115 protein-coding genes and 1 pseudogene (1 of these 116 cut by a window edge) are annotated in these 110545 nt (G+C 66.0%); 43 read left to right on the top strand and 73 right to left on the bottom strand.

Annotated elements, in window-relative coordinates; all coding sequences use genetic code 11:
* From WC585_RS12470 to chpT, 4 genes are all read right to left on the bottom strand, one after another.
* A protein-coding gene (locus WC585_RS12470; RefSeq protein WP_373258304.1) for a M20/M25/M40 family metallo-hydrolase crosses the window boundary here: on the bottom strand, positions 1 to 500 show its beginning. Its footprint begins 1399 nt before the window's first position; 500 of the gene's 1899 nt are visible here — the first part of the coding sequence; the start codon lies at positions 498 to 500; its stop codon lies off the left edge, out of view.
* Between the two features lie 91 nt (positions 501 to 591).
* Entirely contained in the window at positions 592 to 1407 is an 816-nt protein-coding gene (locus WC585_RS12465) for a protein-glutamate O-methyltransferase CheR (protein WP_373258303.1), read from the bottom strand.
* A 4-nt stretch (positions 1408 to 1411) separates the two neighbouring features.
* The gene (locus WC585_RS12460) at positions 1412 to 1831 is read right to left on the bottom strand and encodes a response regulator (RefSeq protein WP_373258302.1); all 420 of its coding nucleotides are present in this window, start codon (positions 1829 to 1831) and stop codon (positions 1412 to 1414) included.
* A 53-nt stretch (positions 1832 to 1884) separates the two neighbouring features.
* Positions 1885 to 2571, bottom strand: coding sequence for a histidine phosphotransferase ChpT (gene chpT, locus WC585_RS12455; RefSeq protein WP_373258301.1), 687 nt, complete (start codon positions 2569 to 2571; stop codon positions 1885 to 1887).
* 91 nt (positions 2572 to 2662) lie between these two features.
* Between chpT and cysQ the strand changes: the two genes are divergently transcribed.
* Positions 2663 to 3463 carry a 3'(2'),5'-bisphosphate nucleotidase CysQ gene (gene cysQ / locus WC585_RS12450; protein WP_373258300.1) on the top strand — a complete coding sequence of 267 codons (801 nt, stop codon included), beginning with the start codon at positions 2663 to 2665 and terminating at the stop codon, positions 3461 to 3463.
* Here the strand turns inward: cysQ and WC585_RS12445 are convergent.
* The 3 genes from WC585_RS12445 to WC585_RS12435 form a co-directional block, all read right to left on the bottom strand.
* Positions 3460 to 4701: a hypothetical protein gene (locus WC585_RS12445; protein ID WP_373258299.1), complete on the bottom strand. Its 1242-nt coding sequence runs from the start codon at positions 4699 to 4701 to the stop codon at positions 3460 to 3462. The genes cysQ and WC585_RS12445 overlap by 4 nt on opposite strands.
* 133 nt (positions 4702 to 4834) lie before the next feature.
* Positions 4835 to 5191, bottom strand: a complete 357-nt coding sequence (locus WC585_RS12440) for a hypothetical protein (protein ID WP_373258298.1) — start codon at positions 5189 to 5191, stop codon at positions 4835 to 4837.
* Positions 5192 to 5277: 86 nt separating this feature from the next.
* On the bottom strand, positions 5278 to 6924 hold the full coding sequence (locus WC585_RS12435; RefSeq protein WP_373258297.1) for a peptide chain release factor 3: 1647 nt from the start codon (positions 6922 to 6924) through the stop codon (positions 5278 to 5280).
* Between the two features lie 189 nt (positions 6925 to 7113).
* Between WC585_RS12435 and WC585_RS12430 the strand changes: the two genes are divergently transcribed.
* Complete coding sequence (locus tag WC585_RS12430; RefSeq protein ID WP_373258296.1) at positions 7114 to 7251, top strand: hypothetical protein; 138 nt, start codon at positions 7114 to 7116, stop codon at positions 7249 to 7251.
* A gap of 57 nt (positions 7252 to 7308) precedes the next feature.
* Here WC585_RS12430 and WC585_RS12425 read toward each other — a convergent pair whose 3' ends face one another.
* From WC585_RS12425 to WC585_RS12415, 3 genes are all read right to left on the bottom strand, one after another.
* Entirely contained in the window at positions 7309 to 8931 is a 1623-nt protein-coding gene (locus WC585_RS12425) for a DUF1570 domain-containing protein (RefSeq protein WP_373258295.1), read from the bottom strand.
* Between the two features lie 96 nt (positions 8932 to 9027).
* Positions 9028 to 9408 carry a hypothetical protein gene (locus tag WC585_RS12420; RefSeq protein ID WP_373258294.1) on the bottom strand — a complete coding sequence of 127 codons (381 nt, stop codon included), beginning with the start codon at positions 9406 to 9408 and terminating at the stop codon, positions 9028 to 9030.
* Positions 9409 to 9536: 128 nt separating this feature from the next.
* The gene (locus WC585_RS12415) at positions 9537 to 9875 is read right to left on the bottom strand and encodes a DUF1491 family protein (protein ID WP_373258293.1); all 339 of its coding nucleotides are present in this window, start codon (positions 9873 to 9875) and stop codon (positions 9537 to 9539) included.
* Positions 9876 to 9932: 57 nt separating this feature from the next.
* Between WC585_RS12415 and WC585_RS12410 the strand changes: the two genes are divergently transcribed.
* Complete coding sequence (locus tag WC585_RS12410) at positions 9933 to 10805, top strand: hypothetical protein (protein WP_373258292.1); 873 nt, start codon at positions 9933 to 9935, stop codon at positions 10803 to 10805.
* Here WC585_RS12410 and WC585_RS12405 read toward each other — a convergent pair.
* Positions 10802 to 12505: a sensor histidine kinase gene (locus WC585_RS12405; protein WP_373258291.1), complete on the bottom strand. Its 1704-nt coding sequence runs from the start codon at positions 12503 to 12505 to the stop codon at positions 10802 to 10804. The two genes, WC585_RS12410 and WC585_RS12405, sit on opposite strands and share 4 nt — an antisense overlap.
* Before the next feature lie 184 nt (positions 12506 to 12689).
* Between WC585_RS12405 and WC585_RS12400 the strand changes: the two genes are divergently transcribed.
* Positions 12690 to 13130 carry a SufE family protein gene (locus WC585_RS12400; RefSeq protein WP_373258334.1) on the top strand — a complete coding sequence of 147 codons (441 nt, stop codon included), beginning with the start codon at positions 12690 to 12692 and terminating at the stop codon, positions 13128 to 13130.
* Here the strand turns inward: WC585_RS12400 and WC585_RS12395 are convergent, their stop codons facing one another.
* Complete coding sequence (locus WC585_RS12395) at positions 13131 to 13838, bottom strand: DUF6456 domain-containing protein (protein WP_373258290.1); 708 nt, start codon at positions 13836 to 13838, stop codon at positions 13131 to 13133. It abuts the gene before it with no gap.
* Complete coding sequence (locus tag WC585_RS12390; protein ID WP_373258289.1) at positions 13835 to 14191, bottom strand: helix-turn-helix domain-containing protein; 357 nt, start codon at positions 14189 to 14191, stop codon at positions 13835 to 13837. Before WC585_RS12390 ends, WC585_RS12395 begins: the two co-directional genes overlap by 4 nt.
* Before the next feature lie 304 nt (positions 14192 to 14495).
* On the opposite strand from WC585_RS12390, the gene ctrA reads away from it, so the two are divergent.
* From ctrA to WC585_RS12370, 4 genes are all read left to right on the top strand, one after another.
* Complete coding sequence (gene ctrA / locus WC585_RS12385) at positions 14496 to 15203, top strand: response regulator transcription factor CtrA (RefSeq protein ID WP_373258288.1); 708 nt, start codon at positions 14496 to 14498, stop codon at positions 15201 to 15203.
* 199 nt (positions 15204 to 15402) lie between these two features.
* The gene (locus WC585_RS12380; protein WP_373258287.1) at positions 15403 to 15933 is read left to right on the top strand and encodes a hypothetical protein; all 531 of its coding nucleotides are present in this window, start codon (positions 15403 to 15405) and stop codon (positions 15931 to 15933) included.
* Positions 15934 to 16168: 235 nt separating this feature from the next.
* The gene (locus tag WC585_RS12375; protein ID WP_373258286.1) at positions 16169 to 17458 is read left to right on the top strand and encodes an OmpP1/FadL family transporter; all 1290 of its coding nucleotides are present in this window, start codon (positions 16169 to 16171) and stop codon (positions 17456 to 17458) included.
* A 182-nt stretch (positions 17459 to 17640) separates the two neighbouring features.
* Complete coding sequence (locus WC585_RS12370) at positions 17641 to 18147, top strand: hypothetical protein (protein ID WP_373258285.1); 507 nt, start codon at positions 17641 to 17643, stop codon at positions 18145 to 18147.
* A 107-nt stretch (positions 18148 to 18254) separates the two neighbouring features.
* Here the strand turns inward: WC585_RS12370 and WC585_RS12365 are convergent, their stop codons facing one another.
* The 20 genes and pseudogenes from WC585_RS12365 to WC585_RS12270 form a co-directional block, all read right to left on the bottom strand.
* Entirely contained in the window at positions 18255 to 19757 is a 1503-nt protein-coding gene (locus WC585_RS12365; RefSeq protein WP_373258284.1) for a DEAD/DEAH box helicase, read from the bottom strand.
* 367 nt (positions 19758 to 20124) lie between these two features.
* Entirely contained in the window at positions 20125 to 22056 is a 1932-nt protein-coding gene (gene ftsH, locus WC585_RS12360) for an ATP-dependent zinc metalloprotease FtsH (protein WP_373258283.1), read from the bottom strand.
* A gap of 95 nt (positions 22057 to 22151) precedes the next feature.
* A complete protein-coding gene (locus WC585_RS12355) occupies positions 22152 to 22625 on the bottom strand; it encodes a hypothetical protein (protein ID WP_373258282.1) in 474 nt (157 codons plus the stop codon).
* Positions 22626 to 22913: 288 nt separating this feature from the next.
* A pseudogene (locus WC585_RS12350) lies at positions 22914 to 23360 on the bottom strand (ATP-binding protein); the annotation flags it as partial.
* 131 nt (positions 23361 to 23491) lie between these two features.
* Entirely contained in the window at positions 23492 to 24355 is an 864-nt protein-coding gene (locus WC585_RS12345; RefSeq protein ID WP_373258281.1) for a tol-pal system protein, read from the bottom strand.
* Between the two features lie 116 nt (positions 24356 to 24471).
* Positions 24472 to 25026 carry a peptidoglycan-associated lipoprotein Pal gene (gene pal / locus WC585_RS12340; protein ID WP_373258333.1) on the bottom strand — a complete coding sequence of 185 codons (555 nt, stop codon included), beginning with the start codon at positions 25024 to 25026 and terminating at the stop codon, positions 24472 to 24474.
* A 137-nt stretch (positions 25027 to 25163) separates the two neighbouring features.
* Complete coding sequence (gene tolB, locus WC585_RS12335) at positions 25164 to 26534, bottom strand: Tol-Pal system beta propeller repeat protein TolB (RefSeq protein WP_373258280.1); 1371 nt, start codon at positions 26532 to 26534, stop codon at positions 25164 to 25166.
* Between the two features lie 141 nt (positions 26535 to 26675).
* Positions 26676 to 27464, bottom strand: coding sequence for a hypothetical protein (locus WC585_RS12330; protein ID WP_373258279.1), 789 nt, complete (start codon positions 27462 to 27464; stop codon positions 26676 to 26678).
* A gap of 6 nt (positions 27465 to 27470) precedes the next feature.
* Positions 27471 to 27932, bottom strand: a complete 462-nt coding sequence (locus WC585_RS12325; RefSeq protein ID WP_373258278.1) for an ExbD/TolR family protein — start codon at positions 27930 to 27932, stop codon at positions 27471 to 27473.
* A 3-nt stretch (positions 27933 to 27935) separates the two neighbouring features.
* Complete coding sequence (gene tolQ, locus WC585_RS12320; RefSeq protein ID WP_373258277.1) at positions 27936 to 28688, bottom strand: protein TolQ; 753 nt, start codon at positions 28686 to 28688, stop codon at positions 27936 to 27938.
* A gap of 147 nt (positions 28689 to 28835) precedes the next feature.
* Positions 28836 to 29285 (bottom strand): hypothetical protein, encoded by a 450-nt coding sequence (locus WC585_RS12315; protein WP_373258276.1) that lies wholly within the window; start codon positions 29283 to 29285, stop codon positions 28836 to 28838.
* A 1-nt stretch (position 29286) separates the two neighbouring features.
* The gene (gene ybgC / locus WC585_RS12310) at positions 29287 to 29769 is read right to left on the bottom strand and encodes a tol-pal system-associated acyl-CoA thioesterase (protein ID WP_373258275.1); all 483 of its coding nucleotides are present in this window, start codon (positions 29767 to 29769) and stop codon (positions 29287 to 29289) included.
* Positions 29766 to 30209, bottom strand: coding sequence for a hypothetical protein (locus WC585_RS12305; RefSeq protein WP_373258274.1), 444 nt, complete (start codon positions 30207 to 30209; stop codon positions 29766 to 29768). Before WC585_RS12305 ends, ybgC begins: the two co-directional genes overlap by 4 nt.
* Positions 30199 to 31233, bottom strand: a complete 1035-nt coding sequence (gene ruvB / locus WC585_RS12300; protein ID WP_373258273.1) for a Holliday junction branch migration DNA helicase RuvB — start codon at positions 31231 to 31233, stop codon at positions 30199 to 30201. The genes WC585_RS12305 and ruvB overlap by 11 nt, the downstream gene beginning before the upstream one ends.
* Positions 31230 to 31847, bottom strand: a complete 618-nt coding sequence (gene ruvA / locus WC585_RS12295) for a Holliday junction branch migration protein RuvA (protein WP_373258272.1) — start codon at positions 31845 to 31847, stop codon at positions 31230 to 31232. Before ruvA ends, ruvB begins: the two co-directional genes overlap by 4 nt.
* Entirely contained in the window at positions 31844 to 32362 is a 519-nt protein-coding gene (gene ruvC, locus WC585_RS12290) for a crossover junction endodeoxyribonuclease RuvC (RefSeq protein ID WP_373258271.1), read from the bottom strand. Before ruvC ends, ruvA begins: the two co-directional genes overlap by 4 nt.
* A gap of 53 nt (positions 32363 to 32415) precedes the next feature.
* Positions 32416 to 33114, bottom strand: a complete 699-nt coding sequence (locus tag WC585_RS12285; protein WP_373258270.1) for an MgtC/SapB family protein — start codon at positions 33112 to 33114, stop codon at positions 32416 to 32418.
* Between the two features lie 67 nt (positions 33115 to 33181).
* Complete coding sequence (locus WC585_RS12280) at positions 33182 to 33973, bottom strand: hypothetical protein (RefSeq protein WP_373258269.1); 792 nt, start codon at positions 33971 to 33973, stop codon at positions 33182 to 33184.
* 83 nt (positions 33974 to 34056) lie between these two features.
* Positions 34057 to 34575 (bottom strand): hemerythrin domain-containing protein, encoded by a 519-nt coding sequence (locus WC585_RS12275; protein ID WP_373258268.1) that lies wholly within the window; start codon positions 34573 to 34575, stop codon positions 34057 to 34059.
* Between the two features lie 77 nt (positions 34576 to 34652).
* Complete coding sequence (locus WC585_RS12270; protein ID WP_373258267.1) at positions 34653 to 35426, bottom strand: YebC/PmpR family DNA-binding transcriptional regulator; 774 nt, start codon at positions 35424 to 35426, stop codon at positions 34653 to 34655.
* Between the two features lie 231 nt (positions 35427 to 35657).
* Here WC585_RS12270 and WC585_RS12265 point away from each other — a divergent pair, with 231 nt between their 5' ends.
* Positions 35658 to 35864 carry a hypothetical protein gene (locus WC585_RS12265; protein ID WP_373258266.1) on the top strand — a complete coding sequence of 69 codons (207 nt, stop codon included), beginning with the start codon at positions 35658 to 35660 and terminating at the stop codon, positions 35862 to 35864.
* A 10-nt stretch (positions 35865 to 35874) separates the two neighbouring features.
* Here WC585_RS12265 and WC585_RS12260 read toward each other — a convergent pair whose 3' ends face one another.
* Positions 35875 to 36312, bottom strand: a complete 438-nt coding sequence (locus WC585_RS12260) for an acyl-CoA thioesterase (RefSeq protein WP_373258265.1) — start codon at positions 36310 to 36312, stop codon at positions 35875 to 35877.
* Positions 36313 to 36465: 153 nt separating this feature from the next.
* Between WC585_RS12260 and WC585_RS12255 the strand changes: the two genes are divergently transcribed.
* Entirely contained in the window at positions 36466 to 37638 is a 1173-nt protein-coding gene (locus WC585_RS12255) for a zinc-dependent alcohol dehydrogenase family protein (RefSeq protein ID WP_373258264.1), read from the top strand.
* Between the two features lie 60 nt (positions 37639 to 37698).
* On the opposite strand, the gene WC585_RS12250 is transcribed toward WC585_RS12255, so the two are convergent.
* From WC585_RS12250 to WC585_RS12235, 4 genes are all read right to left on the bottom strand, one after another.
* Positions 37699 to 38079: a hypothetical protein gene (locus WC585_RS12250; protein ID WP_373258263.1), complete on the bottom strand. Its 381-nt coding sequence runs from the start codon at positions 38077 to 38079 to the stop codon at positions 37699 to 37701.
* Between the two features lie 269 nt (positions 38080 to 38348).
* Positions 38349 to 41648 carry a carbamoyl-phosphate synthase large subunit gene (gene carB, locus WC585_RS12245; RefSeq protein ID WP_373258262.1) on the bottom strand — a complete coding sequence of 1100 codons (3300 nt, stop codon included), beginning with the start codon at positions 41646 to 41648 and terminating at the stop codon, positions 38349 to 38351.
* 16 nt (positions 41649 to 41664) lie between these two features.
* The gene (locus WC585_RS12240) at positions 41665 to 41979 is read right to left on the bottom strand and encodes a ribonuclease E inhibitor RraB (RefSeq protein ID WP_296165003.1); all 315 of its coding nucleotides are present in this window, start codon (positions 41977 to 41979) and stop codon (positions 41665 to 41667) included.
* A 208-nt stretch (positions 41980 to 42187) separates the two neighbouring features.
* Positions 42188 to 45526, bottom strand: coding sequence for a TonB-dependent receptor domain-containing protein (locus WC585_RS12235; RefSeq protein ID WP_373258261.1), 3339 nt, complete (start codon positions 45524 to 45526; stop codon positions 42188 to 42190).
* A gap of 584 nt (positions 45527 to 46110) precedes the next feature.
* Here WC585_RS12235 and WC585_RS12230 point away from each other — a divergent pair.
* Both WC585_RS12230 and WC585_RS12225 read left to right on the top strand, forming a co-directional pair.
* Complete coding sequence (locus WC585_RS12230; RefSeq protein WP_373258260.1) at positions 46111 to 49128, top strand: TonB-dependent receptor plug domain-containing protein; 3018 nt, start codon at positions 46111 to 46113, stop codon at positions 49126 to 49128.
* Positions 49129 to 49212: 84 nt separating this feature from the next.
* Positions 49213 to 50007, top strand: coding sequence for a hypothetical protein (locus tag WC585_RS12225; protein ID WP_373258259.1), 795 nt, complete (start codon positions 49213 to 49215; stop codon positions 50005 to 50007).
* On the opposite strand, the gene WC585_RS12220 is transcribed toward WC585_RS12225, so the two are convergent.
* Positions 49998 to 50699, bottom strand: a complete 702-nt coding sequence (locus tag WC585_RS12220; RefSeq protein ID WP_373258258.1) for an HAD family hydrolase — start codon at positions 50697 to 50699, stop codon at positions 49998 to 50000. The two genes, WC585_RS12225 and WC585_RS12220, sit on opposite strands and share 10 nt — an antisense overlap.
* Before the next feature lie 126 nt (positions 50700 to 50825).
* Here WC585_RS12220 and WC585_RS12215 point away from each other — a divergent pair, with 126 nt between their 5' ends.
* The 4 genes from WC585_RS12215 to WC585_RS12200 are packed head-to-tail and all read left to right on the top strand — an operon-like array spanning position 50826 to position 55034.
* Entirely contained in the window at positions 50826 to 51515 is a 690-nt protein-coding gene (locus WC585_RS12215) for an SDR family NAD(P)-dependent oxidoreductase (RefSeq protein WP_373258257.1), read from the top strand.
* Positions 51516 to 51525: 10 nt separating this feature from the next.
* Complete coding sequence (locus WC585_RS12210; RefSeq protein WP_373258256.1) at positions 51526 to 52863, top strand: amino acid permease; 1338 nt, start codon at positions 51526 to 51528, stop codon at positions 52861 to 52863.
* Positions 52864 to 52908: 45 nt separating this feature from the next.
* Positions 52909 to 54084 (top strand): glutamine-hydrolyzing carbamoyl-phosphate synthase small subunit, encoded by a 1176-nt coding sequence (gene carA, locus WC585_RS12205; RefSeq protein ID WP_373258255.1) that lies wholly within the window; start codon positions 52909 to 52911, stop codon positions 54082 to 54084.
* Complete coding sequence (locus WC585_RS12200) at positions 54081 to 55034, top strand: hypothetical protein (RefSeq protein WP_373258254.1); 954 nt, start codon at positions 54081 to 54083, stop codon at positions 55032 to 55034. The genes carA and WC585_RS12200 overlap by 4 nt, the downstream gene beginning before the upstream one ends.
* 3 nt (positions 55035 to 55037) lie before the next feature.
* Here WC585_RS12200 and WC585_RS12195 read toward each other — a convergent pair whose 3' ends face one another.
* The 3 genes from WC585_RS12195 to WC585_RS12185 form a co-directional block, all read right to left on the bottom strand.
* Positions 55038 to 55307, bottom strand: coding sequence for a hypothetical protein (locus WC585_RS12195; protein ID WP_373258253.1), 270 nt, complete (start codon positions 55305 to 55307; stop codon positions 55038 to 55040).
* Between the two features lie 171 nt (positions 55308 to 55478).
* Positions 55479 to 55748, bottom strand: a complete 270-nt coding sequence (locus WC585_RS12190) for a transcriptional regulator (protein WP_373258252.1) — start codon at positions 55746 to 55748, stop codon at positions 55479 to 55481.
* Positions 55745 to 56389, bottom strand: a complete 645-nt coding sequence (locus WC585_RS12185) for a hypothetical protein (RefSeq protein WP_373258251.1) — start codon at positions 56387 to 56389, stop codon at positions 55745 to 55747. The genes WC585_RS12190 and WC585_RS12185 overlap by 4 nt, the downstream gene beginning before the upstream one ends.
* A gap of 107 nt (positions 56390 to 56496) precedes the next feature.
* Between WC585_RS12185 and dnaG the strand changes: the two genes are divergently transcribed.
* Positions 56497 to 58395, top strand: coding sequence for a DNA primase (dnaG, locus tag WC585_RS12180; RefSeq protein ID WP_373258250.1), 1899 nt, complete (start codon positions 56497 to 56499; stop codon positions 58393 to 58395).
* A gap of 68 nt (positions 58396 to 58463) precedes the next feature.
* Positions 58464 to 60407 carry an RNA polymerase sigma factor RpoD gene (rpoD, locus tag WC585_RS12175; protein WP_373258249.1) on the top strand — a complete coding sequence of 648 codons (1944 nt, stop codon included), beginning with the start codon at positions 58464 to 58466 and terminating at the stop codon, positions 60405 to 60407.
* 36 nt (positions 60408 to 60443) lie between these two features.
* On the opposite strand, the gene WC585_RS12170 is transcribed toward rpoD, so the two are convergent.
* Positions 60444 to 60716: a hypothetical protein gene (locus WC585_RS12170; RefSeq protein ID WP_373258248.1), complete on the bottom strand. Its 273-nt coding sequence runs from the start codon at positions 60714 to 60716 to the stop codon at positions 60444 to 60446.
* A 210-nt stretch (positions 60717 to 60926) separates the two neighbouring features.
* On the opposite strand from WC585_RS12170, the gene WC585_RS12165 reads away from it, so the two are divergent.
* A complete protein-coding gene (locus WC585_RS12165; RefSeq protein WP_373258247.1) occupies positions 60927 to 61598 on the top strand; it encodes an extensin family protein in 672 nt (223 codons plus the stop codon).
* Positions 61599 to 61608: 10 nt separating this feature from the next.
* Here the strand turns inward: WC585_RS12165 and WC585_RS12160 are convergent, their stop codons facing one another.
* The 5 genes from WC585_RS12160 to WC585_RS12140 form a co-directional block, all read right to left on the bottom strand.
* On the bottom strand, positions 61609 to 61959 hold the full coding sequence (locus WC585_RS12160; protein WP_373258246.1) for a DUF1428 domain-containing protein: 351 nt from the start codon (positions 61957 to 61959) through the stop codon (positions 61609 to 61611).
* A 100-nt stretch (positions 61960 to 62059) separates the two neighbouring features.
* A complete protein-coding gene (locus WC585_RS12155) occupies positions 62060 to 62551 on the bottom strand; it encodes a VOC family protein (protein ID WP_373258245.1) in 492 nt (163 codons plus the stop codon).
* The gene (locus WC585_RS12150) at positions 62548 to 63000 is read right to left on the bottom strand and encodes an SRPBCC family protein (protein WP_373258244.1); all 453 of its coding nucleotides are present in this window, start codon (positions 62998 to 63000) and stop codon (positions 62548 to 62550) included. The genes WC585_RS12155 and WC585_RS12150 overlap by 4 nt, the downstream gene beginning before the upstream one ends.
* A gap of 34 nt (positions 63001 to 63034) precedes the next feature.
* Positions 63035 to 63724: a glutathione S-transferase family protein gene (locus WC585_RS12145; protein WP_373258243.1), complete on the bottom strand. Its 690-nt coding sequence runs from the start codon at positions 63722 to 63724 to the stop codon at positions 63035 to 63037.
* A 53-nt stretch (positions 63725 to 63777) separates the two neighbouring features.
* Positions 63778 to 64200, bottom strand: a complete 423-nt coding sequence (locus tag WC585_RS12140; protein WP_373258241.1) for a VOC family protein — start codon at positions 64198 to 64200, stop codon at positions 63778 to 63780.
* Positions 64201 to 64439: 239 nt separating this feature from the next.
* Here WC585_RS12140 and WC585_RS12135 point away from each other — a divergent pair, with 239 nt between their 5' ends.
* Positions 64440 to 65138: a winged helix-turn-helix transcriptional regulator gene (locus WC585_RS12135; RefSeq protein ID WP_373258240.1), complete on the top strand. Its 699-nt coding sequence runs from the start codon at positions 64440 to 64442 to the stop codon at positions 65136 to 65138.
* On the opposite strand, the gene WC585_RS12130 is transcribed toward WC585_RS12135, so the two are convergent.
* The 5 genes from WC585_RS12130 to WC585_RS12110 form a co-directional block, all read right to left on the bottom strand.
* Positions 65135 to 65422, bottom strand: a complete 288-nt coding sequence (locus tag WC585_RS12130) for a GNAT family N-acetyltransferase (RefSeq protein ID WP_373258238.1) — start codon at positions 65420 to 65422, stop codon at positions 65135 to 65137. The genes WC585_RS12135 and WC585_RS12130 overlap by 4 nt on opposite strands.
* A gap of 106 nt (positions 65423 to 65528) precedes the next feature.
* Complete coding sequence (locus WC585_RS12125) at positions 65529 to 65945, bottom strand: hypothetical protein (RefSeq protein ID WP_373258236.1); 417 nt, start codon at positions 65943 to 65945, stop codon at positions 65529 to 65531.
* Between the two features lie 4 nt (positions 65946 to 65949).
* The gene (locus WC585_RS12120) at positions 65950 to 66603 is read right to left on the bottom strand and encodes a hypothetical protein (RefSeq protein WP_373258235.1); all 654 of its coding nucleotides are present in this window, start codon (positions 66601 to 66603) and stop codon (positions 65950 to 65952) included.
* 64 nt (positions 66604 to 66667) lie between these two features.
* Complete coding sequence (gene folB / locus WC585_RS12115; protein WP_373258234.1) at positions 66668 to 67063, bottom strand: dihydroneopterin aldolase; 396 nt, start codon at positions 67061 to 67063, stop codon at positions 66668 to 66670.
* 4 nt (positions 67064 to 67067) lie between these two features.
* Positions 67068 to 67826 (bottom strand): SDR family oxidoreductase, encoded by a 759-nt coding sequence (locus tag WC585_RS12110; RefSeq protein ID WP_373258233.1) that lies wholly within the window; start codon positions 67824 to 67826, stop codon positions 67068 to 67070.
* A gap of 182 nt (positions 67827 to 68008) precedes the next feature.
* Here WC585_RS12110 and WC585_RS12105 point away from each other — a divergent pair, with 182 nt between their 5' ends.
* From WC585_RS12105 to pgsA, 7 genes are all read left to right on the top strand, one after another.
* The gene (locus WC585_RS12105) at positions 68009 to 68455 is read left to right on the top strand and encodes a DMT family transporter (protein ID WP_292174696.1); all 447 of its coding nucleotides are present in this window, start codon (positions 68009 to 68011) and stop codon (positions 68453 to 68455) included.
* A 68-nt stretch (positions 68456 to 68523) separates the two neighbouring features.
* Complete coding sequence (locus WC585_RS12100) at positions 68524 to 68991, top strand: YkgB family protein (protein ID WP_373258231.1); 468 nt, start codon at positions 68524 to 68526, stop codon at positions 68989 to 68991.
* Positions 68992 to 69031: 40 nt separating this feature from the next.
* Positions 69032 to 70933: an excinuclease ABC subunit UvrC gene (gene uvrC / locus WC585_RS12095; protein ID WP_373258229.1), complete on the top strand. Its 1902-nt coding sequence runs from the start codon at positions 69032 to 69034 to the stop codon at positions 70931 to 70933.
* Positions 70934 to 70957: 24 nt separating this feature from the next.
* The gene (locus tag WC585_RS12090; RefSeq protein WP_373258227.1) at positions 70958 to 71281 is read left to right on the top strand and encodes a YdeI/OmpD-associated family protein; all 324 of its coding nucleotides are present in this window, start codon (positions 70958 to 70960) and stop codon (positions 71279 to 71281) included.
* Positions 71282 to 71867: 586 nt separating this feature from the next.
* Positions 71868 to 72419 (top strand): hypothetical protein, encoded by a 552-nt coding sequence (locus tag WC585_RS12085; protein WP_373258226.1) that lies wholly within the window; start codon positions 71868 to 71870, stop codon positions 72417 to 72419.
* A gap of 55 nt (positions 72420 to 72474) precedes the next feature.
* On the top strand, positions 72475 to 73098 hold the full coding sequence (locus WC585_RS12080) for a carbonic anhydrase (RefSeq protein WP_373258225.1): 624 nt from the start codon (positions 72475 to 72477) through the stop codon (positions 73096 to 73098).
* A gap of 84 nt (positions 73099 to 73182) precedes the next feature.
* Positions 73183 to 73818, top strand: a complete 636-nt coding sequence (gene pgsA, locus WC585_RS12075; protein WP_292175510.1) for a CDP-diacylglycerol--glycerol-3-phosphate 3-phosphatidyltransferase — start codon at positions 73183 to 73185, stop codon at positions 73816 to 73818.
* A gap of 148 nt (positions 73819 to 73966) precedes the next feature.
* Here the strand turns inward: pgsA and WC585_RS12070 are convergent, their stop codons facing one another.
* A complete protein-coding gene (locus WC585_RS12070) occupies positions 73967 to 76042 on the bottom strand; it encodes a S46 family peptidase (RefSeq protein ID WP_373258224.1) in 2076 nt (691 codons plus the stop codon).
* Positions 76043 to 76256: 214 nt separating this feature from the next.
* Positions 76257 to 78347 (bottom strand): S46 family peptidase, encoded by a 2091-nt coding sequence (locus WC585_RS12065; protein ID WP_373258223.1) that lies wholly within the window; start codon positions 78345 to 78347, stop codon positions 76257 to 76259.
* A 182-nt stretch (positions 78348 to 78529) separates the two neighbouring features.
* Between WC585_RS12065 and WC585_RS12060 the strand changes: the two genes are divergently transcribed.
* From WC585_RS12060 to WC585_RS12050, 3 genes are read left to right on the top strand one after another with little or no spacing between them, the layout of a single operon-like run.
* Positions 78530 to 79702 carry an ABC transporter permease gene (locus WC585_RS12060; RefSeq protein WP_373258222.1) on the top strand — a complete coding sequence of 391 codons (1173 nt, stop codon included), beginning with the start codon at positions 78530 to 78532 and terminating at the stop codon, positions 79700 to 79702.
* The gene (locus tag WC585_RS12055; protein ID WP_373258221.1) at positions 79699 to 80454 is read left to right on the top strand and encodes an ABC transporter ATP-binding protein; all 756 of its coding nucleotides are present in this window, start codon (positions 79699 to 79701) and stop codon (positions 80452 to 80454) included. The genes WC585_RS12060 and WC585_RS12055 overlap by 4 nt, the downstream gene beginning before the upstream one ends.
* Before the next feature lie 22 nt (positions 80455 to 80476).
* The gene (locus WC585_RS12050; protein WP_373258220.1) at positions 80477 to 81490 is read left to right on the top strand and encodes an HlyD family secretion protein; all 1014 of its coding nucleotides are present in this window, start codon (positions 80477 to 80479) and stop codon (positions 81488 to 81490) included.
* 7 nt (positions 81491 to 81497) lie between these two features.
* Here the strand turns inward: WC585_RS12050 and WC585_RS12045 are convergent, their stop codons facing one another.
* Complete coding sequence (locus tag WC585_RS12045; protein WP_373258219.1) at positions 81498 to 82295, bottom strand: crotonase/enoyl-CoA hydratase family protein; 798 nt, start codon at positions 82293 to 82295, stop codon at positions 81498 to 81500.
* 179 nt (positions 82296 to 82474) lie between these two features.
* Positions 82475 to 82630 (bottom strand): hypothetical protein, encoded by a 156-nt coding sequence (locus WC585_RS12040; protein ID WP_292174107.1) that lies wholly within the window; start codon positions 82628 to 82630, stop codon positions 82475 to 82477.
* 164 nt (positions 82631 to 82794) lie between these two features.
* Between WC585_RS12040 and WC585_RS12035 the strand changes: the two genes are divergently transcribed.
* On the top strand, positions 82795 to 83004 hold the full coding sequence (locus WC585_RS12035; protein WP_373258218.1) for a DUF1289 domain-containing protein: 210 nt from the start codon (positions 82795 to 82797) through the stop codon (positions 83002 to 83004).
* Between the two features lie 168 nt (positions 83005 to 83172).
* Positions 83173 to 83718 carry a TIGR02281 family clan AA aspartic protease gene (locus WC585_RS12030; RefSeq protein ID WP_373258217.1) on the top strand — a complete coding sequence of 182 codons (546 nt, stop codon included), beginning with the start codon at positions 83173 to 83175 and terminating at the stop codon, positions 83716 to 83718.
* Here WC585_RS12030 and WC585_RS12025 read toward each other — a convergent pair.
* Genes WC585_RS12025 through WC585_RS12015 form a run of 3 tightly spaced genes read right to left on the bottom strand, consistent with a single transcriptional unit; the run spans position 83715 to position 85469 of the window.
* Positions 83715 to 84539, bottom strand: a complete 825-nt coding sequence (locus tag WC585_RS12025) for a sulfite exporter TauE/SafE family protein (RefSeq protein ID WP_373258215.1) — start codon at positions 84537 to 84539, stop codon at positions 83715 to 83717. The genes WC585_RS12030 and WC585_RS12025 overlap by 4 nt on opposite strands.
* Complete coding sequence (locus tag WC585_RS12020) at positions 84536 to 84769, bottom strand: helix-turn-helix transcriptional regulator (RefSeq protein WP_373258214.1); 234 nt, start codon at positions 84767 to 84769, stop codon at positions 84536 to 84538. Before WC585_RS12020 ends, WC585_RS12025 begins: the two co-directional genes overlap by 4 nt.
* Complete coding sequence (locus WC585_RS12015) at positions 84762 to 85469, bottom strand: hypothetical protein (RefSeq protein ID WP_373258213.1); 708 nt, start codon at positions 85467 to 85469, stop codon at positions 84762 to 84764. The genes WC585_RS12020 and WC585_RS12015 overlap by 8 nt, the downstream gene beginning before the upstream one ends.
* Positions 85470 to 85631: 162 nt before the next feature.
* Here WC585_RS12015 and WC585_RS12010 point away from each other — a divergent pair, with 162 nt between their 5' ends.
* The 3 genes from WC585_RS12010 (at position 85632) to uvrB (ending at position 90072) form a co-directional block, all read left to right on the top strand.
* Complete coding sequence (locus WC585_RS12010) at positions 85632 to 86579, top strand: hypothetical protein (protein WP_373258212.1); 948 nt, start codon at positions 85632 to 85634, stop codon at positions 86577 to 86579.
* 41 nt (positions 86580 to 86620) lie between these two features.
* A complete protein-coding gene (locus WC585_RS12005; RefSeq protein ID WP_373258211.1) occupies positions 86621 to 87634 on the top strand; it encodes a mechanosensitive ion channel family protein in 1014 nt (337 codons plus the stop codon).
* Between the two features lie 83 nt (positions 87635 to 87717).
* Positions 87718 to 90072 carry an excinuclease ABC subunit UvrB gene (uvrB, locus tag WC585_RS12000; protein ID WP_373258210.1) on the top strand — a complete coding sequence of 785 codons (2355 nt, stop codon included), beginning with the start codon at positions 87718 to 87720 and terminating at the stop codon, positions 90070 to 90072.
* A 28-nt stretch (positions 90073 to 90100) separates the two neighbouring features.
* Here uvrB and putP read toward each other — a convergent pair whose 3' ends face one another.
* The 4 genes from putP to WC585_RS11980 form a co-directional block, all read right to left on the bottom strand.
* On the bottom strand, positions 90101 to 91609 hold the full coding sequence (gene putP / locus WC585_RS11995) for a sodium/proline symporter PutP (protein ID WP_373258209.1): 1509 nt from the start codon (positions 91607 to 91609) through the stop codon (positions 90101 to 90103).
* Positions 91610 to 91891: 282 nt separating this feature from the next.
* Entirely contained in the window at positions 91892 to 92788 is an 897-nt protein-coding gene (locus WC585_RS11990; RefSeq protein WP_373258208.1) for a CBASS cGAMP-activated phospholipase, read from the bottom strand.
* Positions 92761 to 93273 carry a hypothetical protein gene (locus WC585_RS11985; protein ID WP_373258207.1) on the bottom strand — a complete coding sequence of 171 codons (513 nt, stop codon included), beginning with the start codon at positions 93271 to 93273 and terminating at the stop codon, positions 92761 to 92763. Before WC585_RS11985 ends, WC585_RS11990 begins: the two co-directional genes overlap by 28 nt.
* Before the next feature lie 122 nt (positions 93274 to 93395).
* On the bottom strand, positions 93396 to 94598 hold the full coding sequence (locus WC585_RS11980) for a nucleotidyltransferase (RefSeq protein ID WP_373258206.1): 1203 nt from the start codon (positions 94596 to 94598) through the stop codon (positions 93396 to 93398).
* Positions 94599 to 95026: 428 nt separating this feature from the next.
* On the opposite strand from WC585_RS11980, the gene WC585_RS11975 reads away from it, so the two are divergent.
* Entirely contained in the window at positions 95027 to 95227 is a 201-nt protein-coding gene (locus WC585_RS11975) for a hypothetical protein (RefSeq protein ID WP_373258205.1), read from the top strand.
* Positions 95224 to 95994: a hypothetical protein gene (locus WC585_RS11970; protein WP_373258204.1), complete on the top strand. Its 771-nt coding sequence runs from the start codon at positions 95224 to 95226 to the stop codon at positions 95992 to 95994. Before WC585_RS11975 ends, WC585_RS11970 begins: the two co-directional genes overlap by 4 nt.
* 58 nt (positions 95995 to 96052) lie before the next feature.
* Here the strand turns inward: WC585_RS11970 and WC585_RS11965 are convergent, their stop codons facing one another.
* From WC585_RS11965 to WC585_RS11955, 3 genes are all read right to left on the bottom strand, one after another.
* Positions 96053 to 96256: a cold-shock protein gene (locus tag WC585_RS11965; RefSeq protein WP_292171020.1), complete on the bottom strand. Its 204-nt coding sequence runs from the start codon at positions 96254 to 96256 to the stop codon at positions 96053 to 96055.
* A 220-nt stretch (positions 96257 to 96476) separates the two neighbouring features.
* Complete coding sequence (locus WC585_RS11960; protein WP_373258203.1) at positions 96477 to 97247, bottom strand: extensin family protein; 771 nt, start codon at positions 97245 to 97247, stop codon at positions 96477 to 96479.
* Between the two features lie 51 nt (positions 97248 to 97298).
* Positions 97299 to 98393, bottom strand: coding sequence for a serine hydrolase domain-containing protein (locus WC585_RS11955; RefSeq protein ID WP_373258202.1), 1095 nt, complete (start codon positions 98391 to 98393; stop codon positions 97299 to 97301).
* A gap of 118 nt (positions 98394 to 98511) precedes the next feature.
* On the opposite strand from WC585_RS11955, the gene ppk2 reads away from it, so the two are divergent.
* Complete coding sequence (ppk2, locus tag WC585_RS11950; protein WP_373258201.1) at positions 98512 to 99258, top strand: polyphosphate kinase 2; 747 nt, start codon at positions 98512 to 98514, stop codon at positions 99256 to 99258.
* Here ppk2 and gluQRS read toward each other — a convergent pair.
* A complete protein-coding gene (gene gluQRS / locus WC585_RS11945; RefSeq protein ID WP_373258332.1) occupies positions 99255 to 100103 on the bottom strand; it encodes a tRNA glutamyl-Q(34) synthetase GluQRS in 849 nt (282 codons plus the stop codon). The two genes, ppk2 and gluQRS, sit on opposite strands and share 4 nt — an antisense overlap.
* Positions 100104 to 100191: 88 nt before the next feature.
* On the opposite strand from gluQRS, the gene WC585_RS11940 reads away from it, so the two are divergent.
* The 3 genes from WC585_RS11940 (at position 100192) to WC585_RS11930 (ending at position 102265) form a co-directional block, all read left to right on the top strand.
* Positions 100192 to 100854: a DNA-3-methyladenine glycosylase gene (locus WC585_RS11940; RefSeq protein WP_373258200.1), complete on the top strand. Its 663-nt coding sequence runs from the start codon at positions 100192 to 100194 to the stop codon at positions 100852 to 100854.
* Between the two features lie 35 nt (positions 100855 to 100889).
* Positions 100890 to 101543 carry a trimeric intracellular cation channel family protein gene (locus tag WC585_RS11935; RefSeq protein WP_373258199.1) on the top strand — a complete coding sequence of 218 codons (654 nt, stop codon included), beginning with the start codon at positions 100890 to 100892 and terminating at the stop codon, positions 101541 to 101543.
* Between the two features lie 161 nt (positions 101544 to 101704).
* On the top strand, positions 101705 to 102265 hold the full coding sequence (locus tag WC585_RS11930) for an HNH endonuclease (protein WP_373258198.1): 561 nt from the start codon (positions 101705 to 101707) through the stop codon (positions 102263 to 102265).
* Positions 102266 to 102275: 10 nt separating this feature from the next.
* Here the strand turns inward: WC585_RS11930 and WC585_RS11925 are convergent, their stop codons facing one another.
* The 3 genes from WC585_RS11925 to WC585_RS11915 form a co-directional block, all read right to left on the bottom strand.
* Positions 102276 to 103262: an ABC transporter ATP-binding protein gene (locus WC585_RS11925; RefSeq protein ID WP_373258197.1), complete on the bottom strand. Its 987-nt coding sequence runs from the start codon at positions 103260 to 103262 to the stop codon at positions 102276 to 102278.
* 25 nt (positions 103263 to 103287) lie between these two features.
* The gene (locus WC585_RS11920) at positions 103288 to 104844 is read right to left on the bottom strand and encodes an ABC transporter permease (RefSeq protein WP_373258196.1); all 1557 of its coding nucleotides are present in this window, start codon (positions 104842 to 104844) and stop codon (positions 103288 to 103290) included.
* A gap of 62 nt (positions 104845 to 104906) precedes the next feature.
* On the bottom strand, positions 104907 to 105965 hold the full coding sequence (locus tag WC585_RS11915; protein ID WP_373258195.1) for an extracellular solute-binding protein: 1059 nt from the start codon (positions 105963 to 105965) through the stop codon (positions 104907 to 104909).
* Between the two features lie 150 nt (positions 105966 to 106115).
* On the opposite strand from WC585_RS11915, the gene WC585_RS11910 reads away from it, so the two are divergent.
* Positions 106116 to 106892: a transglutaminase family protein gene (locus WC585_RS11910; RefSeq protein WP_373258194.1), complete on the top strand. Its 777-nt coding sequence runs from the start codon at positions 106116 to 106118 to the stop codon at positions 106890 to 106892.
* On the opposite strand, the gene WC585_RS11905 is transcribed toward WC585_RS11910, so the two are convergent.
* Together WC585_RS11905 and WC585_RS11900 are read right to left on the bottom strand one after the other, a co-directional pair.
* Positions 106889 to 108628: a M1 family metallopeptidase gene (locus WC585_RS11905; RefSeq protein ID WP_373258193.1), complete on the bottom strand. Its 1740-nt coding sequence runs from the start codon at positions 108626 to 108628 to the stop codon at positions 106889 to 106891. The genes WC585_RS11910 and WC585_RS11905 overlap by 4 nt on opposite strands.
* Positions 108629 to 108731: 103 nt before the next feature.
* Positions 108732 to 109082, bottom strand: coding sequence for an MmcQ/YjbR family DNA-binding protein (locus WC585_RS11900; protein ID WP_373258192.1), 351 nt, complete (start codon positions 109080 to 109082; stop codon positions 108732 to 108734).
* 888 nt (positions 109083 to 109970) lie between these two features.
* Between WC585_RS11900 and WC585_RS11895 the strand changes: the two genes are divergently transcribed.
* Entirely contained in the window at positions 109971 to 110408 is a 438-nt protein-coding gene (locus WC585_RS11895; RefSeq protein ID WP_373258191.1) for a DUF3601 domain-containing protein, read from the top strand.
* The last annotated feature ends 137 nt before the right edge of the window (positions 110409 to 110545 follow it).

The following is a 110545-nucleotide window of genomic DNA, read 5'->3' as shown; positions in this document are numbered from 1 at the left end:
ACCAGCGTCCGCTCTGCCGGGCCGCGCGCACGGATGGCGCGGACGGATTCCAGAATGGCCGCCACGCCCGTGGTGTCGTCCGCCGCGCCGGGGCTGTCGGGCACGGTGTCATAGTGGGCCATCATGGCGACGGCGGGCAGGTCGGGGCGGCTGCCGGGCAGGACGCCGATCAGATTGGTGGCCGTCAGGGCCTGTGGCGGCAGGTTCAGGCCGGAGCGCTCCACCCGCTGAACGGCCCGGGGCGACAGGGGGCCGCGCTGGGCCGAGACCTCGAGCCCGAGAGACTGCATCCGCCGGACCAGCAGGGCCTGAACCCGCGCGTGGTCGGCCGAGCCGATCGGGTGTGGTCGCTGGGCGATATCGCGGATGTCCACCATGGCGCGCGTGGCGGAGAAGGTGTCGGTAGGGGCATCGGCCCCTCGTGGTGTCGGACTCTGCAACGCCAGCACCGCAAGCAGCAGCGCCACGGCCAGTGATCCAATCAGTGCGATCAAGCGCATGCGCTGTTCCTCCCCCCGAGATGGGCGCAGGCTAGCGGGCTATGGGATCAGCGTCACCCTTTGGGTCGCCGGAACGAGCGGTCGGGGCAGATTAAGCCGCCCGCCTCAATGCAGACGGCGCCTTGACGAACAGGCCTTTGCGACCCGCGACCGGGCGGAAGGCCACGGTATCGCCGCCCAGCTGTTCGTCGGGGCCCAGGAACAGGCAGCCGTCGTCCACCAGCCTCCGCTCCAGATTGTCCAGAATGTCCCCGCGACGCGACGGCTCGGCATCGCTCAGAACATGGCGGCAGAAGATGACGTCGAAACGGTAGTCGTCCTTGGGCGGCTCGACCAGATTGGAGCGGGCAAACTGGACCGCCGCCTTCAGCTGAGGCTTGGCGACCCAGGTATCCTCGACCTGGTCGAACCAGCGCAGCATGGTCTGGGCCTTGAGGCCGCGCTGGATTTCAAAGCCGGTATAGGTGCCGGATTTCGCCTTTTCGAGTGCGCGGCGCGACAGGTCGGTGCCGGTGACCTCGATGGCCAGTCCCTGTTCGAGTGCCGGCATGGCCAGGGACCAGGCCTCCTGACCCGTTGAACAGCCGGCGGACCAGACGGTGACCGGATCACCGCCTCGCGCGGCTGACAGAGCCGGCAACAGCTCGCTGGCGAAGGTGTCGAAAGACGAGCGATCGCGCCGGAACCAGGTCTCGGGCGTCAGCAGAGCCTCGATGACGGCCCAGCCCAGCGATGCGACAGGCTTGGCCCACAGGGCCGCCAGCATGACCTCGACGCTCTCGAACGACTGCGCCCGCGCCACGGGCCCTAGCCGATGCTCGACAAGCTTCATCCGGTCGCGCGTCAGCCGCATCCCCGCACGCGAGGACATCAGGGCTTGCAGGCGATCGAAATCGTCCGGAGACATCAGGTCAGGCGGCTCCCACTTCGGCGAATTTGGACGTCAGGATATCACCGTCGAACGGCTTCATCACATAGTCGTCTGCGCCCGCTGCCAGCGCCTCGGCGATCCGTTCGGCGCGGGTCTCGATGGTGCAGAACAGGACCTTGGGGCCTGCCCCGCCCGGCAGGACGCGCAACCGCCGCAGGAAGGCCATGCCGTCCATTACCGGCATCGACCAGTCCAGCAGGATGACCTCGGGCATGGAGGAGGAACAGAAGATCAGGGCCTCAGCGCCGTCGCCGGCCTCGTCGACCTCGAAGCCCAGTCCTTCGACGATACGGCGCGCCACCTTGCGGATGATGCGGCTGTCGTCGACGATCAGACAGGTTCTGGGGGTCAAGAGAACTCCAATCCGCAAAGCGTCCACAACGTCCGCGTGTGTGAACATCCCGATCATCGGCTGTGCCGGTTAACGGAACCTTGGCAAGGCGCGTTAAGATATCACCGTGGCATGCGAACGGTGAGGATAACCCGGCCCTCTTCGGCCTGAACGGACAGGTCGCCGCCCGCATCATTCGCCGTCAACCAGAGCCAGTAGGGCTGGATCCATTGCCCTTGCAGCCCCTCGGCCAGGGGCTGACCCGCCAGCCCTGTCACCGCTTCGGGCTTCAGTCGTGCGCGGGTGCCTTCCGCCAGGCCTTCGAACACGATCAGGTCGTTCTCTACCCGGCTGGACACCGTGGCGATGCCACCGGACGGAAGGGCCGCCATGGTCAGGTAGGCCATGTTGACCAGCGCCCGCGACTGCGCCTTCGACCACGACTGATCCTCCACCTTCCACACCAGGCTGGCCCGACCTCCGCCGGTCAGGGCATCGACGATGCCGCCCAATTCGCCGCCCGAGAATTTCTCGGCCGTCGTAGCCGCCCCGAAGGCGACACGGGCGAAAGCCACCAGGGCGATCATCTTGGCCGCGCTGGCCTCGATCAGGCCCATGGCATCGTCACGCATGTCCTGGGCCGAGGGGTCCTTCAGCAAATCCAGCCCGGACGAGATCGCGCCCGCCGGACTGATGAAGTCGTGGCACAGCTTGCCCGCGATCAGAGCGGCCAGGTCCTGGCCATCGGGCATCCGGGGGGCGGGGGCATCATGCAGGCGCGTCGTGGAGAGCGTGTCGGTATCGGTCATCGGGCCTAGAGACAGTCATTTATGAGGATGCGACGACGCTGACCTGATTTGCCGGTTCATGAAACCGTGCGGATGCTCTATCGCAGCGCGAATGACTGATCGCCTGTTTGCCAACCTGAAAGCCGACCTCGCATCGGGAGCCTTGACCGAGGCCCTGGCCGACATCGCCGAGGACGCGGCGCAGGTCATTCTGCCTTTCTGGCGCGCTGGAACGGTGGCGATGACCAAGGCCGACGACAGTCCAGTCACCCTGGCAGACCAGCAGGCCGAAGCCCTGATCCTGTCACGACTGGCGGCTCTGTATCCGGACGTGCAGGCTGTGGCCGAGGAGGCGGTGGCCGACGGCGGCGCGCCCGCGATCACGGGTGACTGGTTCTGGCTGATCGATCCGCTGGACGGCACGCGCGGCTTTGTGGCGGGCAAAGAGAGCTTCACCGTCAACATTGCGCTGGTGCACAAGGATACGGTCGTGGCCGGCGTCGTCACCGCGCCCGCGACTTCGACCACCTGGCGCAGCGGCTCGCATCCGGACGGCGGGGCTTTCCGGCGTCGCTTCGGCGAGGGCTGGCAGGTCATCAAGGTGCGCGACCGTCCGGCCGCACCCATGGCCGTGATGAGCCACAGCATGACCGATGTGGAGGCCAAACGCCTGGCCTCGCGCCACGGCTGCACCGAATGGCAGGGCACGGATTCATCGCTGAAGTTCTGTCTGATCGCCGAGGGGCGGTTCGACGCCTATCCGCGCACCGGCCCGACCTCGGAATGGGACACGGCGGCGGGGCAGGCGGTTCTGGAGGCCGCAGGCGGCCGGGTCATGGCCGAGGACGGCACGCCCTTCCGCTATGGAAAGCCGGGCTTCCTGAATGGCGGATTTGTTGCTGTGGGCGGCTAGGCCCGCGCCATCCTGAAGGCGATCCGCTCGGCCTGTTCGGCCAGAGCCAGGGCTCCCCATTCGCGCGCGGTTGTCGCCGCCTCTGCCAGCATCATGCCGACCGCGTGGGGCCGAGATCCAGTCAGACGCGCCCGCGACAGCATCAGATGCGCCATGCCCATCTGGTCGGCGGCCCAATCCAGCGGGGGGCGACTGACGGGCTTGGCCAGACGGCGGCGAACGATCGTCTCCAGTCCCTGGATGGCCTTCACGTCGCCCATGGCCTCGGCCAGAGCGGCCTCGGCGGCCATGCGTCGCTCGCGGGCCATGGCCCCCATGATCAAGCCCGGCTCACGCGTCATGGTCTCGGCCTGGGCCAGAACCATCAGGGGCGTCTGTGTGGCACCCTGCGCCAACTGCACCGCGACCCAGTCCAGCGGACTGTGGTCCGGCGTGAACTGGTCGGCGGCGGCGTCGAACAGGGCCTGCCCCTGAGCCTCTGCCTCGATATCGTTAGCCAGGTTCGCCAGCGCCTTCAGCCCGACGGCGGCCAGGCAGAGGGCGCGGGCCCGCGTCACAGGCCGGTACTCCGGGGACGCGGTCTCTACCAGCGCTCGCAAGTCCTGTCCGACCCGGTCCAGCAGGGCGACGTCCCGCCGTTCGACACCCCGACGCAGGGCCAGGCCGGCCCAATCCAGCGTCAGGTCTTCCGCGACGGTGGTCGACAGGTGGCGGTGGTCGCGCCGCGCAGTGTCCAGCAGCGCCAGGGCGCGATCGGCCTCTTCGGTTGTCTGCACCAGGTCAGCCCGGCGTGTGGTCAGGCGAGCGCCCAGGGCCCCGGCCCAGGCGCGCGTCGATGCTTTCTCGGGGCTCAGACCCTGAATATCCATCAGGGCCGCGTTCAGACGCTCAGGCCCGCCGAACAGGTCGAACCGCGCCAGGTGGATCTCGCCCGCTTCAAGGCCCGCCGCCACCGTCTGGTCCGATGTCCGCGCATGCCGGGCCGCGTCACTCGCGCAAGACGCTGCGCGTCCCAGGGAGGCTGCCGATCCCGTCCGCCGCGCATGTTCACGCCACATGAAGGACGCCCGCATCCAGGCTTCGAAAGGCCGGGCACAGGACACCCGTCCGGCGTCCGTGGTCTCGCGCTTCGCCTCGGCCTCCAGCAGGTCCGCGCCGATCAGCTCCAGCCAGCCCAGATCATCGCTTTCGCGGGCCTTTTCGAACAGCTTGCGCAGGTCTCGACCGAACTCGAACATGGCCGTGGCGACTCCGTTATCCCGCTTCGGGACGAAGGATGCGCCCCGGTGGCTTCCTACGCAAACGCAGCGCCACCGAACCGGTTCGGCTTGACCGTGGGAATGACACAGGCTGCGCGGGCCTTGAGCGGTCTCAGCCCAGGTTCGGCGTGCGGGCGCGGCAGGTCTGCAGGGCGGTCCGCGCCGCTTCGTCCCGGGCTGTCAACTGGCGCACCGCCTGAATGCGGGCGCGGGTCATGTCCGCTTCCACCGCGGCTGTAGCACGTCCTGCGGCCTGGCCGGCCTGAATGGTGGTCAGCGACCAGTACAGGGCGGCATCATAGAGGGCACGGCCCTCGCCGCTTTCGCCCCCTTCAAGCTCCGAAGCCGCCTGGGCCAAACCTGAACAACGCAGAGCCTCGGTATAACCGAGGGCAGGCGGGCGCGAGGGGGCGGGGGTTTGGGCCCCGCCGGCCATTGCGCTCAGGGCCATGAGGGCCGCCATCAGCATTGAAACCTCCACGACACAAGGCGCGCCGCACGATGTGAGTAAAGAACCACGGGACGGTGATGTGGTGAAGGTGAAATCGGAGAGCCCTAGCCACGTTCCTTCGTGCGCGTGAACGCCACGTTCGGGAAGCGTTCGCCGACATAGCCGGTTTCCCAGCTGGACTTGGCCAGAAAGACGGGGTCGTTGTCGATGTCGGTGGCCATCTGGCCGCGGTATTTCCCGGCGAAGTCTTCGACATCAGCCTTGGTGCCGCCCACCCAGCGGGCTTCGGCATAAGGGCTCGGCTCGAAGATGACTTCCAGCCCGTATTCCTCGCCCAGTCGGTCGGCCATGACCTCGAACTGCAGCTGGCCGACGGCACCGACGATGAAGTCGCTGCCCAGTTCGGGGCGGAACAGCTGGGTGACGCCTTCTTCGGCCAGGCCGTCCAGCGCCTTCTTCAGATGCTTGGCCTTCAGCGGATCCTTGACCCGGACGCGCTGCAGAATCTCGGGCGCGAAGTTCGGCAGGCCCGCGAACCGGATCATGCCACTTTCGGACAGGCTGTCGCCGACGCGCAGCACGCCGTGGTTGGGGATGCCGATCACGTCGCCCGCAAAGGCGTCCTCGGCCAGTTCGCGGTCGCTGGCGAAGAACATGATGGGCGCGTTCACGCTCAGCTGTTTGCCGGTGTTCTGGACCTTCAGCTTCATGCCGCGCTTGAAGGAGCCACTGGCCATGCGGAACATGGCGATGCGGTCGCGGTGGTTCGGGTCCATATTGGCCTGGACCTTGAAGACGAAGCCGGTGACCTCGTTGCTGCCCGGATCGACCGTCAGATCGACGGGCTCGGGGGCGTTGCGGGTCTCGGGCGGGGCGGCCTTCTGGGCCTTCATGATCTTGGGTGGCGGGGCCCATTCGCCGATGGCGGCCAGCAGTTCGTCGATGCCGAAATGGCGCAGGGCCGAGCCCCAAAGCACGGGCGTCATATGGCCTTCCAGAAACGCCTGACGGTCGAAGGCCGGATAGCCGCCGGTCACCAGTTCGGCCGCGTCCATCAGCTCCTGATGCTCGCCCGGCTCGAAATAGCGTTCGGCCTCGGCCAGGGGCAGGGCCTCGGGATGGCCGGCATCCTCGGTCGCACCGGGAATCTTGCGGGCATAGGGCTGGAAGGTGCCTGTGCCCATCTCGACCATGCCGCGCAGGCGGTTGCCGCTCTGGGCCGGCCACCAGATCGGGGCAGGGTCGAGCTGCAGCTTGGACGCGATCTCGTCCAGCAGGGCCATCGGGTCCTGGGCCTCGCGGTCCAGCTTGTTGATGAAGGTGATGATGGGGATGTCGCGCAGGCGGCACACCTCGAACAGTTTCAGCGTCTGCGGCTCGATCCCCTTGGCGGCGTCCAGCACCATGATGGCGCAGTCGGCGGCCGTGAGGGTGCGATAGGTGTCCTCCGAAAAGTCCTCGTGCCCCGGCGTGTCCAGCAGGTTGAACATCTTGGCCACGCCGTCGGATGTCGTGTGCTCGAACGTCATGACCGAGGCGCTGACCGAGATGCCGCGCTCCTTCTCGATCTTCATCCAGTCGGACTGGGTGCGCCGGTTCTCGCCGCGCGCCCGCACGGCCCCGGCCGCACGAATGGCTCCGCCCGCCAGCAGGATATGCTCGGTCAGGGTGGTCTTGCCGGCGTCCGGGTGGGCAATGATGGCGAAGGTCCTGCGACGCAGGGCCTCCTGTTCGATGGTCAGTTTCGACATGGAGTTTCCTTGAGCCGCGCGACCTAGCGCGGACCGCCTCAAAAGTCACCCGATGCGCGGACGCAGGCCCGGTCTGCCAGTGAAAGCGAATACCCCTTGGCAAGACAGGGTTATCGGGTTCATTGTGATCGCAGGCGAGACGTCCCGGTCACGCAATCGGGCACCGCCTTTGGAAACGAAGGAACGGACATGGCCCTGATCGATGACCACAAACCCCCTCAAGCCCACCGCGACGGCCCCCATCCGGCGATCTGCCTGATGGCCGGGTTCGGCGTGATCATCGCTGCAGCGATGATTGTGCACGTCGTCTTCAACATGATCATGTGACCTGGCCGCCGGACACGTGCGTTTTGCACGTGTTGATCTAGCGGATGTCCAGCAGCGTCAGTCTGCTGAAACCTCTGTCTCTGCCGTATCTTCCGGTGCCTGGACGATGGGATCAACGGACTGGCCGAGGGCAGATTGTGCCGTAGCCACGAGGGCCTTGGCTCGCCGCGACCAGGATCCTCCGTGGGGACTGTTCGCAACCGGGCGCAGAACCACGATCGCTTCGGCGTTCATGTCGCGCGACATATAGGCTCGCGCCAGCCTCATACGTATGTCGAAGGATTGGGGAGCCAGCTTGAGGGCGACGTCCAGGGTAGAGAGGTCATTGTCGTTGGGGTAGCTGGGTTCCCCCCGACGCGCTTCGTTGAGCGCGCGGTAGGTGAGGAAATTCAGGGGGTCTGCGTCAAGAGAGCGCGCGAGGTAAGCGACCGCCTCACGTCGATTGCCTGTGGCCTCGGATGCTTCCGTGTCCGGCCCCGTTTCATCCATAAGCAGTTCCGCCGCCAAGCGGAGGAGATCGGGATCCGTTTGATCGCGCGTCAGATGTGGTTCCAGAACCTGGAATCCAGCGCGGGAGTTACCGGCAAGCCTGTGCCCCCTTGCGACGACGCGAAGACGCAAAAGCTCGTTGCCGTTCCCGTTGTGTGCGGCGAGCGCAGCCCGGATAAGCTCGGCCCGATCCTCAGCGTTTTCCCTGATCAGCGTTTCCCGGCGCTGGCGTGCCCGGTCGGTTTCATCCTCGGGCGGATCTGACACTTCCACCTTGACTGGTTCACGGTCCAGCCTGAGGTCAAGCCACAGAAGCTCGGCTTGTTCAGAAGAAAGACGTGAGACTTTCACTTCAGGAGTAGGAAACTGAACTTGCGGAATGTGGACCTGAATGGCCCCAGAGAGGTAAAGGCGCATGTCATTCTGTAGCTGCGCTGCGCTTCGACCGGTGACACGCTCCATCGCTTGAACCGAGTCCTCGCCTTGCGTAACAGCCGCCAGATAAAGGCCCAGCATGCGGGTGCGTTCGGGCGTGCTCATGAAATAATGGGTCAGCCCCCAAGCCTGGGCATAATAATCACCGGCCCGGTAACGACCCGAGTCAGAGATTCTCCATTTCAAGACATCAGCCATCGGGGCCCAGCTGTTGGCTGGAAGCTGCACGAAGTAGGTCATCCGTCCTTCGTCATGTCGACCGAACTGGATCCGGTCCGGTCGGACATCCGCTGTCGAATAGTATTCGGCAAACCCTTCCACGAACCATGAGGGATAGGCGTTGGTCATCATCTGATACATGAAATGGTGGCCATATTCGTGAAACAGAGTGAGGTCGCCCCTGCTGCTCTCGGTGTTCACAACGGCGTGGATCCTGCCTGAGTTCGGCGAATAGAACCCTCCGACCGATGGACCAATGCGAGGCTCAGCCCGAAGCATGTCGCGGCGACCGTTTGCCAGATAAATCTCCAGCCTGGGGATCTCGTACTCTGACTGGGCCGGATAGTAGGTTCGCAGGAAGCTATCGAAGCGTTCGACCTTCTCAGCGTAAGCGCGCATCTCTCTTTCGCTGGTGTCGCCGTAAATGATGAAGTGTTTCGTCTCTGCTTTTAGCCATTCGGCATGCGCAGAGCTCGCCCAACCAAGAAAGACGGCTATAGCAGCCAGGATGCCGATCCCGAGAGACTTGATAGACAATGTGATGGTCCCCCGACGCGCCTAAGTTGCGTCAGAATAGGCACCTGAACGATCAAGGTTCAACCCACCTCATCGCCACATTCGTCGCAGGATTGATCAGGCGGCCAGACGGTTCCAGACGGCGCGGTCGGCGGCGACGGCGTCCAGCTTGCCGCGCGCATTCTTGCGCTGGAGCTGGCCCAGAACGACGTCGGGCAGGGCGCAGAAGCGTGGCTCGACCAGGTCGGGGTCGCAACCGGCCTCGGGCGCGGCGAACAGGGCGGCATTCACTTCCGGGCTGCGGTCGTGGATCAGCCAGGCCAGACGACGGGCGCGCTGCGGGTCGTTCAGATGCAGCAAGGGGTCCTCGGCGAACAGCTCGCAGCCCAGCTCCAGCACATAGTCCAGGCCCAGCGTTTCGAAACGGCGCGCGTCGCCGGGCGTGACCGGGCAGGCCGCGTCCAGGTCGAACACCACGTCGTTCAGAAGAAACAGCATCGGAACACACCACCACAGGCCGGACCTTTCTGGCCCGTTGGAAGTGACACTACCGCGATGCACTTGCGGTTCCGTTTGCGAACTGGGTTAAGGATTTCGCACCAACCGAGCGCACGGCTCAGGATTGGTTAGCTACGCTCGCCAGCCACCTTCTCGGTAATGAAGTGCCGCCCCTCGCGGTCCTCGATCTCGACCACCCAGACGTCGGGGTCGTAACCGATCTGGCGCTGAATATAGGCGTCCAGCTCGCTCTCGAACTCGCTCTCGACGGGCTGCATCCACAGGCGCTCGCCATCGGGACCGAAGGCTTCACTATAAAGACAGGCGCGGCGGGTGGAGGTGTCGAAGGCCTTGACGATGACGGTACCGGCGCGGGCATCGCCCTTGCGCGCGACGGTAGCGAACGACCCGGCCAGCTCGGCGCGGCGTATGAGGGCGGACACCCACAGATCGCTGGAAAGAAGCAATTCGTTCACCCTGCTCGGAAACCGGACCGGAACGCATGGGCGTCTAAGGGTCGCGTCATGACGATAGGGCAGAATGCCGAAAAGACGAAGCGCGACGGGCATCCAGCACGCGCGGCCCTGACCGCCGTGGTGGCGGGCGGCATGCTGGCCGTGGCCGTCCCGGCCTCGGCCGATCCGGCGCAAACCTACTATGAGCGCAGCTTTGTGCTGGCCGCCGGCGCCCGCTGCGACCTGTTCCAGCCTCGCGTCAACGCCGCCCTGACCGCCGCTGCCTATCAGGCGCGCGGCGCGGCCCTGCGATCGGGCGCGGCGCAGACGGACCTCAGGGCCACGGCGGCCCGTGCCCGATCACGGGCGGCAGCTGTGTCATGCGGCGACACTGATCTGAAGACTGTTCAAGCTCGCGTCGACAATGCCTTTGCCGGCTGGTCGCGCATGCCGCGCATGGATTTCGAGGGCTGGTCCGCCAATCGCGCGGCCTATTCCAGCCCTACCTGGCGTCTGATGCAGGCCTCGGCCAGCGGGGCGGCCCCGGTTCAGTTCGGCTTCGGCGGTGGCGACCCCGTGCTCAGCGCCGTCGTATCCTTTCCCGGCAAGCCGCGTCCTGTGGCAGCGCGGGTGGTCATGCGGGACGCCTCCCTGCTGCCGCGCCCGTGGCTGTTGAATGACGCCCTGCCGCCCGCCTCGGTCCGCACCAGCCTGTGGGCCACGGGCGTGTCGCCAGCGGACGAAGGCCTGCTGGCGGCCGAACGCCGGTCAGGCGAGGCCTGGCGGTTTCCGGCCCGGACGACATTGGCGCTGGAGGCGCTGGATCCACGCGAACCCTTCCTGGTCGAGTTTCACTTCCGTGACGGCAGCGTGGCGACCGCCCGGTTCACCGCCGGTGATTTCAGCGCCGGGCGCGCCTTTCTGGCGATGGGTAGCCTCTAGGCTGATCCGCCGTTCGCCAGCGGCATCGGAATGATCTCCGCCCCGCCCTCCGGCACCGGAGCCCGCGCGGGCACGGCTACCGGCATGCGCACCGTCACGGCCGTGCCCTCGCCCAGGGTGCTGTCGATGCTCATCTGGCCGCCGTGCAGTTCGGCCAGGGCCCGCACCAGCGACAGACCCAGACCCGTGCCCTGACGGCGCTGCTCGATCGCGCCGGCCTGTTCGAACGGACGGCCAAGGCGTTTGACGTCCTCGGGCGCGATGCCGACGCCGGTGTCGGCCACGGCGAGCTCCAGCCACGCCCCGACCGCCTCGCTGGTGACCGTCACGGCCCCGCCTGCGGGCGTGAACTTCACCGCATTGGACAGCAGGTTCAGCGTAATCTGTTTCAGCGCCCGCTTGTCGGCGGACACCTCGACCGGCTCGGACGGCAGGACGGCTGATAGTGTCACGCCGCGTTCGTCAGCCGTGACCCGCACCAGCGCCACGGCGGCCGAAATGATCTCGCGTGCATCGAACCGTTCCAGCGACAGGGTGTAGCGTTCGGCCTCGATCTTGGAGACGTCCAGCACATCGTTGATCAGGTCCAGCAGATGCCCACCGGCTTCGTGGATGTTGTCTGCATATTCGCCATAGCGGCCTGGCAGGGGGCCAAAGATGCGCTGCCGCATCATGTCGGCAAAGCCCAGAACGGCATTCAGCGGCGTGCGCAGTTCGTGGCTCATATTGGCCAGGAAGCGGGTCTTGCCCGCCTCGCGCGTCTCGGCCTCGAACCGCGCGGCCTCCAGTCCCAGTTCGTGCGCATATTGTGGTGTGGCGTCGAAGGCCTGGACGACGATGCGCGGGCCGTCGGCCTCGTCGAGGCGGCGCAGGTGAAGTTGCAGCCGCCGATCCAGCGCGCCGCGCGGTGCGACCCGCACGGCCGCGTCCTGACCGGACAGGGCCCTGGACAGGGCGGCCAGCAGGGCCGGGCGATCTGGCGCATGGACTGCGGCGATCAGGCCTTCGGCGAAGAGGGGGTCGACCGACACGCCCACGGGCGGACGGCCATAGGCGGCCCGAACCCCGCCATCGGGTGAAACCACCAGCGTCAGACTGCCCTGCGCGGCCATCAGGCTCTCAAGCCGGCTCACCTCCGCCTCGGCATGGGTCAGTCGACGCTCGCCCTGCCGCCAGGACAGACGAATGGCCGGGATGGCCGCTCCCGCCGTCAGCAGCGCCGCGACGGTCGCCAGCACCGGCCGGTGCGGCCCGACATCGACCAGCAGGGTGGAGAACAGCCCCGACAGGACCGCCAGCACCACGCCGATGGCCCCGATCTGAACGGCTCGCGATCCGCCCATGGCCAGGCCCGCCGCGAGCGGCAGAAAGACGAAACCGGCCAGAGGTCCGCTCAGTCCACCCGAAAACGATGCCGCGATGACAGCGGCCAGTCCCCAGGCGGCCAGCAGGAGCAGGCGTTCGGCCTGGGTGTTGCGGATCAGAAGTCCAACCCCGATCAGACCGGGCACCACCATGGCCACGATGCCGTAGAAGATGGCCCCGTCGACGGCACCCAGCCATCGCCCGCCCAGCGCCAGCAGAGCCGCCGCGACGGCCCAGGCCGCATGCCAGGCGGCCAGCGCCGGGCCGTCCTCTGCGCGGGCGGAACCGGCGAGGGGGCGGGGCGGCGCGAGATCGGGCTGCGGCTGTGGGGTCAAGTCGGTGTCATGTCGTGCCCGGACGATATCTCCGGTCCTGTCAGACTAGCGAACGGGGTGAGTCGTCCCAAGGCGGTTCCCGCCACAGGCGACTGCCACAAGGTCGCTGCGTCGCCCTGCGTCACGATTTCCGGGGATGGATGCGGCGGTTGTCGTTAACGCCCGCTCGGCCTATCTGGCCCACATGACCGCAACGCCGTCCGCCGACCGTCGCTCCATCGACGACACCCTAGGCCAACTGGTCGAGGAGTTCGACCTGCTGGGCGACTGGGAGGGGCGGATCGAATACGTCATCGACCTGGGCAAGGGGCTGGCTCCGCTGGACGAGGCGGACCGCATCGAGGCGCACAAGGTGCCCGGCTGTGCGGCCCAGGTCTGGCTGGCCGTGCATCCGACCGGCGACCGCCTGGTCTTCACCGCCGACAGCGACAGCGCCATCTCCAAGGGCAATATCGCCCTGTTGCTCAGTCTGTATTCCGACCGCACGCCGGACGAGATCCTGGCCTTCGACGCCCGTGCGGCCTTGGACCGGCTGGGCCTGCCGCAGGCTCTGACGCCCCAGCGGGCCAATGGGCTGAACAATATGGTGGGCCGGATACGCGCGGCGGCGATGGCTCAGGCCTGATCACCCGATCCGGTAGTGCACAGCCAGGTCGGTCAGGCCCTGAATCAGCAACGCCCTGCCACTGCGACGCCTCAGGCCCAGGTCCTGCTCCGCCAGTTGCAGGGACGAGGCGCGAATGCAGATGGCTTCGACCATCGCCCGGGCTGTGCCGCAGGCGCTCAGCGCCGCCTCGACCCTGCGGCCCGCGGCCATGGCCTGATCTCCGGGCTCGGCCCGTGTCGCCGATCCACCGCCGGAGCGGGGCAGGGCGTCCCAGCGCATCGTCAGTGACGGCCCGCGCAGTGCGGCCTCTGCGTCCAGCCCGAGCCGCCCTGCCGCTGCTACCTGGGCGGGCGACAGCCAGGCCTGGCCGTTCTCGTCCTTGCGCCTCGCCAGCCAGACGATCGGCGACTGGCCCAGATTGGCGCGGCGAGGGGTCCACCGACCGTCGGAGTCCATGATCAGAGCCACCCCGTCGATCATGCCGGGTCGGCCCGGTTCGGGGGAGGCATCGCCGCTGGCGCGCGCGGTTCGGGGCATCCAGCCGCCGCCGCCCCGGACGCGCAGGCCGGGCTGGGTCATCAATTCCCGAAACGTCGCCTCGCCGAACGTCAGCAGCACCCTCGCTCTGCGGGTGGTGCCGATCCGCAGCGCATAGACCTGACCGGTCGCATCGACCCATGCGCCTGACCGCGCCAGCAGCCGCCTCGCCTTGGCCAGATCGCTCATGCCGACAGCTCGCAGCGGGGTGCGTCCAGGACGTCGCGCAGATTGCGCTCCAGCCGGTCCATCAGAGCGTCCAGCCTGGGCTGATCCCGCTCGTCCTCGGCCCAGCGACAGGCCGCCGCCGCCGTCGTCCGGTTCATGCCGAACGCATGCCCCACATGATCCAGTGTCCAGCTGTAGGTCACATGCGCCAGATACATGGCCAGCCACCGTGCCTTGCACGCCGCTCCCGACAGCCGTGCCCGGGCCGTCATGCTCTCCACCGGCACGCCCGTGGTGGCCGCCACCATCTGGAGCGCCAGCCCCGCCTTGATCCGGTCGCCCTGCGTCACCTGAACCCGATATGTCTGCGCCATCGATACACCCCTCGCTCACTGATCGCCCGGTCGTTCGCATGCGCCGGCCGTGAGAATAGGAATATAGTCCTGCTACGTCAGTTGCGGTCGTAGGCGGCCAAAAGGGGCCGTGAGGCTGTGGATCGAAGAATTTTCGCCGGATTGACTCGCGGACTCTCGACGGCGATTCGCAAATCAGCCTACTGATTCTCATATCGGGACGGCGTTAACCTTTCTTAAGGTTCTGATAGATTAACGTCGGAACAAGGTTACCCGTTAAGCGGGGCCATATTCATACGGTTGAGCTTAGCCTGGAGGGGCTTGAATGCGCGTTCTGCTTATCGAAGACGATCACGCGACCGCGCAAAGCATCGAGCTGATGCTGAAGTCGGAAGGCTTTAACGTCTATACGACCGACCTGGGGGAAGAAGGCATCGATCTGGGTAAGATCTATGACTACGACCTGATCCTGCTGGACCTCAACCTGCCCGACATGAACGGCCTGGAAGTCCTGCGCCAGCTGCGCGTCGGCAAGGTCAACACCCCGGTCATGATCCTGTCGGGTTCGACCGAGATCGAGACCAAGGTCAAGACCTTCGGCGGCGGTGCCGACGACTATATGACCAAGCCCTTCCACAAGGACGAGCTGATCGCCCGCACCCACGCCGTGGTCCGTCGTTCCAAGGGTCACGCCCAGGCCATCATCCACACCGGCGAGATCGCCGTGAACCTGGACGGCAAGACGGTCGAGGTGCACGGCCACCGCGTCCACCTGACGGGCAAGGAATACCAGATGCTGGAGCTGCTCTCGCTCCGCAAGGGCACCACCCTGACCAAGGAAATGTTCCTGAACCACCTGTATGGCGGCATGGACGAGCCGGAGCTGAAGATCATCGACGTCTTCATCTGCAAGCTGCGCAAGAAGCTGGCCACGGCCGCCGGCGGCAAACACTATATCGAGACCGTCTGGGGCCGGGGCTATGTCCTGCGCGACCCGTCGGAAAACTCCGCCCCGGCCAGCGCCGCGGCCTGATCTACAGGGACGAAACACTAGAAACGACCCACGCCCGCCGGATCACTCCGGCGGGCGTTTTGGTGTGTGCGGGATGGGCCGAGGAGCGGCCGTGCTGAATGTCCGCTATGGGTGGAAACCAGACCTCTGTCGCCTTTGAGTGGGGAGCGGACAGGCTCCTCCTCCCTGTAGCTATGACGGCGGATATTGGAGATAGTTCATGGGGCGGATGTTTGAGGTCCTAAAGATCGTTGCGTTCGCGACTTGTGCAGCCATCACGTACGGCATCCTTCACGATCAAATCACCGCTCACTGGTGCGTTGAGTATTTTACGATCGCTCATCCTCCCATTTTTCCGACAAGCTCGCCAGTTCTGCTGGCGATCGGATGGGGGATAATCGCAACTTGGTGGGTCGGATTGTCGCTGGGGCTCGTACTGGCCTTTGCTGCCCAGTTTGGTCGCGCTCCGACGATCCCTCTGAGGATGCTGCGGCGACCAATAATCTTGTTGATGCTGGTATGTGGCGGTGTGGCCTTGGCGGCTGGATTGTCCGGCGCTGTACTAGTCGGGTCTCAAGTTGCCGCCGTCCCAGGCATGTGGGGCGCTGTGATTCCGGAAAGCAAGCACGTCGCATTTTCGGCAGCAGCGTATGCGCATCTGGCCAGCTATGCCTCGGGTGCCATCGGTGGGTTGTTTCTCATCCTCCGGACTGCCTGGCTTCGCAGCCGAATCGCCAAGATGAATGTCTGAGAAGGGTCGGAAGCGGTCTTTTCGTTCGCCTTGCAAAACAAGCCATTTGCGGCAAGGCACCTCCCCACTCGCCGCCCACCGTTCGGTGACCCACTAAACATCGATCACCTTCGCGCGAGACGGCCGCGCAGGCATTGCGACCTGTAGCCGGGTCGCCCATTCCACGCGGGCCTCCCCGGCACAGTTCCAGTCCCGCCGCCGATCCGATCGGTGCCGCGTTCCGAAAGTCAGTCCCATGAACACGTCCCGCCTTCTTCTGGCCGGCGCGGCTTCGGCCGTTGCCGTCGCCGCCGCATCGCCTGCCGCCGCCCAGGCCTATTATCTGCAGGAACAGTCCGCCCGCGCCGCCGGACGAGCCTATTCGGGCGAGGCGGCCGACACCGGCGTCTCGTCGCTGTGGTGGAACCCCGCCGCCATCGCCCGCAGCGGGCGCGAAGTGACGGCCGGCATCCACGCTGTCGCCGTCGGCTCTGAGGTCAGGAACAGCGGGTCGACCCTGACCTATCCCGGCGACATCACGGTGCCGGTCGCGGGCAACAATGCCAACAGCCCGATCGAGAGCGGCCTGGTGCCCAACTTCGCCATCGCCACGCCCGTCGGTGACCGGTTCGCCGTCGGCCTGGCCATCGCCGCGCCCTACAACTTCACCACCAAGTATCAGCCGGAATCCTTCGCCCGCTATGACGCCCTGACGTCCGAACTGCGCTCGGCCAACATCGGCCTGGTGGGGGCGATGAAGGTGACGGACTGGCTGGACATCGGCGCGGGCTTCGACGCCCAGTATGCCAAGGCCAAGCTGACATCCGCCCTGCCCAATCTGTCGCCCGCGCTGCCGGACGGGTTTTCCTCGCTGGAAGGCGACGGCATCGCCTATGGCTGGAATGTGGGGGCGCAGGCCCGCCTTGGTCGCTTCGACCTGGGGCTCAGCTACCGGTCGTCCATCGAGCATGAGCTGGACGGCGATGTCCTGATCTCCGGCCTGGTCGGGCCGCTGGAGGGGGCCAATGTCGATACGGCAGGCACGGCCGGTTTCAGCGTCCCGTCCTTCATCGCCGCCTCGGTGCGCTATCGCGCGACGGACAGGCTGACCCTGAACGCCCAGGTCAACCGCATCGGCTGGTCGGAATTCGACGCGATCCGCGTGGTCTATCCGACCGGTGGCCAGACCATCGTTCAGGACTACAAGGACGTCACGACCGGCGCGGTCGGCTTCGACTATGCCGCCACCGACACCCTGACCTTCCGGGGCGGGGTGGGTTATACGCCGACGCCAACGCGCGACACCGAACGCACCGCCCGCATCCCCGACGCCAACCGCTGGCTGGTCTCGGGCGGCGTCTCGGTCAAGGCGACCGACCGGCTGACGATGGACCTGGGCCTGACCTATGTCGCCTTCGAGGACGGTGACATCTTCAGCGACCGCACCCTGTACGAAGGCACCCCCGCCGCTACCCTGTCCAGCCTGCGCGGCACGGCCGAGGGCTATGGCCTGGCTTGGTCGCTGGGCACGCGCTGGGCGTTCTAGGCGAGCACACACCCCGGACAAGACGACGCCCGCCGGATCGCTCCGGCGGGCGTTTTCGTGTGCGGAGTGGGGCAGAGAGCGGACGTGTTGAATGACCGTTGAGGGTGGAAAGCGGGCATCGCCATGGATCGGTAGGGTCTGATGTGCTCCACTTGGTCTGTTACTCATGAGGGGCGAAACCGATGGGCCGTCTGAACATCATTGCGGCCACTGCGGTGCTGATCGTTTCTTCGCCAGCGTTGATGCACTGTGCCCCCTTGCCATCATTCGCCCAGTCGGATGCCGCGCCCCTTCGGTCGGATGTCCGGCGGATTGTGAACCAGATTGCTTCGCTGCCTCGGGGGCGGGCCAGCGCGGAGCGACAGCAAGGATTATTCGACGAACTGATCGCCATCGGTTCCGAAGGCGTGCCGACACTGATTGCTCTTATGGATGATCGTCGGCAACTCCCATGGTCCGCCATTTCACTCAAAAATCGTTCGCCTGATGCGTTCGAAGGAATCCGACATTACGGCCCGGAGCTAATGGTCGATGCCTTGGCGGCGGTGCTCAATCAGATCACCGGCGAACATTTCGGTTTCATCTACAACGGAGCATCAAATGCTGACCGCGCCGCATCAGTCGCCGCATGGCGTGAGTATCTCAAGAGCCGCCTGAGCAGTGACCTTCAAGCGGTGCCGAGCGATTAGCACCGTCCGCCATGGGGCGAGACCTGACCTTGGCTTCTGATCGCAAATACGACAACGCCCGCCGGATCGCTCCGGCGGGCGTTGTTTTTCAGGTCACTTCAAGGCGATCAGCCCTTGGCGACATAGCCCTTGCCGCCGTTGGAGGGGCGGCGGTTGCGGGGGCGGCGCTTGATCTCGCCGGCGGGCTTGCCCTCGGCGGCAGGCGCGCTGGTGTGGCGCGGGTCGTTGTTGCTGTTGCGCGGACGCTCGCGCGCCAGCGGATCGAAGGCGCGTTCCGGCACCGGACGGGCGTCGCGGCCCGGACCCGGCTTGCGGACGCGGTGCGGTTGTCCGCCGCCTTCCAGCTTGACGCCGTCGCGGCGCGGGTTGCGCGGGCCGCGCTGCTGCTGGCGATCGCCGCGCCCGTCGTCGGGCATGGAGGCCTTGGACTTGACGCCCGAGGCCATGATCGACTGGTCCAGCAGGGCCAGCGACTTGTCGTTGCGACGGTCGGTGGCCGGGATCTTCTGGCGCGTGACTTTCTCGATGTCGCGCAGCAGCTTCATCTCGTCGCCGGCCACGAAGCTGATGGCCGAGCCGTCCTTCCCCGCACGGGCCGTCCGGCCGATGCGGTGGACATAGGCTTCCGGCACATGCGGCAGCTCGAAGTTCAGCACGTGCGAGACGCCGTCCACGTCGATGCCGCGGGCGGCGATGTCGGTGGCGACCAGCACGCGCAGCTTGCCGGCCTTGAAGGCGGCCAGGGTGCGTTCACGCTGGGGCTGGCTCTTGTTGCCGTGGATGGCTCCGGCCTCGACGCCGCCGGCCTCCAGATAGGCTGCGACCTTGTCGGCGCCATGCTTGGTCTTGGTGAAGACCAGGCAGCGGGTATAGCCCGGATCGGCGAACATCTCGGTCAGCAGGGCGCGCTTCTTGCCCTGTTCGATATGGATGATCGACTGGTTGATGCGCTCGACCGTGGTCGCTTGCGGCGTGACCTGGACCTTGACCGGATCCTTCAGCAGCTCACCCGCCAGCTTGCCGATCTCGCTGGGCATGGTGGCCGAGAAGAACAGGTTCTGGCGCTTGGCCGGAATGCGCGACACGATCTGGCGGATCGGCTTGATGAAGCCCAGGTCCAGCATCTGGTCGGCCTCGTCCAGCACGAAGATTTCGGTCTGCGACAGGTCCAGATTGCGCTGTTGCAGGTGGTCCAGCAGACGACCGGGCGCGGCCACCAGAATGTCCAGACCCTGGTTCAGGGCGCGTTCCTGACCGCCGTATTTCACGCCGCCGAAGATGACGGCGACGCGGAAGCCCAGGTGTTTGCCATAGGATTTGAAGCTCTCGCCGATCTGGGTGGCCAGCTCGCGCGTGGGGCTCAGCACCAGGCAGCGCGTGGTGCGCGGCACCGGCGCGATGCGGTTGGCGGCCAGACGGTGCAGGATCGGCAGGGCGAAGGCGGCCGTCTTGCCGGTACCCGTCTGGGCGATACCCAGCAGGTCCTTGCCCGCCATCACGTCCGGAATGGCCTGGGCCTGGATGGGGGTGGGGATGGTGTAGCCTTCACTGGTCAGCGCCTGCAGCAGGGCCGGGTTCAGACCGAAGGATTCGAATGTCTTGTTGCTCATGTGGAGCCGTTTCTTTCGCGTATGTGGCGACGCGCAAACGGCCATGGCTCAACGCCGAAAAGGCCGCGCACCGCCAGTCCCGATAGAGCCTCGAGATCGAGGCCGCCGGGGTGGTCGGGCGCCGCCCCGCGTGTCCGGGCAGCGAATGAATCTTGAGGGCCGGCCGCTGCTACAGTCAGGTCTTCGATAGACGGAAGACCCACACGCGCTGGAGCGCACCGGATATCGCTATTGTGCGACGCAGCGCAAATGGACGCTCAATACGGCCAAGTCAAGGCGTCACTTGTTTTGAGCCTGGCAACCCGGCCCAAGACAAAAGGCCCCCGGATCGCTCCGGAGGCCTTGGTCTGTCTGTCTGTATGAAGCCCTAGTGAACAGTAGGCTGCTCGACCTCGACGGTCACGCCGTCCGACACCGGGGTGATGGGCACGGAGACTGAGGGGCCGGCGTTGGGGAAGTTCGATTCATCGCGGTTGGGAGCCTGACCCTTTTCGATCAGGTCCTTGATCTCCTGGCCGGACAGGGTTTCGTACTCCAGCAGCGCCTGGGCCAGGGTCTCAAGATCGGCGGCCTTGGTCTTGAGGATCTTGCGGGCCTCGTTCCAGCCGGAGGTGACCAGCTTCTTGACCTCGGCATCGATGATGCGGGCCGTCTCTTCCGAGACGTTCTGGCTGCGGGCGACCGAGTGGCCCAGGAAGACCTCCTGCTCGTTCTCGCCATAGGCCACTGTGCCCAGCACGTCGGAGAAGCCCCACTGGGTCACCATGCGGCGGGCCAGTTTCGTGGCCTGCTGGATGTCGGATGAGGCACCGGAGGTGATGTTGTCCTTTCCGAAGATCAGCTCTTCGGCGACGCGGCCACCCGCCATGATGGCGATGCGATCGACCATCTGGCGGTATTTCATGGAGTAGCGGTCGCCTTCCGGCAACTGCATGACCATGCCCAGGGCCTGGCCGCGCGGGACGATGGTCGCCTTGTGCACGGGGTCGGCCATCTTGACGTTCATGGCGACGATGGCGTGGCCGCCTTCGTGATAGGCGGTCAGGCGCTTTTCTTCCTCGTTCATGGCCATGGAGCGGCGCTCGGCCCCCATCATGACCTTGTCCTTGGCGTCCTCGAAATCGCGGTGAGTGACCATGCGGCGATCCTTGCGCGCGGCCATCAGGGCGGCTTCGTTGACCAGATTAGCCAGATCGGCACCGGAGAAGCCGGGTGTACCGCGCGCGATCGTCTTGACGTTGACGTCGGCCGCCAGGGGCACGTCCTTCATGTGGACGCGGATGATCTTTTCGCGCCCGTTGACGTCGGGATTGGGCACCACGACCTGACGGTCGAAGCGGCCGGGACGCAGCAGGGCCGGGTCCAGCACGTCGGGACGGTTGGTGGCGGCGATCAGGATGATGCCTTCGTTGGCCTCGAAGCCGTCCATCTCGACCAGCAGCTGGTTCAGGGTCTGCTCGCGCTCGTCATTGCCGCCACCCAGGCCAGCGCCCCGGTGACGACCGACGGCGTCGATCTCGTCGATGAAGATGATGCAGGGCGCATTCTTCTTGGCCTGTTCGAACATGTCGCGCACGCGGCTGGCACCGACGCCGACGAACATTTCGACGAAGTCCGAACCGGAGATGGAGAAGAAGGGCACGCCGGCCTCACCGGCCACGGCGCGGGCCAGCAGGGTCTTGCCGGTACCGGGAGGGCCGACCAGCAGGGCCCCCTTGGGGATCTTGCCGCCCAGACGCTGGAACTTGCCGGGGTCTTTAAGGAAGTCGACGACCTCGGACAGTTCTTCCTTGGCTTCGTCCACACCGGCGACGTCCTCGAAGGTCTTGCGGCCCTTGTGCTCGGTCAGCAGCTTGGCCTTGGACTTGCCGAAGCCCATCGCGCCTCTGGCGCCACCCTGCATCTGACGCATGATCAGGAAGTAGAAGCCGATGATCAGCAGGATCGGCAGGGCGCCGATCAGGACGTTCAGCCAGATGGACGTGCGGGTCGACTTGATGTCGACCTGGGCACCCGTCGCCTGAATGCTCTCGATCAGCTCGCCATTGGGCAGGGTCGTGGTCGTGGTGAAGCTCGTGCCGTTCTTGAGCGTACCGGTCAGGGTCTCGCCCTTGACCTCGATGCCGGCGATCTGGTTGCCGTTCCGGTATCCGACCAACTGGGTGTAGGTGATGGGCTCGGGACGCGGCGCGGCCTTCTGGCCGGGCATGGGTGTGTTGCCCCCGCCGCCGAAGGCCATGAACAGCGTCAGCGCGCCCAGGATGATCACGCCCCAGATGGCGAAATTGCGCAGATTCATTCTCGTCTCGATCCCTCGGGACGCGAAGCCGCCCCGTCAGCCTGTGATGTCAGCACTCGAAATAGGCGTTTCCTAGCCCCAGCGCCATGTCTTGCTCAGGACAGATGGCGCTCATGCGTCACTGCGTCCAGTGCCAGCGCCAGTCTCTGTTCGACCAGGGAGCGCGCCTGACCGATGGTGCCTGCAAGAACCGGGGCATCCGAACCGTTCCGGATCAGTACAGGCCGGGTTGGGCGTGCGGCGGCAGGCAGGGTGTTCAGAATGGCGCGATCGGCTTTGGACAGGGTTGCCATGTGACCGACGGCGGCGGTGACGGTCCAGCCGGGTTCATCGACAGTGATGGCCCAGCGACCGTCCCAGACGGCCTCGATGCCGGGGTTCAGGGTGATGTCGGGCGGCGGGCGGCGGGTGAACTCCCCGGCTTCGCGGTGGATGTGAAGGTGGTCGGCCATGGCGTGGATGCGGGCACCGCACAGGGTGACGGTGAAGGTGTCGCCGGTGGCCAGTCTGGTGGCGAGGGCGGCGAGGCGGTCCCCGCGCGGCACACGGTCGCCCCCCCCGGCGCTCACGAGGGCGGCGGCAAGGGTTGGTGTAGAGATGGTGCGGTCCAGGATCAGGAGACCCTCTCCCGGTGGGAGAGGGCTTGAGCCTCCGGGAGCGTAGCGATCGGCTAGGCGAAAGGGTGAGGGTCGAACTTCGGCCGTCGGCGTAGCTGCGTCACGGGGTGACGCGACGGCTTGCGCCGACGAATACAGCCGACCCTCATCCGTCCCGCTTCGCGGGCTACCTTCTCCCGATGGGAGAAGGCGTTTACGTGCACGGCTCCTGGCAAACCTGACATCCTCATTACCCGGATCATCGGTCCAGCCCGCGCCCTGCGCCGCCAGCCAATCCCGCAGGGTCTGGCGTCGCACCTCCAGCATTGGACGCAACAGCATTAGTCCGCGTCCCTCCGGCCAGACGGGGGAGGGCGACCATTCCCGCACCCGACCCAGGGTCGACCCCTCGGCCCGCATCCAGTTGCCCTCGGCCACGTCGTCGGCCGTGTGGCCCAGCAGGATGACGCGGGCTCCGGCCGCGCGGGCGGCCTCGGCCAGCCGGGCGTGGCGCGCGCGGCGGGCGGCGGCGGGCAGGCCGGTGCTCGGCTTGGGGCCATCCCAGCTCAGTCCCTGCCAGTCTGCACCCTCGGCGAGGGCGGCGTCGCGGGCGAAGGTCGTCCAGCGAGGGCTGTCGGGGTTCAGACCGTGGTCGATGGTCAGGGCCAGGATGCGGCGACCATTCTGACGGCCCCAGTTGGTCGCCAGTTTCAGTAGGGCCAGGGAATCACTGCCGCCTGAAAGGCCCAGGGCGACAGGCGCATCGAAATGAGTCTTGAGCCTGGCGCTCAGGCGATCGAGGACACCGGGAAAGGCGACGGTCGCATCGTCCGACGAGGTCAGGCGCAGTCCGCGTCGGAGCGAACGCGGGCGGCGACGCTGCGCAGGTCCGCCGAGGCGCGGGCGTTGTAGCGGCGGGTGAACTCGCCCAGGGCTGCACAGGCTTCGGCCGGGCGTTGGGTGGCGGCGAGGCCACGCGCCAGCTTCAGGGTCACTTCCCCGGCCCAGGCGTCAGTGGGCCAGCCTCGCAGGGCGCGGGCGTAGGCCGAGACGGCGGCACCCTGGTCTCCGGCGGCACGGACGGCGTCGCCGATACGCCACTCGGCCTCGCGGCTTTCGGGCGTGTTGGGCCAGTTGGTGATGACCCGTTCCAGCGCTTCCAGTCCGCCCTGTCGGTTGACGGTGACCAGGGTGCGGGCGGCGGCCAGATCGCTGGCAGCGTCTCCGGTGGGGGAGGCGGCGGCTTGTTCGGCTTCAGCTTCGCGCTGGGCGGCCGCGGCCTGGGCGGCGGTTTCCATCGTGCGCAGGCGGGTTTCGGCGTCTCTCAGCCGGGTACCGATGGCGGCGTTGTCGCGCTGGCTCTCGTCCAGCTGGAAGCTTAGCCGTTCCAGGTCGCCATTGACGCGCTGGACGGTGGCCTCGAGGTCGCGCAGGCGGCGATCCATGATGCCGACCTGACCTTGCAGGGCGATCACTTCGGGGTCCGGCTCCACCAGAACCGGCTGACCGGCAGCGTTGCGCTGGGTGACGGCGCGTTCCAGGCGCCGAACGTTGCGGTCCAGTTGCTCGAGCCGGCGATTATCCCACTGGACGGCCGGCAGGGGCGCTGTCTGGGCTACGACCGTCGTCGTCCCGGCGATCAGGACCAGGCCGAGCACGGTCAGGACGGCATTGCGGGGGCGGAAAAGGGCAGGGCGCTTCATGTCCCTGTCGTCCCACCGATTTGCGGCGTCCGCAAGGCTGGCGCTGTTAACGGGTCGCAACAAAAAAGGCACCGGCCGGAGCCGATGCCTTTCCAGGATTCGTTGTGACCGTCAGATCAGCGCATCGCGCCCGAGACGATGGCCGTGTGGCCGTTGCGGTTGCGGGCGAAGGCGTCCTCGGTCGAGCCGGCGGCGATCGGGCGCTCCTTGCCGAAGCTGATGGTGTCGATGCGACCGGCGGGGATGCCGCGCTGGACCAGATAGGTCCGGATCGACTCTGCGCGGCGGGCACCCAGGGCCAGATTGTATTCGGCGGTGCCGCGTTCGTCGGCATTGCCCTCGATGCGGACGGTCACCTGCGGGTAGCGCTGCAGCCAGGCGGCCTGGGCGTCCAGGCGCGGCATGGCGTCGGAGCGAACGTCGTAGCTGTCGAGGTCGAAATAGATGCGGTCGCCGACGTTGACGACGAAGTCCTGCTCCGAACCGGCGGCGGGTGCGCCAAGGTTGCCGCCGTCCACATTGCCGGTGCCGGCACCGGGATAGACAGGGTTGTTGGCGGGCGGGACTTCATTGCCGGCGCCCGTATCGGCGGGGCGGCGTGGGGTGCAGGCGGCGATAGCGGTCACGGCCACGCCGACGGCAGCGATACGCATCAGGTTCGAGGTCTTCATCATGGGACGTCTCCTAGATCTTCGGGGCCGGGGCCTAGCTTGGCTGTATGAACCGAATAGGGCCGGTTCGTGTCATGGGGAACCGGGGTAACGCGGGTTTGAACGATAAGGCTCCCGTGTTGCCCCGATTTGGGCTGTCAGGCCGGGCAGGCGTCTGCCGCCCGTCCGCCCAGATTGGTGGGTTGTTCGTCCAGCAGGGGCGACCAGGCCGGGCTGCTGCCGCGACCGGTATAGCCGGACTGAGAGATCACCCGGCCCGACAGGTCCACGGTCCAAAGACGGGTGTCGCCACCCGGGCTCTGGCGCGCGAACATGATGTAGCGGCCGTTGGGAGCCCAGGAGGGGCCTTCCTCGAAATAGCTGGACGAGAGGATACGCTCGCCCGAACCGTCGGCGTTCATGACGCCGGTCGAGAAGCGGCCGCCGCCTTGTTTGGTGAAGGCGATCAGGTCGCCGCGCGGGCTCCAGTTCGGTGCGGTGTACAGGCCGCCGCCGCGCGCGATGGCCCGCTGGCCCGAGCCGTCGGACCGCATCACATAGATGCGTGCGCTGCCAGACCTGTCCGAGGTGAAGGCAATCTGGCTGCCGTCGGGATTGAAGGTCGGCGAGGTGTCGATGCCCGGATCGCTGGTCAGGCGACGCACCTGACGGCTGGACAGGTCCATGACATAGATGTCGGTATTGCCGCCCCGGATGATCGAGAACGCCATCTTCGACCCGTCGTTGGAAAAGCGCGGAGCCAGCACCTGACCGTCGAACTCGCCCAGGCTTTCGCGGCGGCCGGTGCTGAGATTGTACAGATAGATGCGGCTGTAATCCTTGCCGAGCGCCACATAGGTGACCTCGTTGGGATCATGCAGCGAGAAGCGCGGCGACATGATGATCTCGGCACCATCTGTCAGATACTGCGGATTGAACCCGTCCTGGTCCGAGATAGTCAGGCGCGACAGGCGGTTCAGCTGGGTGCCGCTCTCTGAGACGAACAGCACGCGGCTGTCGAACAGGCCGGTCTCACCGGTCATGCGCTGATAGATCAGGTCGGCGATCTTGTGCCCGATCCGGCGCCACTGCTCGGGCGTGGCGGTGAACTGGTAGGAGACCAGCTGGCACTGGCGATAGGGGTCGTACAGGCGGAAGCCGAAGTCGTTGCGGCCATCGGGACGCGGCGTCACCGCGCCGTACAGCACGGCCTGGGCCCCGATCGAGGTCCACTGCGGAAAGTTCGGCGCATTGGCCAAGGTCAGTCCGGTCTCGACGAAGCTGTTCGGATCAAGAGGCTGGAAATAGCCGGTGCGGCGCAGGTCGTCGCGGATCACACCGCCGACGTCGGAGCCATTGGGGCCGTTGAAGTTGACCACGGCGATCTGAAGCGGGCGCAGCACGCCCTGGTCGATCTCGACCTCGACGGGGCCACCGGTAGGAGGAGGAGTCTGCGGCGTCTGGGCGTTGGCGGCACTGGTGGCCATGGCGACGGCGGCGACGCCGGCCAAAAGTCTGTTCAGACGCATGAATTCAAGCTCCCGCAGTTGGGTGGTCGTTTCGGTCGGCCGGGCCGTCTAGGACGCACGACACCAGCATGGCCGGGATTGGGGCGACTTTGGGACAGCCAAGCTGTGCTGTCACCCCGGTGGCGGAAACGTGACCCGTCCTCACCGGTTCCGGCATGCGCGCTCGGTATTGAAGGTTGGACGGAAGGCTCCGCCCGGAAAATCGTTCGGGACATCGAACGGCGCGGTCTGTCGGATGGCCCGGACAGCAGCGTCGGCGGCGGCACGCCAGACAGGGTCACTGCGCGCGCCGATCAGGTCCGGCCCGTCGGTGATCCGTCCGCGTGCGTCGATCGTCACGTCCATCTGGATCCGTAGATCACGCGCTCCGGGAATGTCGCAGGGCAGGGTCCAGTTCGGATAGACCTGGTTGAAGATGGCGGTGATCTGCGGTCCGGTCGCCTGTGGTGCGGTGCCTCGGCCTTGCTGACCGGTGCGGGGCCGATTGCCCGGCGCGGTGGCTGTGCGGGGCGGGCCGGACAGGGCGTCGAGATCGAGCGCGGGCTGGTTACGCGGCGGCGTCGCCGGGCGCTGGGCCGGAGGACGCGGCGTCGGCTGGGCGCGCGGCGGTGTGGGCTGTGGACGTGGCGTGGGCGCGGGTCTGGTCGGCGTGGGCGTCGGACGCGGGGCGGGCGGCGTAGGTTCGACCGGCAGGGGCTCAGGCGGCACTTCGACCGGGGCGGTGGTGGCGTCCTCGGTGACCACTTCCTCGCTGGGATTGTCGGCAGGACCGGCCTCGATCACCACGTCCGAGACGATCGACACGGGCACGGCGGTCACGGTCGGCAGAGGGGCCTTCACCCAGCCCAAGCTGCTGGCCAGGACGGCGATGCCGATCACGCCCGCATGCAGCAGGACCGAGGCGATCAGGGCAGGCGCGGGCCGTTGCATCGCGCGTCAGCCCTCCTCAGCGGAGGCGGCGGTGTCGGTGATCAGGTTCAGCTTGGTGAAGCCTTCGGACGACAGGCGGGCCATGACGCGAGCCACGGCCTGATAGGGCGCACGGCCGTCGGCACGGACGAAGACGGGGCGTTCGCGGGCATCCTCGCCCCCTTCCTGAGCCACGCGAAGGACCAGTTCGTCCCAGGAGACGCCACTTTCGCCGACGAAAATTTCGCCACTCTCGGTGATCGACACGGTCACGGGCTCATCGCTGGCATCGACGGCCCCGGCCTCGGTCTTGGGCAGCTCCAGCGGTACGCCGACTGTCAGCAGCGGGGCCGAGACCATGAAGATGATCAAGAGTACCAGCATGACGTCGACCAGAGGCGTGACGTTGATCTCGCTCAGCGGCTGTTTGCGGGCGCGGCGGCGACCGCGTCCGCGACCTCCGCCCCCTGCTGCTCCACCCATGGCCATGGCTCAATACTCCCGGCGGGCGGTGTCGTCGTAGGAACGGCTGGCGGGCGTACTGGGCGCCGGGCCGCTCAGGCGGCGCGCGACGGCGGCCTGAAGATCGTCGGCAAAGCTCTCCAGCCGACCGGTGAACTTGCCCGCGTCGATCGAGAATTTGTTGTAGGCGATATAGGCCGGGATGGCCGCGGCCAGACCCAGGGCCGTGGCGAACAGCGCCTCGGAGATCGCCGGGGCCACGGTGGCCAGATTGGTGTTGCCCGACGCCGCGATAGCCCCGAACGCATTCATGATGCCCCAGACCGTGCCGAACAGGCCGACGAAGGGCGAGGACGTCGCCACGACCGACAGAACGCCCAGCCCGTTCTCGACCCGCTGGCTTTCCCGCGCGATCAGGCTGTCCAGCGCCCGGTCGATACGCGAGACCAGAAGATTGCCCTGGTGCTCGTTCAGCGGACCGCGCGTCCGTGTCTCACGCCAGTCGGCCAGGGCGATGACCAGCATGCGGGGCAGGGGGTGCTCGGGATTGGTGCCCGCCTGGGCCGCGATATCCTCCAGCGACCGGCCCGATCCGACCTCAGCCTCGAAGGCCCTGGCGCGGCTGTTCAGCCCGCTGAACTTGATCGCCTTGTCGATGATGACCGCCCAGGACCACAGCGAGGCCACGACCAGACCGATCATGACGGCCTTCACGACCAGATCGGCCGCCATGAACATCTCGATCGGGTTCAGCATGGACGTGGCGTGGGCGGCGATGGTCATTCAGGCGTCCTCGGTCGCGATTCGTGCATGGGCTCCATCCCTGTGCACCGGATGGAGGTGGCGGTTGTGTGGCAGTGTGGCGCGGGTCTAGCCGGGTGTGGCCCCCGCGTCACTCAGACGGTCTCTGACGGTTCCGTGAGCGGCCGATCATTCGGAGCGCGCGGCGGACGGGGCGTTGGGCTGCACCGCCACCGACACGGGCGCACCCACGCTGATGATCACGCCCTCATGGCCTTCCTTGGCGATAGAATAGGTGGCGGCGTCGCGCAGCAACTGGTCCTCGCAGGCCACGTCGTTTGCGCGGCCCAGATCCTGACAGCCGCGCTTGGCCGCGTCGGCCCAGCCGCGCACCCGGCGGGTCGCCGCCTCCGCCCGCTTGATCGCCGCCTCGTCCTCGGCGGCGGCCTGGGCGATCAGGGCCTGGCGGGCCCCCTGCTGATACTGAAGCTCTGCCTGCCCGGCCATCTTGCGCTCCCAGACCTTGTAGTACGGACAGCCGACCAGGCCGCCGCCGAACAGCAGCACGACCAGCAGGCCGATGGTGATCAGTATGGTCCAGCCCTGGCGCTCGGTCATGGTGGGGTTCGTCTGGGCCAAGTCAGGTCTCCGGTTCGGTCAGGGCGTGAGGGGTGGCCAGCCAGGGGCCGACCTTGTCTTTCAGGGCTTGCGTCGGGCGGCGGGGGCGGCCGTCCATGTGGATGCAGACGACCTCGACCTCGGCCCTGCACAGCACCTCGTCGCCGCGCGTGACGGTCTGGTTGATCAGCAGGCGGGGGCCCTTCACAGCATCGTAGTGGGTCCGCACGATCAGGGCGTCGTCGATGCGAGCGGGCTTATGGAACGTCAGACCCATCTTGGACACGACGAAGGCCAGGGGCCGGTCGCCGTCCAGCAATTCGGCGTGGCCGATGCCCATCATCCGCAGGGCGTCGGACCGGCCCCGCTCGAAATACCGCACATAGTTGGCGTGATAGACCAGGCCGGTGAAGTCGGTGTCCTCGTAATAGACGCGGACGGGAAGGCGATGCTCGCGGCCCTCGAAGCGCCCGGCGGTAGGAATGTCGGCGAGGGCGTCGATCATGGTGTCGGCCTGGGTGCAGGACGGCGTTCCATGAAGCCGGGGCAGTCGGCGCGCACCATGGCCGCGAACTCCTTGGGCAGGGGGTCATTGTCCAGAAGGATGCGCTGGGGCCGGGAGACAAAGGCCACCACCTCGGGCTCGCCGCGCCGTCCGGCATAGCCGCACAGGGCCAGACCGGCCCCCTGTTCGGTGTAACGCAGCTCTGCCGTGCGCCCCAGATGCTCGCGCAGCTGGCTCAGGGCCCTCGCCTGACGATCCGGCTCCTGAGGGGTCAGGGCGCCGTTCTGCACGAACAGCCAGGCCGCCAGTCCGCCCAGCACGACGACCGCGACGCCCAGCACCACGATCAGTCGATCCGTTCTGATGACCCGACGCACCATGCGGCCAAGCATGCCGGGGTTCGGCTTGAAGGTGAAGCCGTCTCTTGGCCTACTTGCCACCAAACAGATCGGGCGCCTTCGGTGGTGCCGGCGGTTCGGTCAGGCCCAGATGGGCATAGGCCTTGGCGCAGGCCATGCGGCCGCGAGGGGTGCGCTGTATAAAGCCCTGCTGCAGCAGGTAGGGCTCGATTACATCCTCCACGGCGTCGCGGGCTTCTGCGATGGCGGCGGCCAGGGTGTCCATGCCGACGGGGCCACCGCCATAGTTCTCGATCAGGGCCTTGAGGAAGCGGCGGTCGTTGGCGTCCAGCCCGACCTCGTCGATCTCCAGACGTGACAGGGCGCGGGCGGCGACCAGTTTCGAGATGACCGCCGCCCCCTCGGCCGTGGCGAAGTCGCGGACGCGGCGCAGCAGCCGTCCGGCCACGCGCGGGGTGCCGCGCGCACGCGATGCAATCTCGCGCGCGCCTTCCTCGTCGATGGGGGCTCCCATCTTGCGGGCCGCGCCGGTGATGACCCGGACCAGCTCGTCGGGCGTGTAGAACTCCAGCCGCAGGGGGATGCCGAAGCGGTCGCGCAGGGGCGTGGCCAGCAAACCGGCCCGCGTCGTGGCCCCCACCAGGGTGAAGGGGGCCAGGTCGATCCGGACCGACCGCGCTGACGGCCCCTCGCCGATGATCAGGTCCAGCACATGGTCCTCCATGGCGGGATAGAGGATCTCCTCGACCGTGGGGGCCAGGCGGTGGATCTCGTCGATGAACAGGACGTCGCGCGGTTCCAGATTGGTCAGGATCGCCGCCAGATCTCCCGCCTTGGCCAGGATGGGGCCAGAGGTGGCGCGAAATCCGACGCCCAGTTCGCGCGCCACAATCTGCGCCAGGGTCGTCTTGCCCAGGCCGGGCGGACCGAACAGCAGGACGTGATCCAGGGCCTCGGCCCGGCCGCGCGCGGCGTCGATGAAGACCTTCAGATTGCCCTTTGCGGCCTCCTGACCGACGAACTCGGACAGGGTCTGGGGCCGCAAGGCGCGATCATAGGCTTCGCCGGGGGCGGGTTCCGGGGAGATGATGCGCTCATCGGTCATCGTCCCAGCTCCTGCAAGGCCGCCCGGATCACAGCCGACAGTTCGGCCTCCTCGCCCAGCCGGATCAGCGCCTGATCGACGGCGCGGCGGGCATTGACCTCGGCGACGCCCAGACCCAGCAGCGCGGACACCGCCTCGCCGGTCACGCTGGGCACGGGAACCACTGCCTCGGCATGCATCCCCGGCGCGCTCGGCGTGAAGCTGACCTCGCCCAGCGGCTTGCCCTTCAGTTCGGTGACGATGCGCAGGGCCAGTTTGGGGCCGACGCCATTGGCACGGGCCACCGCCGCCTTGTCTTCTCTCGCGACGGCCCCGGCCAGCTCTCCGGGCGGCAGGACGTCCAGCACCGACAGGGCCGCCTTGGGCCCCACGCCCTGGATGCCGGTCAGGGTGGTGAAGGCGCGGCGTTCGTCGCGGGTCAGGAAGCCGTACAGGCGCGGGCCGCTCTCGGCGTTCCAGACATGCTCGATATGCAGGGTGGTCTCATCACCGGGGGCAGGCAGGCGCTGCAGGGTGCGTGCCCCGCACGCCACGACATAGCCGACACCGGCGCAGTCGATCAGGCAGTGATCCTGCTCCACCTCGGCCAGCATTCCGCGCAGACGCCCGATCATGAGGCCGCCGCCAGCAAGGCCCGCTTGCGCAGCTGGGCATGGGTGATGGCGACGGCCAGGGCGTCGGCGGCGTCGGCCTTCACATCACCGGCGGCAGGCAGCAGGCGCTTGATCATGAAGGCGATCTGGCTCTTGTCGGCATGACCCGCCCCGACCACGGCCTTCTTGATCAGATTGGGCGAATATTCCGCGACCGACAGGCCGCAGCGGGCAGGGGCCAGCATGACCGCGGCGCGGGCGTGCCCCAGTTTCAGCGTGGAGGACGGGTTCACGTTGACGAACACCTCCTCGATCGCCGCTTCATCGCAGGCATGGGCGACGCAGATTTCGGACACGGCTTCCAGGAGGAATAGCAGCCGCTCGCTGAACGGCGCGGTCTCGGGCGGGGCGACCACCCCGTGCGCAACCCAGCGCAGCCGCGACCCCTCGGCCACCACCACGCCCCAGCCGGTGCGGCGCAGGCCGGGGTCCAGGCCCAGGATTCGCGTTCCATTCTGAATCAGCGCGTTCGTCATTCGTTCCGTTCATGCCGCAAAGACGGTTAGCGAACAATGACTACGGCTCAGTTCTAGTCGTCGCGGGGATCCAGATCGTAGCCAGTAACCCCGTCGATGGCTCTCAGCCGCTCGGCGAAGGCATGGATGGCTTCTGGTGTCGCCTTGGTCAGGCGAAAGCCCCAGCGCACGGTCCGGCCATCGTCCAGAAGTTCGTGGTGGTCCGAGCGGGCCACGCGGTTGAGATTTCCCAAGGCTTGGTGCACCGCCGCCTCGACCTGCGGTGTCTCCCGTTTCCAGGCGACGTGGGCATCGACGACTGCCGTCTGTGGCAGCCGTCCGCTGACAAGTCTGAGGCCAATCAGGATAATCGCCGTCAGCAAAGTCCCTACCGCACCCAGGCCGTACAGCCCCGCCCCGAACAGCAGGCCGATCGCCGCCGTCACCCACAGGGATGCCGCGGTGGTCAGGCCGTGGATCGAGAAGCCGCTGCGAAAGATCACGCCCGCGCACAGGAAGCCGATGCCGGTCAGAACGCCATGCGCCATCCGGGTCGGATCGCTGACGATATCCGTGCCGGGCAGGGGCGCGAACCGCCACATCCCCTGCATGACCGCCGCCTCCATCAGCAGGGCCGAGCCCAGGCAGACCAGAATGTGGGTGCGAAAGCCCGCCGCCCGGCCCCGCCATTCCCGCTCGAACCCGATCAGCCCTCCCGCCACGACGGCGGCAAGCAGGGGCAGGGTGAAGGCGGGCAGGTCGGTCCAGTCCATTTGAAGCGAACGGAAGGGGTGATTGCGAGGTTCCGTGCGCGGAACAAAAGCGATGAACGCGCTCCGATCAGTTGGCCGGTGTCGCCGGGTCCGCTGGCGGCACCGCCGTCGCCGGAGGTATTTCCGGGATGATGGACGGCAGTATCGATTCTGACGCCAACGGCTCATTGTTCGGCAGGAAGGGTGTGTTTCGTGAAGACGGCAGTTCGACGGACGGCGCGGCCGGGCGCGGCACCTCGCGCCGTTCAATCTCGAAAGACACCGTCAGGCTGATCGTGGTGGATACGGCCTGGCCATCGACGCGGCTGGGCACCACCCGGGCCTGGGCCAGCTGCGGGGCCAGAAGGGCTGACAGGCCCGAACCCGCCGGGGTGTCGACGCCTCGGCACTGGCTTAGCCGCCCATCGGGGCCCGCAACACAGGTCAGCCGCGATGACACACGCTCGAAGTCGCCGCGAAGCTGATCCGGGCGTACGCTATAACGCGGCGGGACGACCCACTCGAGCGGCATCCAGCGTGAGGATCGGTCAGGCCCCGGCGTCGCACGGGAGGGCTGGCCAATCTGTTCGCGTCCGACGTCGGGAACGGAGACATCGACGGTCTGGCCCGGCACGGGTGCCGTCAACTGCCGCTCGCGCTCTGCGGCAGCCAGATCGGCGGCGATCCGGCGTTCCTGCGCCGCACGAGCCTGTTCGGCCCTGTAGGGCGCGGCCTCTCGATGGGCCGCCGACAGATAGACGGCACTGACAGTAGCGACGAGGAGCAGAGCCAGACCGCTGGCTGCGGCCGTCACGACGGTTCGGCGGTCGGGGAGTGCAGGGCCGCTAGCGTTCAGCGGCTGATAGTCGTGGTGTGTCAACGCTGGCCCCCGGCACTTTGCCCTGATGGCCTATCCTGACCGACCTTCGGCCAGAGGCAAGAGGGACAGGCTTTCCGACAGGCTCAGCCATGCTTGTCGACGTAGGCGTCCGGGTCCTTGTTCACGGGCTTGATCCCCGTGATGTGCTCGGCCTCGAAGGCGGCGAACTTGACGGCCAGGTCATGCCGCATCTCCAGATCGGCATTCAGGCGGAAGTCGGTCAGACCCTGACGTTCTTCCTCGCCCATGTGCTTGGAGTTGACGACATTGGCCGCACCCACCGCCTCGAACCAGCCGGGCGAGCCGACCGCATGGCCCTCGACGGCCTTGACCGCGTCGCGCAGTTTGTTGTGGTCCTCGATGGCGTCCTCGGTCTCGCCCGCGACCGTGCCGTCCTCGGCGTCATTGGCCCCTTCGCCGATCTTCATCAGCTGCGGATAGAAGAACCGCTCTTCGGCCTCGGCATGCACATCCAGAAACGCCGACAGCCGCCCCCACACGGCCGTGAGGGCGTCGGTATCCTTCGGATCGATCTGCTCGATGATGCCGAACAGCCGCCGCTGCTCCGCGTGGTCGTCGAGGATCAGTTGGGTGATATCCATAAGGTCGGCTCCGGCAAGGCTTGAAGCCGGTTAATCGCCGCCGTCGCCAGCGGTTCCGCGCTAACGACTCGCAAGCCTCAGCCCGCGTATTTCGCCAGGTCCTCGTCGGAGATGTCCTCGTTCGAGAAGACGTTCTGCACGTCGTCCTCGGCGTCCAGGGCGTCGAGCAGCTTCATCAGGGTGGCGACGGCTTCGCCGGTGACCTGAACCTCGGACTGCGGCTTCCAGACGATGGCGGTGGACTTGGGGTCACCCAGGATCTTGGACATGGCTTCGGCCACGTCATTCAGGTCCTCGAAGGCGGTCCAGATGGTGTGGCCGGGCGCGTCCTCGTAGATGTCGGGCTTCACCAGGTCGCTCTCGACGTCCTGGGCCCCGGCCTCGATGGCGGCCTCCATGACGGCGTCCTCGGACCCGGCCTCGGCGGCATAGGTGATCTTGCCGACCTTGTCCCACATGAAGGCGACGGAGTTCATCTCGCCCAGGGCTCCGCCGTTCTTCTTGAAGGCGGTGCCGATGTTGGAGGCGGCGCGGTTGCGGTTGTCGGTCAGGGCCTCGACGATGATGCCGACGCCACCGGGGCCACGACCTTCGTAGCGAATTTCCTCCATCGTATCGACGTCGCCGCCCGAGGCCTTGTTGATCGCGCGCTGGATCACGTCCTTGGGCAGGCTCTCGGCCTTGGCGTTGTTGACGGCCAGGCGCAGGCGCGGGTTCAGGGCCGGATCGGGCATGCCCGACTTGGCCGCCACGGTGATGTCGCGCGACAGTTTCGAGAACAGCTTGGAGCGTACCGAATCGGCGCGGCCCTTGCGGTGCATGATGTTCTTGAACTTGGAATGGCCGGCCATGAAGAGTCTCTTTTTAGGGGCGCTAACGCTCGCCTCGCGGAGGCTCGCTGCTTGAGCGCGGGTAGTCTGTCTGTTTGCGGCAGTGTCGCGCCGATCACGACGCGGTGCCCGGTTGCGCGCATCTAGCGGATGATGCGAAGCCTGTCACGATACAGGAACCGTAACGGTTTGATGGTATTATCCACGTACAAGGCGGTTGAGACCGCATCAGCAGGGGCCAAGGGAAACGACATGACCGCCGAAGACGTCATCTACAATTCCAAGCTCTATGCCGACGACGATTTCAACGAGCATGGGCCCGACATTGTCGAATGGTACGAAGCTCGCCCCGTGACCGTGCCTGCCGCCGTCGCGGCCGGGTCGATCCTGGGGGCCTTTGCCCTGGGGGCCCTGACGGCCGTGGGTATCCTGTTCCTGACGGGCCAGCTGGACGACTGAGGCCGCGGCCTCAGATCTTCATTCCTTCCAGGAAGCCACGCATCTTTGCGTCGACCGACACGGGCCTCTTGGTCTCGCGGTCGACATAGACGTGCACGAAATAGCCGACGGCCGCAGCGTCTTCCTCATTATTGCGGAACAGGCCGATCTCGTAGCGGACCGAGCTGTCGCCCAGATGGGCCACGCGAACTCCGGCCTGGATTTCGTCCGGGAAGGCTGTCGGCGAAAAGTACCGGCAACCGGTTTCGGCCACCAGACCGATGGTCTTGCCGCCGTGAATGTCCAGCAGGCCGTTAACGACCAGCAGACGGTTCACCGCCGTGTCGAACCACGAATAATAGACGACATTGTTGACGTGGCCGTAGACGTCATTGTCCATCCAGCGCGTGGATATGGCCTGGAACCGCTGATAGTCGCCGCGCTTCGTCCGTTCGATGGTACCCGTCACGCTTCGCTCCATTTTAGTGCGCTAACGCTCGCCGCGCGGCGGCTCGCTGCTTGAGCGCAGGTTTATGAGGATCATCCTCGAACGTGTCTCCGCACGCCTGAATCGAACGCTCGGGCTTGGCGGACGCGGCGTCAAGCGCCTAGCGTTCACGACATGAAGACACGCGCCGCCATTCTTCGCACGATCGGGGCCACCCGCCCCTATGCCGACAGCCGTCCGCTGAGCATCGAGACGGTGACCCTGGACCCGCCGGGCCGGGACGAGGTGCTGGTCGCCATCAAGGCGGCGGGCCTGTGCCATTCGGACCTCAGCGTGATCAACGGCGACCGGCCTCGCCCCCTGCCCATGGCCCTGGGGCATGAGGCGGCGGGGGTGGTGGAGGCCTTGGGCGAAGGCGTGACCGACCTGGCCATCGGCGATCATGTGGTCATGGTCTTCATGCCCTCCTGCGGCCACTGTAACCCTTGCGCCGAAGGCCGCCCGGCCCTGTGCGAACCGGGGGCGGCCGCGAACGGCAAGGGCGAGCTGCTGGGTGGCGGACGGCGGCTGCATATCCATGGACACTCCGCCATGGATACGATGGATCGGGCGGATATCCCGGCCGAGAGTATCCATCATCACCTGGGTTGCTCCGCCTTCGCCGAGCATGCGGTGGTGTCACGCCGGTCGCTGGTGAAGATCGACCCGGCCCTGCCGTTTGAGCAGGCGGCCCTGTTCGGCTGTGCGGTGCTGACCGGTGTCGGGGCGGTGGTGAATACGGCAGGCGTGAGGGCCGGGCAGTCAGCGGTGGTCGTCGGCCTGGGCGGCGTGGGCCTGGCCAGCGTTCTGGGGGCTCTGGCCAGCGGGGCGTCGCCGGTCGTGGCGGTCGATCTGTCGGAGGACAAGCTTGCCCTGGCCCGCAGTCTGGGCGCGGTGCAGACGGTGAATGCCGCCGATGCGGATGCGGTGGAGCAGGTTCGGGCCCTGACCCATGGCGGGGCGGACTATGTGTTCGAGATGGCCGGGTCGGTGCGGGCGCTGGACAGCGCCTGGCGAATGACGCGGAGGGGCGGCACGACGGTCACGGCCGGACTGCCTCCGCCCGATGCGGCCCTGGCGGTCAATGTGGTGTCGCTAGTGGCCGAGGAGCGGACGCTGAAGGGCAGCTATATCGGCACCTGTGTGCCTGCCCGCGACATCCCCCGCTTTGTCGCCCTGTTCCGCGAGGGACGGTTGCCGGTCGACCGGCTGATGACGGGCCGCGTCGCGCTGGACGACATCAACGCCGCCTTCGACCGGCTGGCGGACGGGCAGGCCGTGCGCACGGTGGTCACCTTTGGTGCATAGAGAAAGGGGCGCGACCCTTTCGGATCGCGCCCCTCGAACGCCTGAGGAATGGCTAAGGGTCTAGTAGCGGCGGTTGTCCCGGTCGCGACGCTCATAGCGGACCTGTTGCGACAGACGGTCGTAGCGACGGTCCAGATCGTTGCGCTCGCGCACGGTCAGGCCACCGCGCAGATAGCTGCGCTCCAGATTGACCAAGGCGATCAGTTCGCCGCGCAGACGGCTGGCCTCGCGGCGGCTCAGCGAGCGGTTGCGCTCGCCCTGATCGATACGGCGGTCCAGATTGTATTTGCGCTGGGCGATCTGCTGCCAGCCGCCGTGGTGCTGAACCTGCAAATAACCATGACCGCGTGCCGGGCCGTAGCCATAGGATTGCGCCGCTGCGGGGACCGCGACGGAAGCGGCCACAAGAGCCAGTGCGGGAATGAGAGCCTTCTTCATCATCGGTCTTCTCCTTGATGTTTGCGCCGACCGGGGTGGTGGCGTTGATCGGAGAAAAGCATTCCCGGGCTGAGCGCGATCTGAACGCGCCGGGTCAGGTTTCATTCATGCAGATGAAATCGGGGACAGGGCGCGCGAATAGCCGTTGTCCGCCTGTACCACCGGTGTCGGGTTGACGGTTCGGCTATCCGACGCTGCGCACGTCAGTCACGCACCGCCAAGGGCGACGAGACAAGACAGGGTGAGGCCGACCGGCAGACTGGTGCCGTATGTCAGCCGTAATCCTGGATCGGCCGCACATCCAGGTCACCCGCCTTGATCGCACCGATGGCCTGGGCGGCGGCCTGGGACCCTGCGGTGGTGGTGTAATAGGGGATCTTCATCATCAGGGCGGTACGGCGAAGGCTGAAGCTGTCCTGCAGCGACTGCTTGCCCGAGGTGGTGTTGAAGACCAGCTGGACCTCGCCGTTCTTCATCGCATCGACGATGTGGGGACGCCCCTCCAGCACCTTCTTCACATGGGTGACGGCCAGGCCCTGTTCGACCAGATAGCTGTGGGTGCCGCCGGTCGCCATCAGGGTGAAGCCTTCGGCCAGCAGCGTCCTGGCGGCGTCGATGATGAAGGGCTTGTCCTCATCCTTGACCGAGATGAAGGCGCAGCCTGAGACGGGCAGGGTGGTGCCGCCGCCGATCTGGGACTTGGCAAAGGCACGGGCGAATGCGGGGGCCATGTCGGCCTCGCCCTCGCGCTTCCAGTCCAGGCCCATGACCTCGCCGGTCGAGCGCATTTCCGGCCCCAGGATGGTGTCGACCCCGGCGAAGCGGGCGAACGGGAAGACCGCTTCCTTGACCGCGATATGGTCGTACGGCTTGTCCGCCAGGCCAAAGGATTTCAGGGGCACCCCGGCCATGACCTTGGCCGCGATGGCGGCGATGGGCTGGCCGATGGTCTTGGCGACGAAGGGGGCTGTGCGGGACGCGCGCGGATTGACCTCCAGCACGAAGATACGGGGGTTGTCGCTATGCGGCTCCTCGATCGCGAACTGCACATTCATCAGGCCGCGCACCTTCAGAGCCCTGGCCATGGCCTCGGTCTGACGCTTCAGCTCGGTCACGATCTCTGCCGACAGCGACCAGGGCGGCATGGAACAGGCGCTGTCGCCCGAATGGACCCCGGCTTCTTCGATGTGTTCGAGAACGCCCGCCACGAACACCGTCTCGTCATCGCACAGGGCGTCGACGTCCACCTCGGTGGCGCGGTTCAGATAATGGTCGATCAGGACGGGGTCGTCGCCCGAGACCCGCATGGCCTCACCGACATAGCGGTCCAGCTGTTCGCGGTCGTGGACGATCATCATGCCGCGTCCGCCCAGCACATAGGACGGGCGCAGGACGACGGGATAGCCGACCTCTTCCGCCTTCTGGGCGGCTTCCTCGGCGCTGCGAGCCAGGCCGTTAGGCGGCTGGATCAGGCCGATGTCGTTCAGCATTTTCTGGAAGCGCTCGCGGTCCTCGGCCAGGTCGATGGAGTCCACACTGGTGCCCAGGATCGGCACGCCATCCTCCTGCAGCGCATGCGCCAGCTTCAGCGGCGTCTGACCCCCGAACTGGACGACCACGCCGATCAGGTCACCGTTCGAGCGCTCGACGTCGATCAGTTCCAGCACATCCTCGGCGGTCAACGGCTCGAAATACAGCCGGTCGGAGGTGTCGTAGTCGGTCGACACGGTCTCGGGGTTGCAGTTGACCATGATGCTCTCGACGCCGATGTCGGCGAAGGCGAAGGCCGCGTGACAGCAGCAGTAGTCGAACTCGATCCCTTGCCCGATGCGGTTCGGTCCCCCGCCCAGGATGATGGCCTTCTTGGCCTCGGTGGGGTTGGACTCGCAGGCCGGAACCTGGCCCAGCGCCCCGGTCTCATAGGTCGAATACATGTAGGCGGTGGCGCTGGCGAACTCGGCGGCGCAGGTGTCGATGCGCTTGAAGACGGGGCGCACGTTCAGGGCGCGGCGGGCCTTGCGCACGGCGGCTTCGCTCAGGCCCGTCAACTGGGCCAGACGGGCGTCGGAGAAACCCTTGGACTTCAGCTTGCGGAATTCGGTGGCCTCGACGGGCAAGCCCGTGACGCGGACATGGCCCTCGGTTCGCACGATGTCGGCGATCTGGCGTAAGAACCACGGTTCGTAGGAACAGGCGGCGTTGACCTCCTCGACTGTCAGGCCGTGGCGAAACGCCTGGGCGATGACCAGGATACGGTCCGGCGTCGGCTGGCCCAGGGCGCGCACGACGGCGGCCCGGATAGAGCCCTCGTCGCCCGATCCGTCGGTGCCCTCAATCTCGATTTCGTCGAAACCGTTCAGCCCGGTTTCCAGGCCGCGCAGCGCCTTCTGCATGCTCTCCTGGAAGGTCCGGCCGATGGCCATGACCTCACCCACCGACTTCATCGAGGTCGACAGGGTCGCCTCAGCGCCGGGATACTTCTCGAAGGCGAAGCGGGGGATCTTGGTCACGACATAGTCGATGCTCGGCTCGAACGAGGCCGGCGTGACCTGGGTGATGTCGTTGGTCAGTTCGTCCAGCGTGTAGCCCACCGCCAGACGCGCGGCGACCTTGGCGATCGGGAAGCCGGTGGCCTTGGAGGCCAGGGCCGAGGACCGGGACACCCGCGGGTTCATCTCGATCACCACCATCCGGCCGTCCGCCGGGTTGATCGCCCACTGGACGTTCGATCCGCCGGTCTCGACCCCGATCTCGCGCAGGACGTTGAGCGAGCCGGTCCGCATCCGCTGGTATTCTTTATCCGTCAGCGTCAGGGCGGGGGCGACGGTGATGCTGTCGCCGGTGTGGACCCCCATCGGATCGATGTTTTCGATGGAGCAGATGATGATGCAGTTGTCCGCCGTGTCGCGGACGACCTCCATCTCGTATTCCTTCCAGCCCAGCACCGATTCCTCGATCAGCACCTCGGTCGTCGGCGACAGGTCCAGCCCGCGCAGGACGATCTCCTCGAACTCCTCGCGGTTATAGGCGATGCCGCCGCCGGTCCCGGCCAGGGTGAACGACGGGCGTACGATGGCGGGCAGGCCGACGAACTCCAGCCCTTCAATCGCCTCTTCCATCGAATGGGCCGCCTTGGACTTGGGCGATTCCAGACCCAGCTTGTCCATGGCGTCGCGGAATTTCTGGCGGTCCTCGGCCTTGTCGATGACCTCGGCCTTGGCCCCGATCATCTCGACGCCGTATTTCTTCAGCGCGCCGGATGCGTCCAGCGCCAGGGCCGTGTTCAGGGCCGTCTGGCCGCCCATGGTCGGCAGCAGGGCATCGGGACGCTCTTTGGCGATGATCTGCTCGACGAACTCCGGCGTGATCGGCTCGATATAGGTGGCGTCGGCCACCTCCGGGTCGGTCATGATGGTGGCGGGGTTGGAGTTGACCAGGATCACCCGGTACCCCTCGGCCTTCAGCGCTTTGCAAGCCTGAACACCGGAATAGTCGAACTCGCAGGCCTGACCGATCACGATCGGACCGGCACCGATAATCAGGATGGCTTTGATGTCTGTGCGTTTGGGCATCTTCGGCCTCGTCTGATCAGTTCGTCACGACCGCGCACTCCCAGCCGTCATAGTCCAGCTGGAAGGCCGCGGCCCAGGATTGCATCATGGATGAAACGGGCGCGAACGAGGCTTCGTCCACCGCCATGGTGGTCTCCAGAACGGTCATCTCGTCCTGGCCGCGCGTGATGAAGCCGGCGCGCCGCGCGACCTCGTTCAGATCGTCGTGGTCACCCTCGCCATAGAAGTAGAACAGGGTGTGCCGGGGCGTGACGCCACTGTCGCCATGCTCTGCCAGGGACGCCCGGATCATGGCGTCGCGCTCATCGTGCGGGACATCGGATGCGGTCACGTCTGCAGCGGTCCTTTCGCGCACGAAAATCCGGCGCGGGCGATACGCCGGCGCGGTTCCGTTCGGGTTGTCGGTTAAGCGGTCCGTCTAAAGAGGGCAGGGGGCGGGGGCAAGAACCAATGCGCCTGGCGCTGCCATTTGCTGTGCACGCACGAAAAAGGGGCGGCCCTTTCGAGCCGCCCCTGATCCGTCTTGGCCGGTTCCGAAATCAGAACGGGCGGTAGTTCAGGCCGATGAAGAAGCGACGGCCGTAGGGGTCGAAGTTCGAATACAGCGTCGTGCCGAGATAGTCGGCCTGTTCAGCATCGAACGCATTCACCACGCCGGCGCGAACCGTCAGGTCCTCGCGAGCATTCCAGCGCACCGTGAAATCGTGGCGCGTGAAGTTTTCGGTGTCCAGTTCGCTGACCAGACGGGCATCGGCATTGTTCACGAAGTCGCGGACGTTGACGATGTCCTGGGCCGTTTGCCAGTCGGCGGTCCAGTTGACGCTCCAGATCTCGTTCGGTGCCCACGTCAGCGACGAGGTCAGACGAACGCGGGGGTAGAACAGACCACTGGCCAGTTCGGTGAAGTCGCTCGGATCGCCTTCGTTCAGGAACTCCTTCTGATCGATCAGCCACGAACCCGCGAGACGATAGTCGAACTGGCCGAAGTCGCGGCCCGTCATTTCAAGCGTGTCGACACGGTAGTTGGCCGTGAAGTCCAGGCCACGGGTCTGCAGCTTGGCATAGTTGAACGACCGCTCGATGAAGCCACCCACGGAATCACCAGCCGGCGCACCCACGCCGAACGGAATGTCCGGGTTGTTGCGGAAGATGGTTTCGCAGGCATCCGCATTCAGCGTCGCCCCGTTGACGCAGTTGGCCGCGGCGGTTGCGGCGCTGACGGCCGAGATGACCTGTTCGATCTCGATTTCGTAGTAGTCGAGGACCAGCGAGAAGTTCGGGATGAAGCGTGGACGCAGCACCGTCGAGAAGGTGAAGCTGTTGGACTCCTCCGGCCGTAGGTTCGGGTTGCCCCCCAGCGAGCCGGCGATGCCCGAGGTGTAGTTCGGGTTGAAGTCGTCCAGGTTGGTTGCGGTCGCCCCGGCGAAGTCGAACGTCAGACCCTGTTCGGCGGCCAGCGCCGTACAGTTGTTGATCCGGTTCTGGCGGGTTTCGGCATCCTGAACATCGGCGATGGCCAGGGTGGCGCAAGGGTCGGCAAAGGCGTTGGCGAACGTCTGTCCCAGAGGCGAGAAGTTTTCGCCCAGGTCCGGCACGCGCACCGATGTGTTGTAGCTGGTCTTGAAGGCGATGTCCTGGATCGGACGGTAGACCAGGTTGACCCCATAGACATCCACGTCGCCTACGGTCGAATAGTCGGCGTAGCGGTAGGAGCCGCTCAGCTCGGCATATTCACCCAGGAAGCTGTCGCGGAACAGTGGGACCGAAAGCTCGGCGAAGTACTCGTTGGAATCGTATTCGACCTCCGGGAAATCGGCACCGGTGTTGAGGAACAGCAGGCGTCCGTCCGTGTCACGATCGCGGCCGGTGGCCGAGGTCGCCTCGCGGCGATATTCGGCCCCCAGAGCGACGCCCAGAGGTCCGGCTCCCCAGAAGTCCCACAGATTGCCGGAGATCGAAGCGATCGCCTGCTCCTGCTCGTTGCGCTCGGTGACGCCGATTGTGGCGTCGACATAGTCGAGCGCCGCCTGGCTCTGGTTGCCCTTGCCGAAGACGTTCAGCGGGGCGCACTCGTCAATACTGCGACGGCCGTACTCGCTGTCGCGCAGGTCACCGCCACGTTGCGGATCACCCAAGGCTCCGTCGGGCGCACCCTGCGCGGCCAGAAGCTGGACGCGGCAGACGATTTCGCCCGGTGTGCCGTTGACGACACCGGCCGTGTCGAGCACGGCATCGGCGGCCAGGGCAAAGCGCTGGCCATCGACGCCCCGCTCACGGTTTTCGACCTCGACCTGGCCGTAGGTGTAGCCGATGTCCCAGTTGAAATCCCTGACGAAGGCCAGCTGATCGCGCGAGCCACGCAGGCCCACGACGTAGCGTTGCAGTTCGCGGGTGTTGTCCTGGGTGCGGTCTGGTCCGAACAGGCTGTGGCGAGCGATCTGCAGACCTTGCGATCCCAGCAGTACGCTGTCGGCGTCGTCGGTCGGCGGTGCATAGCGGTCGATCTGGTTTCCGGCGATGGCATCCTTCACCAGTTGCGGCAGGAAGGCGTTGTCGGACCAGCGCAGGTCGAAGTTGTTCACCGCATAGATCGGGTTGGCCGTTCCGGCACCGTAAGAATCGACCAGGTCGACGTTGAAGAAGGTCGGCTGACCCACGTCGAACGTATCTTCGGTGACGTATTTGGCCTCGGCGTAGAGCTCGATGTCCGGCGTGACATCGAAGGTGGCGCCGGCCTGGAAGCGGGCCGATTCCGAACGCGGCACGCGCGATCCGGTCGAGAAGTCGGCGATATTCTCGCCGTCGCCGCCAATGTTGTAGGGACGGAACAAGCCGGTGTTACCGATGCGCTGACCAAAGTTGGCCAGGCGGGCGGTGGAACCGTCGTAGTAGAAGGTCTTGCCTGGGTTCGGCGCAAAGCAGTTGTTGCTGTAGGTGAAGAACTCACCACCTGCCCCGTCCGGAGCGAAGCAGTCTTCGTACGGCACGTCAGGATCGCTGAGGCGCGAACCGGGCTGCGAGTTGGCCAGCGTGGTGGCACCCCAGCGCGGAATATCCATGCGGCGGACGTTCTTGAACAGCTGGAAGTCCTGGTTGCCGTCGAACGGTGCCGTCGTCGGATCGGCATCAATGCCGGCACGGAACGGTGCGTCGTTGATCCAGTCGATGTTGTTGGAGGTGACTTCGTCGACCTCTTCATACTCGCCGTGGGCATAGACATTGAGGCGACCGTCGAGCAGATTCACGCCTGCCAGGGCCGAGATACGGCGATTGGCTTGGCCGTCCTGGTTGATCATGCCGTAGTTGGCGTCGATCTCCAGGCCCTCGAAATCCTTGCGCAGGATGAAGTTCAGCACGCCGGATACGGCGTCGGCGCCGTAGACCGAGGCGGCACCGCCGGTGACGATCTCGATATTCTCGATAAGCAGACGCGGAATGGTATCGATGTCGACGGCCAGCGAGCCGCCGCTGGAGCCCACGTGGCGGCGTCCGTCAACCAGTGTGAGGGTGCGGTTCGAGCCGAGGCTGCGAAGGTTCGGCAGCGACAGACCGCCGTCACCCAGGTTCGAACCCGTCGTGTCCGACGGAACGACAGAGTTTGAAAGGGCAGGGATGGTCGCAAGGTAGTCGATTACCGTCGCCTGGCCAGTCGACAGCAGGGCTTCGCGCTGAACCTGAATCAATGGTGTCGGTGCGTTGGTGGCATCGCGGCGAATGCGCGACCCGGTCACGACGACCTCGCCAAGTTCGGTGGCCTGGTCCTGAGCAACGGGTGCCTGATTCAAGGGCTCTTGGCCCGTCACCGTACCGGCTGGCTGATCGGCGGGCACCGTCTGTGCCAGCGCGGGGGCGGAAATGGCGATTGAGCCTGCCAACATCGTGGTTGCAAGCAATGTCTTGCGAATATCGATCATAGATTAAAAACCCAAGCTATCTGAATAACGCAGTTATGTCGAAGGGACGACAAGGCTGTGCAAAAGGTCTCGGTCCAAGAGATTGGTCAAGCCTTGCCGTAGCATTTCTTGCAACATTACAATGTTATTCAAACATTATGTGTCGTTATTGAAACTGTATGCTGCCACATTCTAGAATCTTGGAGCAGAGCGCGTCGAACAACTGAACTAGAACACAAAGTACTGTTCTGAGTATTGTTGAACTGATCGCCTGGCATATTGGCTGCGCGACACGACGTTGCGGTGTGTTGCCAAGCACGACCAAGTGCCTGGTTGGCGCGCCGGGAGCTTCGAGCAGAGAAGGCCGACTGACAGATTTAGGTCAAAGGAGGCGGCGAGAGCCCACATCAGGCGTGGTGCCCATGTGCTACAGTGCCTGTACTAAAATGCCTCTCCGGACCCGCTCGCGCTTGCGTGTCGAAAAAGCGACCGTAATGTGACCCCTTGGCTAGGGTTGGGGCGGCGTTCGGATTCGCGCTTCGGCAACCGATACAAAAGGATATTTATCTGTGCGTTATTCTCGATTGCTGACGACGACCGTTCTTTCGAGCCTGGGTGTGTTCGTTGCGACCGCCGCATTGGCTCAGACCCCTCCGCAAACCGCTCCGCAACCCGCGCCTGATGCGGAAGAGCAAGAGTCACAGGCTACGGAACTGGGCGACGTCGTCGTTACGGGGTCGCGCATTCCCCAGAACGAATTTACCAGCCCTTCGCCTGTTCAGGTGCTGACGTCTGATCGTGCCGAACAGCGCGGCCTCAGCGACACGGTCCAGTTGCTGCAGAGCTCGACGCTCGCCTCTGGTTCGCCTCAGGTGAACTCGACCATCTCCAGCGCCTTTGTGACGGACGGTGGCCCCGGTGCCGCGACGATCTCGCTGCGCGGCCTGGGTGCGAACCGCACGCTCGTGCTGCTGAACGGTCGCCGTGCCGGCCCAGCCGGTACGCGCGGTGGCGTCTCGGCATTCGACCTGAACGTCATTCCTCAGTCGGCTATCAACCGCATCGATCTGCTGAAGGACGGCGCGTCGTCGATCTATGGCTCGGACGCCGTGGCCGGCGTGGTCAACCTGATCACCGAGCGCGCCCGCGATGGCGGGGAGATGACAGCCTTCGCTTCGGCTCCCTTCGATCAGGGCGGCGAGCAGTACAACATCTCCGGAACTTTCGGTAAGCAGTTCGACCGTGGCTACGTGAATCTGTCGGCCGACTACTATCGTCAGGAAAAGCTGGCTGCCGGCGAACGCGACTATCTGATCTGCCGCAACCAGTACATCACCGCGCCAGGCACCAACACGCGCGTTGACCGCGTCGACCCGCGCACGGGACAGCCGCAGTGCACCGACCTGACCTGGGGCAATATCTACGTCTACGGTGCCGACTTCTCGGGCCGCGCCGGTCGCTTCCAGTTTGATTACGACGGTGATCTGGGTCGGTACATTCCCACGCGCCCGACGAACCCCGCCACTTCGGCCCTCTATCCGACCGCACCTGACGGCTTCTACATCGTGAACTACGATGCGGCCTCGCGTTCGGTGGTCAACAACCTGTCCGATTTCGCCCGGGAAGAATCGATCATCCCCGAGACTGAGCGTTACACGGTGTTCGGTGAAGGCGCATATGAACTGGGCGGCGGTGTCGAAGCCTATGCCGAACTGCTGCTGAACCGCCGCGAAAGCCGCACGGACAGCTATCGCCAGTTCTGGAACTACGTCTACACCTCGACCTTCGGCGATCCGCTGAACGACTTCGTCGGCCCCAACATCCTGAGCCCGACCGCGATCACCGATCACTTCGATGCGTCTCAGAAGGTGGACTACACCCGTGCGGTTGTAGGCCTGCGCGGCAACTTCAGCATCGGCGGCCTGAACAATTGGTCGTGGGATGTCTTCGGCCAGTACAGCCGCTCGGATGCGGAATACACGAACGACGTCATCCTCCAGGATGCCGTCGATTCGACCAGCTTCAAGACGGAGCTTTGCGCGGGTCAAAACCTGCCCGGTACCAACCGTCCATGCGTGGATGTTGACTTTACCCGCCCTGGCTTCCTCGCCGGTGATCTGACCGATGCCGAGCGGGCCTTCCTGTTCGATACAGAGACCGGCACGACTGTCTACGAGCAGACCTACGTCGAAGGTTCGCTGGCGGGTAACCTGTTCGAGCTGCCTGCGGGTCCGCTGGGTGCTGCCTTCGGTTTCCACCTGCGCAAGGATGAGATCGTCGACACTCCGGGTGATGTCACCCTGGCCAACAACAGCTGGGGCCTGAGCGGCGCTGGCGTGACCCAGGGCTCCGACACGGTAAACGAGGCCTATGTCGAGCTGGCCATCCCGCTGCTGGCCGATCTGCCCTACGTCCAGGGCCTGGATCTGTCGCTGTCGGGTCGTTACACCGACACCGATACCTCTGGCGACGCCACGACCTACAAGGTCGGCCTGAACTGGAAGATCAGCGATACGATCCGCGTTCGCGCCACGCACGGGACGTCGTTCCGCGCACCGGCCCTGTTCGAACTGTATCTGGCGGACCAGACCAGCTTTGTCGGTCAACGCAACATCGACCCCTGCCTCAACCTCGACCAACGCGTGGCCGATGGTGTTCTGGCCACGACCGACCCGCTTTACGTCAACTGCACCAGCGCAGCGGGCCCGGGCGGCGGCGTAGCCAGCGACTTCACCGGCGGCGTGGCGTCAGCCGAGGTCGTGACCGGCGGTGGACTGGGCGTTCTGGAGCCTGAAACCTCCAAGGCAACGGTCATCGGTTTGGTCCTGACTCCGCCGGACAGCAACCTGAGCGTCGCGCTCGACTATTTCGAGATCAAGATCGAGGATCAGGTCGATGTTCTGGGGGCCGGTGGCATCCTGCAGGCCTGCTATCTGTCGGAGAATTTCCCGAGCGATCCGATCTGTAACCAGTTCGACCGCGACCCGACGCTTGACGGTGCGATCAGCCAGGTCCGCGACAGCTATCTGAACATCGCCGAGCAGAACAACCGTGGCTTCGACTTCACGGCACGCTGGTTCCACGACTTCGATTGGGGCACCCTGTCGCTGGACACGCAGACGACCTGGACGCTGGAAACCAACCAGTCTACCTTCGCCGACTTCAGCACCGACTTCCTGGGTGACATCGGCAGTCCCAAGCTGGTCGGCAACTTCAACGCCAGCATCAATCGTGGACCTTGGACCGCATTCTGGGGCTTCGACTGGATCGGGCCGCAGGACAACCGTCCTGACCGCATTCGCAACGGTCAGTCGGCCTTCCAGGTCATCGAAGGTCGCCAGGGTCTGATCAAGGCCGATGCCGAGTTCACCGGTTTCCACAGTGTTTCGCTGTCCTACAGGTCTGAAGGTTCGGGTCTGACCGGCGGCTGGACCCTGTCCGGCGGCGTGGCCAACCTGTTCGACGAACTGCCGCCGGCGGCTTCGTCTGTCGCAGTCGGCACGACCGGCAACTCGATCCTGTCTTCGCAGTATCAGGAAGCCTATTACGGTCGCCGTGCCTTCCTGCGGGTGAGCAAGTCCTTCTAAGGGCAGTTCATCAGGTCTAACCGAGAGGGCGGTGGCGAAATCCACCGCCCTTTTTCGTTCTCGTGTCACGCTCTGGAGAAAACTTTGGCGATCATCAAAGGCATAGCCGACACTCTGGACACCGAGGTCGCGCGATTTTCGCAGGCACCTCTTCGACAGCCCGTTCTGATGAACAGCATCCCCAAGGGCGGAACGCATCTTCTGCGCAATATCCTGCGCATGTTCGTCCCGGTCGATCAGCATCATGCGCGGGATTTCATCCAGATACCGAACATGCACGAGCACCTGGATGCCCTGGACCCCTCGGCCCCGAAGCTGGCGATGGCTCATTTGCTGTTCGATGATCAGTCGGTGGCCAATGTCCGCTATGCACGACACATCGTGCTGGTTCGCGATCCCTACGACTGGGTCATCGCCCGCGCCCGGTTCCACGTTTCAGACGCCTTTGAGCAGCCCAACCTTCAGCACCTGAAGATCCCCGGCCTGTTTTCAAGCGACGTGCTTCTGAACATGATGATCTTCGGCATTCACCAGAAGGTGCCTGCGCTCACGGACATCTATACCCACAATGCCGTCGCCTGGCTGGGGACAGGCGTGCACCTGGTTCGCTACGAGGATGCGGTGCAGGCTGTGCAAAACCTGGAGTCAGCCGAGAGCGAAGCCTTCTTCGCGTCCTTGCTCGATGCGGCGGGCATAGACCGACCCGACGACTGGCGCGAGCGCGTGGCAGTCGGTGCAGATCGTAAGCGCAGCCGCACGGCGCGTGAAAACCTTGTCCTGCCCCAAGGGCTTCAACTGCCCGATACACTGCCGGAAACCCAGCGCCGCCTGATCGACGTTCATGTCCCGGGTCTGCGGGCCCTTCTGGGCTACGACTGAGCAATCTGACCGATCCAGGCCGGCAAGCTGCCGATGTTCTCGAGTGCGCCGTACCGGGCATGGTCCTGCGGCGCATCGGCCAGTTCATGCGCCCAGGTCACGTGATAGGGGATGTGCACGCCGTATGCCCCCGCCGCCAGCGCAGGCAGGACGTCCGACTTCATGGAGTTGCCGGCCATGACGGCATCTTCGGCCCCTGTGCCGTGTCGGGCAAAGACGCGCTCATAGGTGCCGCGATCCTTTTCGGACACGATCTCGACGGCGGCAAACAGATCCCCCAGGCCTGAGGCGGCCAGCTTGCGCTCCTGATCCAGCAGGTCGCCCTTGGTGATCAGGACCAGGCGGTATTTTTCCGACAGAGAGGCCAGCGCTTCATCCACACCGGGCAGGGTCTCGACGGGATGGGCCAGCATCTCGCGCCCCGCCGCCAGAATTTCGCGCACAACCTCGGGCGGGGCCCCGCCGTCGCACAGCTCCATGGCCGTCTCGATCATCGACAGGGTGAAGCCCTTCACGCCGTAGCCGTAGAGACGCAGGTTGCGTTGCTCCGTCTCGGCCAGCCGCGCCTCGATCACCTCGGCGTCGCCGTGATCGTCCAGCAGGTCGACGAACCGCGCGTGGGTCAGGCGAAAGATCGTCTCATTGTGCCAGAGGGTGTCGTCGGCATCGAGGCCGACAGTGGTGATGGGCATGGCGGGCGTCTCGTGGCTTCGAATGTGAGTGGGCGGTCTCGCGCGCGGTCGCGCGCAGGTCAATCGGTCGCCTTGTCGGCCGGCGCGGATTGCCCTCTTGCTGGTGCGTCAGAGGGAGCGTCGTTCATGACAGATCAGGCAGCGGTAGTAATCGGCGCCTCGGGCGGCATCGGCTCGGCCATGGTGGAGGCGCTCAGGGCGTCGGCGCTCTATGCGACGGTCCACGCCCTGTCGCGATCCGGCACGGGACTGGACCTGACCGATGAAGCCGCCGTCGCTGAGGCGGCGCGTCAGGTGGGCGAGGGGCCGCCGCCGTCGCTGATCTTCGTGGCCACGGGCGTCCTTCACCACGGCCAGGAGCCGGAGCGGGCCTACAAGGCCATGACGGCCGAGCATCTGCTGCGGGACTATCAGGTCAACACGGTCGGCCCGGCCCTTGCGGCCAGGCATTTCCTGCCGCTGCTGCCACGTGACCGTCGCGCCGTCTTCGCCGTCCTGTCGGCGCGGGTAGGGTCCATCGGCGACAATCGGCTGGGCGGCTGGCACAGCTATCGCGCGTCGAAAGCGGCGCTGAACATGATCCTCAAAAACCTGTCGATCGAGCTGGCGCGGACCCACCCGCAGGCGGTGGTCGCCGGCCTGCATCCCGGCACGGTCGATACGGCGCTCAGCGTGCCGTTCCAGAAGGGGGTGGCGGCCGACAAGCTGTTCACGGCAGACTACTCGGCCAGTCGTCTGCTGGCTGTGCTGAACGGCCTGACGCCCGCCGACAGCGGTGGTGTTTTCGCATGGGACGGGGCGCGGATTCCCGAGTAATCGGAAGGCCATGAGCCAGACCGAGATCCTGCCGATCCCCGATACGCCCTCCGCCCGAAAGATCGGCTGGGGCATCGCCGCCCTGGTGGTGGCCGGCAACATGATCGGATCGGGGGTGTACCTGGCCCCCGTCGCGCTTGCATCCACCGGCTCGTCCAGCCTGATCGGCTGGCTGATCTGCGGGGCCGGGGCGATGATCCTGGCGGCGGTCTTTGCAGGCCTGGGCCGGTTTCAGCCGGACGCCGACGGCCTGTCGGATTTCACGCGGCGGGGGTTGGGCCGTTTCATCGGCTATCAGACCGCCATCGCCTATTGGGGCGTCTGCCTGACCGGCAATATCGCCGTGTCCATCGCGGGCACCGGCTATCTGGCCTTCTTCTTTCCGGTGCTGGCCGAGCCGGTGCCGGCGGCGATGAGCAATCTGGCCCTGATCGCCATCACCACAGCCGCCTATGCGACCGGGGCCAAGGTGGCAGCGCGGCTGGGCGCGACGACGCTGGTGATCGGCCTGCTGCCGCTGGTGCTGGCCATCGTCGCCGGGGCTGTGGCCTTCAGCGGCGCGACCTTCTCCGCCTCGTGGAACCCGTCGAGCCAGCCGCTGACGGCCACCATCCCGGCGTCTCTGGTGGTGATCTTCTGGTCCTTTCTGGGTCTGGAAAGCGCCGCCGCCTTGTCGAAACTGGTGCGCGACCCGGCCCGTGACGTGGGCCGCGCCAGCGTGGGCGGCGTGGGGCTGGCCCTGGTGGTCTATGTGCTGGCCTCCGCCGCCGTATTCGGCGTGATCCCCGCGGGCGAGCTGGCGCAATCGACCAGCCCGTTCGCCGATCTGGCCGCGCGGGTATTCGGGGCCTCGGTGGCCGGCCTGGTTGCGGCCTGCGCCGTCATCAAGGCGCTGGGCACTATCGCGGGCTGGACCATCCTGGGTGGCGAGACGGCAAGATCGGCGGGGGAGGCGGGCTATCTGCCGCGCGTCTTCGGCCATGCCAGCCGACCGGGACATCTGCCGCTGTCCAATCCCCTGATCAACGGATCGATCATGGCCCTGCTGATCGTGGCGACGATTCAGCCGACGCTGGCGGGACAGTTCGGCCTGCTGATCGGGGCCTGTACGGTCCTGACCATCTGTCTGTATGCGCTGTGCTGCATCAGCCTGTTCCGGTTCAGCCAATCGACCGGCTGGCGTATTCTGTCGGTCGTGGGTCTGGTGTTCTCGGTCGGCGCCGTGGTCGCGGCGGCTCCGGGCAACGTCATTCCGGCCATCGTGCTGTTTGCGGTCGCCTCGGTGGGCTGGATCTGGGTTCGGAAGGGCGCAAACCACCGCGTTGACCCCGTACCGCCTACCCTTTAGCAACGCCGCCGTTTGCCCGCCGGGATTCGGTGGTATGGAGCGCGCATGACCCAGTCTTCGTTTCCGACCCTTCTTCCCGGTGTGACCGGCGTCCTGGCGCTGGCCGACGGCACCATCCTGCAAGGCCTCGGTTGCGGCGCGACCGGCTCGGCGCTGGGTGAGGTGGTCTTCAACACCGCCATGACCGGTTATCAGGAAATCCTGACCGACCCGTCCTACATGAGCCAGATCCTGGCCTTCACCTTTCCGCACGTCGGCAATGTCGGGACCAATGCGGACGACATCGAGCAGATCGGCGGCGGGTCGGACACCTCCGCACGCGGTGCCATCTTCCGCGACATGCCCACCGATCCGGCCAACTGGCGGTCCGACGCGGACCTGGACACCTGGATGAAGCGGCGTGGGGTCGTGGGCCTGGCGGGCATCGATACGCGCGCCCTGACGGCGCTGATCCGGGACGGGGGCGCACCCCATGCCGTGATCGCCCATGATCCGGACGGTCAGTTCGATCTGGAGGCCCTGGTCGCAAAGGCGAAGGCCTGGACGGGTCTGGTCGGGCTCGACCTGGCCAAGGACGCCTCCACCCTGCAGTCTTTCGACTGGGATCAGGGCCTGTGGGACTGGCCTGAGGGGCATCCGCGGGTCGATGCCTCGGACCGGTCGGTGGTGGTTATTGACTATGGCGTCAAGCGCAACATCCTGCGGGCCCTGGCCTCGACGGGCGCGAAGATCACGGTGGTGCCGGCATCGACGACCGCCGAGGAGGTTCTGGCCCGCAACCCGGATGGCGTGGTCCTGTCCAACGGCCCCGGCGATCCCGCCGCCACCGGCGAATATGCCGTGCCGGAAATCCGCAAGCTGGTCGACAGCGGCAAGCCGGTCTTCGGCATCTGCCTGGGCCACCAGATGCTGGCCCTCGCCCTGGGCGGCAAGACCATCAAGATGGACCAGGGGCATCACGGGGCCAACCACCCGGTCAAGGATCTCACCACCGGCAAGGTCGAGATCGTGTCCATGAACCACGGCTTTACCGTCGACCGCGACAGCCTGCCGGATGCGGTCATGGAAACGCATGTGTCGCTGTTCGACGGCACCAACTGCGGCATCGCCCTGAAGGATCGTCCGGTGTTCAGCGTCCAGCACCATCCGGAAGCCTCGCCGGGGCCGACGGACAGCCTGTATCTGTTCCAGCGGTTTGCCGACGCGATGACACCGCGTTGAGCCTGCCTCCGGCCCGATCGCGTTATCTGACATGGCTGGCCAAGGCTCTGGCCCAACCGGTTGACGGGACGACATCGGCGCAGGGGAATGCGGTTCTGGGCTATGCCACCGGCTATGATGCTGCCGATATTGCGCCCTTCGTCCGATCCTTGCGGGCGGTGTTCGACGGTGCGGTGGCCCTGGTGGTGGATGACCGGCCTGATGTGGCGGCCTTGCTGGCCGAGTATGCGGTGATTGCGGTCGCGCCGGATCGGATCGACGGCTGGGCTCCACACCCTGTCATGCAAAGGTTTGCGGCGTTCGACCGGCTGCTGCGCGCCTGGCCCGGGGTCGATGGCGTCCTGATCACCGATGTGCGCGATGTGATCTTTCAGGCCGACCCGTTTCAGCCTCGACCGGAAGGCCTGCTGGCGTTTCAGGAGTATGAGGCCGGGGTCCTGGCCGATCATGCCTTCAACATGAAATACATACGGGCCCTGGCAGGGAGCGGCCTGGCGGACGCTATAGGCCAGCAGCCCTGTGTCTGCGTGGGGACGGTCATGGGGCCCCGGGCCGACGTCAAGCGCCTGTGCCGTGCCATACTCATGCTGGCCACCACCCCCCGGTCGTCCATCGGTGGCGCGTTCGGGGCGGATCAGGCGGCATGCAACCTGGCAATCCACCTGCGCATGATCGAGGCGCAGGTGTTGCCCAACTATGGTCGCGTGGCGACGTTGGGCATGACGAACGGGGCCAGCCTGACATTCAAGGACGGCAAGATCATCAATCCGGACGGCACTGCCAGCGCCATCGTGCACCAGCACGACCGGCATCCGCATCTGGCCGAGGCCGTGCATGCGCTCTGGGGCGGCGGCTTCGAGCGGCGCCAGCGCATCCAGCCCAAATCCGGCACTGAACGTCTGGACAAGCTGAAACAGTCGATCGCGCGACGCATGTCAGAGCCGCGTTAAGCTTCAGGGCAGGGGGGCGAAGCTCTTGCTCTCGCAGCGCAACTCGCTGGCCTTGCGGATGGCCATTGGCGCGGCGCTGAACCAGTAGCCGGCATCGTCTTCACGCAGGGCCCGGCGGCGTTCGATCGCCCGCATCCGGCGAAGGGCGGCGTTCTCCAGCAGGCGCGCGTGCAGGGCGCGGGGCGACAGTTCTGCGATGGCGGGGGAACCGGGGACGGCGACGGCGTCGGGGCCGATGGGTTCCACCGCCGGGCGGGCGATGGCGATGAACATGAGGGTCTCGTTGTCAGGAGGGGGCGACGCTTCTGCATCACAGGGTTCGGGGAGTTAACCACAGGGTCTGTGGATAGTTCCGCAATCTGACGAAATAATGTTCATTGATTCAGTGTGTTAGTGCCCCGATCTGGCCTTCTTGGTTAAAAAATCATTAACAGCGTTCGGTGATCAGCGCGTCAGCCGGTCAAGGTGTGCCTGCCAGGCGGCGCGGCCGGTGGCGGTCATGACGATCCGAGTTCTGGGCTTGCGGCCCAGAAAGCCCCGCCTCAGGATAACGTAACCCGCGGCCTCGAGCCGTTGCAGGTGGCTGGAGAGGGCGTTGTTGGCAATCTCCAGAGCCGAGGCAGCAGCCACGAAATCGCCTTCGCCCTGATCGGACAGCCAGGCCAGCAGGCCCGCTCGAACACGATGAGACAACAGGGCGTCTTCTTCAGTCATCCACGCCGCGTCCGCATCAGCAGGACTGCCGGCAGGAAGGCCAGCAGCAACAGGCACCCACACATGATCGGTAGCGCCCACAGGGTATTGCCGACATAGGCCAGGGCGATGGCGGCGGCGAAACTGCTGACGGCGACAACCAGCAGCCAGCGTCGGTCGCTGGCGATCGCTGTGGCCCACCACGCGCTGCCCCACAGCACCAGAAGGACCGGCCCCACAAAATGCACGGCATAGACGGCGTCGCTGGGTGGCTCGTTCCGAGTGAACAGCACAGCTGACGCGTAAAGCGTCACTAGGGCGATGAAGGCGGCAGACCAGACCGCTGAGGCCGCACGGTTCAATCGCACGCGATGAGGCCCTATCGTCCGCCAGATCGTCCAGAGAAGGGCGACCAGAAACGCCAGATGAGCCGCGACGAAAACCCAGCGGCCCAGGAACTCGGATATGGGCCCTGGATGCGCATAGGGTGTTGGGGGGCCTTCGACGGTGAAGGCCACGATCACCGACAACAGGGCAAAACCATAGACGCCGCCAAACACCGCCATGAGCAGCAGAAAAGGCGCCGGCTCACCCCGTCCTGCCGCCGCCAGACGCTTCAGATAGGCCAGGTCGCCTTCATCGGTTCCAGTTTGACCAGTCATTTCATTCCCGCCGTCAAATGATATGACTACTTTTAAATGCAAAGTAGTCGAGTCAAGAGGCTAAGCGTCCCCTTCGCATGGAGGCGCTAACCGATTAAGGCTGTGCAGTGCGCTTTGACGAACGATACATTGAGGAACTGAAGGCTCGCCTTCGCCCGTCCGACGTCATCGGGCGGTCGGTGAAGCTCAAGCGTCAGGGCCGCGAATACGTCGGCCTGTCGCCCTTCTCCAAGGAAAAGTCGCCGTCGTTTTTCGTCAACGATGACAAGGGCTTCTTCCACGATTTCAGCTCCGGCAAGCACGGCGACATCATCAGCTTCCTGCAGGAGACAGAGCGGCTGACTTTCGTCGAGGCGGTCCAGCGTCTGGCCGGCGAGGCAGGCATGGCCCTGCCGGCGGAAGACCCTCAGGCCGCCGAGCGCGAGGAAAAGCGCAAGGGTCTGGCCGACTGGATGGACCTGTCCCAGAAATGGTTCGCCGCCAATCTGCGCCGCTCGGTGGGCAAGGCGGCGCGGGAGTATCTGGAGCGGCGCGGCCTGCCCGAGGATCAGTGGGAGCGGTTCGGCCTGGGCTATGCGCCGAATGACCGCGAGGGGCTGAAACAGGCCCTGGTTCAGCGCGGTGCCAAACCCGGCGATCTGGTCGAGGCGGGGATGCTGATCGCGCCGGAGGGTGGCGGCAACCCCTACGACCGGTTCCGCGACCGGCTGATGTTCCCGATCCTGGATGCGCGGGGGCGGATCGTGTCGTTCGGCGGCCGGGCCATGAACCCCGACGACCGCGCCAAATATCTGAACGGCCCGGAAAGCCCGCTGTTTCACAAGGGAGCCACCCTCTACGGCCTGCCCGAGGCACGACGCATCCTGGGGGCCGAGTCCAAGGGCGAACAGGCCGTCGTCGTGGTCGAGGGCTATATGGACGTCATTGCCTGCCAGCGCGCGGGCATCCCCGCCGTCGCCCCCATGGGCACGGCCCTGACCGAAGAGCAAATGGCGTTGCTGTGGCGCGTGTCGTCCGAGCCCGTGCTGTGCTTCGACGGCGATGCAGCAGGCAGGCGCGCCGCCTATCGCGCCATTGATCGCGCCCTGCCGCAGTTGAAATCAGGCAAGTCGTTCCGCTTCGCCCTTCTGGACGGGGGGCAGGATCCCGACGACATCCTGCGTGACAAGGGTGCGCCCGCCCTGCGTCAGGCCATGTCGGGCACGCGGCCCTTCGCCGAGGTCCTGTTCGGCAAGGAGGCCGAGCTCGAACCGCTGGATACGCCAGAGCGCCGTGCCGGGCTGAAAGGTCGACTGCGACAGGCGGCCTCGGCCATTCAGGACAAGGACCTGGCCGATCAGTATCGTCGCGACTTGTTCGACCGGTTCGACGCCCTGTTCACGCCGCAGCGCGCTCCACAGTCCGTGTCAGGCCGTCAGGCTCCGGGCCAGAGTTTCAGCGGGCGTGGACGTGGGCGCTTTGGTCCACCGCCTATGCTGGGCCAGACGACGGAAGGCGCGCAGGCCATGCAGTCGCTGTCGCGCTCCATCGAGCCCGTGGCGGCCGCACTGGCCCATGGTGCCATCGACGATCCGGCCCGCATGGATGATCATCTGGAAGACATCGCGGCGCATGGCTTCGGCGACAAGGCACTGGATGGGCTGGCGCAGGAACTCGTCCGGTTGCGGTTCAGTGCCCAGGGAACAGCCCAAACCCTTGACAGCGCGGCCTTGCGACGCCATCTGGCGCAGTCGGGTCACGATGCTTTAGTGCGCGAGGTCGAGAAGGCGGCGGCAAAGTCCGGCGCGCCTTTCCTGGCCGCAAATGCGCCCCTCGCCGAAGCAAGGATCCGATGGTCGCAGGCGTTCGACGCACTTACTCGCGTCGCCGCCCTTGAAGATGCGCTGGCCTCGGCGGCCTCCATGCCGGGTCAGGATGAGGCGTTCCGCAGGTTGAAAGCCGAGCGGGATGCTTTGCGTCGCGCGGTCAAAACCGGTGAGATTTGGGAAGACAAAGCGGGCTCGTAACCAACGACCCCGTCACACATTGTATGAGATGGACGGCCTGATCAGCCCTCCGTCCGGAGACTGACTGAATGAGTGAAACGACCGAGACGCAGGAAGCCGAAGTCCAGAGCGACGGCCCGCTGCTCGACCTTACCGACGCCGGCGTCAAGAAATTCATCAAGCAGGCCAAGGCCAAGGGCTATGTGACGATGGAGGAGCTGAACAAGGTTCTGCCCTCCGAAGAGGTGACCCCCGACGCGATCGAGGACACCCTGGCCATGCTGTCCGAAATGGGCGTCAACGTCGTTGAGGCCGAAGAAGACGCAGGCGAAGCGGCGGGCACCGATGTCGCGGCTGCCGCCGGAACGGCCGTTGCCGAGGCTCCGGCCAAGGCCGCCTATGACCGCACCGACGACCCCGTGCGGATGTATCTGCGCGAGATGGGCTCGGTCGAGCTGCTGAGCCGCGAGGGCGAGATCGCCATCGCCAAGCGGATCGAGGCCGGCCGCGACGCCATGATCTCGGGTCTGTGCGAAAGCGCCCTGACGTTCGAGGCCATCATGGTGTGGCGTGACGAACTGGCCAACAACCGGATTCTGCTGCGTGAGGTCATCGACCTGGACGCCACCTATGGCGTGCTGAACCCGTCGTCCCTGCCGCACAACCAGCCGCCCCAGCCGCTGCCGGGTGAAAAGCCTGTGCCGTCTTCGGAAACCGAGGAAAAGGCGGACGAGGACGAGGAAGACGAAGACTTCGACGACGGCGGCGGGATGTCCATCTCGGCGCTGGAGGCCGAACTGCGTGACGGCGTCATGGACGTGCTGGACGCGGTGGCCGGCGATTTCGGGGCCTTCCGCAAGCTGCAGGACAAGCTGGTCGAGAGCCGCCTGAAGGGCGAGGTCCTGACCGCCAAGGACCAGAAGGCCTATGACACCCTGACGGCGACCATTTCCGGTCGCCTGAAGACGATGAAGTTGAACAACAACCGCATCGAGGCCCTGGTCGAGCAGCTTTATGCGATCAACAAGCGCCTGATCGGCCTGGAGGGACGCCTTCTGCGCCTGGCCGACAGCTACGGCATCTCGCGGCCCGAGTTCCTGAAGTCGTATTTCGGTGCCGAGCTGGACCCCAACTGGGCCGATAGCGTCAAGGACATGGGCGTGCGCTGGACCAAGTTCAGCGAGAACGAATCCGCCCAGATCGCGCAGATCCGGGGCGACGTCGCCGCCGTGGCAACCGAGGCCGGCCTGCCGATCGATGACTATCGTCGCATCGTCCAGAAGGTCCAGAAAGGTGAGCGCGAGGCCCGTCAGGCCAAGAAAGAGATGGTCGAGGCCAACCTGCGCCTGGTCATCTCCATCGCCAAGAAATACACCAACCGCGGCCTGCAGTTCCTGGACCTGATCCAGGAAGGCAACATTGGTCTCATGAAGGCGGTCGACAAGTTCGAGTACCGCCGCGGCTACAAGTTCTCGACCTACGCCACCTGGTGGATCCGTCAGGCGATCACGCGCTCCATCGCCGACCAGGCGCGGACCATCCGTATCCCGGTCCACATGATCGAGACGATCAACAAGATCGTCCGCACCTCACGCCAGATGCTGCACGAGATCGGCCGCGAGCCGACCCCGGAAGAACTGGCCGAAAAGCTGGCCATGCCGCTGGAGAAGGTGCGCAAGGTTCTGAAGATTGCCAAGGAGCCGATCTCGCTCGAAACGCCCATCGGCGACGAGGAAGACAGCCACCTGGGCGACTTCATCGAGGACAAGAACGCGATCCTGCCCATCGATGCCGCCATTCAGTCTAACCTGCGCGAGACCACGACCCGCGTGCTGGCGTCCCTGACGCCGCGCGAGGAGCGGGTTCTTCGGATGCGCTTCGGCATCGGCATGAACACCGACCACACGCTTGAAGAGGTCGGCCAGCAGTTCTCGGTGACGCGTGAGCGCATCCGTCAGATCGAAGCCAAGGCGCTGCGCAAGCTGAAGCATCCGTCGCGGTCGCGGAAGCTGCGGTCCTTCCTGGACAGCTAGGTCTCAAATCCTCTCCCGGCGGGAGAGGAGCGAGGCTCAGTTCGGCTTGGGATCGTAGACCACACGGCAGTCGCCATCGATCGTGGTGTAGCGGTTGTTGGCGGCGTCCACGAACGAGATGCGTCCGCCGTCGTCGTATTCAACCTTGCCGGTGGACCGTCCCTCGAAATTCTGGACGCCATAGCTCCAGCAGGTGATCTGGGCCGGACGATCCCCCCAAGTCGCATCGTTGCGTGCTCGCTTGCTGTCGGTACAGGCGGCGGTGAACAGGACGGCGGCGAGGAGCGGAAGGAACAGGACGGGCTTCATGGGGCACTGGTGCCATGCTGCAGCTCGGGTGGGAAGCCCGTTCTGACGGCCCACTTTTGCAACAGCCTCGCCGCGCAACGTTCTTTTTTCCGCCTCGCCGTCTCGTGATTCAAGCGTCTGACGAAATCCGCTAGCGTCCCGGCGATGACGCATCCGCTTCGCCTGATCCTCGCTCCGCTAGCCCTTGTGGCGTTGGCAAGTTGTAGTGCCATGCTGCCTGAGCCTGCGCGGCCCAGCTATCCGGCTGCGCCCTCCCGCACCGAGGCCCCTCTGGTCGGGGCGCTGGTCGATCTGCCGCTCGGCGGCAACACGCGCGAGGCGTTGATCCGCGAAAGCGCAGACCTTCGCCAGTGCGTGACGCAGCTGACGGCGGCGCGGGTGAACTTCAGCCCTGTTCCGGACCGGGTGAACTCGGCCACGTGCGGCCTCACTGGCGCAGGTGTTCTGGGCGCGGACATGGGCACGGTCGCGCGGATGTCGCCGGGCGACGTCCAGATGACCTGCCGCACCGCCTTGGCGCTGAGCATCTGGCGGCGACAATCGCTGGAGCCGGCGGCGCGGGAAATCCTGGGCTCGGACGTGATCCAGATCGACCACATGGGGGCCTATGCCTGTCGCAATGTGAACAACGGTGCGGGCAGCACCCGGATCAGCGCCCATTCCCAGGCCGCCGCGCTGGATTTCGCCGGCGTGCGCCTGCGCGACGGGCGGCGCATCACCGTCCTGAACGACTGGAACGGCGACACGCCCGAGGCGCGGTTCCTGCGCCGTATCCGCGACGACGCCTGCCGCATCTTCGGCACCACGTTGAGCCCCGACTACAACGCCGTGCATGCCGACCACCTCCATCTGGAGGCGACCGACACGCGGTTCTGCCGCTAGGCAGCGAGCGTCACTTGCCCTCGAACACCGGCGCGAACCCGCCCCACATCATGCGCTTGCCGTCGAACGGCATGTCCATGTCGGCGAAGGCGGGGTCGGCTTCCATCTGCTGCCAGCAGGCGTCGGCAGTGGCGCGGTCGGGCCATTTCAGCCAGGCGAAGACCACCACCTCGCCGGGCTCCAGCTTTACGGCCAGGTCGAAACCGGTGACCTTGCCGGGCGGGATGTCCTCGCCCCAGCATTCGATCTGCTCCAACGCCCCGTACTTCTGGAACAGCGGCCAGGATTTGCGGGCAGAGTCGATATAGCGCTCCTTGTCCTCGGTTTTGACGGGGGTGAGGAAGCCGGTGATGTAGGACATCTTTCTTTCTCCTTCGGAGGGTTGGCCCCTAACGCTCGCGACGCGGTCGCTCGCTACTTGAGGGGCAGGGCGGGTCGTTGGTCAGGCGTATCAGGTCACCTCACGCGGCCCTGTCAGCAGCCGCCTCGATGACCGCGATGTCGATCTTGTGCATGGTCATCATGGCCTCGAAAGCGGCCCTGGCGCGGGCGGGGTTGGGGTCGGTGTAGAACTCCAGCAGGCGGCGCGGGGTGATTTGCCAATTGACGCCCCAGCGATCCTTGCACCAGCCGCAGGCGCTCTCGGCCCCGCCATGGCCGACGATCGCATTCCACAGGCGATCGGTCTCGGCCTGGTCATCGGTCTGGATCATGAAGGACACCGCCTCGGTGTGCGGGAACTGGGGGCCGCCGTTCAGGCCGACGAACGACTGTCCGGCCAGGGTGAACTCGACCACCAGTTCCTCGCCCGCCTTGCCGGACGGGTTGTCGGAGGGGCTGGCGTGGACACCGTCGATGCGGCTGTCGGGCAGGCCCAGGGTCATGTAGAATTCAGCGGCCTTGCGGGCCTGACCCAGGTCATACCAGAGGCAGGGGGCGATCTTGCTGGTCATTGGCCCGCCTCCGCCAGTTCGGCCAGTTGATCGGCGGCGGCGGCCCAGCCCTGTTCGAAGCCCATTTCACGATGGGTGGCGGCGGCCTTTTCGTCCCAGTGGCGGGCGGTGGCGGTATAGCGGGTGCCGTCGCCCTCAGGCTCGAAGGTGTCGATGCGGACGAAGTTCATGTCGCCCGGCTGGGGCACCCAGCCCTCGGTCATGGCCCCGGTCGAGACCAGCCGATGGTTGGGCACGACCTCCAGAAACACACCCTGGTAGCTGTGCGTTTCGCCCTCGGGCGAGGCCATGGTGATGTTGGCCCGGCCACCGGGTCGCAGATCGAAATCGACCGCAGGTGTCGTCCAGGGCCGGGGCGTGAACCATTCGGTGCCCCGTTCGACATAGACCTGCCAGACCGTTTCGGGCGGGGCGGCAATGTAGCGGGTGATGCTGAGTTCGGTGGTCATGGTGTTTCCTCTGGGCATATCGGGCACGCATGGATCAGACGCAGGGCAGCACTCTCTGCTCAAGCGCGATGTCCGCGCGATAGCAGGGCGGGACTTCGCCCGCGTTCAGTCTGGCAAAGGCCTCGGCGATACGCGGCGGGGCCTTGGGGCGGGCATACATCCGCTCTACGAACCGGCGGCAGTTGGGGGACGCTTCCAGCAGGCCGCCGTCCTCGTCGGCCCAGTCCAGCGTGTAGGCGGCGTTGAAGTCGGCGACAGTCAGGCTGGATCCGACCATGTAGTCGCGACCCTGAAGATGCGCCTCAAGCGGGGCCAGCATGCGCAGGCAGTCGCGGCGGGCGAGGGGGACGTCTGCCGGGATCCGCTCGGCCTCGGGATAGATGACGGTGTGCAGGCCCATGCGCCACAGCGGCTGTTCGATCTCGGTGACGAGAAACAGGTTCCACTGATGCATGCGCGCCCGCTCGGCAGGGTCGGTCGGCAGGAACCGCTCTCCGCCGTGGGCCTCGGCCAGATACATCATGATGGCGACGGATTCCGCCATGGCCAGGGTGCCATCGACCAGCGCCGGAGCCTTGCCGAACGGATTGATGGCCAGGAACGCTTCGCCCTGATGCTCTCCGGCCGGGATATCCAGCGGGATGATCTCGCAGTCGATATCCAGTTCGTTCAGCAGCCAGATCGGCCGGGTCGCGCGGGTGGGTGGTGTGCCGTACAGTTTCATGGGCGTGTCCTCCGTTAGCCTCCCCGTCTGCGCGGGGATGACGACGATTGCGGTCAGGCGGCGGCGGGGGCCTCGCCCGAGGCGGCGGCCGGGTCCATCCACATGATCTCCCAGATGTGTCCGTCGGGGTCTTCGTAGCTGCGGCCATACATGAAGCCGTAGTCCTGTTCCGGGGTCGGGTCGGGGGTGCCGCCGGCCTTAACTGCCGCATCCAGCTGGGCCAGGACGGCGTCCTTGCTGTCGCACGACAGGCACAGAAGGGCGTGGACGCTGGAGCGGTCGCCGATGGGGCGGTTGGTGAAGCTGGCGAACTTCGGATGGGTCAGCAGCATCACATAGATGGTGTCGGAGATGACCATGCAGGCGGCGGTGTCGTCGCTGAACTGCGGGTTCTTCGTGGCTCCGGTCGCTTCGTAGAAAGCGACGGATTTTGCCAGGTCAGAGACCGGCAGGTTGATGAAGATCATGCGGGACATCGGCTTCGCCTTTTCCTTTGGGCGCTAACGCTCGGGACACGGTCCCTCGCTGCTTGAGCGCGCTTTGTTGGGCGCTAGCGCTCGCCTCGCGGAGGCTTGCTGCTTGAGCGCGTTTCTTTGGCGCTACCGCTCGGGACGCGGTCCCTCGCTGCTTAGCGCCGGTGGGGGTTCCTCTGCGGCATTCGGTGCGACGCCGTTGACGTTGTGCATCAAGCCGAAGCTGGTTATATATGTCAACCATGAAGTTAGAAAAACTAACCAAAAAGAATCCGGAGCTGAAACGCTGGTACGATGACGCCTGCGGAACCGCCCATGCGCTGGAGCTGGTCGGAGAGCGGTGGTCGCTGCTGATCATGCGCGAGATGATGTTCGGGCCGCGCCGGTTCGGCGATATCCGCGCCGCCCTGCCAGGGATCAGCGCCAATGTGCTGACGCAAAGGCTGGAGACGCTGGAGAGCCACGGCATCGTCGTGCGGTCCAAACTGCCCCCGCCGGCGTCCGTACAGGTCTATGGGCTAACGCCGTGGGGCTATGAGGCGGATCAGCTGCTGATCGTTCTGGGCAACTGGGCGGCGCGGTCGCCGGGGCATGACCCGACCCTGCCCCTGTCCAAGACGTCGCTGATGCTGTCGTTCCGGACGATGTTCCAGGCCGATGTGGCGGGGGACCGGGTCGTGACCGTCGGCTTCGTGCTGGGCGAGGAGACATTCCGGGTGCGAGTCGAGAACGGCACCCTGACGCCGCGCCGGGCCGAGATCGACGACGCTGATGTGGTCTTCGACACCACGCCCGAGGCCATGGCCGGCTATGTCTATGGCAAGGTGCCGCTGGAGGCGATGGAAGAGGCGGGAGCCATCGTCGTGAAGGGAGATCGCAATGCGGCCCTGCGCTTCCAGACCTGGTTCATCCTGCCGCCCAAGGCGGAGAAGCCGCTCTAGGCCAGAATGTCCGAAAACTCGGGATGTCGCTTCAGCCAGGCGACGGCGTAGCTGCACTGGGGAGCCAGCTTCAGCTTTTCAGCCCGCGCATGTTCGGACAGGGCACGCATGAAGGTGCTGGCCGCGCCGGTGCCACGCAGGGCGGGATCGGCCTCGACATGCAGGATGATGCGGGTGTCGCCCTGGGTCGCATAGTCGGCGAAGACGGTGCGGGTCTGGCCGTCCGGATCCACGAAGCCCTGTTCGAAGCGGTTCTGGTCCCGCACGTCGCGCAAATCACTCATTACTGTCCCCGGTGGTTCCGGACTGCCAATGTCGGCCATCCGACACAGCAAACCCGCCCAGCCCTGCGCCGTTCCAGCTTGGCCGATAAGAGTTTTTTTGCTGCGCTCAGGGGGCGCGGTCGCGGGCCAGGTTCAGGGCCGCGATGGCGCTGCGGACGGTGAACCACAGCGTCAGCCCGATCAGTGCCAGTCCGCTGACGACAGTCAGCGGCAGCAACCAGGCCGCCTGGCTGGGGTCCATCGCCAGGCTGACGATCCCGACCATGCAGATGCCGGTCAGCACGATATTGATCACCGCCGACGTCCAGAACAGCTTCAACTGACGATCCAGATGCTGGCGGGCCAGGCCGGTCGCGCCGCCCCGCGCCGAGGCCGCCACCAGCATGCCGACGATGGCCAGCAGATTGGCGCTGGGCAGGGCCAGCAGATACAGCACCCAGACGATCATGGCCGCCGGCTTGCCCGCCGATTCATGGGTCTGGTTGAACCGGGGGCGACCGGGCTCCGGCGGCAGGACCGTCATAGCCTCAGATCCACCAGCCCGATGGATTCCGGATCGGCCGTCCGGACTTCAGCGCCATGACACCAGCAGCTCCGCGCAGGATGACCCAGATGGCCAGCAGGAACAGCACCGGCACACCCAAGGCGAACGGGGCCGCAATCAGGACCAGCCCGACCACTGCCGCCACCGCCGCCGCGAACAGGGTCCGCCGCTGATATAGGTGGTGCGAGCGTGACAGGTCGTCGGACGGGACGGCGCGGCTGATGATGGCCAGCAGGCCGACGATCACTGACACCCCCAGCGTCGGCACAGCAAACAGGATCAGGGCATAGCCGGTGAACAGTCCCGTGCCGCCGTTCGGCAGGTCGGCGGGCTCGCCGCGACCGCGTGCGCGGGTGGAAAACTCGGAAGGTGCAAAGACCGATCCCGCACTGACCGGCGCAGCGGCGACACCAGTTTCAGGTGTGGGTTCAGGCGTGGACGATGCAGCCACCGCTTCCGGAGACGGATCGAACAGGTCCGGTTCGGGCTCACGCGCGGCCCGGGCCGGCGATGCAGGCCGGGCAGGCTGCGCCTCCTCACGCGGACGACCGGCCAGAGATGCGGGCGTCGAGAAGCCGACCAAGTCGTCGTGGTCGTCGGGAACCTGGGGGTCCTTGGGGGCGCCGGGTTCGGCCATCGACAATCCTGGGCTGGCAATCGGGTACGCGGCGAACAATGACGCCGCCGCCCGTTCGGCGCAACTAGCCGCGCGTCAGCACGACCTCGCAGCCGGGTGCGATGACACCCTCCAGAGCGCCTGGTTTCTCGATACGCACCACGCACCGCTGGACATGCGCCTCCCGCAGGCAGGACAGGGCCAGTCGCTGGGCAAAGGTCTCGACAAGACCGACATGGCCCTCGTCCACGATGGCGCGGGCCGCGGCGGCGACGGTCTCGTAGTTGATGGTATCGCCCAAACGCTCGACCGGCCCCGGCGTCAGGGTCAGGGTGACGTCGATGACCAGGCTCTGCAGCCTGTTCTGCTCGTGATCGTGAATGCCGATCCCGGCCTGGACCGTCAGGCCGCGCACGAAGACGCTCAAGGCCTCATGGTGGACCGCATCACTGGCGCTGAAGGGCAGGGGGGCAGCACTCACGGCGTTACTCCAGAATGTCCGGGGTCTTCCAGGCCAGGTGCTGGCCCGCATCGACGGCGATCATCTGGCCGGTGACCAGATCGGCCTCGACCAGCCAGCGTACGGCATCGGCCACCGCTTCGGGGCTGCCCGGTCGCTGCAACAGGGTGGCGGCGGCCTCTGCGGCGAACTCTTCGTCGGTCTGATGGATGGAGGCCAGGGTCGGACCGGGGCCGACGCCATTGACCCGGATGCGCGGGGCCAGGGCCTGGGCCAGGGTCCGCGTCGCCCACCACAGGCCGTTCCTCGACAGGGCATAGGAGATGAAGCGCGGATCGGGCTTCAGTACCCGCTGGTCCAGCAGATTGACGATGCAGGAACCGTCAGCAGCCTGGCCCGCAAAGGCTTCGCTCAGCACGATCGGGGCCCGCAGATTGGTCTCCATATGGGCGTCCCAGGTCTCGCGCTCCAGCGATCCCACCCGGTCGTCCTCGAAGACGGAGGCATTGTTAACCAGCACGCTCAGCGGTCCGATCGCGGCCACGCCGTCCGGCACGATCCGCCGAACTTGCACCTCGTCCGACAGATCGCCCTGAACGGTTTCGGCCCGGCGACCCAGCGCCCGCACCTCGTCCGCGACGGCCTGCGCGGCGCCCTCGGACGATCGATAGTGGACGACGATGTCGAACCCGGCCCGCGCCAGCGTCAGACAGATGGCGCGCCCGATCCGCTTGCCCCCGCCCGTGACCAGGGCGGCTCCGCGACCGGTCGAGGTATCAGTCAACCCGGCCGAATTCGATGAAGTTGATCACGCCGAGAACGACGACGAAACCGAGGATGACGTAAAGGGCCAGCATGGCATGCTCCTGAGACTGGGGCTGCAATAGAGCCGCTACGCCTGATCATCAATAGGCGGCTGCGTCAGGGCAGGTGCGCCCTACCGATTCCGGTGCTAGCCATCGTGTCATGAACCCCAATCTCTTTCCCATGCTGCTGATCATTCTGGCCGGGGGTGCGACCGCCTTGCAGGCCCCGACGAATGCCAGGCTGATGACCGCCGTCGGCTCGCCGGTGAACGCAGCCTTCGTGTCGTTCGCGGTGGGGACGGTGGCGCTGGGGCTGATGGCGGTATTGTTCCAGACGCGGCCGGACATGGTCGCGGCGCGCAGCCTGCCCTGGTACGCCTGGATCGGCGGATTGTACGGCGTGGTCTTCGTGATCGCGGCGACCTGGGGCGTGCCCCGGCTGGGGGTGGCGCTGACCATCACCCTGATGGTGGCGGGCCAGCTGCTGATCAGCCTGATCCTGGATCACTTCGGCGCGTTCGGTGCGCCGCAGCAGCCCATCAATCTGGGCCGACTGGCGGGTGTCGCCCTGGTGATCGGCGGGGTGCTGATGGTTCGGCGGTTCTGATCGGGCGGATTGAATGTAACCTTTGCGTCGTCGGCAGCGAATGCACCGGACACGCACAGGGGGCCTCAATGACCGACATCGCCATTTCCAGATCGTCCAGTCTGGACGGCCGGGCCGCGCTGCGACTGGGGATCGTGCTGATCCTGCTGGTCTTTGGCTATATGAAATTCCTGCCCTATGAGGCCGAGGGGGTCGCCGGCATCGCCCGCGACTACTGGCTGTTCGGCTGGATGTATCCGCTGATCGGCGTGGCCGGGGCCTCGATCGTGATCGGTGTGCTGGAGCTGACGGCCGGCGTCTTGATCGCCCTGGGCGGGCGCATTCCGGTGGCCGGACTGGTCGGGGGTCTGATGGGGGTGGCGACCTTTCTGGTCACGCTCAGCTTCTTCTTCACCGCGCCGGGCATTGTGCAGGAGGGGTATGCCTTCCCCGCCCTGGCATCGACGGGCCAGTTTCTGGCCAAGGACATCGGCCTGCTGGCCATCTGTGTCTATCTGACCCTGGACGCGCGCTCACGGCTGATACCGACGCGCTGAGCGGTCGCGCGTCGCCGCGCGCCGTCCTATATCGGGTGGGATGCCGACCGACTCGCCCGCCCCTGAAACCCTGCCGCTCGTCGCCGCCGATCTGATCCGCGACGAGGCGCGGCGTGCGCCGGACAAGCCGGGCGTTTACCGAATGTATGGCGAGGACGGGACCTGCCTGTATGTCGGCAAGGCGCGGTCGATCAAGAAGCGTATCCTGCAGTATGCGCAAGGCCGGTTCCACACCCAGCGCATCGGCCTGATGGTCAGCCTGACCCGTTCGATGGAGCTGGTGGTCACGGCATCCGAGACCGAGGCCCTGCTGCTGGAATCCAACTTCATCAAGAAGCTGAAGCCGCGGTTCAACGTCGTCCTGCGCGACGACAAGTCCTTCGCCGAGCTGATGATCCGCAAGGACCATCGCGCGCCGCAGGTCCGCAAGCATCGCGGCGCGCATACGACGCCGGGCGACTATTTCGGACCGTTCGCATCGACCTGGGCGGTCAACCGCACCCTGAACACCTTGCAGAAGGCCTTCCTGCTGCGGTCCTGCTCGGACAGCGTCTACGAGACCCGCACCCGGCCCTGCATGCTGCATCAGATCAAGCGCTGCTCGGCCCCCTGCACCGGCCTGATCAGCCTGGAGGATTACGGCCAGCTGGTGGGCGAGGCGTCGGATTTCCTGAAGGGCAAGTCGCGCGCCGTCATCGCCCGCCTGTCCGAGGAAATGACCGCCGCCGCCGAGGCCATGGACTATGAACAGGCCGCCCGCGTGCGCGACCGCATCCGCGCCCTGTCGGCCATCAGCATGGAAAACTCCGTCAGCGCCGAAGGCGTGGCCGAGGCGGACGTCTTCGCCCTGTTCAGCGAGGGAGGCCAGGCCTGTGTCCAGGTCTTCTTCTACCGCGCGGGTCAGAACTGGGGCGGCCGCGCCTACTTCCCGCGCGTCGACCGGTCCGACACCGACCCCGAAATCCTGGCCGCTTTCCTGGGCCAGTTCTATGAGGACAAGCCGGTGCCCCGGCTGATCCTGTCCAACATCCTGCCGTTCGAGAAGGAACTGCTGGAGGAGGCCTTTTCGATAAAGGCCAAGACGGCCGACGGCCGCCGTGTGGTCTCGATCGAACAGCCGAAACGCGGCGACAAGGCCGCCCTGATCGACCACGCCCTGACCAATGCGCGCGAGGCCCTGGGTCGCAAGATGGCCGAGGGCTCGGCCCAGGGCAAAATCCTGGACGAGGTCTGCGAGGCCTTCGGTCTCGACAGTCGCCCCGAGCGGATCGAGGTCTACGACAACGCCCATATCCAGGGGACCAATGCGGTCGGCGGCATGATCGTGGCCGGGCCTGAAGGCTTCCAGAAGTCGCAGTATCGCAAGTTCAACATCAAGGGCACGGACCTGACCCCCGGCGACGACTACGGCATGATGCGCGAGGTCATGCGCCGTCGTTTCGGCCGACTGGTCAAGGATGAGGAGGAGGGGACCGAGGAGGTCGTGCGCCCCGACCTGCTGCTGATCGACGGCGGGGCGGGACAACTGGCCGAGGTGCTGGCCGTGCTGGCCGATCTGGGCCTGGACGACATCACGGCCGTGGGCGTGGCCAAGGGACCGGACCGCGACGCGGGCAAGGAGCATTTCTTCATGCCCGGCAAGCCGCCCTTCATGATGCCGCTGAAGTCACCGGCCCTCTATTACGTCCAGCGCCTGCGCGACGAGGCCCACCGCTTCGCCAACGGGGCCCACGCCAAGCGGCGGTCCATGGACATCAAGCGCAATCCGCTGGACGAGATCGAGGGCGTCGGCCCCGGTCGCAAAAAGGCCCTGCTGCACGCCTTCGGCTCAGCCAAGGGTGTGGGCCGCGCCTCGGTGGTCGATCTGGTCAAGGTGGACGGGATCAACCAGCCGCTGGCCGAACGCATCTACGGGTTCTTCCATCCTGAGCGCCGGGGCTAGGATGCGGCGTCAGGAGACACCGGCATGACCGACTTCGCCCAGGGCACGGTCCACGTCGCCGGGCCCGATCTTCAGGCCGCCGTGCAGGCCGACCCGGACACTCTGGCCCTCTGGCAGGCGCTCACCCCGCTGGGCCGCAACGAGTTCATCTGCTGGGTCGAGGACGCGAAACAGCCCGCGACCCGACAACGCCGCATCGCCCGCACCACCGAAGAACTGCGCGAAGGCAAGAAACGCCCCTGCTGCTGGTCCGGCTGCATCCACCGCACCGACAAGGCTCTCAGCCGCTGGCAGCAGGCCGTGCTGATCGACGGGAAGAAACACACTCGATCCAAGCCACAACTGTAGGATGACCCTTCAGGCCACCTGACGCCGCTTCGCTTGTTGGGCCAGCGATAAGGTGGTCTACTTTAAGTGGTATGCTGGCATCACAGGAAGCCGAACTGTGCGACCCCTATTGGTCCTTTGCGCCACCCTAACGTTCGGCTTCGCCAGTCCGGCGTCGGCACAACGACATTGGGGACCAGACCAAGTACCTTATTGCAGTATCCAAACACCAACCGACGCATGCCGCCAAGAGAGCATGGCCACCCTGCTCGCCAAGCTACAGTTACCTGACGCCGAGAGCATTGCGGCAGAAGGCTTTCGAGGGGTCAGAGTCTTTCGATACGACGCGTTTGGGACGATTTGGCCCGCGACGTTCATGCTCACCAAGCCGATAAACGAGTATCGCCGTGAGGGAACAGTGCAGGCGCGATCGATACAGGGTGACGGACGGCTCGTTACTCTGGAGCGACCGATATGGGAGGGTGGATGGAGGGAAATGGACGCCGTGCTTCGCGCGATCCTAGAGCGCCCTCCGGTTGAGCGCATTGCGCGGCCTGTTGTGTCCGGGGGGCCGCCTGCGCTGCCGCCATGCCTGGACCCCCCTGTCGTGATCATCGAAGTCGTTGATGAAGGACATGTGCACAGATGGTGGCCTGATACCTGCGGGGGTGACATAGCCGTCGAGCAGGCACAGCGCATCGCAGAGGTGGTAGCTGCTGCATTTCCGGCGTGTGGTCATTTTGCGATTGAGCGGTACGGTCGAGGCCTTGGCCGTGTTCGCGCTTGTCTGATGGTTGGAGGGAATGACCCCGTTGCGGCAGCGGAGGTCATGGAAATTCTTCGGCCCAACATCGGCGGAGACACAAGGGTGGCCTACGAAGCTGAGCGACAATCCAAAGATGTCAGCCTGCTGGGCGTCGGTGGGCAGCGCGCATCTGGTCGAGCCGAGGTGCTGGACGCCATGAAGAATGGTGCGCTGGGCAACCGGTGGCTTCGTGTTCTGCGGGCCACTGGAGATGCTTCTGAGGTTACGGTATCCGCACAGTTGATAGAGGTTGATAGGACCAACAATCCCGACCCTTACGTGCTGAATATGCGGTGGATTAAGGAAGCGGATGGCGAATGGCGCATCAATGCATGGTCGGTCGAGCAGCGGTAGGCTTGATCGCCAACCCCCTCTCCCCCAGGCGTCGCCGATCGCCTATACCGCCCTCATGACCGACGATTCCTCCGACACCCTTCTCGCCGGCTATCGCCGTTTTCGCCAGGATCACTGGCCCGAGGCCAAGGCCGAGTATGAGGCGCTGGCGGCGGGGCAGAAGCCGCACACCCTGATCGTGGCCTGTTCGGACAGCCGTGCCGATCCGGCCCTGATCTTCGACGCCGCGCCGGGCCAGCTGTTCGTGGTGCGCAACGTCGCCAACCTGGTCCCGCCCTATGAGCCGGATGGCCAGCTGCACGGGGTATCCGCCGCGCTGGAGTTCGGGGTGAAGGTGCTGGGTGTGTCGCGCATCGTGGTCATGGGCCATGCCCATTGCGGCGGCGTGGCGGCCATGCGGACCGGTGCCCCCGACAGCGTCCGGGACTTCGTCGCCCCCTGGATCGCGCAGGGCGAACCCGTCGTGCGCCGCGTCGCCGAGGCGGTCGAGCCGGACCATGTCGAACAGGCATCGGAAGAGGCCATCGTGCGCCTGTCGATCGACAATCTGCGCACCTTCCCCTGGATCGCCGAGCGCGAGGCGGCGGGGCAACTGACCCTCAGCGGCCTGCATTTCGGCATCGCCGACGGCATCCTGCGGGCCCTGCGTGGACCGGGCCGGTTCGAGGCGCTGGATTGAGGCTTCGCGCGATCCTCGCCTAAAGCAACGAAGCGTGGCACATCCCGTTGTCCAGACAGCCGTGCTTGAGACGGAATCGAGATCATGACCCCCAGCCATCCTGCCAATCCCATTCCGAATATCATCACGGGCCTGAGGCTGTTTGCCGGGGTGATCATGTTCCTGATCCTGGCCGGGGCCGCGCCGCAGGGCGTGCCCATCCTGTCGGAGTATCTGAGCCCCGACGACCAGTTCCGGTTCGGCCGCACCGCCTTCGTGATCTTCGTGGTGGCCGCGTCCAGCGACTGGATCGACGGCTTTCTGGCCCGGCGCTGGAATGCGACCACGCGCTGGGGGGCCATTCTGGACCCCATCGCCGACAAGGTTCTGGTCACCGGGGCCATCCTGGGCGTCCTGGCCTGGGGCGCCTTGCCCCAGATCGCCATTCCCTGCGGCCTGATCCTGTTCCGCGAGTTCGCCGTTTCGGCCCTGCGCGAAACCGTGGCGGGCAAGGTCAAGCTGCCGGTCACCCTGCTGGCCAAGTGGAAGACGGTCTTGCAGATGATCGCCCTGGGCGCGCTCCAGGTTGCCCTGCTGTGGGACGGCTTCGGCCTGCCGCTGGAATGGCAGCCGCATTTCCAGGTGTTCGCCTATGTCCTGATCTGGGCGGCCGCCATCGTTACCCTGTGGACCGGCTGGCAGTATTTCTCGAAGGCCCAGCAGAAGATGAGCGCGGTCTAGGATTCTCCCTCTCCTTCATGGGGAGGGATGTCGGCGCGAAGCGGCGACAGGGTGGGGGTGCGTATCGGAGAGCTGCGGCCCTTTCGGACCCCACCCTGGCTCAGCCTTCGGCCTCGCCGTCCCTCCCCATGAAGGGGAGGGAGAAAACTCACTCCACCCCCAACTCCGCCACCAGCCGTTCCATCCCGTACACATCGCGCAGCGCGGTCGTCACTGCCCCGGTGGTCACGATGACCGAGCGGTTGACGTTGCGATCATAGCCATAGGCGTTGCGCTGGGTCAGGACGGTGGAGTCGAAGTTCGCCCCCAGGATCTCGCCCGCCGCGTTGACGACCGGCGATCCCGACGAGCCGCCGATGGTGTCGGACGACACGGCCATGTTCAGCACCGTGTCGCCGTCGATCCGCTCGCGCGCGGCCAGTAGCTTCGGCGCGACATCGAACGGGGCCGAGCCGGTCGCTCGGTCCCACAGTCCGCTGAAGGTCGTGAATGCCCCGAACCGCTGTCCGGGCACGTCTGTGCCCTCGATCTGGCCATAGGTCAGGCGCAGCGTCCCGGTCGCATCCGGATAGACGCTGTCGCCGTAGGCCTGGAAGCGCAGGGCGGCCAGTTGCTCTGACGCACGGGCGGTCGGCGCATCGACACGGGCTTCCCAGTCGGCGCGGATGGCGCGGGTCGGCTCCTGCAAGGTCAGCAGATACTGGATCATCGGATCGTCCGACGCCTGGATGGCGGCAAGGCCACCCTCCCACAGGGCCCGGCGCACGGCCGGATCGCCCAGGGTCGTGCCCTGGACCAGACGGGCGGAGCGCGCCTCGGGCGATTCATCACCCAGCAGCACCGCCATGCGCGGGTCATCGACCGTCAGCCATTCGCGTGTCTTGGACAGCCACCATTCCATCCGCACCTGATCCAGCGCCGGATAGACGGGCCGCTCGGCAAACAGGCCGGATTGAATGGTGGTCAGGCGGCTGTCGGCGAACTCCGGCAGGCGTTCGGCCGACGGCTTCTCGCGCTCCTGCGCCCCGCGCACCAGCGTCCGCGCCCAGTTGAACAGCTGTGAGCCGCCCGCCACCGGCGTGGTGCCCAGGCCGGTTCCGCCTTCCAGCAGGGCCATGGCGGGGTAGAGTTCGCGGGCCGCGGGCTGGACTGCCGACAATGTGGACCAGGGATCAGCGGGGGTCGCTGTCGCTCCGCGAATACGGCTCTGGAAATCGACCTCGGCCTCGGCCCGCTTGGCCATGAACTGTTGATCCACCAGCGCCCGCATCCGGCCCAGCCCGCGCTTGTAGGTGTTCTCCAGCCCCACGATCGGGTCCATGGCGATGAAGGCGTTCTCTTCGCTTTCCTGGCTGAACCGGATCAGCCGCCCGCGCAGTTCGCTGGCCAGCAGCTGGTCCATGGGTAGGACGACGTCGCGGATGGTGAACAGCTGGTCCTGGGTCAGCAGGCGCTGGGTCGATCCCGGGCTGCCCGAAACGAAGACCGGCGTGCCCTCGACCGGCTTGTCGGCATTCCACTTGAAATGGGTGGGCGTCGCGACCGGCGCGCCGTTTTCATACAGGCGGATGAAGGCCGCATCGATCGAGAAGCGCGGGAAGCTGAAGTTGTCCAGATCGCCGCCGAAGGTCGCGGCCCGATCTTCCGGGGCCCAGGCCAGGCGCACGTCGGAGTATTTCTTGTAGGTGTAGAGCTTGAACTGACCGCCGCGATACAGGCTGACGACCTGACAGCGTTTGTCGGTCGCATCGCCGCACGCCTCCTGCTCGATCCGCCCGGCTTCGGCGTCGCGCGCGCGGGTGAAGGCCTGGCCTTCCAGACCGGCCCCGGCGGCCTGCATCCGCTCGGTGATGTCCGTGATCTCCGTCAGGATCTCGGCCGTGCCGCCGGGGCATTTCAGCTCCTCCTCGCGGCTGCGCGGGGCAAAGCCGGTCTCGGCATAGTTGACCGCCTGGGTCGACAGATTGGCCACGCATGTGGCGACGCAGTGGTTGTTGGTCATCACCAGCCCCTCGGCCGAGACAATGCCCGCCGAACAGCCGCCGAACTTGACCGAGCTCAGCCGCACCCGGTCCAGCCAGGCCTGATCGATGTTCGTCCCCAGCGTGGCATTGGCCCGCGCGATGGGGAAGTTGTCGAAGGTCCACATGCCTTCCTCAGCTTGCGCTGCAGAGGCGGCGGCGAGGGTCAGCATTGCGGCGGCGAGGGCGGGGGTGAAACGCATGGGATGCTCCTTCCCCTTCTTCCCTTGCGGGTGAAGGAGGCTCGCATTGCGAGGCGACGACGGGTGGCCCAGAGGGCCGGATGAGGGGTCGCACCAGCTGGTGCGGTTGTTGTGGAATGACCATGAATGACGAAGGGGTCGCCCGGCAAGACCGGTGCGACCCCTCATCCGTCAGGCTGCGCCTGACACCTTCTCCCGCAAGGGAGAAGAAACCCTACTCGACCCCCAGCTCTTCCAGCAGGCGCGGGCTCGGATAGATCACCCGCAGCGCCTCGGTGACGGCGGCGGTCGAGACCGACACCGTCCGGTTCAGAGTACCGTCATAGCCGAACGACCCACCCAGCGAGTGGATGTTGCCGTCGAAGGCCGTGCCGATCACTTCGCCCGCGGCATTGATCACGGGCGAGCCGGAGTTGCCGCCGATGATGTCGTTGGTCGAGACGAAGTCGTAGACGGTTTGCTTGTTGATGCGGTCCTCGGCATCCAGGAACTTCTGCGCCGCATTGAACGGCACCGAGCCCGTCGCCCGCTCGTATAGGCCCCCCATGTAGGTGAAGGCCGGGACGGTCACGCCGCGATAGGTCCAGCCCTGAACCTGGCCATAGGACAGGCGAAGCGAGAAGGTCGCGTCGGGATACAGGTTGTCGCCATAGACGGCGAAGCGGGCCTGGGCGACGCGCTCGGCGGCGCGGGCCGTCGGGGCGCTGACCGTGCTGGCCCACTGGGCCGCCACTTCGGCACCGGCCGCCTCATTGGCCAGGACGAAACCGATCAGCGGATCGGCCTCGGCCAGCTGTTCCGGCGTCATCGACAGGGCAGCGACGCGGAAGGCCGGATCGGCCAGCTTCGTTCCCGCGATCAGACGTTCGGCCAGGGCTTCCGGGCTTTCGCGGCCCAGCATGGCCTTCACCGTCGGATTGTCGACCGTCAGATACTCGCGCGTCTTGGACAGCCAGTAACGCATCTGGACCTCGTCGATGCCGGGCGTGACCGGCAGGACGGTGGCCAGACGGCCCTGCAGTGCCGCGCGTTGTTGCGGCGTGATGCGGCGTTCACCTTCCGGGCGGGCGTTGTCGCGGGCGACACCGGCCAGGGCGCGGGCGTAGCCGTAAAGCTGCGAGCCGCCACCGGCACCCTGAACCAGCTGGCGATAGGGGAGGTACAGATCGCGCGCGGCGGTTTCGACGGCTTCCAGCTCGGCCCACGGATCGCCGATGCGTTGCAGCAGGGCAGGGTCTGCGGCGACGCGCTGGCGCAGCTCGGCTTCCTGCTGGCGCTTGGTGGCCATGAAGGCGGGATCGGTCAGAGCCCCCTGCTGGCCGTACCAGACCTTGAAGCTGTTCTCGAGGCCGAAGATGGTGTCGAAGGACGCGCGGCCGGCCTCCTCGTCGGTCAGCGAATACTCCAGCAGGCGACCCCGCAGTTCCGAGCCCTGGATCAGCTGGGTCGGCAGTTGCTGGTCGCGCAGTCGCTCCAGCTGGCTCATGGTCAGCAGGCGCTGGGTGGTGCCGGGGTTGCCGGCCACGAAGGTGACGTCACCCTCGGCCGGGGCATTGGGGTTCCACTTCAGGAAGTTGGACGTCTCGACCGGCTTGCCGTCCTCGTAGGCGCGCAGGAAGGCGGCATCCAGGGCATAGCGCGGGAAGTTGAAGTTGTCGGGGTCCCCACCGAAGAAGGCGGCCTGGTTCTCGGGCGCGAACACCAGGCGCACGTCTTCATAGCGGCGGAACTTGTACAGGGCGTAACGGCCGCCGCGGTAGAAGCTGATCACCTGGCAGTTCAGCCTGGCGTCGCCGGCGCAGTTCTCTTCCTGGATCTTGGCAGTCTCGGCGCTGCGGGCGGCGTTGAAGGCCGCGCCTTCCAGGCCCTCGCCGGCGGCCAGGACGCGATCGGTCACGTCAACGATGTCGGTCAGGACCTCGGCGGTCTGGCCGGGGCAGGTTTTCTCTTCCTCGCGATTGGCCGTCATCCAGCCGTTCTTGACGAAGTCGTTCTCCGGGCTGGACAGATCCTGCACGCAGCCGACCACGCAGTGCCAGTTCGTCAGGATCAGGCCGCTCTCGGACACGAACGAAGCCGAACAGCCCTGCAGACGCACGGCCGAGTTACGGACGCGGTCCAGCCAGGCCTGATCGATGCGGGTGCCGTATTTGTCGTTGACGGTCTGGATGGGGAAGTTGTCGAACGTCCACATCCCCTCGTCGGCCTGGGCCACGTTCGGGGCGGCGGTGATGGCCAGCGCCCCGGCGACTGTGGCGATGGAGGCAGTCGCGGCTATGGCGGACCGAAGCGAACGAAACAGCATGTCTGGTGGTTCTCCCTGGCCCGTCCATTCACTGCGGGCTGTTACACGATAACTAGACCCGAAGCCGCGCCTGCGTCCACAGCCTGTTTCCGAAGCGGGTGCGGCGCCTTACCCCGATTTAACTTGGCCGGAACACATACCGGCGTCAGATAACGGACAACCTTGGGGGTTCGTCGGTTTTCATGACTCTTGCTCAATCCACCCTGCTCTTCGAATGGCGCCGCTACATGGCCGCCGTGATGGCGCTGGCGTTGTCGGGGCTGCTGGTTCTGGCCATGACCGGCGTCTTCATCGGTATCGGCAAGGGCTTCACGGCCCAGATCGAAAGATCGTCTGCGGACATCATCATTATGCAGCCGGGAGCGACCAGCCTGTTCGGCGGACCCTCCGGCCTGCCTCGTCGCTATATTCCGCAGGTCTACAACAATCCCGCCGTGGAGGAGGTTCAGCCCTTCGACATGGCTGGCGGCAGCTTTCAATCCATCAAGGACGTGGACCCGACGCTTAGCCAGGCCGATCGCGCCAAGATGGGCGCGGCCAAGATGAACTACGTCCAGACGCAAATCATCGATACCACGCCGAACGCCGTGACCATTCCGACGGATTATTCGCCAGAGATCGTCGAAGCGCTGCGCCAGCCATTCACGGTCGCCATCGACGAAACCACTCTGCCCAAGCTGGGCGTGAAGCTGGGCGAGAAGGCGTTGTACAACGGCCAGACCGTTACCGTGGTCGGTATCCTTCGTGGCTATCCCAGCATGATGCAGCCAGCGATCGTCGTGTCCCGCGACACCTTGCGGATGGTCGGGCAGGCCGACACAGGCCCGCGCGTAGGCCCTCTGATGGTCAAGCTCAGCGACCCCACCCAGGCCCGCTTCGTCGCCGACCAACTGAACGCTCAGGGTGACGGCCAGTGGAAGGCCTGGACCCGGCAGGAACTGGCCGACGCGAACGCCGGGGCCATGTTCGAGGAGGGTATCCTTCTGATCATCATCGGCGGCTGCGTCGTGCTGGGCATCATCATCGGCGTGGCCATCACCTGGCAGACCCTGCGCGGTGCCATCATGGCCAACATCAAGGAGTTCGCCTCTCTTCGCGCACTCGGTGTCGGCATGGGCTCCCTTCGCTGGATCGTGCTGGAGTTGAGCTTCTTGGTGGGTGTCGTTGGCGTCGGGGCTGCCATTTTCCTGACCTGGCTCCTGTCGCTGCTGGCGGCGGCCAATGCCGTCATCATCGCGCTGCCGCCGATTCTGCTGATCATTGTCGGTGGCGGTCTGATCCTGATCGCCATGGGATCGGGCCTGCTGTCGATGGGCATCCTCAAGAAAAGCCAACCTGCGGACCTGCTGCGATGACCGGCCATACGAAACTGCATGGCCGTCATGGCTCCGCTGCCATCGAGGCCACCGGCCTGGTCAAGCGGTTCAAGTCCGGCAAGTCCTTTGTCGAGGTGCTGAAGGGCGTGGATTTCGACGCCCGCCACGGCGATCTGACCATGGTCATGGGCCCGTCGGGTTCCGGCAAATCCACCCTGATCGCCGCTTTGTCCGGCCTGCTGCGCCCCGAGGCCGGGCGGGTGGACGCGCTGGACGTCGACGACATGTGGAAGCTGTCGTCCGGCCGGATCGACAAGTTCCGCCTGGATCACTGCGGCTTCATCTTCCAGGGCTTCAACCTGTTCCCGGCCCTCAGCGCCCTGACCCAGGTCACGACGGTGCTGAAATATCAGGGCCTGTCGCCCGACGCCGCCCGCAAGCGTGCCACCCTGGCGCTGGAAGAGGTCGGCCTGGGTCATCGCCTGCACCAGCGCCCCTCGGCCCTGTCCGGCGGCGAGAAACAGCGTGTCGCCATCGCCCGCGCCCTGGCCAAGGACCCCAAGATCCTGTTCGCCGACGAACCGACCTCGGCCCTGGACGGCGAGAATGGCCAGGTGGTCATCCGCCTGCTGCGCCGGGCCGCGACCGAACATGGCGCGGCGGTCATCTGCGTCACCCACGACCCGCGCCTCGAAGCCTGGGCCGACCGGGTCATCCACATCGAAGACGGCGTGATCATCGACGATCAGCGCCGCATCCCCAATCCCGACGCTACGCTCGCGTCGCACTGAACGCCCTGAAGGACCTCCAAGAATGCCCGGCTTCCTGAAAAGCAAATGGACCTGGATTGGCCTCGCGCTGATCGTCGTGGTCGGCCTCGCCGCCATGTTCATGAACAACGCCGCCACGGCCAAGAAGGCCGAGGAGGCCGAGCGCGAGGCGAACAAGGTCGAAAGCCCCTATGCGGCCATCGCCAACGGCAAGGTCGATGTCGAGGGCGGCATCATCCAGATCGCGGCCCGCCGCGGCGGCATCGTCAGTGAAGTCCTGGTCCAGGAGGGCGACCGCGTCGTCACCGGCCAGATCCTCGCCCGCCAGGAAGCGGACGAGCCCCGCCTGGCCCTCCAAAGCGCCGCCGCTGACGTGGCCCAGGCCGAAAGCCAGCTGCGCCAGATCCAGGTCGACATCCGCACCGCCCAGCGCGAGTTCGATCGTCTGCAACAGCTGGTTGCCACCAACTTCGTCGCCGCCCAGCGCCTGGATCAGGCCCGTGACGCTATCGCCACGGCCGAGGCCCGCATGGCCTCGGCCCGCGCCGCCGTCGACACCGCCCGCGCCCGCCGCGACCAGGCCGCCTATAATGTCGAACTGACGGTCATCCGCGCCCCCGCCAACGGACGGATCGTGCGCCGCTATGCCAACCCCGGCGCCGGGGCCTCGACCCTGAACGTGTCCAACATGTTCGATCTGGAGCCCGACGCCCCGCGCATCGCCCGCGCCGAGATCGTCGAGAGCGACATCCCCAACATCACTGCAGGGCAAGCCGTCGAGGTCACGCCCGAGGGCGACACGACCAAGGTCTATGTCGGCACCGTCCTGCGCCGCGCCGCCGTCTTCGGGGCTCGCAAGCTGGCCTCCGACGACCCCTCGCAACGCTCCGACGAACGCGTCGTCGAGGTCGTCGTCACCGTCGGCGACGCCCCCCTGCTGATCGGCCAGCGCGTCCTGGTCAAGTTCATGAAACCCGGCGAAACGGCGGGTGCCCCACGCACCGCCACCGTCGGCGTCCCGGCCAACCGCTCGATGCAGACGCCGAACCGGGGGTAGTTGACCGTCAGCGCCCCTCGAACGTCGCCGTCCGCTTCTCCAGCACGGCGCTGACGCCCTCGGCGTGGTCCTCGGTCAGATGGGCGAGGGCCTGCATGGCGGCGGTCATTTCCAGGATCTGGTCGAAGGTGGCGTCGCGGCCCTGGCGCAGTAGGGCCTTGGTCATGCGCAGGGCCTGCGGCGCCTGGGCGGTCACCTGCGCCGCCGTGGCCAGGGCCTCGTCCATCAGGCGGTCGGCGGGCACGACCCGGTTGACCAGCCCCCAGTCCAGTGCGGTCTTCGCGTCCAGCGCCCGGCCCGTGAACAGCAGCTCGGCTGAGCGGGCATAGCCGACGTTCCTCGGCATCAGCCAAGTCCCGCCGTCGCCCGGCAATATGCCCAGCTTCAGGAAGGGCACGCCGAAACTGGCGGCCTCGGACGCGATGCGGATGTCGGCCAACCCGGCGATGTCGCACCCCAGCCCCATGGCCGGGCCGTTCACCGCCGCGATCAGCGGCACCTCCAGCCCATAGAGGGATCGCACGATCCGGTGCACGACCCGGCGATAGTTCTCGCGGATGTCGACGCCGGTGCCGCCGAACAGGTCGCGCCGGTCCCGCATGGCGGTCAGGTCGCCGCCCGCCGAGAACGCCCGGCCCGCACCGGTCAGGATGACACACGACACGCTCCGGTCCGCATTGACCGTCTCGCAGGCTTTGGCGAACGCCTCGCCGTCCTGCGGATCGGGCAGGGCGTTCAGCCGCTCGGCCCGGTCCAGGGTCCAGATTTCAAGGGGGCCTCGGCGTTCGCGTGCGATCAGGGTCATGGTCACGCTGTGCCGCATTCGCTCCCCCCGCTCAAGCCGCGAGGCCCTGTGGGCCGAGCGATAGCGCCCAAACACGCGCTGAAGCAGCGAGGCTCCGCGAGCCGAGCGATAGCGCCCAAACAAAAGCCCCGGTCCTTGCGGGGCCGGGGCTCGGTCTTCTCGCTGCCGCAGTCGCTGTTCTAGCGCTTGCGGTCCAGTTTGATGGGCACGAAGTTGGACGGGTGGCTGACCGCGCGGTCGCCTGCGCCGTTCGTGTTCTTCGTGTTCACCAGCATCCCACCCCACAGGGCGAAGGACATCATGGCGTGCTGGAGGTTGCGCTCCTTGTTATTCATCTTGGCGTCTCCTTTCGATGAAAGATGAAAAGAGACGCGGCGTGCTTTTCGGGGGTCTCACCGTCATAGTCGTTTCGCGTCAGCGTCCTATCTAGCAGGCGCGCTGCAAATTGCAAGGTTTTTGCTCCGCAACCGGACCATATTTCGCACCGATGTCATCAAACGTGTCCCCGTCGCCACAAGGCCCGCCGCGCTCCATCGCCACCCCCTGTGTCCAGGTGTGCGTGGTCGACGGCGCCTCCAGCCTGTGCCTGGGTTGCTACCGCACCCTGTCCGAGATCGCGGGCTGGAGTGAGCTGACGGACGCGGAGCGCGCGGCGATCATGGCGGAGCTGCCTGAGCGCGAGCAGGAGGTTCTAGGTTTCAGGGGCTAGGTTCTAGGGCCGAACCTGTTCCGGCTTGCGGTCTCTCCCTTATCCCTAGAACCTAACCCCTCGCTTTAACCCCCCGTCCACCACGCCCGTTCACCGCATACCAACCGCCCCCTGCCAGGGTGTCACAGCCGCAGAAGCGGTTGTGTTCTGGTGAGTGTGTTCGGTCCGATGCGTTTGAACCTGTCCAACCTCGGGGTGATGACCCTGGCGATCGCCTGTTCGCTGACGGCCGCCTTCTGGGTCAATCAGCTGGGCGACCGGGGCCAGGCCCAGGCCGCCGTGGTGCCCGTCACGGCCTCTGCCGTAGCGACAGCTGCCCCCGCGCCCGCCACCGGCCCCGACACCCGCATCGCCCGCTCCGAAGACGGCCACTACTGGGCCGAGGCGCGCATGAATGTCCGCACCGGCGGCCGCCCCATCCGCGTCATGGTCGATACGGGGGCCAGCGTGGTGGCCCTGACCCGCGCCGATGCCGAACGGCTGGGCGTGCATGTCACGGCCGCCGATTTCTCCGGCACCATCATCACCGCCGCCGGCCGCGTCCGCGCCGCGCCCGTCACCCTGGCCTCGGTCAGCATCGGCGGCACGCGCGTCAACGACGTCGAGGCCCTGGTGATCGAGAACGGCCTGCCGCACTCGCTTCTGGGCATGAGCTATCTGGGCCGCCTGTCCAGCTTCACCGCCACGCCGACGACCCTGACGCTCAAAAGCTAGAGCGCCTTCACCACCACGGACAGGGCGGTCAGCAGCAGATAGATCGCGAATACCCGCCTCAGCGTCGTCTTGTTCAGCCGGTGCGCCAGCCGCGCGCCATACGGGGCCACCGCCGTGGTCAGCAGCCCCATCACCACCGCCGCCGGTATGTTGACATAGCCCAGCGACAGCGGCGGCCGTCCGCCCGCATCCCAGCCGAAGACCACGAAGCCCAGGCTCGCCGCCGCCCCGATGGCCAGGCCAAAGCCCGACGCCGTCGCCACCGCCTGATGGATCGGCCGCCCGCACAGGGTCATGGTCAGGCCGCCGAAACTGCCGCCGCCGATCCCCATCATGGCCGACAGCCCGCCGATGACCGTCGCTGTCACCCGGCGGCCCCAGCCCGTCGGCATGTCCCGCCTCAGCACGATCCGCTCGGGCAGCAACCCCATCTGCGCCGCGATCAGCGCCAGACAGACCCCGTAAACGATGGCCAGCCCCTCCATCGACGTGAACCCCGCCACGCCGGCTCCGATCAGCCCGCCTAGCGCCACCCACGGCGTCCAGGTCTTCAGCACGACCTCGTCCACCGCCCCGTGCTCGCGATGCGCCTTCAGCGACCGCCAGGAGGTCGCCACGATGGTCGCCAGGGACGTGCCGATGGCGACATGCAGATTGCTCTCGCCTCCCAGCCTCAGAACCTCGAACGCATAGAACAGCGCCGGCACGATCACCGTCCCGCCGCCCACTCCGAACAGCCCCGCGATCAGTCCCCCGACCAGTCCTGCGGCCACGAGCGCGGCCAGCAGCATCAGGATCTCGTTCAGCGGCAATGCGGTCATGCCAGCGGTCTAGACGGTCCTGAATCGACCAGCCAGAACAGATCCTCCACCGTCGTACCCAGGGCCCGCGCCAGCGACAGCGCCAGGATCGTCGACGGCACGAACACCCCGTTCTCGACCGTATTCACCGTCTTGCGCGACACCCCTGCCAGCGCCGCCAGCTCGACCTGTGTCAGCCCCGCCGCCGTCCGCACCTCCTTCAGCCGCGAGGCCAGGCGCGGGTCACTCATCGTCGCTCGCTGAATCCGCTTGATTGGCCTCGCGATCCAGCCAGGCAAAACGAAACCCCGCCGTGGCCGCTGAAACGGTCAGTGAAACGATCATGGCCATGATGCCTGCCTCGGCCCGCCAGACCATGAGCCCCAGCGCAAGGGTCGTGCATGCCATCAAGACCACGAACGCCGCTTTCAGGGCCTGGGCACGGAACACCTGGGTCAGTTCATCGTCGAGAAAGCGCCTGTTGGTGATGGAATACTTGTCCCAACCCAACACCATGAGGACGACCAGCCACGCATAAAGCACCGGCATGCCCAGCCGCAGACACGCCATCAGGCTGGGCCCTTCCGCCTGGATATCACCGGAAGCCTCGTAGGCGACATACAGCAGCGCCAGTCCAACGACAGGGAAGGTCCAGAGCATCCGCGACCGTTCGGCCTGCAAGCGATCCCGTTTCGTCTGCGACCGCTCGCCGATTTGTTGCGACCGCGATGGGTGATGCCAGGCCGCCAGAATCAGTCCCACGACCATGACGGCAAACCCGATCCCGGCCAGAACACCCGCCGCCGTCGCCGCATCACCGGTGCGTCCGTCCCCGACGACGAATCCCGCCACGCAGGCCACGACGCCGACCGCGGTCAGAACCAGCCCCCAGCCATACCGACGCGCCCGGTCATTCAACGCCCGCTTCACCTCGCCCTGATCCCTCATCACCGCCCAACCCCTTACATGATGTCACCTGTGGGTTACATGTCACCTTGGGGTTACATCAGTCAAGAGGCTATTTCAGGCTTCCGCCGGACCGTGTTCGCGCAGACGCAACCTCCACAGTTGGCAGCCGTTCCGACCGCAACTTCCACTCGGGACATCCCTGCGATGACGACGACCAAGACTTCTTCCATCCGTACTTTGGCCCTGGCCACCTCGGCCCTGATGCTCAGCTCGGGCGCGGCCCTGGCTCAGACGCCCTACAACTCGACCCAGTCCCAGACCCAGCAGCAGCCGTCGCAGCAGCAGGAAGCGATCGGGGCCATCCTCGGGGCCCTGTTCGGTGACCGTCTCGGCGTCTCCACGGGCGTCGATGCGCAATGGGCCGCCGGTCGTCGTCCGCTGAACACCCAGCGTACCCAGTTCTACAGCCGCATCGATGCCGACGTACGTTCGGGCAATCTGTCGTCCTATGCCGGCGACCGCCTCAAGACCGATTACGACGCCCTGGTCCAGCTGGAGACCCGCTACGGTTCCGACGGGCGCTTCACGGCCGCCGAGCGCAACGATCTGAACGATCGCTACAGCCGCCTGACCCAAGCGGTCGCCGACGGTGGCTATGGCAACGACAATGGCTACGGTGGGGGCTCGAACAACGGCTATGCCTCCGTCTCCGGCGGCCGGGTCGAGTTCGAGGCCCGCGTCGATACCGCCGTGCGCAGTCGCCGCCTGACCCGCACCGAGGGCACCCGCCTGAAATACGACTATCAGGCCCTGATCCAGGTCGAGTCCGGCTATCTGCGCGACGGCTCGCTCAGCGCCCGCGAGCGGGACGATCTGGAACGCCGTCTGGACGCGCTGGACGCCCGCGTCGGTGACGTCCAGTCCAGTGGTGGCTATCAGGACAACCGCACCCGGCTGTCGGCCATCGAACGCGCCGTGTCGACCAACGGCTCGGGCGTGGGCCGCGCAGAGGCGGCAGACATCCTGGTCGAGGTCGGTGACCTGACCCGTCTGGAGGCCGCATACAGCCGCACCCAGCCGTCGTCCGACGACCGTGCCTATCTGGAACGTCGCATCGGCGAACTGGAAGTCCGGGCCCGCATCCGTCGCTAGGCCACACCGGAACTGCTCAGCTGTCTGAACGCTGTTAGGCCATGCTTCCGACACTTGCCGAACTCGACGACGCCCGCCTGATTCAGTTCGGGGGGGTGTCGTTGACGTTCGGCGGTCTGGTCAGCGCCGCCGTCCTGCTGGGCGGGGCGGTCGCCCTGTCATGGGTGGTGACCCGATCCATCCGCCGGTTCCGCATGCGGGCCGAGCGCAGTGCTCAGGCGCTGTATCTGCTGGAAAAGCTCGCCGGCTACGCCATCGTCTTCGCCGGGGCCGTCATGGCCCTTTCGGCGGCGGGTCTGAACCTGTCCTCCCTGGCCGTCTTCGCCGGGGCCATTGGCATTGGTGTGGGCCTGGGCTTGCAGGGGGTGGTCAAGGAGTTCGTCTCCGGCCTGTTCCTGATCTTCGACCGGATGGTGTCGGTCGGCGACTATGTCGAACTGGATGGCGCGCGCGGCGCGATCGCTGAAATCGGACCGCGCGCTACCCGCATTCGCACCAATGACAACATCAACATCATCGTCCCCAACTCTCACCTGATCGAGGGCAGGGTGACGAACTGGACGCTGAAGGGCGACACCCGACGCATCCACATTCCCTTCTCCGTCGCCTATGGGGCCGACCGCAGCCAGGTCCGGGACGCTGTGCTGGCCGCAGCCCGCGCCAGCCCCTTCACCCTGCCGGAAACCGAAACCCGCAAGAGCCAGGTCTGGCTGACCACCTTCGGCGAAAGCAGTCTGGACTTCGAACTCCTGGTCTGGCCGACGCCCGAGGCGGTCAAACGTCCCGCCGCCATGCACGCCGCCTATACCTGGGCGATCGCCGATGCCCTGGACGAGGCCGGCATCGAGGTGCCGTTTCCCCAGACCGACCTTCGCATCCGCAGCCTGTTCGGCCGCGAGGGCGACGAAGCCATCGCCGCCATGCTGGGTCAGCATCTGGCAAAACAGGCCGACACCGGCACCCCGTCGTCGCGCCCGTCGCAGCCTTCACAGAACGACGCCGCCGCCGAATTGCTCAAACCGCCCGAGGCACCGCCCGAGCGCGATCGGGAATAGCTGCTGCCACCGGCTGTCAGCATCCCCCGGGCATCCCCGCGCGTTGACTGGCGCAGACCCCTCGCGCGTCCTAGATGGTGTTCATGGCCCGTTCCGCTCCGCCTCCCGGCAAATCCGCCAAGCCCGTCCACGTCCCCGGCCAGTCGTCGCAAGGCATGGCGGAGGCTTCGGCCCCCTTTATCTTCGATCCGGCGGCGGCCACGAACAAGCTTCCCATGTTCGCCCCCGTCACCGGCCCGCGCCTGACGCCGGAGGAGGCTCCGGGCAAGCCTGCCGACTGGGTCCCGCACCGCCCCGACCGACCCGACGGGCGCAAGCACATCCCCTTCCGGCTGGAGACCAAATACACCCCCGCCGGTGACCAGCCCTCGGCCATCGCCGAACTGGTCGAGACGGCCAGGACCGGCGAGCGCAATCAGGTCCTGCTGGGTGTCACCGGCTCGGGCAAGACCTTCACCATGGCCAAGGTCATCGAACAGACCCAGCGCCCGGCCCTGATCCTGGCCCACAACAAGACGCTGGCCGCCCAGCTCTATTCCGAGTTCAAGAGCTTCTTCCCGGACAATGCGGTCGAGTATTTCGTCAGCTACTACGACTACTATCAACCTGAGGCCTATGTCCCGAAGTCGGATACCTACATCGAGAAGGACAGCTCCATAAACGAGCAGATCGACCGCATGCGCCACTCGGCAACGCGGGCGATCCTGGAGCGGGACGACGTCATCGTGGTCGCCTCGGTCAGCTGCATCTACGGCATCGGCTCGGTCGAGACCTATACGGCGATGACCTTCACCCTGAAGGTCGGGGACCAGATCGACGAGGCCAAGCTGCGGGCCGATCTGATCGCGCTGCAGTACAAGCGCAACGACCTGAATTTCGACCGCGGCATGTTCCGCAAGCGCGGCGACGTGCTGGAGATCTTCCCCGTCCACATGGAAGACCGCGCCTGGCGCATCCAGCTGTTCGGCGACGAGCTGGAGAGCATCCAGGAGTTCGACCCCCTGACCGGCAAGAAGACCGCCGAGCTGGACGAGATCACCGTCTATGCCGCCAGCCACTATGTCACCCCGCGCCCGTCGCTGAACCAGGCCATGACCGGCATCAAGGCCGAGCTGAAGGAGACGCTCGACTGGATGGTCGAGAACGGCAAGCTGCTGGAGGCCCAGCGGCTGGAACAGCGCGTGCGCTTCGATCTGGAGATGATGGAGGCCACCGGCTCCTGCGCCGGGATCGAGAACTATTCCCGCTGGCTGACGGGCCGCAGCCCGGGCGAGCCGCCGCCCACCTTCTTCGAATACATCCCCGACAACGCCCTGCTGTTCGTGGACGAGAGCCACGTCACCGTCGGTCAGATCAGCGCCATGTACCGGGGCGACTACCGCCGCAAGTCGACCCTGGCCGAGTATGGCTTCCGCCTGCCGTCCTGCATCGACAACCGCCCGCTGAAGTTCGACGAATGGGACGCCATGCGGCCCCAGACGCTGTTCGTCTCCGCCACCCCCGGCCCGTGGGAGATGGAACAGACCGGCGGGGTCTTCACCGAACAGGTCATCCGTCCCACCGGCCTGATCGACCCGCCCGTCGAGATCCGTCCCGTCTCCGGCCAGACCCGCAACCAGGTCGACGACGTCATCGACGAGGTGAAGGCCGTGGCCCGCGCCGGCTACCGCTCCCTCGTCACCGTCCTGAGCAAGAAGATGGCCGAGGACCTGACGGAATACATGCACGAACAGGGGGTCCGCGTCCGCTACATGCACTCCGACGTCGACACGCTGGAGCGGATCGAGATCCTGCGCGACCTGCGCATGGGCTCATTCGACGTCCTGATCGGCATCAACCTGCTGCGCGAGGGGCTGGACATCCCCGAGTGCGGCCTGGTCGCCATCCTGGATGCGGACAAGGAGGGCTTCCTGCGCTCGGAGACGTCGCTGATCCAGACCATCGGCCGCGCCGCCCGCAACGTCGACGGCCGGGTGATCCTGTACGCCGACCGCATGACCGGCTCGATGGAGCGCGCCATCGCCGAGACGAACCGCCGCCGCGAGAAGCAGGAGGCCTACAACGCCGAACACGGCATCACGCCGGAGTCGGTCAAGCGCGACATCCGCGAGATCATGGCCAGCCCCTATGAGAGCCGCGCCCTCGACCAGCTGACCCGCCCCGGCGTGGCCGAGGCGTCAAAGCCCTTCGTCGGCACCAACTTCCAGGCCGCGCTCAAGGATCTGGAGGGCCGCATGCGCAATGCCGCCGCCAATCTGGAGTTCGAGGAGGCCGCCCGCCTGCGCGACGAGATCAAGCACATGAAGCTGATGGACCTGGAGTTCGCCAACGACGCCATGACCCCCGCCGGTCAGGCCGTGGACACCGAGGCCCCCAAGCGCGACCGCGCCGCCGCCCGCGCCGCCTCCGCCGAGGCCTTCCGCAAAGGGCGGCTGTAAGCCAGCAGCCCCCCGGTCAGCCCCCCGTTCAGCGCGTCTTCGTCCGCGCCTCGGCCAGCACCTGTTGCACCTGCTCGAAGGTATCCGTCACCGTGCTCGCGGGCGGCTTGCCCATCAGGCTGACGGCCACGATGGCGATGAAGCTGAGCACGAAGCCCGGCACGATCTCGTACAGCAGGCTGCTCAGCGTCGCCCCGTCGGCCAGCACCGGCGCATAGATCCAGAACAGCACCGTCACCGCCCCCACGACCATGCCGGCCAGCGCCCCGTCGCGCGTCATCCGCTTCCACGTCAGCGACAGGATGACCAGCGGCCCGAACGCCGCCCCGAACCCGGCCCAGGCCTTGGACACCAGCCCCAGCACATTGCTGTCGGGGTTGTAGGCCAGCAGGATCGCCGCCACCGCCACGGCCAGCACCGCCAGCCGCCCGACCAGCACCAGCTCCTTCTGCGGCGCGCTCTTCCTCAGGAAAACGCCATAGAAGTCCTCGACCAGCGAGCTGGACGACACCAGCAACTGCGACGAGATGGTGCTCATGATCGCCGCCAGGATGGCCGCCAGCAGGAAGCCGGTGATCAGCGGATGGAACAGCACGTCCGACAGGATGATGAAGATGGTCTCCGGATCGGTGACCTCCAGCCCGTTGCGTGTCGCATAGGCCAGGCCCGCCAGTCCGGTCCCCAGTGCCCCGACCAGGGTGACCAGCATCCAGCCCATGCCGATGTTGCGCATGGCCGGAATGTCCCGCACCGAGCGGATGGCCATGAAGCGCACGATGATGTGCGGCTGCCCGAAATAGCCCAGCCCCCAGGCCAGGGCCGACAGCACGCTGATCAGGGTCGCATCGCGGAACAGGTTCAGCAGCTGCGGATCGATCCCGTTCAGGGTCGCCGCCGTCTCGCCCACCCCGCCGTCGTTCATAATGGCCACGACCGGCACCAGGATCAGGGCCACGAACATGATCAGCCCCTGCACGAAGTCCGTCAGGCTGACCGCCATGAACCCGCCGACCATCGTATAGGCCAGCACCACCCCGGCGGTGAGCCACAGCCCTAGGCCGTAATCCAGCCCGAACGACGTCTCGAACAGCTTGCCCCCCGCCACCATGCCGGACGAGGTGTACAGGGTGAAGAAGACCACGATCACCAGGGCCGACACGATCCTCAGCATCCGGGACCTGTCCTCGAACCGCTTGCCGAAATAGTCGGGGATGGTGATCGCGTCGCGCGCCACCTCGGTATAGACCCGCAGGCGCGGCGCCACGATCAGATAGTTGGCCAGCGCCCCGGCGAACAGGCCGATGGCGATCCATATGGACGACAGGCCCGACACATACATGGCCCCGGGCAGACCCAGCAGCATCCAGCCGCTCATGTCCGACGCCCCGGCCGACAGCGCCGACACCGCCGGCCCCAGCTTGCGCCCGCCCAGCATGTATCCGGCCACATCGTCCGTGCTGGTCCGCATCGACCACACCCCGATGCCCAGCATCAGAGCGAAATACAGGCCGAGAGTGATGAAGGTTCCGATTTCCATGCCCCATGCCTAGCAGCAGGGCAGGGGCCGGGGCCACCCTTTGCGGCGAGAAAGGGGCGGGGGAGGAGGCGCTACCGCCTGCGCGACGGCCCGGAGGGCGGGGCAAAGCCCGAGACCAAGCGCATGATGCTGGTGGACCTGGAGTTGCCAACGACGTCATGACGGCGGAGGCGGAGGCGGAGGCGGAGGCGGCGGCGGAGATGGCAGAAGCGTTCTGGAAGGGGCGGCTGTAAGGGGGCTTAGACTGGTGCATAGAAAATGCGAAGGTTCTTGGAAGCGCAGCTAAACGGCCGTAGCCTTTGGACCATGATAGAATACGGGTTTGGAAGCTGGCGAACCTAGAAATATGCGAGCGATTTCGTCCCCGTTGTCCGCAAGCAATCGCTCTGCTTCTGGCAGCAGTTGCTTTACGGCGGCCTTGTAGTTTCCAAGCCCGATCTCGGAAAGATTTTCAGAGGGTTCTATTCTCTTGCACCGGTCTTTACCCACTAGAAGATATGTCTGGCCCAGTGCGTTCGCTGAAGAATAGTACATAAAGTTTTCTAGAAGGAAGCCACCAGAGAACAACCATGTCACTATGCCGCCAAACCACCTGTCTTGATTGCGAAGTTGTGGACGCTTAGCCCCTGTGCCTATCGATAGAATGTCAATATTATCTCTCGGAATATCGTAGCAAGACAATATGTCGGTCAACGCGACCATCGTAGGCGTATTGCCCCATATTCCACCGTCAATGAAATCGTGATCACCAATGTTGTGGATTGGAAGATAGGTCGGGGCCGCTGATGTCGCCATAGCAACATCAGTCATCGGAACCTTCCAATCCATTTTAAAGTCTGGGTGATGTGGAGTTTTGAATACGTTGATGTCCCCATGTCGACCCTCACACGAGGGTATAGATAAGCGACATTGCGCCTCGCCAACGATCTTGTTCTCCAGAGCAGCCAAAACAAGATCCCGAAGCGGAGCTGCATTGTAGGCGCTCCGTAACACGCCGAACTTCCTGTCTCGCGGAAAAATAATTCCGCCGTGATTCAGATAAAAACTGTGTATATCGGAGGCTGTAAGTCCATTTGCGAGGCCTAGTGCTATAATTCCGCCCGTCGATGTTCCCGAGATATAATCAAAGCAAGAAGCAATGCTTTTACCGTCTAGATAAGTTCTTTCCAGTCCAGCCAAGAGAGCGGTCGTGAAGAGCCCTTTGATGCCGCCGCCATCAAGGGCAAGGACCCGAAAGTTCCCTTCTCCTTCCCAATGTACAGGTCGGCGGCGTGTCGGAATGGCACCGTCGGATCTTCGGACGGGCGTTGCTTGTTGTCCTGAACCCATTTCTGGTGCTCCAAATCATATGGTTCCACGCCATCCGCAAACCATTCTCCAGTAACCAGCCAACCCTCATAGAACAGCAGCCACTCAGACAGCCAAGGCACTATTTTTCTTGCGATGAGTTGCGTGAAATCCCAGCCGCCTTCATCGGCTGGATAGTAGAGGCAGATTTCGCCGCCGTTGGGGGCATTCTTATTCTGATAGATGTGGGGAAGCTGGGCGCTGTCGGGATGAAGCTTGAGCGGAGTTATAACAGTGACGGCCAGTGCTGGAAGAATTCTTCCTATCGTGAGCTTGTGCGGCTTTATGTAACGAATCTGGACATCGTAGGCTTTCATCCGCGTCGCGAGAGGCCCGGTCCAGTAACAGGAAAATATCGTCTTCCCGCTCTCGGCAAGCTGCGGCCATAGCCTAGCCATTTCCCGGCTTTGCGAGCCTATCGACAGTATGACTGGATCCATTAGTCGCCAAAGTTGCGATGGATCGGACTTGGGACCGATTTGGTTTCTGGCGCTCGAGCGAAGGCGGAGCCCGCATAGGCGACGCCGGACCCAGCGGTGACGACAGACAAGCCATCACGGGTATGTCGGCCAGCTCGTACGAAGTACTCCTTGAGCGCCGCCTGTGTGGCCCGCTCTCCGAACAAATCGCCGAAAATGACTCTTAGAACATCGATATCGTCAGTGGTCTTGGCGATCTGCAACTGGGCGACGTAGTTGTTCAGATCCGCTCTAAACTCATCCTGGTTCTTTAGATCGTTGGGCCAGCGATCCGACAACACGTCGAGTTCGAATCGCGGGTTCCGGACGTCTACCAAATCGGCTGTAGCCGATGCATTCGAGAGAACCGTGGCAACGTGCGTAGCCTGGTGGACTAATTCGTCGATCAACGACGCGGTTTGTCCGGCCACGTCACCAACTAGCCTAGAGATCAGGACGGAGGGAGGGCGACGACTGTTCGGCTTCTTTGTGTGGTTCCGCTCAAGCCACCGCTTGAACAGCTGGAGGCCAACCACCGTGAGTGACTTTTCGAAGGTTTTTTGATGGGCAGGAACGGGCGTTATCTCTTCAGCGGCTTCTGCAATCAGGCCAGCGTCAGTCAGCGATTTCCTCAACATGACACGGCCAAACCACGGCTCCGCCGGAGTCTGGGCTTTAAACCAGTCGGCAAAACCCCACGGGTTGGCCCATACCAGATGCTGTTTATTCGGTTCGGTCGCCTTAGCATGGCAAATCTGGCCGCTGCGTTCTGGCAAAGCAGGGATCCGAAAAATCGGCGTGACGTCGAGGTGCATGTCCTCGTAATAAATCGTCACGCACCGCGTCTGCTGAACGACCTCGAAATCGTGGTATCGCGATCCCGGCAAACCCTTGATCGACTGGTATAGCATCTCCAGAGTCTCAAGTGGCGTAATGTCAGGCTGCAAGTCTGTCAGTTCGATCAAGAGATCGATGTCAAACAGGTCGTCCTGATCTTTGGATCGGATTGTTGTTCCCGCAGCCATTGATCCTTGCGGATAATAAGCGGCGATGTTCTTGGCGATCGGGCTTTCGTCCCGTTCTAGGTGGCGCATCACGGCTTCGTATTGCTGCACTGCTTTATCGTGCAGCGTCGGAGATAGCTGAATTTTCACAGCAATATCGACGAGGACCTCGTCGGCCATCGAGAGCTGCGGATTTATGGCTGCGTGGACGTTCACGGTGACCTCGTCATTAACCTTAGCTGTTAAATGGGTATGGCCGCGAAGTGATCAAGGCCGTCCGCATATCGGCTCAAAGAAGGCCAGAACAAAGCACGAACGCGTGCGGCTCGCAAGCCTTCGCCGCGCGGCGGTTAGCGCTACTCCCGCCCCCCATCCTCCCGCCCCTTCGCGCCCTTCGCCGACCCTTCCCGACCCTCGCGTGGCTGCGCCCTGAATTTTTATTCCCATCACGCCCGAACACGGGGTGTGTCGTCCCGACCCCCATCCTTTCAACACCTTGCGTCCCGCGCCGGTCACTCCGGACCCCTCTTTCCTGCCGTAGGAGCGGGCGGGGGCATAATCGCGGGGCCGGACATCAGGGGTCCGGCGGTCAGGTCGGGACGGAACGGATGACGGCACGGGACGGGAAGGGGGCGCAGCCGCTGGAGCGGGTGGCGGCGCGGATGGCCCAGGCGCAGAGCCTGCTGGACGGGATGCTGCGCCTGCAGAAGATGATGCAGGCCGGGGCACCGGGGAAGATACAGGATGTCCTGCTGGCCCGGCTGGAGCGGCAGGCCGCGCGGCTGCAGGCCGGGGTGCGGCGGCGATGAAGGCCCATCCGCGCACCACCTATGTGACCGCCGGGGCCGAGGCCTGGAGCCTGATCCGGGGGGCCTATCTGTCGGGCCTGTCGGCGCCCACGGTGGCGGCGCGGTTCGGGGTGTCGGTCTCGGCCCTGCGCAAGCGGGCCCGGCGCGAGGGCTGGACCAAGCTGCAATATGCCGCCACCCGCGCCCTGCCCGAGGCGGCGGCCCCGCTGCCCGCCGGTCAGGCCGCGCCGTCATCGGCCGGGCAGGGGGCCGCTCCGCCCACCTTGTCCGGCGGCCTGTCGGAGGATGAGGTGCTGGAGGCCCAGCTGCCCAACCCGACCATCCAGCCGGGGGCCCTGGCCCGCCGCGCCCTGGCCCATGCGGCCCAGGCCGTGCGCGACGGCCAGGGGCTGAACGCCGTGCGCCTGGCCCGCGCCGCCGCCGAAATCTCCCGCCTGGACCAGCTGCTGGAATGGAACGGCGACAGCGACGACGAGGGGCCGGACGCCGAGGCGCGGTTTCGCGGGCGTCAGGACATCATGCGCGTCTTCATCCGCGAACAGGCGCTGGACCTGGCCCGCCGCATGACCGACGGCCGCCCCCTGCCGCCCGCCTATGTCGAGCTGGAGGCCATGCTGGCCCGCAATGCCCGCCAACGCCGAACGGGATGCGTCGTGACAGGGTCCGGATGTGGAGACACTGTCCCCACAATCCCCTCTTCCGTTTTCGCCACGCCACGGAGACACCGGACCCTGAACGGGGCGCAAACGCCCGCCCAGCGGCCATGAAGAAGGGCGCGGCAGCCGTGGCCACCGCGCCCTTCTGTATCGTGGGTTTTGTCAGGCTTCAGAGAAGCTTGAGGTCCACCGCCGAGGTCTTGCCGCGCTGGTTTTCCAGCTCGTATTCGACCTTCTGGTTGTCATCCAGGCCTTGCAGGCCCGCCTTCTGGACCGCGGTGACGTGAACGAACACGTCAGAACCGCCGCCATCGGGCTGGATGAAGCCGTAGCCTTTGGTGGAGTTGAACCACTTGACCGTGCCGGTCGCCATGTCTGCGTCTCCGTGAACGCGCTTTGCCAGGCAGGTGTCCCTGCGGGATCACCCGTCAGCCCATCTGGAACCAGCTCGTTCGAAGAAGGAGCAAGCACGGGTTTGGACCCCGCGCGATATCCGGACTGCACCGACTTTCTCTCGCGCAAATCCAGGTCGGTCAACAGCAAAGCGAATCGGTTGGGCCCGAACAGGGTTACCGGATGGGTCAGCGGACCGCTCAACGCGGACGGGCACACAGGCTGTAGGATGCGCCGTCCAGATGCAGATGGTCCGCATGCGCCGCATTGTAGTCCGGCGTCAGAACCGTCGAGAACAGACGGCACGCCCCGTCCCTCAGCCGCGCCAGGAAGGGGGCGCCTTCGCCGCCCGCCGGACCCTGGCCCGACCAGTCGTCCAGCACGGTCACCTTGCTGCCGTCCGCCAGGGTCACGCCCGCCACGTCCAGCGCATTGGCCTTGGCATGCTCGCTGGGCCGGGCGCTGGCATCGGTCTGGCCATAGATGCGGCGGCACGAGTATGTGCCCATGCTGTCGACGCGGGCGACGTCCTGACCAAAGCTGGCCTGGGCCGCCGGCTGCAGCACCTGGCGGTCCCAGATGACGTATCGGACGGCCAGCGGGCACTGCATGACCAGGCCGCCGGGGCTTAAGGGGGTGACCGCCCCGCCCGTGATGCTGACCGCGCCGCGCACGACGCAGAAGCCGCCGTCGTCCCGGTCCGCCGCGCGCTCGACCGTGACGCCCGCGTCGCGCAGCACCTGCATACAGGCCTCGGTCTGGGCGGTGATCTGCTCCGGTGCGGCCGTGGGCGGCAGGTCCAGATCGGCGACCTTGCCTTGCGTCGCCTGGCCGATCGGCCGGTCCAGATCCAGCGGCTTCCACGGCAGGTCCTGGTGCGGCGCGAACGCATTCAGCAGGGCGAACAGGGCGCAGACCGCCAGGCCCGCCTCCCACATCAGGTTCCAGAAGTCGGCCAGATCACGCTTCATGCCCGCCCAGCGTGGCGGGTGCTGCGTTGCAGCGCAAGCGGAACCGTGGGGCTACGGCAGGCCGTTCAGCCTGACCATCAGATCCTGCACCGCCCGGCTGCCCGCGTCGTGGTCGTTGGACACGGCGATGACGGCCCTGTTCTGCTCAGGCCGGACCAGCACCCCGGCATGCCACATCGTGTTCGACCCCTCATGCCCCAGGACCCGCTGCGGCCCGTGACCCTGCACGATCCAGCCGCAAGCATAGCCGGGCGGCGGCCCCTCGGCCGGGGCGGTCAGGCGCGCGACGCTGTCCGCGCTGATCCAGCCACCGCCTTCGCTCAGGAACACCGCCAGGAAGCGCCCGTAGTCCGCCAGGGTCATATGCGCCGTTCCTGCGGGCCCCAGCGCCAGCGGGTTGTCCGCCCCGGGATTGGTCGGATCGATCGCCGCCCCGCGATGCCCCCAGGCATTGGGCGACGGCGGCGGCCCGAAGCCTGCGCTGGTCAGGCCGAGCGGCCCATAGACCTCGGCCCGCATGGCGTCCTCCCACGACGTGCCCGTGATGGCCTCGATCGCGGCCCCCAGGACGATGTAGTTGGCATTGCCATAGGCGAAGGTGCCGACGACCCCGCTGGGCGGCTTGGCAAAGGCCTGTTCGGCGATGCTGCGCCGCTGCTCCGGCAGGGACCTCGGATCGGCCCGCGCCGTCATCAGCCAGGCCCGTCCGACGACATCGGCGTCCATCAGTCCGGCGCGGTGGTGCATCAGGTCGAGCAGCCGGGTGTTGCTCCAGGCCGGATCAAGGGTCCGGTCGGGGAAGGCCTGGGCGACCGTCATCTCCCAGTCGGCGCGCCCCTGCTCGACCAGCCGTGCGAACAGGGCCGCCGTCATCGCCTTGGTGTTGGAGCCCAGGTGCCAGCGGTCATCAGCGGTGACCGGATCGCTGCCGCCTGCCTGCCGGACGCCGCGCACCGACGACCAGACCAGCCCCTCGCGCGAGACGATGGCCCCGGCCAGGGCGGGCGGCGAAGCGGTCGTGAAGGCGCCGTCCAGCGCGGCCTCTGCCGGGGCGAAGGCGTCGTCCGCGCGGGCGATGTGGGGCAGGGCGCACACGGCTGGCGTGGCGATCAGGCTGGTCAGGACGGCGCGGCGATGGGCAAACATGGGCTTCTTTCGGATTGGGCAACACAGGCTATCCAAGACGGGCGACGGACGCACCTGACAACGAAGACAGGATCAGCGGACGGTTGCCGTCCTGCCCGCAACGGCGCAGCATGCGGCCATGAGCAAGACATCGGACTATGAAGACGAACTGGTGCGGCTGCAGATCCAGCTGGTCGAAACCCAGGCCTGGACCATCGAACAGGGGATCAAGACCGTGATCGTGTTCGAGGGTCGCGACAGCGCGGGCAAGGACGGGGCGATCAAGCGGATCACCGAACACATGGCCCCGCGCCAGACCCGCGTCATCGCCCTGGCCAAGCCCAGCGAGCACGAACAGGGCCAGTGGTATTTCCAGCGCTACGTCCGGCACCTGCCGTCGGCGGGCGAGACCTATCTGTTCAACCGCTCTTGGTACAATCGCGGCGGGGTGGAGCCAGTGATGGGTTTCTGCACGCCGGAACAGCACACCCAGTTCCTCAAGGACGCGCCGCGCTTCGAGCGCATGCTGACCGACAGCGGCATCGTTCTGATCAAGCTCTGGCTGGACATCTCCAAGGCCGAACAGGCCGAGCGGCTGGAGGCGCGGGTCGAGGATCCGCTGAAACGGTTCAAGGTCTCGTCTCTGGACGCGGAGGCCCAGGACCGCTGGGACGCCTATTCCAAGGCCCGCGACCAGATGCTGGAAGCCACCCATTCGGGCCACGCGCCCTGGACGGTGATCGCCACGGACACCAAGAAACAGGCCCGGCTCAACATCATGCGCCACATCCTGCGCCGGCTGGGAGCCCCCGGCGTCAAGACGCCCAAGCCCGATCCCCACATCGTCTTCGACGCCGACCGCGCCGAGGGCCGCTTGGCCCCCTAGACCCCCAGCTCCGCCCGAAGGGCCTCCGCCGTCATGCCCCCGGCGCGCAGCTCGGCCAGGGTCATCGACCGGTCCCGCTTGGCATAGCGCCGTCCGTCTGGCCCGGTCAGCAGTCTGTGGTGGTGATAGACCGGCCTCGGCCAGTTCATCAGCGCCTGGATCAGCACCTGGATGTGCGTCGCCTCGAACAGGTCTTCGCCCCGCACGACATGGGTGACGCCCTGCAGGGCATCGTCATGGGTAACGGCCAGATGGTAGGCCGTGCCCGCATCCTTGCGGGCCAGTATGACGTCCCCGGCGGTTTCGGGCCGGGCCGGGATGCGGCCGCTCTCGCCGTTCGGACCCCGACCCTCCTCAACAAACGACAGGTCATTCCAGACGGCATCACCCAGTTCAGCCCGCGCCCGGTCCAGCGACAGCCGCCAGGCGAAGGCCAGACCCTGGTCCAGCATCGCCGCCTCCTCATCCGCAGGATGCGGGCCGGGCCGCGCGGCCTCTACCGCGCCGTGCGGGGCGTCGCCGATAGCGTCCAGCAGCGCCTTGCGGGTGCGAAAGCAGCGGTACAGGAGGCCTCTCTGGCGCAGCGCCTCGACGATGGCGGCATAGTCCGCCAGATGCTCCGACTGTCGGCGCACCGGCCTGGGCCACCCCAGCCCCAGCCAGCTCAAATCTTCCATGATGCCGGCGTCGTACTCCGCCCGGCACCGGGTCGGATCAATGTCCTCGATCCGCAGCAGCCACTGCCCGCCCGCCTCTTTTGCCAGCCGATGTCCCAGCAAAGCCGACCAGGCATGGCCCTTGTGCAGGCGGCCGGTCGGGGAGGGGGCGAAGCGGGTGACGAACATCCTGGCACGATAGCGGGAAGCGGACGCGGTAGAACCCCACATGGGCCCCTCACTTGCTCGCGCCGGGCGAGGACGTAAGGTCCAGCTCATGCCCACCCCACCAGGTTTCGCCGACATCGCCGCCGCCCGAGAGCAGCTTGCAGCCCTCGACCCCGCCCTGGCGCGCGCCCACGCCCAGACGCCGGTGTTCGAATGGCGGCTGCGGCCCGGCGGCTATGAGGGGCTGTTCCGCATGATCGTGGAGCAGCAGGTGTCGGTGGCGGCTGTGGCCTCGATCTGGAAGCGGGTGGTCGAGGGGCTGGACGGGGAGGTGACGCCCCAGGCGGTGCTGTCCCGCGACGTCGAGACGCTGCGCACCTTCGGCCTGTCGGGCCAGAAGGCGAAATACGGCCATGAGATCGCGCGCGCCCATGCCGACGGCCTGATTGACTTCGACCATCTGGAACGGTTGTCGGACGAGGAGGCGATCGCGCGGCTGACGGCCATCAAGGGGGTCGGCAAATGGACGGCCGAGACCTTCCTGATGTTCTGCGAAGGGCGTCTGGACGTGTTTCCCGGCGGTGACGTGGCCTTGCAGGAGGCGATGCGCTGGGCTGACGGGGCGACCCTGCGGCCGCGTGAGAAAGAGGCGTATGCCCGTGCCGAAATCTGGCGACCGCACCGCGGAGTTGCGGCGCATCTGCTGTGGGGATGGTATGGAGCGGTCAAGCGCGGCGAGGTCGCGCTGGAGGATGGTGCGTCTCTCGCGTAGGTGTATGCCGCGCATGAGCCGCTAGAGACGCAAGAATGAACCCGATCGTCGATCCCGGCCTGGCCAATCCCGAGACTGTGCTGGGCGCGCTGGATTTTGCGGGTGTGGCCGTCTTTGCTGCGACGGGGGCGCTGGCGGCGGCGCGCGAGAAGCATGACCTGGTCACCTTCGCCTTCTTCGGAGCCGTGACGGGCGTGGGCGGCGGCACGCTGCGCGACCTTCTGATCGGGGCCCCGGTCTTCTGGGTTCAGGACTGGCGCTATATCGCCGTCTGCCTGTTTGCCTCGGTGGCAGTCTGGCTGGTAGGCGCGCGGCCGTGGCGTTTCCGGGCTCTACTTTGGCTGGATGCGATCGGTCTGGCCGCCTATGGCGTCATGGGCGCGGCCAAGGCCGAGGCCTATATGGTCGCGCCGCTGATCTGCATCGTCATGGGGGCGCTGACCGCCTGTTTCGGCGGGATCGTGCGCGACCTGCTGGCAGGTCAGCCGTCCATCCTTCTGCGGAGAGAGATCACGATTTCGGCGGCCCTGGTCGGGGCAACCCTGTTTGTGGTTCTGCGTGTCGTGGGCCTGGACGCCTGGCCGGCCGCCCTTCTGGCCGCGCCGTGCTCGTTCGCCCTGCGCGCCGGGGCCCTGGCCTGGGGCTGGAGCCTGCCCGGCTTTCCCGGAAAGACCAACTGGGGCGGCTGAAGGGGCTGTCGCCAAACCGTCTCGCGCCCGTCACGACGCGATGATCGCCAAGGCGTCGAATCAGGTCTAGGCTTCGTCCATAGCCTGGGAAGGAGACCTGTCTTCAGTCCTCTCGCGTACATAAAACCCGCCCGATCCGCAGCCTCGACAAGGAGGCCGTGATGCAGGTCACCCATCGCCAGCTTTCCGGCTTTCCCGCCCTGGTGCTGAACGCGGACTTCCGGCCGCTGTCCTACTATCCGCTGTCGATCTGGCCGTGGGAGGAGGTCGTCAAGGCCGTCTATCAGGACCGCGTCGACGTCGTCTCCACCTATGACAAGGTCGTGCGCAGCCCCTCGATGGAAATCGTCCTGCCCAGCGTGATCGCGCTCAAGACCTATGTCGATCAGGACCGCCAGCCCGCTTTCACCCGCTTCAACGTCTTCCTGCGCGACGGCTTCACCTGCCAGTATTGCGGCGACACCGCCGAGTTGACCTTCGATCACGTGGTGCCGCGCTCGAAGGGCGGTCGCACGACCTGGGAAAACATCGTCGCCGCCTGCTCGCCCTGCAACCTGCGCAAGGGCGGCCGGACCCCCCAGCAGGCCGGCATGCCGATCCGCCGCGAGCCGCATCGCCCGAACGCCTGGCAGCTACAACAGCACGGCCGCCGCTTCCCGCCGCACTATCTGCACCAGAGCTGGCTGGACTATCTGTACTGGGACATCGAGCTGGAGCCATAATCGGTTGTGATCAGGCCAGCACGCGCAGATGCGTGGGGCTGGCTGCAATCGTGATTGTGTCGCCCACACACGGCGGTTCGCCAGACACATGCAGAGCGAGAGTCTGCATTCCCAACATAACGCGCACCATGTTGAACGCGCCGACGTCGCTCACCGACGTCACTCGTACAGCCTGGCCCTCCCCGGGCGTGGTCAGAGCCAGATCTGACGGACGCACGCCCATCCACGCTCTGCCTTCGGGCAAATCCGTGTCAGCGGTGCCGAGTACCGACGTGGCCATCCGGTGGCGAACCTCTGCCTCAATCAGATTGATGGGCCCCAGCAGTCTTGCCGCCGCGACAGAAGTGGGATGCCTGTAGAGGTCACGCGGTGTTCCCGTCTGAATAATCCGGCCGGCCTCCATGAGGGCCAGATCGTCGGCCATCACCATGGCGTCCTGGGCATCGTGAGTGACGACGATAGCTGAAGTGCCACTGTCGCGCAGGGCCTGTATCAAATCGTCGCGCACCTCGGCCCGCAAGTATCCATCCAGGCTGGAAAACGGCTCGTCCAGCAGAATGACCGCCGGATCGCGTGCAAGTGCACGTGCCAGTGCGACGCGCTGCTGTTCGCCGCCAGACAGGGTGTGAGGAAAGAGCCCGGCCTTATCCACCAGTCGCAGGCGCTCCAGCAGATCGACGACGAGGGCGTCGCGGTTGGGGCGGTCCTTTACGCCAAAGTTGATGTTTTGGGCGACGGTCAGATGAGGAAACAGGGCGAAGTCTTGAAACACCATGCCGACGCGGCGAGCTTCGGGAGGCGTGGTGCGACGGGGTGTGGATACCACCTCGCCGTCGATAGAAATGCTGCCGGAATCGATGTTTTCTAGGCCCGCGATGGCCCGTAGCAGAGTGCTCTTGCCCGAGCCGGAAGCGCCCAGCAGGCCCAGGATACGGCCGCGCGACAAGCTGAGGTCGGCACGATCAATCGCGAGCTTGCGTCCGTAGGCGCGGCTCATCCCCGTCACCGAGACGATGGCTTGATCAGTCGCCATTGGTATCTCCGGGGCGTGAGCGTGTGATCTTGCGGGTCAGCCAGATCACGGCGGGCAGGGTCAGGGCGATGATCATCAGGCTGGGCCATCCGGCATTGGGCAGGCGTTCGTCGCGCGCATAGTTGTCAGCGATCACAGCCAGGGTGTCGACGTTGAACGGCCTCAGGATCAGGGTGGCGGGCAGTTCCTTCACCACATCGATGAAGACGACGAGGGTGGCGGTCAGCAGGGCCCCGTAAGCGATGGGCAGTCGAACCGACAAGGCGGCCCCGATCTCGCCGCGCCCCAGGGTGCGGGCGGCGGCGACCATTGACGGGGTGACGCGGGTCAGGCCGGCCTCTATCGGCTCCAGAGCTGCCGCCATCAGCCGAGCGGCGTAGGCATAGATCAGCAGCATCAGCCCTACGCCCAGTCCGGACACTGCTCCCGGCACGCCCTGCCAGACAATCGATGCCGGAGCCAACAGGCCGATGGCCATGACCGCGCCGGGGGTCGCATAGCCCAGGCTGCTGATCCGGGCCGCGACTGGCATCCGCTCTGCACTCAAGGCCAGGCAGGTGGCCAGGACGACCGTGGTGATGGCTCCGCCCAGCGCAAGTCCCAAACTATGCGAGGCGGCGATGGCGAGGCGTCTGACATCGGGGTCGATGTCGATGGCGTTGACGGCCAACCAGCCGACAGGAAGAACCAGGCCGAGCGTCAGAAGGCCGGCGCAGAAGCCGAAGGCCAAAGCACCGCGGCCGGCGCTCAGCTGCGTTGGCTGGATCGGCCGCCAGCGGGCGCGAGCAACTTCGTCGGTGCGCCCCCTGCGGCTCAATCGCTCGAACCACAGCAGGACGGCGGCGGTGGCTAGCAGCGGCAGGGCCAGTCGGGCCGCAGATTCCAGCGAGCCGTAAACGAACCAGGATCGCACCACGCCGGTCGTCAGGGTCTGCACGCTGAGGAACTGTACCGCCCCATAATCGGCCAGGGTCTCCATCACGGCCAAAGCGACCCCCGCCGCCAGGGCCGGGCGCAGCAGCGGAAGGCCGACCCGCAACAGGGCCTGCGTCGGCGAACAGCCCAGACTGCGGGCCGCCTCGATGGCCTGGCTGGACTGGTTCACCAGCGCCGCCCGCACCGTCAGATAGACGTAGGGATAGAAGGCCATCGACAGCACGAAGGCGGCGCCGGGCAGGCTGCGGATCTGGGGGCCCCAGTCGATGCCGGGCACAGTTCGCATCCAGGTCCGCAGATCGCCCGCCACATCAAACAGGTCGGAATAGCCATAGGCCAGGGCAAAGGCAGGTGCGGCCAGGGGCAGGGCCAGGGCCCAGGCGAAGACAGACCTCCCCGGAAAGCGATGCATGACCACCAGCCATGCCGAAACCGATCCCAACACGGCGGTGGCCACGGCGACCATCAAGGCCAGGGCGACTGAGGTCAGGGCATAGCGGACCAGGTCCGAGGCGGCGATGTCGGCCCGCCCTTCTCCAAAGGCTGCGGCCACGACCCCGATCAGGGGAGCGATAGCCACAGCGGCGGCCAGCCAGGCCAGCAGCCGCAACAGAGAAGGCCCGCCGACGCGAAACGCGCGGCGGGCCGGGGTTGCCCGGACGGTGTCGGGACCTATCGCCAGCCCGCCGCGCTCATCAGGCTCTGGGCCTCGGCCTGGCGTGGCCCATAGATGGCGACCGACATCGGATGAGCCGTGAAGTCCGCATAGGCATTGGTCGGGGCCGGCACCGGTACGGCCGGGTTGCCCGGGAACTCGTTATTGCCCGCCGACACCGCCGTCTGCGCCTCGGGCGACGCAAGGAATTCCAGCAACCGCACGGCATTCTCGCGGTTCGGCGCATTGGCAGCGACGCCTCCGCCCGACACATTGATGTGCGCGCCCTGACCGGCCAGCGACGGGAACGACAGTTTGACCTTCTGGGTCACTGCCCGGTCGGCGGCATCTTCGCCATTGGCCATACGGATGTAATAGTAGCTGTTGGTCAGGGCGATCTCGCAGACACCAGCGTTGACGGCGCGGATCTGATCGCGGTCGCCGCCCTCGGGAGGACGGGCCATGTTGGCGACGACGCCCCGCGTCCATTCGGCAGTCCTTTCCGGACCCCATGCCTCGATCAAGGCACCGACCAGCGACAGGTTGTAGACGCTGTCGGCCGAGCGGACGCAAAGCTTGCCGCGGAAGCGCGGCGAGGCGATTTCCTCATAGGTGTCGATCTCGGCCGGCTGAACCTTGGTCGAGTCATAGGCTACGATCCGCGCGCGGCGGTTCAGACCAAACCAGCGGCCCTGCGGATCGCGCAGATTGGCCGGAATGGCGTCCGTCAGCACTTCAGAGGTCGTGGGCTGGAGCAGATTGGCGTTCTGTGCCCGCCACAGGGCCCCGGCATCGGCCGTAATGAAGACGTCGGCGGGGCTGGCAGAGCCCTCGCTGCCCATGCGGGCGATCAACTGGTCGGCATTGCCTTCGATGATATTGACCCGGATGCCTGTCTGTTCGGTGAACCGGTCATACAGGGCCCGGTCGGAGTCATAGTGACGCGCGGTGTACAGGTTGACGACACCGGCATCGGCCGCATCGGCCGCATCGGTTGCGGACGGTTCTCCCTGACCACAGGCGGATACGACCGCGGCGAGGGCGACGGGCAAAATGAATTTGGTTCGCATATGCATAAGCGAAGTCTTCCCTCCACGGCGCGGATGGTCAAGGGGCAGGCGGACGCGGTCCAGCGTCGCACCGTTTGCGGGGAACGCAGACTGACACGGAACACCGGTTAAACCGCCACGTTGACGCCGTGTCCGTACTCCTTCACTCGAGCCCTCATGAAAATCCGAGTCCGTGCCGAACTGGTCTATCGTTTCGATCCCCCGACGGATGCGATCTACAAGATTCAGGTGGCCCACTGGCCGGGGCAAAACATCCTTGAGGAGACGCTGACCACAACGCCGGAGGTCGAGTTCCAGCATGATCAGGACGACGAGTTCGGGGCGCGCACGTTGCGGGCGCATCTGCAGGGCGAAGTCGCGCTGGTCTATGAGGCGGTGGTCGACAACGGCACGCTGAAGGGCCTGCCGCCGGTGACGGTCCAGCACGACTGGAACGACCTGCCCGCCGAGGTCCTGCCCTATCTGAACCCCAGCCGCTATTGTCCGTCGGACCAGTTCGGACGGTTTGTGGAGCGGACGTTCGGCGGCACGGTCGGCGGCGACCGTGTTCTGAAGATCCTGAACTGGATCGCCGAGAACATCGACTACGAGCCCGGTGCCTCCGACAGTGAGACCACGGCGGCACGGACCTTCATCGACCGGGCGGGTGTGTGCCGCGACTTCACCCACATGGGCATCACCCTTTGCCGGGCCTCGGGCATTCCGGCGCGCGCGGTCAGCGCCTTTGCGCATCAGCTGAGCCCGCCGGACTTCCACGCCATCTTCGAGGTCTGGCTGTCCGATGGGTGGTGGCTGGTCGATCCGACGGGGCTGGCTCCCGTCGAGGGCCTTGTGCGGATCGCCTGCGGGCGCGACGCTGCCGACATCGCCTTCCTGACCACCCAGGGGTCGTGCCAGATGGTGCGGCAGTCTGTGACGGCCGAGGCAGTCTAGTTTCCGCCTGACGCCTTCCACGCCTCGATGAAGTCCAGGCGGCGCAGGACCTTGCTGTCCGGGTCGATCAGGATGTGGCTGGCTGCGCGGGCCTCGATGAAACCGCGGCCGCCGGGCATGGCCACGGTCGTGCGCCGGCCATCGATCTCGACCTCGACCGGCATGGGGAAGGGCTTGCCGTCGCCGGTAACCCATTCCAGCGCAAGCCCGCGCTCGTCACGGCTCTGGCGCAGGTCGGGCAGGGCGGCCTGATACAAATAGCCGTCGAAGAACCAGCCCAGATCCTGACCCGTCTCCTCGTTGATCAGGGCCAGAAACTCGCGTGTGGTGCCATAGCGGGGCTGGAACGCGCCAGGCTTCGGCGTCGCCGTGCCATAGACCAGCCGGGTCACGGCGCGAAAGAAGGCCTCGTCCCCGACCAGCATGCGCAGGGAATGCGAGATCAGCGAGCCCTTGTTGTACAGGTCCAGACCCGGCCCGGTGTCGCCCTCATAGACCTCGGCCACGGCGCGGTCGGTGCCGGAGACGACGGGGTAGCGGTTGATCAGGTCCCGCCGCTGCTGCAACAGGCTGGCCTGCATGAAGCGCTCGCCGTTCAGCCAGCGGTCGTAGAGCGGCTGCATATAGCTGCCCAGTCCTTCGTGCAGCCACATGTCGTCGGCGTTGCGGTTGGTCAGCTGATTGCCGAACCATTCATGGCTCAGCTCGTGATGCAGCAGCCAGTCGAAGCCGCGCCCGTCCAGCCGATAGCCGTTGCCATAGGCGTTGATGGTCTGGTGCTCCATGCCCAGATGCGGCGTCTCCACCACCCCCATCTTCTCGTCACCGAAGGGGTAGGGGCCGACGGTGGCCTCGAAGAAGTCCACCATGGGCGCGAACTGGTCGAACAGGACCTTCACCTTGGCCGGGTCGTCGCCGCGCAGATACCAGTAGGTCAGGGGGATGACGTTGCCGAACCGGCTGACGTAGTCGGTGGTCATCTCGTCATACGGCCCGATGTTCAGGGCGATGGCATAGGTGTTGGGGCTACGCGCGCTCCAGTTCCAGGTCGTGGTGCCGTCGCCGTTGTCGGTCTTGCCGACGAACCGCCCGTTCGACGGCGCGGCCAGATCGGACGGCACGGTGATGTGCAGGTCGACGCGGCCCGGCTCGGCCAGCGGATGGTCGATGCACGGCCAGAACAGGTCGCAGCCCTCGCCCTGAACCGCCGTGGCGATCCACGGCTGGCCATCGGGGGTCGTGGACCAGACGAAGCCGCCGTCCCAGGGCGCGCGGGGGGCGACGCGCGGCTGGCCCGCATAGGCGATGCGCAGGGAGGCGGTCTGGCCCGTCTGAAGCGTGCGACCCAGCGGCACGGTCATGCGGCCCTCGGGATTGGTCCAGGTGCCGGGCGCGATCTCCTGCCCGTGGACCTGGACGGAGGAGACGGCGAACCGTGTGTCCAGTTCGACCACCAGGGCCTCGACCGGCGACTGGGCCGTGAAGTCCAGCACGGCGACCGCGTCGATGGCCTTGTCCGCAGGGATGACCCTGATCGACAGATCGGCCTTGTCGAACCGGACCGCGACCTGTTCGGGCGCGCGGGGCTGGTCGGTGGCCAGGGTGAAGGCGGAGGATTCGACGGAGATGTCGGTGACGACAGGGGCGGGTGCGTCCTGGGCCGAGGCTGTGAGGGGGGCCGCGGTCAGGGCCAGGACGGAGACGGTGGCGACGGCGACACGGCGGAATACGGACACGAAGGGCTCCGGGACGGACAGGGGGATCAGCCTAGAGACACAGTCGGTGTGCGCAAGTGATCCATTCCTCCCCCGATGGGGGAGGAATACACACGCCAACGACTTACCCGGCTGGCCCGCCCTTGCCCCCACGCGCCTTGCGCTGGGCCGCAGTCGCGCGCCGGGCCCAGGCCTTGTCGATCTGTTCGCGCAGGCGGTCGTCGTCGGCCACGGCATAGCGGACCAGCACGGCGGGCCAGCCCTCGAAATGCGGGGTCTGGAAATAGGTCTGTGGCTCCGTCTCCATCAGCAGGGCCACGGTGTCGCGATCCAGCGCCAGGGCCAGGGCGTCGGGATCGGCATTGTCATTGACGATCCAGTGCCCCCGCACCCGCACGCACCGCCCGCCATGCAGGGTGGAGTCCTCCGCACCGGGCTGGCTCAGCGCATGGGCGAACATCTGGTCGCGGGTCATGAAGTGTCCTCGGGGCGAGGGGGCTGACTCATCTCAAATCCAGCAGCCCGCCATGGACATAACCGTGACCAAGGACCACAGGGCCGTCGGCGGACAGACAGCAATAGCAATGCCTGTAATGAAAAGACGATAGCCGCGAGCCTTCACGATTAGCCCGATGGCCGTGGCAACATTGGCCATGACCAGTAAGAGCGGCAAGCTGTTGATTGCACGCTCCGTGCAAGTTCCCGGTGGTAGGGTGAACAGAGACTGAAGCAGCAACAGGATAATAACTGGGGCAACAAGGGCCGTGACGAACCAGAGATACGGTCGTAGCATTGGTTCCCGCCATGGATAGGCCCACGCGGCGAGTGGCAGTCCGATCAGGGCTGGTGCGAGGAGTATGGCGAACGTCATCGCTAAACGGTGCCGTTTGCCGGCTCATTCGGCAAGGTCGGCTTCGGTGATCACGCCAACGTCTGTTCGTAGACTAAGGCCAGCTTCCCGAACCGGTCCATTGCAGACTCTGTGGCGTCAGATAGCCTGCCGAAATGAGAGCCGCGCTTCCCCTCATTCTTTCGACCGTCTTGGCCTTGGGGGCGTGCTCCGAAGAGGCGGGCACTAAAGCACCGCCTGCCTTCCCCAAGGCCGAACCTCGCCGTGCGTCCTGGTCGCCAACAGCCGTCAGAAGCCGTGGCTATGAAATGACGCCAGAGGAACTATCGGCCTGTGATCGGACAGGGGGCAAGGTCGAAGCGCGAGGGTTTGGCGGACGAGAGCACTGCGTCATCGCCTACCCCGATGCCGACAAATCCTGTTCCTCTAGCGACGAATGTGTTGGGGCTTGTCTGGCAGGGCCTCCCCCTAACGATCACCCGCCCGGACGTTGCCAGCGGGACAATGCGACGTATGGCTGCCGCTCCGAACTTCTCGCTGGACAGGCTCCGCAGACAGCCTGTTTGGACTAGGTCCGCATTCCAGCGCGAGGCCAAAGTCCGCTTTCAACCCGTTGGCGACCTCCCGAACGTCCGCTATTTGGGGCACATGTATGGACCCAAGCCTCTTGGTTACTGGACCGCCTCACGCTCGCAGGCCGCGTTCAAATACCTGACACCAGGAGCGCGTTACGAGGTAACTCAAGATTTCACCGACTACGATGCCAAGCTGCATCAGGTCGGTGAAACGTGGGCATTCCTCGGCCACACCTTCCTACCCCACGACGATGGCTTGAGCTTGTTCGTCTCGTTAGACGGCCAGTCCGAATGGCACATCAGGCTGCAATGGCGCGACGATGAACAAGGCCGTTTGATAGACAGCTTGGCCGACTACATTCGGACCGTGAGCTAGCGTCCGCTTTCCATCTGTGGACGCCCCCTTCAGCGCAAGAGTGAATCCGGGAGTTTTGACACGTAGTCGGATGCTGCCATCTGTCCGGCCTGTTGTGCGGCGGCGAACCGTCGCTGGCCTGTATGGGAGTTCGCGGA

The organism is Brevundimonas sp. (assembly GCF_041648055.1).
In the GTDB taxonomy this organism is placed as follows: Bacteria; Pseudomonadota; Alphaproteobacteria; order Caulobacterales; family Caulobacteraceae; genus Brevundimonas.
Note: the sequence above shows the minus strand (reverse complement) of the source record. Positions and strands in the feature narration are given on the sequence as shown.

Excerpts from the sequence above, each read along its gene's own strand:
- WC585_RS12155 (WP_373258245.1), bottom strand. The coding sequence starts at position 62,551 with ATGACCAGCAAGATCGCCCCCTGCCTCTGGTATGACCTGGGTCAGGCC.
- WC585_RS12010 (WP_373258212.1), top strand. The coding sequence starts at position 85,632 with ATGACGACGACCAAGACTTCTTCCATCCGTACTTTGGCCCTGGCCACC.
- WC585_RS12400 (WP_373258334.1), top strand. The coding sequence starts at position 12,690 with ATGACCGCAACGCCGTCCGCCGACCGTCGCTCCATCGACGACACCCTA.
- WC585_RS11960 (WP_373258203.1), bottom strand. The coding sequence starts at position 97,247 with ATGAAGCGTGATCTGGCCGACTTCTGGAACCTGATGTGGGAGGCGGGC.
- WC585_RS12020 (WP_373258214.1), bottom strand. The coding sequence starts at position 84,769 with ATGAGTGACCCGCGCCTGGCCTCGCGGCTGAAGGAGGTGCGGACGGCG.
- WC585_RS12390 (WP_373258289.1), bottom strand. The coding sequence starts at position 14,191 with ATGGCGCAGACATATCGGGTTCAGGTGACGCAGGGCGACCGGATCAAG.
- uvrB (WP_373258210.1), top strand. The coding sequence starts at position 87,718 with ATGGCCCGTTCCGCTCCGCCTCCCGGCAAATCCGCCAAGCCCGTCCAC.
- WC585_RS11965 (WP_292171020.1), bottom strand. The coding sequence starts at position 96,256 with ATGGCGACCGGCACGGTCAAGTGGTTCAACTCCACCAAAGGCTACGGC.
- WC585_RS12050 (WP_373258220.1), top strand. The coding sequence starts at position 80,477 with ATGCCCGGCTTCCTGAAAAGCAAATGGACCTGGATTGGCCTCGCGCTG.
- WC585_RS12145 (WP_373258243.1), bottom strand. The coding sequence starts at position 63,724 with ATGAAACTGTACGGCACACCACCCACCCGCGCGACCCGGCCGATCTGG.
- tolQ (WP_373258277.1), bottom strand. The coding sequence starts at position 28,688 with ATGACCATCGCCGCCCACGCCACGTCCATGCTGAACCCGATCGAGATG.
- putP (WP_373258209.1), bottom strand. The coding sequence starts at position 91,609 with ATGGAAATCGGAACCTTCATCACTCTCGGCCTGTATTTCGCTCTGATG.
- WC585_RS12005 (WP_373258211.1), top strand. The coding sequence starts at position 86,621 with ATGCTTCCGACACTTGCCGAACTCGACGACGCCCGCCTGATTCAGTTC.
- WC585_RS12125 (WP_373258236.1), bottom strand. The coding sequence starts at position 65,945 with ATGACGGTCCTGCCGCCGGAGCCCGGTCGCCCCCGGTTCAACCAGACC.
- WC585_RS12165 (WP_373258247.1), top strand. The coding sequence starts at position 60,927 with ATGCTGCCTGAGCCTGCGCGGCCCAGCTATCCGGCTGCGCCCTCCCGC.
- WC585_RS12185 (WP_373258251.1), bottom strand. The coding sequence starts at position 56,389 with ATGACTGGTCAAACTGGAACCGATGAAGGCGACCTGGCCTATCTGAAG.
- WC585_RS12190 (WP_373258252.1), bottom strand. The coding sequence starts at position 55,748 with ATGACTGAAGAAGACGCCCTGTTGTCTCATCGTGTTCGAGCGGGCCTG.
- WC585_RS12395 (WP_373258290.1), bottom strand. The coding sequence starts at position 13,838 with ATGAGCGATCTGGCCAAGGCGAGGCGGCTGCTGGCGCGGTCAGGCGCA.
- WC585_RS12445 (WP_373258299.1), bottom strand. The coding sequence starts at position 4,701 with ATGTTCGAGTTCGGTCGAGACCTGCGCAAGCTGTTCGAAAAGGCCCGC.
- WC585_RS12170 (WP_373258248.1), bottom strand. The coding sequence starts at position 60,716 with ATGAAGCCCGTCCTGTTCCTTCCGCTCCTCGCCGCCGTCCTGTTCACC.
- WC585_RS12140 (WP_373258241.1), bottom strand. The coding sequence starts at position 64,200 with ATGTCCCGCATGATCTTCATCAACCTGCCGGTCTCTGACCTGGCAAAA.
- WC585_RS11935 (WP_373258199.1), top strand. The coding sequence starts at position 100,890 with ATGAACCCGATCGTCGATCCCGGCCTGGCCAATCCCGAGACTGTGCTG.
- WC585_RS12430 (WP_373258296.1), top strand. The coding sequence starts at position 7,114 with ATGGCCCTGATCGATGACCACAAACCCCCTCAAGCCCACCGCGACGGC.
- WC585_RS12215 (WP_373258257.1), top strand. The coding sequence starts at position 50,826 with ATGACAGATCAGGCAGCGGTAGTAATCGGCGCCTCGGGCGGCATCGGC.
- WC585_RS12325 (WP_373258278.1), bottom strand. The coding sequence starts at position 27,932 with ATGGCCATGGGTGGAGCAGCAGGGGGCGGAGGTCGCGGACGCGGTCGC.
- WC585_RS11940 (WP_373258200.1), top strand. The coding sequence starts at position 100,192 with ATGCCCACCCCACCAGGTTTCGCCGACATCGCCGCCGCCCGAGAGCAG.
- pgsA (WP_292175510.1), top strand. The coding sequence starts at position 73,183 with ATGACCCCCAGCCATCCTGCCAATCCCATTCCGAATATCATCACGGGC.
- WC585_RS12070 (WP_373258224.1), bottom strand. The coding sequence starts at position 76,042 with ATGCGTTTCACCCCCGCCCTCGCCGCCGCAATGCTGACCCTCGCCGCC.
- WC585_RS12100 (WP_373258231.1), top strand. The coding sequence starts at position 68,524 with ATGACCGACATCGCCATTTCCAGATCGTCCAGTCTGGACGGCCGGGCC.
- WC585_RS11975 (WP_373258205.1), top strand. The coding sequence starts at position 95,027 with ATGACGGCACGGGACGGGAAGGGGGCGCAGCCGCTGGAGCGGGTGGCG.
- WC585_RS12370 (WP_373258285.1), top strand. The coding sequence starts at position 17,641 with ATGGGCCGTCTGAACATCATTGCGGCCACTGCGGTGCTGATCGTTTCT.
- WC585_RS12435 (WP_373258297.1), bottom strand. The coding sequence starts at position 6,924 with ATGTCGAAACTGACCATCGAACAGGAGGCCCTGCGTCGCAGGACCTTC.
- WC585_RS12235 (WP_373258261.1), bottom strand. The coding sequence starts at position 45,526 with ATGTTGGCAGGCTCAATCGCCATTTCCGCCCCCGCGCTGGCACAGACG.
- WC585_RS12250 (WP_373258263.1), bottom strand. The coding sequence starts at position 38,079 with ATGATGAAGAAGGCTCTCATTCCCGCACTGGCTCTTGTGGCCGCTTCC.
- ruvC (WP_373258271.1), bottom strand. The coding sequence starts at position 32,362 with ATGACGAACGCGCTGATTCAGAATGGAACGCGAATCCTGGGCCTGGAC.
- WC585_RS12345 (WP_373258281.1), bottom strand. The coding sequence starts at position 24,355 with ATGAAGCGCCCTGCCCTTTTCCGCCCCCGCAATGCCGTCCTGACCGTG.
- WC585_RS12045 (WP_373258219.1), bottom strand. The coding sequence starts at position 82,295 with ATGACCCTGATCGCACGCGAACGCCGAGGCCCCCTTGAAATCTGGACC.
- rpoD (WP_373258249.1), top strand. The coding sequence starts at position 58,464 with ATGAGTGAAACGACCGAGACGCAGGAAGCCGAAGTCCAGAGCGACGGC.
- WC585_RS12090 (WP_373258227.1), top strand. The coding sequence starts at position 70,958 with ATGACCGACTTCGCCCAGGGCACGGTCCACGTCGCCGGGCCCGATCTT.
- WC585_RS11985 (WP_373258207.1), bottom strand. The coding sequence starts at position 93,273 with ATGAAAGCCTACGATGTCCAGATTCGTTACATAAAGCCGCACAAGCTC.
- WC585_RS12330 (WP_373258279.1), bottom strand. The coding sequence starts at position 27,464 with ATGCAACGGCCCGCGCCTGCCCTGATCGCCTCGGTCCTGCTGCATGCG.
- WC585_RS11970 (WP_373258204.1), top strand. The coding sequence starts at position 95,224 with ATGAAGGCCCATCCGCGCACCACCTATGTGACCGCCGGGGCCGAGGCC.
- ftsH (WP_373258283.1), bottom strand. The coding sequence starts at position 22,056 with ATGAATCTGCGCAATTTCGCCATCTGGGGCGTGATCATCCTGGGCGCG.
- ctrA (WP_373258288.1), top strand. The coding sequence starts at position 14,496 with ATGCGCGTTCTGCTTATCGAAGACGATCACGCGACCGCGCAAAGCATC.
- WC585_RS11900 (WP_373258192.1), bottom strand. The coding sequence starts at position 109,082 with ATGACCCGCGACCAGATGTTCGCCCATGCGCTGAGCCAGCCCGGTGCG.
- WC585_RS11955 (WP_373258202.1), bottom strand. The coding sequence starts at position 98,393 with ATGTTTGCCCATCGCCGCGCCGTCCTGACCAGCCTGATCGCCACGCCA.
- cysQ (WP_373258300.1), top strand. The coding sequence starts at position 2,663 with ATGACTGATCGCCTGTTTGCCAACCTGAAAGCCGACCTCGCATCGGGA.
- WC585_RS12275 (WP_373258268.1), bottom strand. The coding sequence starts at position 34,575 with ATGGATATCACCCAACTGATCCTCGACGACCACGCGGAGCAGCGGCGG.
- WC585_RS12460 (WP_373258302.1), bottom strand. The coding sequence starts at position 1,831 with ATGTTCACACACGCGGACGTTGTGGACGCTTTGCGGATTGGAGTTCTC.
- WC585_RS12255 (WP_373258264.1), top strand. The coding sequence starts at position 36,466 with ATGAAGACACGCGCCGCCATTCTTCGCACGATCGGGGCCACCCGCCCC.
- WC585_RS12055 (WP_373258221.1), top strand. The coding sequence starts at position 79,699 with ATGACCGGCCATACGAAACTGCATGGCCGTCATGGCTCCGCTGCCATC.
- WC585_RS12420 (WP_373258294.1), bottom strand. The coding sequence starts at position 9,408 with ATGCTGTTTCTTCTGAACGACGTGGTGTTCGACCTGGACGCGGCCTGC.
- WC585_RS12265 (WP_373258266.1), top strand. The coding sequence starts at position 35,658 with ATGACCGCCGAAGACGTCATCTACAATTCCAAGCTCTATGCCGACGAC.
- WC585_RS12210 (WP_373258256.1), top strand. The coding sequence starts at position 51,526 with ATGAGCCAGACCGAGATCCTGCCGATCCCCGATACGCCCTCCGCCCGA.
- WC585_RS12130 (WP_373258238.1), bottom strand. The coding sequence starts at position 65,422 with ATGAGTGATTTGCGCGACGTGCGGGACCAGAACCGCTTCGAACAGGGC.
- WC585_RS11930 (WP_373258198.1), top strand. The coding sequence starts at position 101,705 with ATGCAGGTCACCCATCGCCAGCTTTCCGGCTTTCCCGCCCTGGTGCTG.
- carB (WP_373258262.1), bottom strand. The coding sequence starts at position 41,648 with ATGCCCAAACGCACAGACATCAAAGCCATCCTGATTATCGGTGCCGGT.
- WC585_RS11980 (WP_373258206.1), bottom strand. The coding sequence starts at position 94,598 with ATGGCCGACGAGGTCCTCGTCGATATTGCTGTGAAAATTCAGCTATCT.
- WC585_RS12025 (WP_373258215.1), bottom strand. The coding sequence starts at position 84,539 with ATGACCGCATTGCCGCTGAACGAGATCCTGATGCTGCTGGCCGCGCTC.
- chpT (WP_373258301.1), bottom strand. The coding sequence starts at position 2,571 with ATGACCGATACCGACACGCTCTCCACGACGCGCCTGCATGATGCCCCC.
- WC585_RS12060 (WP_373258222.1), top strand. The coding sequence starts at position 78,530 with ATGACTCTTGCTCAATCCACCCTGCTCTTCGAATGGCGCCGCTACATG.
- WC585_RS12150 (WP_373258244.1), bottom strand. The coding sequence starts at position 63,000 with ATGACCACCGAACTCAGCATCACCCGCTACATTGCCGCCCCGCCCGAA.
- WC585_RS12440 (WP_373258298.1), bottom strand. The coding sequence starts at position 5,191 with ATGCTGATGGCGGCCCTCATGGCCCTGAGCGCAATGGCCGGCGGGGCC.
- ybgC (WP_373258275.1), bottom strand. The coding sequence starts at position 29,769 with ATGATCGACGCCCTCGCCGACATTCCTACCGCCGGGCGCTTCGAGGGC.
- WC585_RS12040 (WP_292174107.1), bottom strand. The coding sequence starts at position 82,630 with ATGAATAACAAGGAGCGCAACCTCCAGCACGCCATGATGTCCTTCGCC.
- WC585_RS12285 (WP_373258270.1), bottom strand. The coding sequence starts at position 33,114 with ATGGACTGGACCGACCTGCCCGCCTTCACCCTGCCCCTGCTTGCCGCC.
- WC585_RS12120 (WP_373258235.1), bottom strand. The coding sequence starts at position 66,603 with ATGGCCGAACCCGGCGCCCCCAAGGACCCCCAGGTTCCCGACGACCAC.
- pal (WP_373258333.1), bottom strand. The coding sequence starts at position 25,026 with ATGAAGACCTCGAACCTGATGCGTATCGCTGCCGTCGGCGTGGCCGTG.
- WC585_RS12195 (WP_373258253.1), bottom strand. The coding sequence starts at position 55,307 with ATGTTCATCGCCATCGCCCGCCCGGCGGTGGAACCCATCGGCCCCGAC.
- WC585_RS12065 (WP_373258223.1), bottom strand. The coding sequence starts at position 78,347 with ATGCTGTTTCGTTCGCTTCGGTCCGCCATAGCCGCGACTGCCTCCATC.
- gluQRS (WP_373258332.1), bottom strand. The coding sequence starts at position 100,103 with ATGTTCGTCACCCGCTTCGCCCCCTCCCCGACCGGCCGCCTGCACAAG.
- WC585_RS12030 (WP_373258217.1), top strand. The coding sequence starts at position 83,173 with ATGCGTTTGAACCTGTCCAACCTCGGGGTGATGACCCTGGCGATCGCC.
- WC585_RS12135 (WP_373258240.1), top strand. The coding sequence starts at position 64,440 with ATGAAGTTAGAAAAACTAACCAAAAAGAATCCGGAGCTGAAACGCTGG.
- WC585_RS12160 (WP_373258246.1), bottom strand. The coding sequence starts at position 61,959 with ATGTCCTACATCACCGGCTTCCTCACCCCCGTCAAAACCGAGGACAAG.
- carA (WP_373258255.1), top strand. The coding sequence starts at position 52,909 with ATGACCCAGTCTTCGTTTCCGACCCTTCTTCCCGGTGTGACCGGCGTC.
- WC585_RS11910 (WP_373258194.1), top strand. The coding sequence starts at position 106,116 with ATGAAAATCCGAGTCCGTGCCGAACTGGTCTATCGTTTCGATCCCCCG.
- WC585_RS11925 (WP_373258197.1), bottom strand. The coding sequence starts at position 103,262 with ATGAGCCGCGCCTACGGACGCAAGCTCGCGATTGATCGTGCCGACCTC.
- WC585_RS12105 (WP_292174696.1), top strand. The coding sequence starts at position 68,009 with ATGAACCCCAATCTCTTTCCCATGCTGCTGATCATTCTGGCCGGGGGT.
- WC585_RS11895 (WP_373258191.1), top strand. The coding sequence starts at position 109,971 with ATGGCTGCCGCTCCGAACTTCTCGCTGGACAGGCTCCGCAGACAGCCT.
- WC585_RS12080 (WP_373258225.1), top strand. The coding sequence starts at position 72,475 with ATGACCGACGATTCCTCCGACACCCTTCTCGCCGGCTATCGCCGTTTT.
- WC585_RS12365 (WP_373258284.1), bottom strand. The coding sequence starts at position 19,757 with ATGAGCAACAAGACATTCGAATCCTTCGGTCTGAACCCGGCCCTGCTG.
- WC585_RS11915 (WP_373258195.1), bottom strand. The coding sequence starts at position 105,965 with ATGCATATGCGAACCAAATTCATTTTGCCCGTCGCCCTCGCCGCGGTC.
- uvrC (WP_373258229.1), top strand. The coding sequence starts at position 69,032 with ATGCCGACCGACTCGCCCGCCCCTGAAACCCTGCCGCTCGTCGCCGCC.
- WC585_RS12220 (WP_373258258.1), bottom strand. The coding sequence starts at position 50,699 with ATGCCCATCACCACTGTCGGCCTCGATGCCGACGACACCCTCTGGCAC.
- WC585_RS12375 (WP_373258286.1), top strand. The coding sequence starts at position 16,169 with ATGAACACGTCCCGCCTTCTTCTGGCCGGCGCGGCTTCGGCCGTTGCC.
- WC585_RS12270 (WP_373258267.1), bottom strand. The coding sequence starts at position 35,426 with ATGGCCGGCCATTCCAAGTTCAAGAACATCATGCACCGCAAGGGCCGC.
- WC585_RS12410 (WP_373258292.1), top strand. The coding sequence starts at position 9,933 with ATGACGATAGGGCAGAATGCCGAAAAGACGAAGCGCGACGGGCATCCA.
- tolB (WP_373258280.1), bottom strand. The coding sequence starts at position 26,534 with ATGCGTCTGAACAGACTTTTGGCCGGCGTCGCCGCCGTCGCCATGGCC.
- ruvB (WP_373258273.1), bottom strand. The coding sequence starts at position 31,233 with ATGACCGATGAGCGCATCATCTCCCCGGAACCCGCCCCCGGCGAAGCC.
- ruvA (WP_373258272.1), bottom strand. The coding sequence starts at position 31,847 with ATGATCGGGCGTCTGCGCGGAATGCTGGCCGAGGTGGAGCAGGATCAC.
- ppk2 (WP_373258201.1), top strand. The coding sequence starts at position 98,512 with ATGAGCAAGACATCGGACTATGAAGACGAACTGGTGCGGCTGCAGATC.
- WC585_RS12380 (WP_373258287.1), top strand. The coding sequence starts at position 15,403 with ATGGGGCGGATGTTTGAGGTCCTAAAGATCGTTGCGTTCGCGACTTGT.
- WC585_RS12465 (WP_373258303.1), bottom strand. The coding sequence starts at position 1,407 with ATGTCTCCGGACGATTTCGATCGCCTGCAAGCCCTGATGTCCTCGCGT.